The sequence below is a fragment of the Enterobacter sp. Lyrl_3 genome, assembly GCF_051948675.1.
Lineage (GTDB): Bacteria > Pseudomonadota > Gammaproteobacteria > Enterobacterales > Enterobacteriaceae > Enterobacter > Enterobacter cloacae.
This window is the reverse complement of sequence record NZ_JAYJLI010000006.1, coordinates 1-115,343: the sequence shown is the minus strand read 5'-3', so window position 1 is coordinate 115,343 and position 115,343 is coordinate 1. Positions and strand designations below refer to the sequence as shown.

The 115,343-nt window shown below is 54.7% G+C and carries 109 protein-coding genes, 1 tRNA gene and 1 pseudogene (1 of these 111 running past the window's edge); 38 read left to right on the top strand and 73 right to left on the bottom strand.

The window, feature by feature from the left end; genetic code table 11:
• The 3 genes from ispA to VF709_RS13560 form a co-directional block, all read left to right on the top strand.
• Window positions 1–536: the 3' portion of a (2E,6E)-farnesyl diphosphate synthase gene (gene ispA, locus VF709_RS13570; RefSeq protein WP_014830869.1), read on the top strand. It extends 364 nt beyond the left edge of the window; the window shows 536 of its 900 coding nt (coding positions 365–900); its start codon lies off the left edge, out of view; its stop codon occupies window positions 534–536.
• Window positions 537–560: 24 nt separating this feature from the next.
• Window positions 561–2,423, top strand: a complete 1,863-nt coding sequence (gene dxs / locus VF709_RS13565; RefSeq protein ID WP_149896809.1) for a 1-deoxy-D-xylulose-5-phosphate synthase — start codon at window positions 561–563, stop codon at window positions 2,421–2,423.
• 63 nt (window positions 2,424–2,486) lie between these two features.
• Entirely contained in the window at window positions 2,487–3,461 is a 975-nt protein-coding gene (locus VF709_RS13560; RefSeq protein WP_097534043.1) for an aldo/keto reductase, read from the top strand.
• A 74-nt stretch (window positions 3,462–3,535) separates the two neighbouring features.
• On the opposite strand, the gene thiL is transcribed toward VF709_RS13560, so the two are convergent.
• From thiL to nrdR, 5 genes are all read right to left on the bottom strand, one after another.
• Window positions 3,536–4,507, bottom strand: a complete 972-nt coding sequence (gene thiL / locus VF709_RS13555; RefSeq protein WP_440231740.1) for a thiamine-phosphate kinase — start codon at window positions 4,505–4,507, stop codon at window positions 3,536–3,538.
• A gap of 77 nt (window positions 4,508–4,584) precedes the next feature.
• Window positions 4,585–5,004, bottom strand: a complete 420-nt coding sequence (gene nusB, locus VF709_RS13550; protein ID WP_006809908.1) for a transcription antitermination factor NusB — start codon at window positions 5,002–5,004, stop codon at window positions 4,585–4,587.
• Window positions 5,005–5,025: 21 nt separating this feature from the next.
• Window positions 5,026–5,496: a 6,7-dimethyl-8-ribityllumazine synthase gene (gene ribH, locus VF709_RS13545; RefSeq protein WP_003859098.1), complete on the bottom strand. Its 471-nt coding sequence runs from the start codon at window positions 5,494–5,496 to the stop codon at window positions 5,026–5,028.
• Between the two features lie 87 nt (window positions 5,497–5,583).
• Window positions 5,584–6,687: a bifunctional diaminohydroxyphosphoribosylaminopyrimidine deaminase/5-amino-6-(5-phosphoribosylamino)uracil reductase RibD gene (ribD, locus tag VF709_RS13540; RefSeq protein WP_149896807.1), complete on the bottom strand. Its 1,104-nt coding sequence runs from the start codon at window positions 6,685–6,687 to the stop codon at window positions 5,584–5,586.
• A 4-nt stretch (window positions 6,688–6,691) separates the two neighbouring features.
• Window positions 6,692–7,141 carry a transcriptional regulator NrdR gene (gene nrdR / locus VF709_RS13535; protein WP_008503337.1) on the bottom strand — a complete coding sequence of 150 codons (450 nt, stop codon included), beginning with the start codon at window positions 7,139–7,141 and terminating at the stop codon, window positions 6,692–6,694.
• A 152-nt stretch (window positions 7,142–7,293) separates the two neighbouring features.
• Here nrdR and VF709_RS13530 point away from each other — a divergent pair, with 152 nt between their 5' ends.
• Entirely contained in the window at window positions 7,294–7,833 is a 540-nt protein-coding gene (locus VF709_RS13530) for a DUF3251 domain-containing protein (protein ID WP_014830864.1), read from the top strand.
• 271 nt (window positions 7,834–8,104) lie between these two features.
• Complete coding sequence (locus VF709_RS13525; RefSeq protein WP_058681199.1) at window positions 8,105–8,983, top strand: nucleoside-specific channel-forming protein Tsx; 879 nt, start codon at window positions 8,105–8,107, stop codon at window positions 8,981–8,983.
• A 78-nt stretch (window positions 8,984–9,061) separates the two neighbouring features.
• Here the strand turns inward: VF709_RS13525 and VF709_RS13520 are convergent, their stop codons facing one another.
• From VF709_RS13520 to queA, 7 genes are all read right to left on the bottom strand, one after another.
• Entirely contained in the window at window positions 9,062–9,742 is a 681-nt protein-coding gene (locus VF709_RS13520) for a helix-turn-helix transcriptional regulator (protein ID WP_020686374.1), read from the bottom strand.
• Between the two features lie 14 nt (window positions 9,743–9,756).
• The gene (locus tag VF709_RS13515; protein ID WP_045292953.1) at window positions 9,757–10,122 is read right to left on the bottom strand and encodes a VOC family protein; all 366 of its coding nucleotides are present in this window, start codon (window positions 10,120–10,122) and stop codon (window positions 9,757–9,759) included.
• Window positions 10,123–10,262: 140 nt separating this feature from the next.
• On the bottom strand, window positions 10,263–11,234 hold the full coding sequence (gene secF, locus VF709_RS13510; protein WP_013095834.1) for a protein translocase subunit SecF: 972 nt from the start codon (window positions 11,232–11,234) through the stop codon (window positions 10,263–10,265).
• Window positions 11,235–11,244: 10 nt separating this feature from the next.
• On the bottom strand, window positions 11,245–13,092 hold the full coding sequence (secD, locus tag VF709_RS13505; protein ID WP_071830016.1) for a protein translocase subunit SecD: 1,848 nt from the start codon (window positions 13,090–13,092) through the stop codon (window positions 11,245–11,247).
• A 27-nt stretch (window positions 13,093–13,119) separates the two neighbouring features.
• Complete coding sequence (yajC, locus tag VF709_RS13500; RefSeq protein WP_000007630.1) at window positions 13,120–13,452, bottom strand: preprotein translocase subunit YajC; 333 nt, start codon at window positions 13,450–13,452, stop codon at window positions 13,120–13,122.
• 22 nt (window positions 13,453–13,474) lie between these two features.
• The gene (tgt, locus tag VF709_RS13495; protein WP_013095832.1) at window positions 13,475–14,602 is read right to left on the bottom strand and encodes a tRNA guanosine(34) transglycosylase Tgt; all 1,128 of its coding nucleotides are present in this window, start codon (window positions 14,600–14,602) and stop codon (window positions 13,475–13,477) included.
• 55 nt (window positions 14,603–14,657) lie between these two features.
• Entirely contained in the window at window positions 14,658–15,728 is a 1,071-nt protein-coding gene (gene queA / locus VF709_RS13490; protein WP_057071131.1) for a tRNA preQ1(34) S-adenosylmethionine ribosyltransferase-isomerase QueA, read from the bottom strand.
• Window positions 15,729–15,820: 92 nt separating this feature from the next.
• Here queA and acpH point away from each other — a divergent pair, with 92 nt between their 5' ends.
• Complete coding sequence (gene acpH / locus VF709_RS13485) at window positions 15,821–16,402, top strand: ACP phosphodiesterase (protein ID WP_149896806.1); 582 nt, start codon at window positions 15,821–15,823, stop codon at window positions 16,400–16,402.
• Window positions 16,403–16,529: 127 nt separating this feature from the next.
• Window positions 16,530–17,132 carry a peroxiredoxin gene (locus VF709_RS13480; RefSeq protein WP_013095829.1) on the top strand — a complete coding sequence of 201 codons (603 nt, stop codon included), beginning with the start codon at window positions 16,530–16,532 and terminating at the stop codon, window positions 17,130–17,132.
• Between the two features lie 55 nt (window positions 17,133–17,187).
• Here the strand turns inward: VF709_RS13480 and malZ are convergent, their stop codons facing one another.
• The 5 genes from malZ to phoB form a co-directional block, all read right to left on the bottom strand.
• Complete coding sequence (gene malZ, locus VF709_RS13475) at window positions 17,188–19,002, bottom strand: maltodextrin glucosidase (RefSeq protein ID WP_108453974.1); 1,815 nt, start codon at window positions 19,000–19,002, stop codon at window positions 17,188–17,190.
• A 138-nt stretch (window positions 19,003–19,140) separates the two neighbouring features.
• Window positions 19,141–20,514: a proline-specific permease ProY gene (gene proY / locus VF709_RS13470; protein ID WP_020686369.1), complete on the bottom strand. Its 1,374-nt coding sequence runs from the start codon at window positions 20,512–20,514 to the stop codon at window positions 19,141–19,143.
• An 81-nt stretch (window positions 20,515–20,595) separates the two neighbouring features.
• Complete coding sequence (brnQ, locus tag VF709_RS13465; RefSeq protein WP_013095826.1) at window positions 20,596–21,915, bottom strand: branched-chain amino acid transporter carrier protein BrnQ; 1,320 nt, start codon at window positions 21,913–21,915, stop codon at window positions 20,596–20,598.
• 409 nt (window positions 21,916–22,324) lie between these two features.
• Complete coding sequence (phoR, locus tag VF709_RS13460) at window positions 22,325–23,620, bottom strand: phosphate regulon sensor histidine kinase PhoR (RefSeq protein WP_029883416.1); 1,296 nt, start codon at window positions 23,618–23,620, stop codon at window positions 22,325–22,327.
• Window positions 23,621–23,641: 21 nt separating this feature from the next.
• Entirely contained in the window at window positions 23,642–24,331 is a 690-nt protein-coding gene (gene phoB / locus VF709_RS13455; RefSeq protein ID WP_010428026.1) for a phosphate response regulator transcription factor PhoB, read from the bottom strand.
• A 187-nt stretch (window positions 24,332–24,518) separates the two neighbouring features.
• Between phoB and sbcD the strand changes: the two genes are divergently transcribed.
• Complete coding sequence (gene sbcD, locus VF709_RS13450; RefSeq protein WP_440231732.1) at window positions 24,519–25,724, top strand: exonuclease subunit SbcD; 1,206 nt, start codon at window positions 24,519–24,521, stop codon at window positions 25,722–25,724.
• Window positions 25,721–28,852, top strand: coding sequence for an exonuclease subunit SbcC (gene sbcC, locus VF709_RS13445; RefSeq protein WP_149896804.1), 3,132 nt, complete (start codon window positions 25,721–25,723; stop codon window positions 28,850–28,852). The genes sbcD and sbcC overlap by 4 nt, the downstream gene beginning before the upstream one ends.
• A 531-nt stretch (window positions 28,853–29,383) precedes the next feature.
• Here sbcC and mak read toward each other — a convergent pair.
• On the bottom strand, window positions 29,384–30,289 hold the full coding sequence (gene mak / locus VF709_RS13440; protein WP_032618450.1) for a fructokinase: 906 nt from the start codon (window positions 30,287–30,289) through the stop codon (window positions 29,384–29,386).
• Window positions 30,290–30,412: 123 nt separating this feature from the next.
• On the opposite strand from mak, the gene rdgC reads away from it, so the two are divergent.
• On the top strand, window positions 30,413–31,327 hold the full coding sequence (rdgC, locus tag VF709_RS13435; protein ID WP_013095820.1) for a recombination-associated protein RdgC: 915 nt from the start codon (window positions 30,413–30,415) through the stop codon (window positions 31,325–31,327).
• Between the two features lie 46 nt (window positions 31,328–31,373).
• Here the strand turns inward: rdgC and ppnP are convergent, their stop codons facing one another.
• The 5 genes from ppnP to VF709_RS13410 form a co-directional block, all read right to left on the bottom strand.
• Complete coding sequence (gene ppnP, locus VF709_RS13430) at window positions 31,374–31,661, bottom strand: pyrimidine/purine nucleoside phosphorylase (RefSeq protein ID WP_013095819.1); 288 nt, start codon at window positions 31,659–31,661, stop codon at window positions 31,374–31,376.
• A 71-nt stretch (window positions 31,662–31,732) separates the two neighbouring features.
• Window positions 31,733–32,410 carry an AroM family protein gene (locus VF709_RS13425; protein ID WP_094916667.1) on the bottom strand — a complete coding sequence of 226 codons (678 nt, stop codon included), beginning with the start codon at window positions 32,408–32,410 and terminating at the stop codon, window positions 31,733–31,735.
• A gap of 238 nt (window positions 32,411–32,648) precedes the next feature.
• Window positions 32,649–32,840 carry a protein YaiA gene (gene yaiA, locus VF709_RS13420; protein ID WP_013095817.1) on the bottom strand — a complete coding sequence of 64 codons (192 nt, stop codon included), beginning with the start codon at window positions 32,838–32,840 and terminating at the stop codon, window positions 32,649–32,651.
• A 44-nt stretch (window positions 32,841–32,884) separates the two neighbouring features.
• Window positions 32,885–33,409 carry a shikimate kinase AroL gene (gene aroL, locus VF709_RS13415; RefSeq protein WP_058678422.1) on the bottom strand — a complete coding sequence of 175 codons (525 nt, stop codon included), beginning with the start codon at window positions 33,407–33,409 and terminating at the stop codon, window positions 32,885–32,887.
• A gap of 142 nt (window positions 33,410–33,551) precedes the next feature.
• Window positions 33,552–34,013 (bottom strand): YaiI/YqxD family protein, encoded by a 462-nt coding sequence (locus VF709_RS13410; RefSeq protein ID WP_013095815.1) that lies wholly within the window; start codon window positions 34,011–34,013, stop codon window positions 33,552–33,554.
• 96 nt (window positions 34,014–34,109) lie between these two features.
• Between VF709_RS13410 and proC the strand changes: the two genes are divergently transcribed.
• Window positions 34,110–34,919 carry a pyrroline-5-carboxylate reductase gene (proC, locus tag VF709_RS13405; RefSeq protein ID WP_013095814.1) on the top strand — a complete coding sequence of 270 codons (810 nt, stop codon included), beginning with the start codon at window positions 34,110–34,112 and terminating at the stop codon, window positions 34,917–34,919.
• Window positions 34,920–34,936: 17 nt separating this feature from the next.
• On the opposite strand, the gene adrA is transcribed toward proC, so the two are convergent.
• The 5 genes from adrA to VF709_RS13380 all read right to left on the bottom strand — a co-directional run bounded on the left by adrA (window position 34,937) and on the right by VF709_RS13380 (window position 39,296).
• Window positions 34,937–36,040: a diguanylate cyclase AdrA gene (adrA, locus tag VF709_RS13400; protein ID WP_062935285.1), complete on the bottom strand. Its 1,104-nt coding sequence runs from the start codon at window positions 36,038–36,040 to the stop codon at window positions 34,937–34,939.
• A gap of 103 nt (window positions 36,041–36,143) precedes the next feature.
• Window positions 36,144–36,464, bottom strand: coding sequence for a phosphate starvation-inducible protein PsiF (psiF, locus tag VF709_RS13395; protein ID WP_013095812.1), 321 nt, complete (start codon window positions 36,462–36,464; stop codon window positions 36,144–36,146).
• A 292-nt stretch (window positions 36,465–36,756) separates the two neighbouring features.
• Window positions 36,757–37,017, bottom strand: coding sequence for an anti-adapter protein IraP (iraP, locus tag VF709_RS13390; RefSeq protein ID WP_013095810.1), 261 nt, complete (start codon window positions 37,015–37,017; stop codon window positions 36,757–36,759).
• 211 nt (window positions 37,018–37,228) lie between these two features.
• Window positions 37,229–38,443, bottom strand: a complete 1,215-nt coding sequence (locus VF709_RS13385; protein WP_013095809.1) for a multidrug efflux MFS transporter — start codon at window positions 38,441–38,443, stop codon at window positions 37,229–37,231.
• A 169-nt stretch (window positions 38,444–38,612) separates the two neighbouring features.
• Window positions 38,613–39,296: an extensin-like domain-containing protein gene (locus tag VF709_RS13380; RefSeq protein WP_038418784.1), complete on the bottom strand. Its 684-nt coding sequence runs from the start codon at window positions 39,294–39,296 to the stop codon at window positions 38,613–38,615.
• A gap of 102 nt (window positions 39,297–39,398) precedes the next feature.
• Between VF709_RS13380 and ddlA the strand changes: the two genes are divergently transcribed.
• Window positions 39,399–40,499 carry a D-alanine--D-alanine ligase gene (gene ddlA / locus VF709_RS13375; RefSeq protein ID WP_048970445.1) on the top strand — a complete coding sequence of 367 codons (1,101 nt, stop codon included), beginning with the start codon at window positions 39,399–39,401 and terminating at the stop codon, window positions 40,497–40,499.
• Here the strand turns inward: ddlA and VF709_RS13370 are convergent.
• Window positions 40,496–40,732 (bottom strand): DUF2754 family protein, encoded by a 237-nt coding sequence (locus VF709_RS13370; RefSeq protein WP_020686357.1) that lies wholly within the window; start codon window positions 40,730–40,732, stop codon window positions 40,496–40,498. The genes ddlA and VF709_RS13370 overlap by 4 nt on opposite strands.
• A 247-nt stretch (window positions 40,733–40,979) precedes the next feature.
• On the opposite strand from VF709_RS13370, the gene VF709_RS13365 reads away from it, so the two are divergent.
• Complete coding sequence (locus tag VF709_RS13365; protein ID WP_013095805.1) at window positions 40,980–41,282, top strand: DUF2755 family protein; 303 nt, start codon at window positions 40,980–40,982, stop codon at window positions 41,280–41,282.
• Here VF709_RS13365 and VF709_RS13360 read toward each other — a convergent pair.
• The 3 genes from VF709_RS13360 to VF709_RS13350 form a co-directional block, all read right to left on the bottom strand.
• Window positions 41,279–42,376, bottom strand: coding sequence for a DUF1615 domain-containing protein (locus VF709_RS13360; RefSeq protein WP_038418780.1), 1,098 nt, complete (start codon window positions 42,374–42,376; stop codon window positions 41,279–41,281). The two genes, VF709_RS13365 and VF709_RS13360, sit on opposite strands and share 4 nt — an antisense overlap.
• Before the next feature lie 14 nt (window positions 42,377–42,390).
• Complete coding sequence (gene sbmA / locus VF709_RS13355; protein WP_013095803.1) at window positions 42,391–43,611, bottom strand: peptide antibiotic transporter SbmA; 1,221 nt, start codon at window positions 43,609–43,611, stop codon at window positions 42,391–42,393.
• Window positions 43,612–43,726: 115 nt separating this feature from the next.
• Window positions 43,727–44,260 (bottom strand): isochorismatase family protein, encoded by a 534-nt coding sequence (locus VF709_RS13350; protein ID WP_038418779.1) that lies wholly within the window; start codon window positions 44,258–44,260, stop codon window positions 43,727–43,729.
• A 204-nt stretch (window positions 44,261–44,464) separates the two neighbouring features.
• Between VF709_RS13350 and ampH the strand changes: the two genes are divergently transcribed.
• On the top strand, window positions 44,465–45,631 hold the full coding sequence (gene ampH, locus VF709_RS13345) for a D-alanyl-D-alanine-carboxypeptidase/endopeptidase AmpH (RefSeq protein WP_440231726.1): 1,167 nt from the start codon (window positions 44,465–44,467) through the stop codon (window positions 45,629–45,631).
• On the opposite strand, the gene VF709_RS13340 is transcribed toward ampH, so the two are convergent.
• Together VF709_RS13340 and VF709_RS13335 are read right to left on the bottom strand one after the other, a co-directional pair.
• Window positions 45,628–46,251, bottom strand: coding sequence for a helix-turn-helix domain-containing protein (locus VF709_RS13340; RefSeq protein ID WP_013095800.1), 624 nt, complete (start codon window positions 46,249–46,251; stop codon window positions 45,628–45,630). The genes ampH and VF709_RS13340 overlap by 4 nt on opposite strands.
• 87 nt (window positions 46,252–46,338) lie before the next feature.
• The gene (locus VF709_RS13335) at window positions 46,339–49,173 is read right to left on the bottom strand and encodes an autotransporter outer membrane beta-barrel domain-containing protein (protein ID WP_149896802.1); all 2,835 of its coding nucleotides are present in this window, start codon (window positions 49,171–49,173) and stop codon (window positions 46,339–46,341) included.
• A 451-nt stretch (window positions 49,174–49,624) separates the two neighbouring features.
• Between VF709_RS13335 and hemB the strand changes: the two genes are divergently transcribed.
• A complete protein-coding gene (gene hemB / locus VF709_RS13330; RefSeq protein WP_440231723.1) occupies window positions 49,625–50,599 on the top strand; it encodes a porphobilinogen synthase in 975 nt (324 codons plus the stop codon).
• A 127-nt stretch (window positions 50,600–50,726) separates the two neighbouring features.
• A complete protein-coding gene (locus VF709_RS13325; RefSeq protein ID WP_440231721.1) occupies window positions 50,727–52,427 on the top strand; it encodes a lysophospholipid acyltransferase family protein in 1,701 nt (566 codons plus the stop codon).
• Between the two features lie 105 nt (window positions 52,428–52,532).
• On the opposite strand, the gene tauD is transcribed toward VF709_RS13325, so the two are convergent.
• The 4 genes from tauD to tauA are packed head-to-tail and all read right to left on the bottom strand — an operon-like array spanning window position 52,533 to window position 55,942.
• Entirely contained in the window at window positions 52,533–53,381 is an 849-nt protein-coding gene (gene tauD, locus VF709_RS13320; RefSeq protein ID WP_013095796.1) for a taurine dioxygenase, read from the bottom strand.
• Window positions 53,378–54,205 carry a taurine ABC transporter permease TauC gene (gene tauC, locus VF709_RS13315; protein ID WP_020686348.1) on the bottom strand — a complete coding sequence of 276 codons (828 nt, stop codon included), beginning with the start codon at window positions 54,203–54,205 and terminating at the stop codon, window positions 53,378–53,380. The genes tauD and tauC overlap by 4 nt, the downstream gene beginning before the upstream one ends.
• Window positions 54,202–54,969, bottom strand: coding sequence for a taurine ABC transporter ATP-binding subunit (tauB, locus tag VF709_RS13310; protein WP_149896801.1), 768 nt, complete (start codon window positions 54,967–54,969; stop codon window positions 54,202–54,204). Before tauB ends, tauC begins: the two co-directional genes overlap by 4 nt.
• Window positions 54,970–54,979: 10 nt before the next feature.
• Window positions 54,980–55,942: a taurine ABC transporter substrate-binding protein gene (tauA, locus tag VF709_RS13305; RefSeq protein ID WP_149896800.1), complete on the bottom strand. Its 963-nt coding sequence runs from the start codon at window positions 55,940–55,942 to the stop codon at window positions 54,980–54,982.
• A gap of 241 nt (window positions 55,943–56,183) precedes the next feature.
• Between tauA and VF709_RS13300 the strand changes: the two genes are divergently transcribed.
• From VF709_RS13300 to fbpC, 6 genes are all read left to right on the top strand, one after another.
• The gene (locus tag VF709_RS13300) at window positions 56,184–56,813 is read left to right on the top strand and encodes a response regulator transcription factor (RefSeq protein WP_013095792.1); all 630 of its coding nucleotides are present in this window, start codon (window positions 56,184–56,186) and stop codon (window positions 56,811–56,813) included.
• Complete coding sequence (locus tag VF709_RS13295) at window positions 56,813–58,354, top strand: MASE1 domain-containing sensor histidine kinase (protein ID WP_013095791.1); 1,542 nt, start codon at window positions 56,813–56,815, stop codon at window positions 58,352–58,354. Before VF709_RS13300 ends, VF709_RS13295 begins: the two co-directional genes overlap by 1 nt.
• Window positions 58,355–58,439: 85 nt before the next feature.
• Entirely contained in the window at window positions 58,440–59,741 is a 1,302-nt protein-coding gene (gene uhpC, locus VF709_RS13290) for an MFS transporter family glucose-6-phosphate receptor UhpC (protein WP_048970435.1), read from the top strand.
• A 13-nt stretch (window positions 59,742–59,754) separates the two neighbouring features.
• Complete coding sequence (locus VF709_RS13285) at window positions 59,755–60,786, top strand: ABC transporter substrate-binding protein (RefSeq protein WP_013095789.1); 1,032 nt, start codon at window positions 59,755–59,757, stop codon at window positions 60,784–60,786.
• 65 nt (window positions 60,787–60,851) lie between these two features.
• Complete coding sequence (locus VF709_RS13280; RefSeq protein ID WP_038418773.1) at window positions 60,852–62,930, top strand: ABC transporter permease; 2,079 nt, start codon at window positions 60,852–60,854, stop codon at window positions 62,928–62,930.
• A 4-nt stretch (window positions 62,931–62,934) separates the two neighbouring features.
• The gene (fbpC, locus tag VF709_RS13275; RefSeq protein WP_038418772.1) at window positions 62,935–63,981 is read left to right on the top strand and encodes a ferric ABC transporter ATP-binding protein; all 1,047 of its coding nucleotides are present in this window, start codon (window positions 62,935–62,937) and stop codon (window positions 63,979–63,981) included.
• Between the two features lie 46 nt (window positions 63,982–64,027).
• On the opposite strand, the gene VF709_RS13270 is transcribed toward fbpC, so the two are convergent.
• The 14 genes from VF709_RS13270 to VF709_RS13205 all read right to left on the bottom strand — a co-directional run bounded on the left by VF709_RS13270 (window position 64,028) and on the right by VF709_RS13205 (window position 77,281).
• Window positions 64,028–64,474: a hypothetical protein gene (locus tag VF709_RS13270; RefSeq protein WP_048970495.1), complete on the bottom strand. Its 447-nt coding sequence runs from the start codon at window positions 64,472–64,474 to the stop codon at window positions 64,028–64,030.
• A gap of 233 nt (window positions 64,475–64,707) precedes the next feature.
• The gene (locus VF709_RS13265; RefSeq protein ID WP_072193804.1) at window positions 64,708–65,148 is read right to left on the bottom strand and encodes a hypothetical protein; all 441 of its coding nucleotides are present in this window, start codon (window positions 65,146–65,148) and stop codon (window positions 64,708–64,710) included.
• A gap of 7 nt (window positions 65,149–65,155) precedes the next feature.
• Complete coding sequence (locus VF709_RS13260) at window positions 65,156–65,893, bottom strand: winged helix-turn-helix domain-containing protein (RefSeq protein WP_038418769.1); 738 nt, start codon at window positions 65,891–65,893, stop codon at window positions 65,156–65,158.
• A gap of 163 nt (window positions 65,894–66,056) precedes the next feature.
• Window positions 66,057–66,857: an EAL domain-containing protein gene (locus VF709_RS13255; protein ID WP_440231715.1), complete on the bottom strand. Its 801-nt coding sequence runs from the start codon at window positions 66,855–66,857 to the stop codon at window positions 66,057–66,059.
• A gap of 5 nt (window positions 66,858–66,862) precedes the next feature.
• Window positions 66,863–67,723, bottom strand: coding sequence for an MrpH family fimbial adhesin (locus VF709_RS13250; RefSeq protein WP_038418768.1), 861 nt, complete (start codon window positions 67,721–67,723; stop codon window positions 66,863–66,865).
• Window positions 67,724–67,734: 11 nt separating this feature from the next.
• Complete coding sequence (locus VF709_RS13245; RefSeq protein WP_013095780.1) at window positions 67,735–68,211, bottom strand: fimbrial protein; 477 nt, start codon at window positions 68,209–68,211, stop codon at window positions 67,735–67,737.
• The gene (locus VF709_RS13240; RefSeq protein ID WP_038418767.1) at window positions 68,204–68,785 is read right to left on the bottom strand and encodes a fimbrial protein; all 582 of its coding nucleotides are present in this window, start codon (window positions 68,783–68,785) and stop codon (window positions 68,204–68,206) included. The genes VF709_RS13245 and VF709_RS13240 overlap by 8 nt, the downstream gene beginning before the upstream one ends.
• Window positions 68,786–68,801: 16 nt before the next feature.
• Window positions 68,802–69,548, bottom strand: a complete 747-nt coding sequence (locus VF709_RS13235) for a fimbria/pilus periplasmic chaperone (RefSeq protein WP_013095778.1) — start codon at window positions 69,546–69,548, stop codon at window positions 68,802–68,804.
• Window positions 69,549–69,579: 31 nt separating this feature from the next.
• Window positions 69,580–72,063 carry an outer membrane usher protein gene (locus tag VF709_RS13230; protein WP_038418766.1) on the bottom strand — a complete coding sequence of 828 codons (2,484 nt, stop codon included), beginning with the start codon at window positions 72,061–72,063 and terminating at the stop codon, window positions 69,580–69,582.
• A 1-nt stretch (window position 72,064) separates the two neighbouring features.
• Complete coding sequence (locus VF709_RS13225; protein WP_149896797.1) at window positions 72,065–72,616, bottom strand: fimbrial protein; 552 nt, start codon at window positions 72,614–72,616, stop codon at window positions 72,065–72,067.
• Window positions 72,617–72,704: 88 nt separating this feature from the next.
• Entirely contained in the window at window positions 72,705–73,220 is a 516-nt protein-coding gene (locus VF709_RS13220) for a fimbrial protein (protein WP_013095775.1), read from the bottom strand.
• A gap of 595 nt (window positions 73,221–73,815) precedes the next feature.
• Window positions 73,816–74,748 (bottom strand): homocysteine S-methyltransferase, encoded by a 933-nt coding sequence (mmuM, locus tag VF709_RS13215; RefSeq protein ID WP_086528193.1) that lies wholly within the window; start codon window positions 74,746–74,748, stop codon window positions 73,816–73,818.
• The gene (gene mmuP, locus VF709_RS13210) at window positions 74,735–76,135 is read right to left on the bottom strand and encodes an S-methylmethionine permease (RefSeq protein ID WP_013095772.1); all 1,401 of its coding nucleotides are present in this window, start codon (window positions 76,133–76,135) and stop codon (window positions 74,735–74,737) included. Before mmuP ends, mmuM begins: the two co-directional genes overlap by 14 nt.
• A gap of 237 nt (window positions 76,136–76,372) precedes the next feature.
• Window positions 76,373–77,281, bottom strand: coding sequence for a LysR substrate-binding domain-containing protein (locus tag VF709_RS13205; protein WP_013095771.1), 909 nt, complete (start codon window positions 77,279–77,281; stop codon window positions 76,373–76,375).
• Window positions 77,282–77,408: 127 nt separating this feature from the next.
• Between VF709_RS13205 and VF709_RS13200 the strand changes: the two genes are divergently transcribed.
• The 4 genes from VF709_RS13200 to VF709_RS13185 all read left to right on the top strand — a co-directional run bounded on the left by VF709_RS13200 (window position 77,409) and on the right by VF709_RS13185 (window position 82,921).
• Complete coding sequence (locus VF709_RS13200; protein ID WP_223232815.1) at window positions 77,409–78,548, top strand: MFS transporter; 1,140 nt, start codon at window positions 77,409–77,411, stop codon at window positions 78,546–78,548.
• 58 nt (window positions 78,549–78,606) lie between these two features.
• A complete protein-coding gene (locus tag VF709_RS13195; protein ID WP_029882448.1) occupies window positions 78,607–79,788 on the top strand; it encodes an amidohydrolase in 1,182 nt (393 codons plus the stop codon).
• A gap of 118 nt (window positions 79,789–79,906) precedes the next feature.
• Window positions 79,907–81,016, top strand: a complete 1,110-nt coding sequence (locus VF709_RS13190) for an AI-2E family transporter (protein WP_013095768.1) — start codon at window positions 79,907–79,909, stop codon at window positions 81,014–81,016.
• Between the two features lie 120 nt (window positions 81,017–81,136).
• Window positions 81,137–82,921: a diguanylate cyclase gene (locus VF709_RS13185; RefSeq protein ID WP_440231713.1), complete on the top strand. Its 1,785-nt coding sequence runs from the start codon at window positions 81,137–81,139 to the stop codon at window positions 82,919–82,921.
• Window positions 82,922–82,952: 31 nt separating this feature from the next.
• Here the strand turns inward: VF709_RS13185 and VF709_RS13180 are convergent, their stop codons facing one another.
• Together VF709_RS13180 and VF709_RS13175 are read right to left on the bottom strand one after the other, a co-directional pair.
• Window positions 82,953–83,462, bottom strand: a complete 510-nt coding sequence (locus VF709_RS13180; RefSeq protein WP_045292999.1) for a hypothetical protein — start codon at window positions 83,460–83,462, stop codon at window positions 82,953–82,955.
• 16 nt (window positions 83,463–83,478) lie between these two features.
• Window positions 83,479–84,378 carry a LysR family transcriptional regulator gene (locus VF709_RS13175; protein WP_149896796.1) on the bottom strand — a complete coding sequence of 300 codons (900 nt, stop codon included), beginning with the start codon at window positions 84,376–84,378 and terminating at the stop codon, window positions 83,479–83,481.
• A gap of 99 nt (window positions 84,379–84,477) precedes the next feature.
• Between VF709_RS13175 and VF709_RS13170 the strand changes: the two genes are divergently transcribed.
• The 6 genes from VF709_RS13170 (at window position 84,478) to VF709_RS13145 (ending at window position 89,856) form a co-directional block, all read left to right on the top strand.
• Complete coding sequence (locus VF709_RS13170; protein ID WP_149896795.1) at window positions 84,478–85,272, top strand: SDR family NAD(P)-dependent oxidoreductase; 795 nt, start codon at window positions 84,478–84,480, stop codon at window positions 85,270–85,272.
• Window positions 85,273–85,296: 24 nt separating this feature from the next.
• Window positions 85,297–86,511 carry an L-dopachrome tautomerase-related protein gene (locus VF709_RS13165; protein WP_149896794.1) on the top strand — a complete coding sequence of 405 codons (1,215 nt, stop codon included), beginning with the start codon at window positions 85,297–85,299 and terminating at the stop codon, window positions 86,509–86,511.
• Between the two features lie 218 nt (window positions 86,512–86,729).
• A complete protein-coding gene (locus VF709_RS13160; RefSeq protein WP_130626600.1) occupies window positions 86,730–87,401 on the top strand; it encodes a hypothetical protein in 672 nt (223 codons plus the stop codon).
• A 396-nt stretch (window positions 87,402–87,797) separates the two neighbouring features.
• Complete coding sequence (locus VF709_RS13155; RefSeq protein WP_013095761.1) at window positions 87,798–88,055, top strand: YjhX family toxin; 258 nt, start codon at window positions 87,798–87,800, stop codon at window positions 88,053–88,055.
• Window positions 88,056–88,065: 10 nt separating this feature from the next.
• A complete protein-coding gene (locus tag VF709_RS13150; protein ID WP_149896793.1) occupies window positions 88,066–88,812 on the top strand; it encodes an SAM-dependent methyltransferase in 747 nt (248 codons plus the stop codon).
• A gap of 234 nt (window positions 88,813–89,046) precedes the next feature.
• Entirely contained in the window at window positions 89,047–89,856 is an 810-nt protein-coding gene (locus VF709_RS13145; RefSeq protein WP_149896792.1) for a DUF4225 domain-containing protein, read from the top strand.
• On the opposite strand, the gene VF709_RS13140 is transcribed toward VF709_RS13145, so the two are convergent.
• The 6 genes and pseudogenes from VF709_RS13140 to proB form a co-directional block, all read right to left on the bottom strand.
• Window positions 89,853–90,167, bottom strand: coding sequence for a hypothetical protein (locus VF709_RS13140; protein ID WP_047023471.1), 315 nt, complete (start codon window positions 90,165–90,167; stop codon window positions 89,853–89,855). The two genes, VF709_RS13145 and VF709_RS13140, sit on opposite strands and share 4 nt — an antisense overlap.
• Before the next feature lie 750 nt (window positions 90,168–90,917).
• On the bottom strand, window positions 90,918–92,351 hold the full coding sequence (locus VF709_RS13135) for a hypothetical protein (protein ID WP_440231709.1): 1,434 nt from the start codon (window positions 92,349–92,351) through the stop codon (window positions 90,918–90,920).
• 439 nt (window positions 92,352–92,790) lie between these two features.
• Window positions 92,791–92,991: pseudogene (locus VF709_RS13130) on the bottom strand (ogr/Delta-like zinc finger family protein); the annotation flags it as partial.
• A 120-nt stretch (window positions 92,992–93,111) separates the two neighbouring features.
• A tRNA-Thr gene (locus tag VF709_RS13125) sits at window positions 93,112–93,187 on the bottom strand.
• Between the two features lie 111 nt (window positions 93,188–93,298).
• Complete coding sequence (gene proA, locus VF709_RS13120) at window positions 93,299–94,552, bottom strand: glutamate-5-semialdehyde dehydrogenase (protein WP_149896791.1); 1,254 nt, start codon at window positions 94,550–94,552, stop codon at window positions 93,299–93,301.
• An 11-nt stretch (window positions 94,553–94,563) separates the two neighbouring features.
• Entirely contained in the window at window positions 94,564–95,667 is a 1,104-nt protein-coding gene (gene proB / locus VF709_RS13115; protein ID WP_013095745.1) for a glutamate 5-kinase, read from the bottom strand.
• A 304-nt stretch (window positions 95,668–95,971) separates the two neighbouring features.
• Between proB and phoE the strand changes: the two genes are divergently transcribed.
• The gene (gene phoE, locus VF709_RS13110; protein WP_149896790.1) at window positions 95,972–97,024 is read left to right on the top strand and encodes a phosphoporin PhoE; all 1,053 of its coding nucleotides are present in this window, start codon (window positions 95,972–95,974) and stop codon (window positions 97,022–97,024) included.
• A 101-nt stretch (window positions 97,025–97,125) separates the two neighbouring features.
• Here phoE and crl read toward each other — a convergent pair whose 3' ends face one another.
• The 3 genes from crl to gpt all read right to left on the bottom strand — a co-directional run bounded on the left by crl (window position 97,126) and on the right by gpt (window position 99,392).
• The gene (crl, locus tag VF709_RS13105; RefSeq protein WP_149896789.1) at window positions 97,126–97,527 is read right to left on the bottom strand and encodes a sigma factor-binding protein Crl; all 402 of its coding nucleotides are present in this window, start codon (window positions 97,525–97,527) and stop codon (window positions 97,126–97,128) included.
• Window positions 97,528–97,584: 57 nt separating this feature from the next.
• Window positions 97,585–98,829, bottom strand: coding sequence for an esterase FrsA (gene frsA, locus VF709_RS13100; protein WP_114519349.1), 1,245 nt, complete (start codon window positions 98,827–98,829; stop codon window positions 97,585–97,587).
• 104 nt (window positions 98,830–98,933) lie between these two features.
• Complete coding sequence (gene gpt, locus VF709_RS13095; protein ID WP_003863205.1) at window positions 98,934–99,392, bottom strand: xanthine phosphoribosyltransferase; 459 nt, start codon at window positions 99,390–99,392, stop codon at window positions 98,934–98,936.
• A 260-nt stretch (window positions 99,393–99,652) separates the two neighbouring features.
• Between gpt and pepD the strand changes: the two genes are divergently transcribed.
• Window positions 99,653–101,110: a cytosol nonspecific dipeptidase gene (pepD, locus tag VF709_RS13090; RefSeq protein WP_020686318.1), complete on the top strand. Its 1,458-nt coding sequence runs from the start codon at window positions 99,653–99,655 to the stop codon at window positions 101,108–101,110.
• 61 nt (window positions 101,111–101,171) lie between these two features.
• Here the strand turns inward: pepD and dinB are convergent, their stop codons facing one another.
• A complete protein-coding gene (dinB, locus tag VF709_RS13085; RefSeq protein WP_013095738.1) occupies window positions 101,172–102,230 on the bottom strand; it encodes a DNA polymerase IV in 1,059 nt (352 codons plus the stop codon).
• Between the two features lie 157 nt (window positions 102,231–102,387).
• On the opposite strand from dinB, the gene VF709_RS13080 reads away from it, so the two are divergent.
• Complete coding sequence (locus VF709_RS13080) at window positions 102,388–103,251, top strand: glycerophosphodiester phosphodiesterase family protein (RefSeq protein WP_149896788.1); 864 nt, start codon at window positions 102,388–102,390, stop codon at window positions 103,249–103,251.
• A gap of 48 nt (window positions 103,252–103,299) precedes the next feature.
• Here VF709_RS13080 and nqrM read toward each other — a convergent pair whose 3' ends face one another.
• From nqrM to VF709_RS13045, 7 genes are read right to left on the bottom strand one after another with little or no spacing between them, the layout of a single operon-like run.
• Complete coding sequence (gene nqrM / locus VF709_RS13075; protein ID WP_020686315.1) at window positions 103,300–103,506, bottom strand: (Na+)-NQR maturation NqrM; 207 nt, start codon at window positions 103,504–103,506, stop codon at window positions 103,300–103,302.
• Window positions 103,506–104,729 carry an NADH:ubiquinone reductase (Na(+)-transporting) subunit F gene (gene nqrF / locus VF709_RS13070; protein WP_014830784.1) on the bottom strand — a complete coding sequence of 408 codons (1,224 nt, stop codon included), beginning with the start codon at window positions 104,727–104,729 and terminating at the stop codon, window positions 103,506–103,508. The genes nqrM and nqrF overlap by 1 nt, the downstream gene beginning before the upstream one ends.
• Window positions 104,730–104,739: 10 nt before the next feature.
• Window positions 104,740–105,336, bottom strand: coding sequence for an NADH:ubiquinone reductase (Na(+)-transporting) subunit E (gene nqrE / locus VF709_RS13065; RefSeq protein ID WP_013095734.1), 597 nt, complete (start codon window positions 105,334–105,336; stop codon window positions 104,740–104,742).
• 6 nt (window positions 105,337–105,342) lie between these two features.
• Window positions 105,343–105,981 (bottom strand): NADH:ubiquinone reductase (Na(+)-transporting) subunit D, encoded by a 639-nt coding sequence (locus VF709_RS13060; RefSeq protein WP_013095733.1) that lies wholly within the window; start codon window positions 105,979–105,981, stop codon window positions 105,343–105,345.
• Complete coding sequence (locus tag VF709_RS13055; protein ID WP_013095732.1) at window positions 105,974–106,768, bottom strand: Na(+)-translocating NADH-quinone reductase subunit C; 795 nt, start codon at window positions 106,766–106,768, stop codon at window positions 105,974–105,976. The genes VF709_RS13060 and VF709_RS13055 overlap by 8 nt, the downstream gene beginning before the upstream one ends.
• Window positions 106,761–107,996, bottom strand: a complete 1,236-nt coding sequence (locus VF709_RS13050; protein WP_013095731.1) for an NADH:ubiquinone reductase (Na(+)-transporting) subunit B — start codon at window positions 107,994–107,996, stop codon at window positions 106,761–106,763. The genes VF709_RS13055 and VF709_RS13050 overlap by 8 nt, the downstream gene beginning before the upstream one ends.
• Before the next feature lie 2 nt (window positions 107,997–107,998).
• The gene (locus VF709_RS13045; RefSeq protein WP_013095730.1) at window positions 107,999–109,342 is read right to left on the bottom strand and encodes a Na(+)-translocating NADH-quinone reductase subunit A; all 1,344 of its coding nucleotides are present in this window, start codon (window positions 109,340–109,342) and stop codon (window positions 107,999–108,001) included.
• 298 nt (window positions 109,343–109,640) lie between these two features.
• Here VF709_RS13045 and dpaA point away from each other — a divergent pair, with 298 nt between their 5' ends.
• Window positions 109,641–110,381, top strand: a complete 741-nt coding sequence (dpaA, locus tag VF709_RS13040) for a peptidoglycan meso-diaminopimelic acid protein amidase (protein WP_013095729.1) — start codon at window positions 109,641–109,643, stop codon at window positions 110,379–110,381.
• On the opposite strand, the gene VF709_RS13035 is transcribed toward dpaA, so the two are convergent.
• Both VF709_RS13035 and lpcA read right to left on the bottom strand, forming a co-directional pair.
• Window positions 110,352–111,119 (bottom strand): class II glutamine amidotransferase, encoded by a 768-nt coding sequence (locus VF709_RS13035; protein WP_013095728.1) that lies wholly within the window; start codon window positions 111,117–111,119, stop codon window positions 110,352–110,354. The genes dpaA and VF709_RS13035 overlap by 30 nt on opposite strands.
• A gap of 53 nt (window positions 111,120–111,172) precedes the next feature.
• A complete protein-coding gene (lpcA, locus tag VF709_RS13030) occupies window positions 111,173–111,751 on the bottom strand; it encodes a D-sedoheptulose 7-phosphate isomerase (RefSeq protein WP_013095727.1) in 579 nt (192 codons plus the stop codon).
• Between the two features lie 239 nt (window positions 111,752–111,990).
• Between lpcA and fadE the strand changes: the two genes are divergently transcribed.
• On the top strand, window positions 111,991–114,435 hold the full coding sequence (fadE, locus tag VF709_RS13025) for an acyl-CoA dehydrogenase FadE (protein WP_045295549.1): 2,445 nt from the start codon (window positions 111,991–111,993) through the stop codon (window positions 114,433–114,435).
• Window positions 114,436–114,542: 107 nt separating this feature from the next.
• Window positions 114,543–115,313: an amidohydrolase gene (locus VF709_RS13020; protein WP_058651600.1), complete on the top strand. Its 771-nt coding sequence runs from the start codon at window positions 114,543–114,545 to the stop codon at window positions 115,311–115,313.
• Window positions 115,314–115,343: the final 30 nt, after the last annotated feature.

Sequence of the window (115,343 nt, the reverse complement as noted above, 5' to 3'; positions counted from 1 at the left end):
TCTCTATTCTGAGCGATGCGCCGATGGCAGAAGTCAGCGATCGCGACCGTCTGGCAATGGTTTCCGAGCTGGCGATGGCCAGCGGCGTTGCCGGCATGTGCGGTGGGCAAGCGCTGGATCTGGAGGCAGAAGGACGTCAGGTTAATCTGGAACAGCTGGAGCGTATTCACCGGCATAAAACGGGCGCACTCATCCGTGCCGCCGTACGCCTGGGCGCACTGAGCGCGGGTGAACAGGGGCGCAAAGCCCTGCCGATTCTGGACAGATACGCAGAAAGTATCGGTCTGGCGTTCCAGGTTCAGGATGACATTCTGGATGTGGTGGGCGATACTGCAACATTGGGTAAACGTCAGGGTGCGGATCAGCAGCTTGGCAAAAGTACCTACCCCGCCCTGCTGGGTCTTGAGCAAGCCCAGCGTAAAGCCCGGGATCTGATAGAGGAAGCCCGCCAGTCGCTGAATGAACTGGCCGCGCAGTCTCTCGATACCTCGGCACTGGAAGCGCTAGCGGACTATATAATCCAGCGTGATAAATAAACACACTATCTCGATGAGCCTTTGATGAGTTTTGATATTGCCAAATACCCGACACTGGCGTTAGTTGACTCCACCCAGGAGTTGCGTCTGTTGCCGAAAGAGAACCTGCCGAAGCTGTGCGACGAGCTGCGTCGCTATCTGCTCGACAGCGTAAGCCGCTCCAGCGGACATTTCGCCTCCGGGCTTGGCACGGTCGAGCTGACCGTTGCGCTGCACTACGTCTACAACACCCCGTTCGATCAGCTCATCTGGGACGTGGGCCATCAGGCCTATCCACATAAAATTCTGACGGGTCGTCGCGATCAAATTGGCACGATCCGCCAGAAAGGCGGCCTGCATCCGTTCCCGTGGCGCGGTGAGAGTGAGTACGATGTTTTAAGCGTCGGCCACTCCTCCACCTCCATCTCTGCGGGTATCGGTATTGCCGTGGCCGCCGAAAAAGAGAACAAGCAGCGCCGCACCGTCTGCGTGATCGGCGACGGCGCCATCACCGCCGGGATGGCCTTTGAGGCCATGAACCACGCGGGCGATATCAAGCCGGACATGCTGGTTATCCTGAACGATAACGAAATGTCGATTTCCGAGAACGTCGGCGCGCTGAACAACCATCTGGCACAGCTGCTCTCCGGCAAGCTTTACTCCACGCTGCGCGAAGGCGGCAAGAAAGTCTTCTCTGGCGTACCGCCAATCAAAGAGCTGCTCAAGCGCACCGAAGAACACATCAAAGGCATGGTCGTGCCGGGCACACTCTTTGAAGAGCTGGGCTTTAACTATATTGGCCCGGTTGATGGGCACGACGTGCTGGGGCTGGTCACCACGCTCAAGAACATGCGCGACCTGAAAGGCCCGCAGTTCCTGCATATCATGACGAAAAAAGGCCGTGGTTACGAACCGGCGGAAAAAGATCCGATCACTTTCCACGCGGTACCTAAATTCGATCCGACCAGCGGTTGTCTGCCAAAAAGCAGCGGCGGTATGCCGAGCTACTCCAAAATCTTCGGCGACTGGTTATGTGAAACCGCGGCGAAAGACAACAAGCTGATGGCCATCACCCCGGCCATGCGTGAAGGTTCCGGCATGGTCGAGTTCTCCAAAAAATACCCTGGCCAGTATTTTGACGTGGCGATTGCCGAGCAGCACGCAGTCACCTTCGCGGCGGGTCTGGCGATTGGTGGATACAAACCGGTGGTGGCGATCTACTCCACCTTCCTGCAACGTGCCTACGATCAAGTGATCCATGACGTTGCCATCCAGAAGCTGCCGGTGCTGTTTGCTATCGACCGCGCAGGCATCGTGGGTGCTGACGGCCAGACGCACCAGGGTGCATTCGATCTTTCGTTCCTGCGCTGCATCCCGGACATGGTTATCATGACGCCAAGTGACGAAAACGAATGTCGTCAGATGCTGTATACCGGCTACCACTACCAGGATGGTCCAAGCGCGGTTCGCTATCCACGCGGTAACGCGGTAGGCGTTGAGCTGCAGCCGCTGGAAAAACTGGCGATAGGTAAAGGTCTGGTGAAACGTCGCGGTGAGAAAGTGGCAATTCTGAACTTTGGTACCCTGATGCCAGAGGCCGCTAAGGTCGCTGAAGCGCTTAATGCCACTCTGGTGGATATGCGCTTCGTGAAACCGCTCGATGAATCCCTGATCCTGGAAATGACAGAAACCCATGAGGTGCTGGTGACGCTGGAAGAAAACGCCATCATGGGCGGCGCAGGTAGCGGCGTGAACGAGGTGCTGATGGCGAACCGTAAAGCCGTTCCGGTACTGAATCTTGGTCTGCCGGATCACTTCATTCCGCAAGGTACTCAGGACGAAGCCCGCGCGGCAATTGGCCTGGACGCCGCAGGTATTGAAGCCAAAATTCGTAGCTGGCTTGCCTGATCCTTCCCCTTTTCCGCTCCTGCTATGCTTAAACGTATTGTTTAAAAAAGCAGGAGTGGAACCATGCAATACACGACATTAGGAAAAACGGATCTTAACGTTTCCCGACTTTGCCTGGGCTGTATGACCTTTGGCGAGCCTGACCGGGGTAATCACGCCTGGACGCTGCCGGAAGAGAGCAGCCGCCCTATCATCAAACGCGCCATTGAAGGTGGCATTAACTTCTTTGACACCGCCAACAGCTACTCCGACGGCAGCAGTGAAGAGATCGTCGGCCGTGCCCTGCGCGATTTTGCGCGTCGTGATGAAATCGTCGTCGCCACCAAGGTCTATTACCCGGTGGGCGATCTGGCTGAGGGCCTTTCTCGCGCCCAGATCCTGCGTTCCATTGATGACAGCCTTCGACGCCTGAACATGGACTATGTCGACCTGCTGCAAATTCACCGCTGGGATTACAACACGCCCATTGAAGAGACGCTTGAAGCGCTCAACGATGTGGTGAAAGCCGGTAAAGCGCGCTACATCGGCGCATCGTCTATGCACGCGTCGCAGTTTGCTCAGGCGCTGGCTCTGCAGGCGCAACATGGCTGGGCGCGCTTCGTCACCATGCAGGATCACTACAACCTGATCTATCGCGAAGAAGAACGCGAGATGCTACCGCTCTGCTATCAGGAAGGCGTGGCGGTGATCCCGTGGAGCCCGCTGGCACGTGGTCGCCTGACCCGTCCGTGGGGGGAAACCACGGCCCGCCTGGTATCGGATGAAGTAGGAAAAAATCTTTATTCCAGTACAGAAGCCAGCGATGCGTTAATTGCCGAACGGTTAGCCGGGATCGCCGACGATACTGGAGCCACCCGCGCCCAGGTCGCGCTGGCATGGCTGCTGAGTAAACGCGGCGTCGCGGCACCGATTATTGGCACTTCGCGGGAAGAGCAGCTTGATGAACTGCTGAATGCGGTGGATATCACGCTGACGCCGGAGCAGATTGCCGAGCTGGAGACACCGTATCAGCAGCATCCGGTGGTAGGGTTTAAGTAATCCCTCTCCCTAACCCTCAAATACGTAAGCCGGGTAAGGCGAAGCCGCCACCCGGCAGTACAGATCGCACAACATCACCCGAAGTGATCGTACCCTTTCCAGTCCAGCGTAACGGGCGCACCATCTTTCACAAACTTCAGCCCTTCACTCTCTGGCATGATCTGGCCGATACAGGTAAATTTCGCGCCGAGATGCGCTAACGCCACATCCAGCGTCCCACGGTTGAGCTCAGGCACGGTAAAGCACAGCTCATAATCTTCTCCACCGGAGAGCGCCCAGCGCAGCGCCTGCTCAGGCTCGACGTGTCGAAGCAGCTGCTCTGATAGCGGGAACAGATCCAGGTCAACGCGCGCGCCGACACCGCTGGCCTTCAGAATATGACCGAGGTCTGAGATTAACCCGTCCGAGAGATCGATAGCCGAGCTTGCCCGTTCGCGTAGCTCCTGGCCGTGAAGAATACGCGGCGTTGGCCGAAGATGGCGTTTGACCAGATACGCCGCGTCGTCAGTGTCATTCACGGTTAAGCGATCCTGAAGGATCGCCAGTCCCGCTGCGCTGTCGCCCGGCGTACCGGTGACGTAGATCCAGTCGCCAGGTTTCGCCCCGGAGCGTTTCAGCGCGCGTCCAGCCGGCACATAACCGTGGATCGCGAGCGTCATCGATAGCGGCCCCGCCGTGGTATCGCCACCAATCAACTGCATGTCGTAGTAGTTAAGCTGCTCAAACAGAGCGTCACTAAAGGCTTCAAGCCAGGGTTCATCGACCTCTGGCAGCGTCAGGGCCAGCGTTAACCACGCCGGATCGGCCCCCATCGCAGCCAGATCGCTCACGTTGACCGCCAGCGCTTTATACGCCAGGTCGGCAGGATCGATATCAGCTAAGAAATGGCGCCCGCACACTAAGGTGTCGGTGCTGATTGCCAGCGTCTGTTTTTCGGGAATATTGAGAAGTGCACAGTCATCGCCAATGCCGGTTTCAACATCAAGACGAGAGGTTCTGACACGGTCGAAATAACGGGCAATCAGGGAGAATTCGCCGCATGCCATACGTTATGCCTCAGCAAATAAAAGAAAAAACCGGAGCCGCACTGCCCGTCAGGCAATGCAGAGCTCCGGTTTGCGGATCACTTTTTGTGGGGGCGGATCGCAGGTGCTGCTTTATCAAGAACGCCGTTTACAAACTTGTGGCTGTCTTCAGCGCCGAAGGTTTTCGCCAGTTCGATCGCTTCGTTGATGGCCACTTTGTACGGCACATCATCACGTTTAGACAGCTCAAACAGCGCAATGCGCAGCACTGCTTTTTCTACCTGACCCAGCTCTTCGAGCAGACGGGAGAGGTAGGGTTTCATCAGACCATCGAGATACGCGCTATTAGTCGCCACTCCCGACAGCAGTTCACGGAAGTACAGAACGTCAACATCTTTCACGTCCTGTTCTGACAGGAACTGGTATTCAACATCAGCGATGTCGTTCTGGGACAACTGCCAGGAGTAAAGTGCCTGAACGGCACATTCACGGGCGCGGCGACGAGCAGCAGGTTTCACGGAATTCCCCTTACAAAAAAATCAGGCCTTGATGGCTTTTAATACATTGATCATTTCAAGCGCGGTCAGTGCAGCTTCTGCACCTTTGTTACCGGCTTTAGTGCCAGCACGTTCGATAGCTTGTTCAATACTTTCGGTGGTCAGCACGCCGAACGCGACAGGAATTTCAGCATCCTGTGCAACGTGCGCCAGACCATTGCTTGCACCGCCCGCAACGTATTCGAAGTGCGCAGTGCCGCCACGAATAACGGTACCCAGTGCAATCACCGCGTCGTATTTACCGGTTTTCGCCAGCGCGCCCGCTGCCAGTGGCAGTTCGTAAGCACCTGGAACCCACACAACGGTAATGTTGTCATCTTTAACCTGGCCGATACGTTTCAGGGCGTCAACCGCACCTTCCAGCAGGCTATCGTTGATGAAGTTGTTGAAACGCGCAATGGTGATGGCGACGCGAGCGTCCGGGGTAGCTACAGCAGCTTCAATAATGTTCATACTCTTCCTTTACGGGTTCATTTGGCCCCGCAGGGGGGCGGATTTTATCATAATACTTTGCGCACTGCTTCCCTATTTCAGGAGCAATTACGCTGTCGTTAAATGGAGGCAAACATCCGGACCCACCGGACGAATCTCGCTAAATTTGAGTTGTGGTGCATCGGCCAGTTTTTCAAGGCCGGGCAGCACAAACAGGCCACGCGCGTCGCTACCCAGCAGTTTAGGCGCAACGTAGACAATCAGTTCATCGACCAGACCTGCCTGGAGCAGTGCGCCTGCCAGCGTCGGGCCGGCTTCCACCCAGATGCTGTTCACCTGCTGCTTACCCAGCAGCATCATCAGCACCACTAAATCCAGATGACCGTTGTGCTCCGGCACCATAATGCTGCGCACGCTTTCCGGCCAGTCGCGTGAATCATCTTTTGTGCGGGCAATCCAGGTTTCACCGGGCTGCTGCACAATGCGGTGTTCAGGCGTGACGCGGTTCTGGCTATCAATGACAATACGCAGCGGCTGACGCAGGTTTTCCTGCGGATACAGCGCCTGGGTATCGGCATTCAGTTCGTTCCAGCGCACGGTCATGGCCGGATCGTCCGCGAGAACCGTTTCACTGCTGGTGAGGATAGCATGGCTTTGCGCACGCAGACGTTGCACATCGCGCCTTGCCTGCGGCGAGGTGATCCACTGACTTTCGCCGTTCGCCATCGCCGTGCGGCCATCCAGTGAGGCGCCCAGCTTGAGCTGAATATACGGGAACCCGGTACGCATACGCTTCAGGAAGCCTTTATTGATAGCTTCCGCGTCCTGCATCATCAGGCCGTGGCTAACATCGATCCCTTCCTGCTGCAGACGGTACAGACCACGTCCGGCCACCTGGGGATTAGGATCCTGCATCGCAGCGACAACGCGTGACACTCCCGCCGCGATCAACGCTTCACAGCATGGCGGCGTGCGCCCGTGATGGCTGCACGGCTCAAGCGTCACATAGGCCGTAGCTCCGCGCGCTTTTTCACCCGCCATACGCAGGGCATGCACCTCAGCATGGGGCTCGCCCGCGCGGTAGTGGAAACCTTCGCCCACGATCTCGCCATCTTTAACAATGACGCACCCGACGTTGGGGTTGGGATGGGTGGTAAATCGACCGCGCTGCGCCAGCTTCATGGCGCGCGCCATGTACATCTCATCCTGCATGGACTCAATCCTGTAAGCGGGCGATCTCTTCGCCAAACTCTTTGATATCTTCGAAACTGCGGTAGACAGAGGCGAAGCGGATATAGGCAACCTTATCGAGCTTTTTCAACTGCTCCATCACCAGATTGCCGATCATCTTGCTGGGCACTTCACGTTCACCCAGACCACGAAGGTAAGATTTAATGTGGTTTAACGCCATTTCGACGTCATCCGCGCTGACGGGGCGTTTCTCCAGCGCCTTAAGCATTCCGCTGCGCAGTTTCTCTTCGTTAAACGGCTCGCGCACGTCGTTACTTTTTACCACGCGCGGCATGACCAGCTCTGCCACCTCAAAGGTCGTGAAACGCTCGTTACATACCAGACACTGCCGACGGCGGCGTACGGAAGACCCTTCGCCCACAAGACGAGAATCGATGACTTTGGTATCCACAGCGGAGCAGAATGGGCAATGCATACGGTATCCCTGTTATCTGGTTAACTGACTTTCATTTTACCCTGAACTGGCCTGACAACAAAGGAAGAGCTTTTTGAGACAAAGGATCTATGTCTGTCGGGATGATGCTGGCTACCATTACGGTGATCCGTTATTTCAAGGAATTAAACGCAATGACAAGACGTTACCTGAAAATTCTGCTGGTGGGGAGCCTCTTCACCCTTAGTGCCTGTGCACAGCAAACCGAAGTCCGCCAGATGAAACAGAGCGTGAATACGCTCAATACGGCAATGGACAAACTGAACAAAGAGACCGTGAAGATCACCCAGCAAAACGCGCTGAATGCAAAATCCACCAGCGGAGTGTATTTGCTGCCGGGGGCCAACACCCCTGCCCGTCTCAACAGCCAGGTTGGCACGTTAAAAATGTCGCTGGTGAATGTGGCGGCAAATGCGGATGGTACTCGCGCAACATTACGCATTCAGGGTGAGTCCAACGATCCGCTGCCAGCCTTTAGCGGCACCGTCGAGTGGGGCCAGATCCAGGGCACCACCGAGAATTACCAGGAGGTGAACGTGAAGAATCAGCTCTTCACCGCCCCGGCCAGTGTTTTAGCGCCGAGTGATGTGGATATTCCGCTGCAGTTAAGCGGCCTTACGCCCGATCAGTTAGGCTTTATCCGTATTCACGACATCCAACCCGCCGCGCAGTAACCCCCCTCCTTTTGAGCGGAGTGAAATGTCACTCCGCTAACATTTACATTTCGTATGGATTGGCAACATAAATGATTGCCGCTACAATCCCGGCCGTTTAAAGTACGCAAACGTGAACGCAATCGATTACGCGTGTGAGAGATATGTGAAACAACACATATTTTTGTGAGCAAGGATTCCTATAATAGGCTCCGCAGAAACACGAAATATTTAGAAACGCAATTCGCGCATTTTTCACTCCCGGAAGGGAATTTCAATCAGTGGCATGATTATGAAAAAAACATTACTCGCAGCCGGCGCCGTGCTGGCATTGTCCTCCTCTTTCACTGTTAACGCAGCGGAAAACGATAAACCACAATACCTCTCCGACTGGTGGCACCAGAGCGTTAACGTGGTCGGCAGCTACCACACCCGTTTCGGACCTCAGATCCGTAACGATACCTACCTGGAGTACGAAGCGTTCGCCAAGAAAGACTGGTTTGATTTCTACGGCTATATGGATGCACCGGTCTTCTTCGGTGGTAACACCGACGCAAAAGGTATCTGGAACCACGGTTCCCCACTGTTCATGGAGATCGAACCGCGCTTCTCTATTGATAAACTGACTGGTACCAGCCTGGCGTTTGGTCCGTTCAAAGAGTGGTATTTCGCGAACAACTATATCTACGACATGGGCCGTAACAAGTCCGGTCGCCAGAGCACCTGGTATATGGGTCTGGGTACCGACATCGACACGGGCCTGCCAATGAGCCTGTCTCTGAACGTGTACGCTAAGTACCAGTGGCAGAACTACGGCGCTGAAAACGAAAACGAATGGGATGGCTACCGTTTCAAAGTGAAATACTTTGTGCCAATCACCCAACTGTGGGGCGGCAACCTGAGCTATATCGGCTTCACCAACTTTGACTGGGGTTCAGATCTGGGCGATAAGAGCGGTTACGCTGAGAACGGTATTAAGCAGCGTACCAACGATTCCATCGCTTCCAGCCACATTCTGGCGCTGAACTACGATCACTGGCATTACTCTGTTGTTGCGCGTTACTGGCACAACGGCGGCCAGTGGAACGACGACGCTAAACTGGTATGGATGAACGAACACGTCCGTTCTACCGGTTGGGGTGGTTACCTGGTAGTGGGTTACAACTTCTAATCGTGTGATTGTTGCCGGGTGGCGCTGACGCTTACCCGGCCTACAAAACCTGTGCGGGCTGCCTCTCCCCGTGGCTTGTTACTGCTTCACCTTGCGCAAAAAATCCGCCAGCGATCGGTCTGCACTCTCACTAAAGCGTCTTTCCGTAAGGACAATTTTGAGGCATCTGTCGAGACGGAAACAGCGATAGTCATCGCGCAGTTCACACCATGACGCCAGTAGCCAGCGTTCTCCCCAAAAAAACAGCCCCAGCGGCTGAACCTCACGCGTTGAAAATTGCCCCGCTTCGTCACGATAATGCAGCACGAGCACGCGCTGGGCCGAGATCGCCTGATGTATGACATCAAAATCACTGCGGGAGTGGCTTTTCATGCCAAAATCCGGGGCATAGATCCGCGTCTGCTCTGCCTTTCGGCGGCTCTCTTCGGGCAGGATCGCGAGCACTTTCTCCTGTGCCGACTCCAGTTCGCGCGACAGCGACTCCCCGCCCCAGGTGGTAAGCAGGCGAATAGCCACAATCAGCGCCTCAGACTCCTTGTTTGTCAGCATCAGCGGCGGCAGGTCAAACCCCGACATCAGCCGGTAACCGCTCCCCGCTTCGCCCTCCACCGGCACGCCGGAAAGCGACAGGTCGCGGATATCGCGGTACACCGTGCGCTCAGAAACGCCCAGCCGGTCCGCAAGATGCGCTGCCGTTGTCAGACGTCGGCCCCGCAGGATCTGTACTATCTGAAACAAACGGTCAGCGCGTCGGGTCATTTTTGCTTACGCTCTCAGGCAGGTTGATGAAGGCCGACGCGATTACCTTCGCTGTCGGTAAATAAAGCAATAGTACCAATACCGCGCGGTAACTCCAGCGGGCCAAACACGCACTCGCCGCCCGCAGAGGCAATGCGATCGAGCGTTGCTGTCAGATTGTCAGTATGCAGGTAGATAATGGCCCCCTGCATCGAGGGAATAATCCCCTCAAATTTTGCCAGCGCGCCGCCGGTAGCCGGATCCTCATGCGGGAATACCGCCAGCTCGGCGCTGTCCATTTTCTCGCGCCTCAGTGAAACCTGCATCACCGGCTCATAAAATTTGATGGCGCGATCCATATCCGCGACCGGGATCTCAAACCAGTTAATCACACTTTTCATACATCCTCCTGCCTCTTGTTTGGGTTCAACAGGAGTCTACGACAGGGCTCCTGACAGCATACTGTCAGGAGTGTTTGTCAGGAGCAGATAAAAAAAAATCCCGGTCAACAGACCGGGATTTCGATAACGCGATAAACGTCTTACGGCAGAATAGACGGCTGATCCGCCCCTTCTTTCTCGACTTTCTGCTGGAGCAGGTGCTCGCGCTTCATGCCAAGTTTCAGTGCCAGAGCGGACGCCACGTAGATTGACGACGCAGTACCGATAGACACACCGATCAGCATGGTCAGCGAGAAGCCTTCCAGCACTGGACCACCGAAGAGATACAGCATCAGGATCACCATCAAGGTGGTACCGGATGTGATCAAGGTACGGTGCAGCGTCTGGGTCAACGACACGTTAAAGATTTCGTACGGCGTACCGCGACGGATCTTACGGAAGTTTTCACGAATACGGTCAGATACCACGATACTGTCGTTCAGGGAGTAACCGATAACGGACATCAGGGATGCCACAATTGTCAGGTCAATCTCAATATGGAACAGAGACAGTACGCCCATGGTGATCACCACGTCGTGCGCCAGTGCGATAACCACACCCGCCGCCAGTCGCCACTCAAAGCGGAAACCGACGTACACCAGGATGGAGATCAGCGCCACCAGCAGTGCCATCGCACCGGTTTGCGCCAGATCCGCACCCACGCTCGGGCCGACGAACTCAATACGCTTAACCGTGGCGTTCTGGCTGGTTGTTTCGTTAATCACGCTAACAACCTTGCTGCCCAGCTCCTGGCTGCCGTTGGCATCGTGTACCGGCGGCATACGCACCATGATGTCGCGGCTGCTGCCGAAGTTCTGCAGCAGCGGCTCTTCAAAGCCCGCTTTCTGCAGTGACTGACGCATTTGGTCCATATCGACCGGTTTTTCCAGGGTGATTTCAATCACCGTACCACCGGTGAAATCCAGACCCCAGTTAAAGCCTTTTACGCCCATAACGACGATGGACAGAATCAGCAGTAAACCTGAAATGCCGAAGGCCCAGTAGTCCCAGCGCATAAAGTCCCAGACTTTACGGCCGTGGTTCAATTGTTCAACAGTATATTCCTGTGCCACAACGCACTCCTCAGATAGACAGCTTTTTGACGCGCTTGCCGCCGTACAGCAGGTTCACGATGGCACGGGTGCCGACAATAGCAGTAAACATTGACGTTGCAACACCGATACCGGTGGTAATCGCAAAGCCTTTGATTGCGCCAGTCCCCACTGCATACAGGATAAGAACCTTGATCAGTGTTGTTACGTTCGCATCGAAGATGGAGCTGAACGCGCCTTTATAGCCTTCATCAATCGCCTGCTGAACAGAGCGACCGTTGCTCAACTCTTCTTTGATACGTTCGTTAATCAGTACGTTGGCGTCGACCGCCACCGCAAGGGTCAGAACGATACCCGCAATCCCCGGCATGGTCAGCGTCGCCCCTGGCAGCAGGGACATAATGCCGATGATCAGCACCAGGTTCGCGATCAGCGCGGAGGTGGCAATCAGACCAAACTTCTTATAGAAGAAGATCATGAAGAGGATAGAGACCGCCAGACCGGCCAGACACGCTTCCAGCCCCTGCTGGATGTTTTGCATACCCAGAGTTGGACCAATGGTACGTTCTTCAACAATCTGAATTGGCGCAATCAGCGCACCGGCACGCAGCAGCAGAGAGAGCTGACGCGCTTCGTTCGGGTTGTTGATACCGGTAATACGGAAGCTGTTACCCAGACGAGACTGGATATTGGCGATGTTAATCACCTCTTCCTCTTTCACCAGCACCGCACGGCCGTTAGCGTCTTTCTTACCGCTGTCTTTGTACTCCACGAACAGGGTCGCCATCGGTTTACCGATGTTGTCCTTGGTGAAGTTAGACATGATGTTACCACCCGCGCTGTCCAGCGAGATGTTAACCTGCGGCTGGTTGTACTCGTCCTGGCTGGAGGTGGAGTCGGTGATATGGTCACCGGTCAGGATCACGCGTTTGTACAGCACAACGGGCTGACCTTCGCGGGTCTCTTTCACTTCCGAGTCACCCGGAATACGGCCAGAAGCGGCAGCAGACTGGTCAACGTTGGTGTTCACCAGACGGAATTCCAGCGTTGCAGTGGCGCCCAGAATCTCTTTCGCGCGCGCGGTGTCCTGAATACCCGGCAGTTCTACAACGATACGGTCAGCACCCTGACGCTGCACCAGCGGTTCAGCCACGCCCAGTTGGTTTACACGGTTGCGCAGAATGTTGATGTTCTGCTGAACGGCATATTCACGCGCTTCTTTCAGACGGGCGTCGGTCATTACCGCGCGCAGCTGGTTGCTGCCCTGAGCGGTGATCACCAGGTCACGGTGACGTTGGGTCAGGTAATCTACAGCCTGATCGCGCGCCGCACTGTCGCGGAACGTGATGCTCATACCGTAGTTATCTTCTTTACGAACGGTGGTATACGCGATGCCTTTTTCACGCAGATCGCTGCGCAGGCTATCGATATTCTGTTCCTGCAGTTTGCCCAGCGCGGTATCCATATCCACTTCCATCAGGAAGTGCACGCCGCCACGGAGGTCAAGACCGAGTTTCATTGGCTCTGCGCTCAGCGCAGCCAGCCAACGTGGGGTAGCAGGAGCAAGGTTAAGCGCCACGACGTATTTATCACCCAGCACGCCCATCAGCGCTTCACGAGCGCGGAGCTGCGTGTCGGTGGTGTCGAAGCGAGCAAGAATTGCGCCCTCTTCCAGAGCCACAGACTTAGCGGTAATTTTTTCTTCTTGTAACGTTTTCTGGACCTGGATCAGCGTTTGCTCACTGGCGGCGACACCGCGCGCGCCAGTGATTTGAACAGCCGGATCCTCACCATACAGGTTGGGAAGCGCGTACAGCAGGCCGACGAGAATCACGACGACCAGCATGATGTACTTCCACAAAGGATAACGGTTTAACACGGCAGTTCCCTTTGGGAAAAGTTGGGATTACAGCGCCTTCATGGTGCCTTTCGGCAGAACGGCAGCTACGAAGTCACGTTTGATAACCACTTCAGTGGTGTCGTTCAGGGCGATAGCAATGTAGCCACTTTCAGCCACTTTGGTTACGCGACCGACCAGGCCACCGTTAGTCAGGACTTCATCACCTTTCGCGATGGAGTCCATCAGCTTTTTGTGCTCTTTGGTACGCTTCTGCTGTGGGCGCAGGATCATGAAGTAGAAGATCAGACCGAACACAACCAGCATCAGAATCAGAGACATCGGGCTGCCCTGCGCTGGAGCACCTGTTGCCGCTACCGCATCAGAAATAAAAAAGCTCATTCAAATTCCCTCATTATTAATATTAATCAACGTTCAAAGGTGGAACGGTTCGACCCTGACGTTGGTAAAAATCGGTCACGAAGCTCTCTAATTTACCCTCTTCGATAGCCTTGCGTAAACCAGCCATTAAGCGCTGATAATAGCGAAGGTTATGAATGGTATTGAGACGCGCGCCCAAAATCTCGTTGCAACGATCGAGATGATGCAAATACGCGCGAGAATAATTGCGACAGGTGTAGCAATCGCACTCGGCATCGAGCGGACTGGTGTCACTCTTATGCTTCGCGTTACGGATTTTCACCACGCCATCGGTAACAAACAGATGACCGTTACGTGCGTTACGGGTTGGCATGACGCAGTCGAACATATCGATGCCGCGGCGCACACCTTCAACCAGATCTTCTGGCTTACCCACACCCATCAGGTAACGGGGTTTATCCGCCGGGATTTGCGGGCAGACATGTTCCAGAATACGGTGCATGTCTTCCTTCGGCTCACCCACAGCTAAACCGCCGACAGCGTAGCCATCAAAACCTATCTCTACCAGACCTTTAACAGAGATATCGCGTAAATCTTCGTAAACACTGCCCTGGATAATGCCGAACAGCGCATTTTTATTCTGCAGGGAGTCAAAACGGTCGCGGCTACGCTTCGCCCAGCGCAGCGACATCTCCATGGAACGTTTAGCGTAATCCCAGTCCGCCGGGTATGGCGTACATTCGTCGAAGATCATCACGATGTCAGAGCCGAGATCGTACTGAATCTCCATAGACTTTTCAGGATCGAGGAAAATCGGATCGCCGTTGATCGGGTTACGGAAGTGGACGCCCTCCTCGGTGATCTTGCGAATATCACCCAAGCTGAAGACCTGGAAACCGCCAGAATCGGTCAGGATCGGGCCTTTCCACTGCATGAAGTCATGCAGATCGCCGTGAAGCTTCATGATCTCCTGACCAGGACGCAGCCACAGGTGGAAGGTATTACCGAGGATAATCTGGGCGCCAGTGGCTTCTACTTCTTCCGGCGTCATCCCTTTTACGGTGCCGTAAGTCCCCACAGGCATAAACGCGGGGGTTTCCACCACGCCGCGATCAAACACCAGGCGACCGCGACGCGCGCGGCCATCGGTGGTATCGAGTTCAAATTTCATTTTTATTCCTCTGTGCCAGAAAAACAGTCCAACACATTATTCCGGTGCCGCGGACTTATTCCCCGACACGCTCATTCAAAGCCAGCGGATTGTACGTGATAAACATCGCGTCCCCGTAGCTAAAAAAGCGATATTTTTGTTCTACCGCAGACTTGTATGCCGCCATGGTGTGCTGATACCCCGCAAAGGCGGAGACCAGCATAATCAGCGTTGATTCAGGCAGATGGAAATTGGTCACCAGAGCATCGATGACTTTGTACTGATAGCCCGGATAGATAAAGATCTGCGTATCGCCAAAAAACGGTTCGATCAGATCTTTTTTAGCCGCCTGGGCAGCGCTCTCCAGTGAACGTACGGAGGTGGTGCCTACCGCAACAACGCGGCTGCCGCGCGCTTTTGCCGCCAGAACCGCATCAACAACCTCCTGCGGCACTTCAGCATACTCAGAGTGCATGATGTGATCTTCAATGCTGTCTACCCGCACCGGCTGGAAGGTGCCCGCGCCGACGTGCAGCGTCACAAACGCCATCTCCACGCCTTTCGCGCGTAATTTTTCCAGCAGCGGTTCGTCAAAGTGCAGACCCGCCGTCGGCGCCGCTACCGCGCCAGGCTTCTGGCTGTAGACGGTCTGGTAGAGCTCACGATCGGCCTCTTCATCCGGGCGCTCAATGTACGGCGGCAAAGGCATGTGGCCGATGGCGTTGAGAATATCCAGCACCGTGCGCTCATCGTTGAACTCCACTTCGAACAGCGCGTCGTGGCGCGCGGTCATGGTTGCTTTGATGCTCTCGTCATCGCCCAGCAGCAGTTCGGCACCCGGTTTAGGTGCTTTAGAGGCGCGAATATGTGCCAGAATACGTTTATCATCGAGCATACGTTCGACCAGCACTTCAATCTTGCCGCCGCTGGCCTTGCGGCCAAACAGACGCGCCGGGATAACGCGGGTATTGTTAAAGACCAGCAGATCGCCAGGGTTGAGCTTGTCGAGCAGATCGGTGAAAGTACCGTGCGTCAGCTCGCCCGTTGGCCCGTCCAGTGACAGCAAGCGACAGCTACTGCGCTCAGGCATTGGATAGTGAGCAATCAGGGATTCAGGTAGTTCAAAGGAGAAATCGGCGACGCGCATGACGTATACTCGTGACTTAAAAACAGGCGGCATAGTCTAGTGCTCACACCCTTTTGCTGCAACAACTAGCCGCCCCCGGACAAATAAAACGCATGAATTTTCTCGCTCACCTGCACCTCGCTCACCTCGCTGACAGCTCCCTTTCCGGCAATTTGCTGGCCGATTTCGTCCGCGGCACCCCCGCCGAGACCTGGCCCGCTGAGGTTGTCGACGGGATTTTTATGCATCGTCGTATCGATGTCATGACGGATAACCTGCCAGAAGTAACCGAGGCCAAAGCATGGTTTCGCCCCGAAACGCGCCGCGTTGCGCCAATCTCGCTTGATGTCATGTGGGACCATTTCCTGTCGCGCCACTGGGCGCAGCTGTCGCCGGAGATGCCATTGCCGGATTTTGTGCGTTATGCTCACCAGCAGGTGTCGATCATTCTGCCTGACTCGCCGCCGCGCTTTGTGAATCTGAATAATTACCTGTGGTCGGAACGCTGGCTGGAGCGCTATCGCGAGATGGACTTCATCCAGAATGTGTTAAATGGGATGGCGAGTCGCCGACCGCGTCTGGATGCGCTACGCGACTCATGGCATGACCTGGACGAACATTACGATGCGCTGGAAACGCGTTTCTGGCAGTTTTACCCGCGAATGATGGCGCAGGCGAAAAACAAACAGCTCTGACAGAATTCGCATTGATAGGTAAAAGCTGGCGGAACGATTGTCACCACCTCTTTGTCTTATCCATGAACACTCTCTATACTGGCTCGCGTTGCGTTCCAAATAACCTTAGTATCTACAGGAGAATCATATGGTTCTGGTAACTCGTCCGGCTCCGGATTTTACAGCTGCAGCAGTTCTGGGCAACGGTGAAATCGTTGAAAACTTCAACTTCAAACAGCACACCAACGGTAAAGCGACCGTTCTGTTCTTCTGGCCAATGGACTTCACTTTCGTTTGCCCGTCTGAGCTGATCGCGTTCGACAAACGTTATGAAGAATTCCAGAAGCGTGGCGTAGAAGTGGTTGGCGTCTCCTTCGACTCTGAGTTTGTACACAACGCATGGCGTAACACCCCTGTCGACAAAGGCGGCATCGGTGCGGTGAAATACGCAATGGTTGCGGACATCAAACGCGAAATCCAGCAGGCTTACGGTATCGAACATCCGGACGCTGGCGTTGCGCTGCGTGGCTCCTTCCTGATCGACGCGAACGGCATCGTGCGTCACCAGGTTGTGAACGATCTGCCGCTGGGTCGTAACATCGACGAAATGCTGCGTATGGTTGACGCGCTGCAGTTCCACGAAGAGCACGGTGAAGTGTGCCCGGCTCAGTGGGAAAAAGGTAAAGAAGGTATGTCTGCGTCCCCAGACGGCGTTGCGAAATACCTGTCCGAGAACGTATCCAGCCTGTAATCGGCACGGTTTACGAAAAAGGCCCGCTTATGCGGGCCTTTTTGTAATCACGCCGTCAGCCAAACCAGACGGAAGCAGAAATCGCCGGCAGGGAGAGGATCCCCTCCTGCACGCTCCCTTTCCCCTCTTTTAGCTGCCACGCGCTCACGTTAAGCAGCGGAGAGTCATCCAGCACCACTTCGCACGCCTCGCCCCGGTTGATGGCTACCAGCACGCGCTGCTGGTTATAAACGCGGACAAACACCACCACGTTGTCGTGGGCATAAACCACCTGACAACCACCGTAGCGCAGCGCCTGGCTCTGCTTACGCAGTTTCGCCAGCCGCTGATACAGGCTGAACAGCACGTTGTCCTGCTTCGCCGGATCCCATGGGAAGGTTTTGCGGCAGAATGGATCGTTGTTCCCGTCCAGCCCCACCTCATCGCCGTAATAGATGCACGGCACGCCCGGCCAGGTAAAGAGCCAGGTCACCGCCAGCGGCAGGCGCGCGACATCCTTACCGAGCAGGGATTTAAATCGCGCGGTGTCATGGCTGTCCAGCTGGTTAAACATCCGTAACTGCTGCTGATGCGAAAGACTGGCGCGGTAGTTATCCATCCATGCCATGCAGGTTTCCGCATCAATATGCTGCGGATCGTAGGAAATATCGGTGTTAGCAAGGAATCCCCACAGCGGGAAGGTAAAACCGCGATAGTTCATTGCCGCATCTTCCGCGTCCGCCTGCAGCCACTGGCGCGCGTCGCCAAAATGTTCGCCAAACACGAACGCCTCCGGCTGCGCGGCTTTTGCTGCACGGGTGATCCCGGCAACGTGCTGAAGGTTATTACGCGCCCCGCCCGCTTCACCGAGCATATGCACCACGTCAAGACGCCAGCCATCCATATTCCATGGCTCACTCAACCAGTGGCGCACAATGCTGTTTTCACCGCCGTAAATCTCGTTCACCAGCGTTGGCGACTGGAAATCCAGCTTCGGCAGGCTCGGATAGCCCAGCCAGTCCAGCGCGCGACCCTCCTCGTTGAAGCTGTACCAGTCGCGCTGGGGTGAATCCGGGTTATGGCACGCCCCGCCCATCGACTGGTTATGACGGTCAAACCACGCGTGTGAGTCGCCGCTGTGGTTGAACACGCCGTCCAGTATCAGACGCATGCCCTCTTTTTGCGTATTTTTACGCAGACGAAGCAGCGCGTCATCACCGCCAAACTGCGGGTCAACGTGGCGATAATCGGCGGTATCGTATTTATGCACGCTCGGTGCTTTAAACACCGGGTTAAGGTACAGCGCCGTCACGCCCAGCTTCTTCAGATACGGTAGCTTTTCGCTGATGCCGTCAAGATCGCCGCCGTAGAACGTCGAGCCGCCCGCCTGCGCGGTTAACGGCTCATCCCATTCTTTCAGGATAATGTCGTGTCCTGCAGCGTGGTGGTAATAAACCTTATCCTGCCTGGCGGTGCGCGTTTCGCTGCGCGCAAAGCGATCCGGGAAGATCTGATAAAAGACCTGATCGTTAACCCACTGCGGGCCAGCGTCCGGGTAATCGACGGCAAACTGCTCCAGCCGCGCCGGAGGAAAACGGCTAAATCCCTGCGGGGTAAACCACAGCTGGCGGTTATTCCAGAGCAGCTTAAAGCTATAGCGTCGGCGCGGCTGGCCGCTGCGCAAGTCGATGTTTGCCCGCCATGCCGTTACGCCAGGCTGCGGCTGGCTGCGCTGTTTGTGCATTTTCAGCGTGGTTTCTTCATTATCGACTTCAGCGCGTAGCGTCACGCGTTCAGGCTGATTTTCCCCCGCCAGCCAGAGCGTAATCACAAGGTTGTCTTTGTTTTGCTTAACAAATGGGGCAACCGGAAGGTGCCAGGCGTTTAACATCACGAATCCCCTTTGATGAAATTGACGTCACCTTGCCACAGGGTGGTTAAGGATAGCTCATCACGTTCGCGATTATTGAGGGAGGAGAAAGGAGGAGGAGACAAAATTCCCTCTCCCACAGGGAGAGGGCATAAAATATTACTGCGCCTGCGCCAGCTGACGGTCGCGGCGGCATTTAAACACCCAACCCACCAGCAGCAGTACGATCCACGCACAGCCTACGTAGAGGGAAATACGGGTATCAGGATGGTAGCCAATCAGGCCGATGATAAACACCAGGAAGATCAGCCCAACGACGGTCGTCGCTACCCCGCCTGGCACTTTAAACTTCAGCGCTTTTGCCTCCTCAGGGGACAGACGGCGGCGGAACGCAATCTGTGACAGCAGGATCATGATCCACACCCACACGGTCGCGAAGGTCGCCAGAGAAGCGATCACCAGGAAGACGTTTTCCGGCATGATGTAGTTCAGGTAGACCGACAGCAGCAGCGCAACGGTCATCACCATAACCGTCACCCACGGCGTGCCGCGACGGGAGGTTTTGGCAAAGACCTTCGGCGCACTGCCCTGCTCTGCCATGCCGTGCAACATGCGGCCCACGCCAAAGACGTCACTGTTGATCGCTGACAGCGACGCGGTCAGGACCACAAAGTTCAGGATGCTGGCCGCAAAGGCGATGCCCATATGCTGGAAGGTCAGCACAAACGGGCTACCGTTGGTCCCCACCTGGTTCCACGGATAAATAGACATAATGACGAACAGCGTACCCACATAGAACACCAGAATACGCATCGGCACCGAGTTAATGGCGCGCGGAATGGACTTCTCCGGGTCTTTGGCTTCCCCGGCGGTGATCCCGATAATCTCAATCCCGCCGTAGGCAAACATCACCATCTGGAGCGACATCACCATGCCGAGCCAGCCGTTGCTGAAGAAACCACCGTTGCTCCAGAGGTTATGAATACCGGTTGGCTGGCCGCCGTTACCGATCCCCCAGATGATGATGCCGAAACCGGCCACAATCATGATGATGATGGTGGCAACCTTGAAGAAGGAGAACCAGAACTCCAGCTCACCGAAGACCTTCACGCTCATCAGGTTGACGGCACAGATAATCAGCACCACGCTCAACACCCAAATCCAGTGCGGTACCGCCGGGAACCAGACGCCCATGTAGATGCCAAAGGCGGTGACGTCGGCAATGGCCACAATCAGAATTTCGAAGCAGTAGGTCCAGCCGGTGATAAACCCGGCCAGCGGGCCTAAATTCTCCTGCGCATAGCGCGAGAATGAACTGGCTGAAGGGTTATGAACCGACATCTCTCCCAGCGCACGCATGATGATATACGCCGCCACGCCGCCGATGATGTAGGCCAGCAGAACGCTTGGACCGGCCATTTTGATGGCATCTGCCGAGCCATAAAAAAGACCGGTACCGATAGCGGAGCCGAGCGCCATAAAGCGAATGTGGCGCGTGCTCAGCCCACGTTTGAGTTTGTTAGTGCTTTCCATTTAAATCTTGCCATTCAACACGAAAAAAACAAAAAACCACGGGGCCTTAAGCCCCGTGGTTAAACAGTTTGTTGCCGTTGATTAATGGGCGTTCGATGCGACCTGACGCCCTGCAGCACGGTCCCAGATAATGGCCAGAACCAGTGCAACAACGGTAGGCATCAGCCAGGCCAGACCTTGCTCAGACAGCGGCAGACGCTGTGTCCAGGCTGGCAGGATGTGAGCAAACGCTGATGCTTTAATCCCGTCAAGGATACCAAAAATCAGGCTGATAAACATGGCTGGCGCAATAATTCGCGAGGAGTTGTTCCACCACGGGCGCGTAAAGCTCAACACCACCAGCACGATACACGGCGGATAGATGGCCGTCAGCACCGGAATGGAGACCTGAATCAGGTGGCTCAGACCGAGGTTAGACACCGCCATGGAGAAGATGCCAAGGATGAATACCAGCGTGCGGTAAGAGAGCGGCAGATATTGCGCAAAGAACTCCGCACAGGCACAGGTCAGACCAACCGCCGTCACCAGACAGGCCAGGAAGATCAGGGCCGCCAGCAGCATGCTGCCCGCACCGCCAAAGGTGTGCTGGACGTAAGCGTGCAGAATTGCCGCACCATTCGCGTTCTGATCGACCAGCGTGGCGCTATCGGAACCCAGGCGGAACAGCGCCAGATAGAGCAGCGTCAGGCCCACACCGGCCATCAGACCAGCCCAGATGGTATAGCGGGTCAGCAGACGCGCTTCGGTCACACCACGGGAACGAGCGGCGTTCACGATAACGATACCAAACACCATCGCGCCCAGCGTATCCATGGTCAGATAGCCGTTCACAAATCCGTTAGAGAAGGCCGCGTTTTGGTAGGCATCCATCGCGCTGCTGATAGGACCCGCAGGCCAGATAATGGCCGCAACCGCCAGCACGATCAGCGCGATAATTTTAAGTGGAGCCAGGAAGTTACCCACGGTATCCAGCAGTTTGCCCGGATAGAGGGAGACCAGAATCACAATAGCGAAGTAAACCAGGCTGTAGATAAACAGCGGCATCGCACCGTCACCGGTCAGTGGCGCAATCCCCACTTCGAAGGAGACTGTCGCGGTACGCGGGGTCGCAAACAGCGGGCCAACGGCCAGATAACACACCGTTGCCAGCAGGACGCCAGCCACTTTACCAATTGGGGTGCTGAGGCTATCAACGCCGCCGCCAACTTTCGCCAGCGCAACCACGGTCAATACCGGCAGGCCCACGGCAGTAATCAGGAAACCAAATGCTGCTGTCCAGACGTGTTCACCCGCCTGTAAGCCAACCATTGGGGGAAAAATGATGTTGCCTGCGCCAACGAACAGCGCAAATGTCATAAAGCCCAGCGCGATGATGTCACGCGATTTTAAGTGATGGGTCATAAAACCTTACTGCCTGTGGATGTGGTGTTGAATATATTGAGATTTTCGCCATCCCCAATGGGACGATACAGCGGAAATTTTGCTCAATTTCAGCGGGATATGCTCCCGTCCTGGCGTGGAGAAGAATAGTTTTTCGATTTACCACGCAAATACAGTCGGTCTGACAGTATCTGGGGGGCAATTTAAACGCTTATAACGTTTAAAGGCAAGGAGGGATCGTAAAACCAGAACAATATGCCAGCATGAAAATACCAACCAGAATAATTCGCTAATATCATGAAAAAGCCATGGCTAATCATGCGAACAAAAAAGCACCAGCCGTATAAAATTCATTCGCGTTTCGCTTTACTGCAAAGCAAACGGGCCAGCAATAGCTGGCCCGTGGAAAGGTAAAATGACACACCCGCCGTCAGGCGATCTTTTTGGCAATTAATCGTTCCGGTATAACGAAACTGAAACGGGTTCCTTTGCCCAGCGTGCTTTGAATATCGAGGCGGCTTTCATGGTGATTCACCGCGTGCTTCACAATGGCCAGCCCCAGCCCGCTTCCCCCCGTTTGCCGGGAACGGGCTTTATCTACCCGGTAAAACCGCTCGGTCAGACGTGGAAGATGCTCAGGCGCAATGCCCGGCCCGTTATCCTCGACGCTAAACTCGGCCCCCGTTGGTGTCTGCTGCCAGCGCACCATAATATCCGTTCCTTCCGGGGTATGATTAACCGCGTTATAGACCAGGTTAGAGATAGCACTCCGCAGTTCATCCTCGCTCCCGAGCACCTTCAGACTGTTATCGACGTCAAAGGTCAGATGATGTTTTTTATGGCTTAAGGTTTGCGCTTCGCGCTCCACTACCCGCAGCATCATCGGTACGTCGATAGTGTCATTTAAGGCAAGTGTCGGAGCCGCCTCAATCTTCGACAGCGTCAGCAGCTGTTTCACCAGCCCTTCCATACGGTGCGTCTGCTCGCGCATGGTATGCAGCGCCTTCTCACGCGGCGCCCCTTCAAGCGTCTGCTCCTGCATCATCTCCAGATAGCCCTGCAGCACCGTCAGCGGCGTGCGCAGCTCGTGGCTCACGTTGGCGAAGAAGTTGCGTCGTGCCCCTTCCAGCTGGTGCATCTGGGTGACGTCACGCGCCACCATCAGCCATTGCCGATCGCTGTAGGGCATCACACGTATTTCAAGATGACGGCCATTGTTGAGCTTCAGATTATGCGGACGCGTGAAATCACGTTTTTTCAGATACTGCGTGAACTCCGGATAACGCAAAAGGTTGAGGATATTCTGGCCATTATCGTCCGGCCAGCGCAGGCCCAGCAGCTGTTGGGCGAGACCGTTACACCAGAAGATTGTTCCCTCTTCCGTGGTCAGAATCACTGCATCCGGCAGCGATTCCGCACCGCTGCGAAAGCGTTTAATCAGGCTTCCCAGCTCGCGACGGCGCTTTTTATTACGCATCTGCATCTGGTGCAGGCCGTAAAGCAGCGGCTCCCAGCTCCCGCTTCCCGGCGGAGGTGTCATACTTCTGTCAACCCACAACCACCAGGAGAGGCGCAGTAAGTTCCAGAAATGCCAGATCAGCAGCCCGGTCACAGACGCCAGCAGAAACCACGGCAGGTATCCAAGAAAGGCCCCCAAAATGAAAGCCGGAATACAACATAAGATCAGTTCAAAGACGAGCCTTTTCCATGACAGACGTTCCAGCACGCGTCACACTCCTGTCATTGTTCAGAAACGGGTAGAAAAACGATAACCCGTGCCGCGGACCGTCTGTACCATGCGATCGTGGCCGCTCAGTTCCAGCGCTTTACGCAGGCGGCGGATATGTACGTCAACCGTCCGGTCTTCGACATACACGTTAGTTCCCCAGACGTTATTCAGCAACTGTTCGCGGCTGTAAACACGCTCCGGGTGAGTCATAAAGAAATGCAGGAGTTTGAATTCGGTAGGCCCCATGTCGAGGGGATTTTCGCCCGTCATAACACGGTGCGAGGTAGGATCAAGGCTCAGGCCCTGCATCTCAATGACCTCTTCAACCGCCATCGGTGAAATACGGCGCATCACAGCTTTAATACGGGCAACCAGCTCTTTCGGTGAGAAGGGTTTGGTAATGTAATCATCCGCGCCGGTCTCAAGGCCGCGCACGCGATCTTCCTCTTCACCGCGCGCGGTAAGCATGACAACGGGGATATCGCGGGTCATCGCTTCACGCTTGAGGTGTTTGATAAACTGCAGTCCGGAGCCGCCAGGCAACATCCAGTCAAGCAGGATCAGATCGGGCCAGGGTTCATTCAGCTGGTTCACCGCGCTGTCATAATCTTCCGCTTCAACCGGCTGGAAGCCATTTTGTTCGAGCACGAAGCACACCATTTCACGAATTGGAGCTTCATCTTCTACGACCAGAATACGTCTCGCCATACTTTGCCCTGTCTTATCTTATTTAAGTTACAAGTTTGTAATGCGGCGTCATTATGCGTCAGATTTATGACAGATTTATGAAAAACAGTACCACGTAAAATGGCAAACTGTTGTTTTATTACAGCGGTTATTTTCCAGCTTCTGAAAGTTTATAATCCCCATTCCCTTTTTTTGCCACGGATTCGCTATGCGCATATTACACACCTCGGACTGGCATCTGGGTCAAAACTTTTACAGCAAAAGCCGGGCAGCGGAGCATGAAGCGTTCCTGAACTGGCTGCTGGACACGGCCCGATCGCACGAGGTGGACGCGATTATTGTTGCGGGTGACATTTTCGATACCGGTTCGCCGCCAAGCTATGCGCGTGAGCTCTACAACCGCTTCGTGGTAAATCTGCAACAAACCGGCTGTCATCTGGTGATTGTCGCCGGTAACCACGACTCCGTCGCAACGCTGAATGAATCCCGCGATATCCTGGCCTTCCTTAACACGACCGTGGTAGCCAGCGCCGGTCATGCGCCGCAGATCCTGAAAAAACGTGACGGTACACCGGGAGCGGTGCTGTGTCCGGTGCCCTTCCTGCGCCCACGCGATATCGTTCAGAGTCAGGCGGGGATGTCCGGCGGGGAAAAGCAGCAGCATCTGTTGCAGAACATCACGGACTATTATCACCAGCAACATACCGATGCCTGCGCCCTGCGCGGCGAACAGGCCATTCCGGTGATTGCCACCGGGCATCTTACTACCGTCGGCGCCAGTAAAAGTGACGCGGTGCGTGACATCTATATTGGTACGCTGGACGCCTTCCCGGCGCAAAATTTCCCGCCAGCGGATTATATCGCGCTCGGGCATATTCACCGGGCGCAGGTCATCGGCGGCTGCGAGCACATTCGCTACTGCGGCTCGCCCATTGCGCTCAGTTTTGATGAGACCGGCAAAGCCAAATGTGTGCACCTGGTGAGCTTTAATGAGGGCAAACTCAGTGCCGTGGAGTCGCTGGAGGTCCCCGTCACCCAACCGCTGGCGGTGCTGAAGGGCGATCTGGCGGCGATTACCGCTCAGCTGGAGCAGTGGCGCGGTGTCGAGCAAAATCCGCCCATCTGGCTGGATATTGAAATCACGACCGACGACTACCTGCATGATATGCAGCGTAAAATTCAGGCGTTGACGGAAGATCTGCCCGTCGAGGTCTTACTGGTTCGCCGCAGCCGCGAACAGCGCGAGAAAATTCTGCTGGGTGCACAGCGTGAAACGCTCAGCGAACTGAGGGTGGAAGAGGTATTTGAACGCCGACTGTCGCAGGAAGGGATTGACGACACCACGCGCGCAAGGCTTAACGAGCTGTTCCTTCATACCCTGCACGCGCTCAGCGATGAGGAAGAAAACGCATGAAAATTCTGAGCCTGCGTCTGAAAAACCTCAACTCCCTTAAGGGCGAGTGGAAAATTGACTTTACCGCCGAGCCGTTTGCCAGCAACGGGCTGTTCGCCATTACCGGCGCGACCGGTGCCGGGAAAACGACCCTGCTCGACGCCATCTGTCTGGCCCTTTACCACGAAACGCCGCGTCTGCAAAAAGTCTCCCAGGCACAAAACGACCTGATGACCCGCGATACCGCCGAGTGCCTGGCCGAGGTGGAGTTTGAGGTAAAAGGCATAGCGTATCGTGCGTTCTGGAGCCAGAACCGCGCGCGCAATCAGCCAGATGGAAACCTGCAGGCACCGCGCGTTGAACTGGCGCGTTGTGAAGACGGTAAAATTCTGGCAGATAAAGTGACGGACAAACTGGAGCAAACCGCCGCGCTCACCGGGCTGGATTATAGCCGTTTTACCCGTTCAATGTTGCTCTCCCAGGGGCAGTTTGCCGCCTTCCTCAACGCTAAATCGGGCGATCGCGCCGAACTGCTGGAAGAGCTGACCGGCACCGAGATCTACGGTCAGATCTCAGCGATGGTGTTCGAGAAACATAAGGCCGCCCGTAACGCGCTTGAGATGTGCGAGGCGCAGGCCGCAGGCGTGGTGTTACTGAGCGAAGCGCAACAGCAGCAGTTACAGCAGAGTTTGCAGGCACTTACTGACGAAGAGAAAACCCTGCTGACTCAGCAGCAGAACCAACAGCGCGATTTTCAGTGGCTGACGCGCAACGACGAGCTTATTCGCGAGCAGCAGCGGGTTATGCTCCTGCAACAACAGGCGCAGCAGGCTCTGACCGACGCCGCGCCTGAGCTGGCCAAGCTCCAGCTTGCGCAGCCCGCCGCCCAGCTTCGCCCCCTGTGGGATAGCCAGCAAGAACAAACCACGCGCCTCGCGCAGACAAAGCAGCGCATTGTCGAAGTAAATACTCGCTTACAGGCCAAAGCCGCGCAGCGCTCACGCATCCGTCATACGGCGCTGCGTACCCATGCGCAACTGCAGAGTGACCTTACGATCCAGGCAACATGGCTGGCGGAGCATGAACGTTACCGCGTGTGGGGCCAGGAGATTGCTGGCTGGCGCGCCCATTTTGCGCAGTTGAACCGCGATAAACATCAGATTGCCACGCTTGCAGCCCGTATTGCTGAATTACGTCAGAAGCTCGCCGGGATGCCGGAAAACCCCCTGACGCTGACGGCGGATGACGTGGCAGCGGCAATGGAGCAACAGTCCCGGTCACGCCCTTTACGCCAGCGCCTGACCTCGCTTCATGCCCGCTATCAGCCGCTGCAAAAACGGCTGCAAGAGAACGCAGATACCCGGCAAAAAGCGCAGTCCGAGCAGGTAAAACTCAATGAAACGCTGACGCTGCGCCGCCAGCAGTACAAAGAAAAAAACCAGCATTATGTCGATTTGAAAGCATTGTGTGAAAGCGAAGCGACGATCAAAAAGCTGGAAAGCTACCGCTCGCAGCTTGAGGCCGGAAAACCCTGCCCACTGTGCGGCTCCAGTGAACATCCCGCCATTGAGACGTATCAGGCGCTTGAACTCACCGATAACCAGCGACGCCGGGACGCGCTGGAAAAAGAGGTCGCCGCGCTTAAAGAGGAGGGTCTGCTGGTGCTGGGACAGGTCAATGCCCTGACGCAGCAGATCCAGCGAGCAACAGACGAAGCGCAGGCGCTCTCTCAGGAAGAGCAAGCACTTACTAAAGAGTGGCAGGAGGTCTGCGCCGACCTGAATATCTCATTGAATATTCAGGAAGATATCGCCCCATGGATGAACGAACAGGAACAGTACGAACGTCAGCTCTATCAGCTCAGCCAGCGCCTGACGCTGCAAAACCAGCTTAACGAACAGCAAGCGCAGGAGCGTCAGTATCAGCAGCAGCTGTCAGCTACGCGTCAGGCACTGGAAAACGCCCTGCTCGCGCTGTCGCTGCATGTTCCTGAAGAGGGGGAAGAGACCGCCTGGCTGTACGCCCGGGAAACGGAATTCAGCCTGTGGCAGGAAAAACAGACGCAGTATGCTGCGATTCAGGAGCGCATTAATACCCTGAAACCGCTGCTCGACACGCTTCCGCCAGGCGATGACACCGAGGCAGAACCGGCCATTCCTGAGAACTGGCGCGAGACCCACGACGAATGCCTGTCCCTGCAAAGCCAGCTTGCCACCCTGCAGCAGCAGGAGAGTCTGGAAAGCGAGCGGCTACAGCACGCCACAGCGCAATTTGCCACCGCGCTGGCGGCAAGCTGCTTCGCCGATCGCGAGGCCTTTCTCGCCGCGCTGCTGGATGAGGAGACCATCCGCCGTCTTGAACAACGCAAGCAGACGCTGGAGAGCCAGCTTCAGCAGGCAATTGCGCTTAGCGGGCAGGCTGAACAGCAGCTACAGGCCCACCAGCATCAGCGACCGGAAGGGCTGGACGCCGACGCGCAAACCCTGCATGCGCAGCTACAGCAGCTGGCGCAGCAGCTTCGCGAGAACACCACTCATCAGGGGGAGATCCGCCAGCAGCTTAAGCAGGACAGCGATAACCGCCAGCACCAGCTGGCGCTGATGCAGCAAATTGACGAGGCCTCACGTCTGACCGAGGACTGGGGTTATCTGAATGCGCTGATAGGCTCCAGCACTGGCGACAAGTTCCGTAAATTCGCCCAGGGTCTGACGCTGGATAATCTGGTCTGGCTCGCTAACCAGCAGCTTAACCGCCTGCACGGGCGCTATTTGCTGCAGCGTAAAGTCAGCGACGCACTGGAGCTGGAGGTGGTCGATACCTGGCAGGCCGATGCCGTACGCGATACCCGCACGCTTTCTGGCGGCGAAAGCTTCCTCGTCAGTCTGGCGCTGGCGCTGGCACTTTCCGACCTGGTGAGCCACAAAACGCGAATCGATTCGCTGTTCCTGGATGAAGGTTTCGGCACGCTCGACAGCGAGACGCTGGACACCGCGCTGGATGCGCTCGACGCGCTGAATGCCACCGGGAAAACCATCGGCGTGATAAGCCACGTCGAGGCTATGAAGGAGCGTATTCCGGTGCAAATCAAAGTGAAGAAGATTAATGGACTGGGGTATAGCAGGCTGGATAAGGAGTATGCGGTGCAGTAAAGGCGGATCGGTGCGGTCTGGTGCCCTCACCCTGGCCCTCTCCCACAGGGCTGAGGGATCCCCATAAAATAATGCCTGCACGGAGGACCCCCTCTCCCTTGAGGGAGAGGGTTGGGGTGAGGGGGAACATACGGCTGTGGAGGTCATTCCGTTCACTTTATGTTCCTTGCTACTCTGTTACGACATAACCTGTGAACGTGCCAGGGTGGCTCAGTCGCCACCACCCTGGCGACCCGGGCTCCCGGCGGTAAATCGCCGCTTCGCGGTGCCTTCGGCTTATTCCTTCCGGCTTATCGGGGACGGGCGGATGTAACGTCCCTGTAAAGCCGCCCTCTCGGCGCATCCATGCGCCTCGCCCCGGCCTGCAGGAAACGCCTCAGCGATTTACAGCCGGACCAGGACGTCGCTGTAAGTCATTCATTTTCCTGAAACAGCATTCGTCGCTTTCGGTAAAAAATTACTGGGGATCTCTCAGCTCACGGGGAGTGGGAACAAACATTAAAAACAGCAACGTGCGTTGCTGTTTTGCTTTTATTCCGGCCATAACCACGCTGCGCCACGCACGCCGCTGGAGTCACCGTGGACGGCTTTGCGGATTGGGGTTTCACACTCGCCGCCGAAGACCCACTGTTTGACGAGAGCAGGCACCGTCGCGTACAGCCGGTCGACGTTGCTCATCCCACCGCCCAGCACAATCACATCAGGATCGAGAATGTTCACCACATGCGCCAGCGATTTCGCCAGGCGCATTTCGTAGCGGCTCAACGCCAGTTCCGCCACGGGATCCTGCTCCTCAACCAGACGCATGATCTCGTTACCCTTAAGCGGCTGACCGCTCAGGCGGTGGTAATCGGTGGCAAAACCGGTGCCGGAGATAAACGTCTCAATACAGCCCTGTTTTCCACAGTAGCACGGCACTTCAGTACGGTATTTAAGTTCGTCTTCATCCATCCATGGCAATGGGTTATGTCCCCACTCGCCTGCCGTACCGTTACCGCCAATATGCGCACGCCCGCCGAACGCCACACCGGCCCCGCAGCCGGTACCGATGATGACAGCAAAAACGGTCTGGGCACCGGCTGCCGCACCGTCAATCGCCTCTGATACCGCCAGACAGTTCGCATCATTTGCCAGACGCACCTCACGCTGCAGACGCGCGCTCAAATCTTTATCAAAAGGCTGGCCATTGAGCCAGGTGGAGTTGGCGTTTTTCACCACCCCGGTATAAGGAGAAATGGACCCTGGAATGCCCATCCCGACGGAGCCGGTCTGTCCTGTCGCCTGCTCTGCCATCTCAACCAGCCGGGCAATCGTCTCGATAGTCTGGTGATAATCGTCGCGCGGCGTGGGCAGGCGGTGACGGAAAAGCTGCTCCCCCTGCTCGCTTAGTGCGATAACTTCAGTTTTGGTGCCGCCCAAATCAATCCCAATACGCACAAGACTCTCCTCATTATTTTGATTATCAACAGAGTAGAAGCACGCTTCCCGATTAGCAATGCAAGCGATGCGACAATTCGTTATCATGCCCGCTGATTTAACGACAAGGCCGTGGAAATTATCATGCTGTGGTTCAAAAATTTGATGGTTTACCGTCTCAGCCGCGACGTTTCGCTGCGTGCAGAAGAGATGGAAAAACAGTTAGCCGCTTATACCTTTTCCCCTTGCGGAAGCCAGGATATGGCAAAAACCGGTTGGGTTCCGCCAATGGGTTCACAAAGCGATGCCCTGACCCACGCCAGCAGCACGGGTCAAATCATCGTTTGCGCCCGTAAAGAAGAGAAAATCCTGCCCACGCCGGTGGTGAAGCAGGCGCTGGAAGCGAAAATTTTCAAGCTTGAAGCCGAACAGGGCCGCAAGCTGAAAAAGACCGAAAAAGATTCCCTGAAAGACGAAGTGTTGCACTCCCTGCTGCCGCGCGCATTTAGCCGCTTCAGCCAGACCATGATGTGGATCGATACCGTTAACGGGCTGATCATGGTGGACTGCGCCAGCGCCAAAAAAGCGGAAGATACGCTGGCCCTGCTGCGTAAGAGCATCGGCTCTTTGCCGGTGGTTCCACTGGCGCTGGAAACGCCTATCGAGTTAACCCTGACCGAATGGGTTCGCAGCGGCACGGCGGCGCAAGGGTTCCAGATCCTCGATGAAGCCGAACTGAAAGCCCTGCTTGAGGATGGCGGTGTCATTCGTGCGAAAAAGCAGGATCTGGTGAGCGATGAGATCGCCGTCCACATTGAAGCAGGCAAGGTGGTCACTAAACTGGCGCTCGACTGGCAGCAGCGTATTCAGTTTGTGATGTGTGACGATGGCTCTGTTAAGCGCCTGAAGTTCTGCGATGAACTGCGCGATCAGAACGAAGATATCGATCGTGAAGATTACGCCCAGCGCTTTGATGCGGACTTTATCCTGATGACCGGCGAGCTGGCCGCGTTGATTCAAAATCTGGTAGAAGGCCTCGGCGGCGAAGCGCAGAGATAATTTCGTCTCAACCTGACCCTCTCCCCAACGGGGAGAGGGAAGAAGATTATTTCAGATAGCGGCACAGATAAGAGGTCGGTTCAGCAACCTGCAGATGGAACTCACTGTGGCCAGGGACGTTGAAAACTTCGCCGGCAGAGTAAACTTTCCATTCCGTTTCACCCGGCAGTAAGACGTTAAGCGCACCACTTACCACCGTCATCTCTTCAGCTTCGGCCGTACCAAAGGTGTACTCCCCTTCAGCCATCACGCCGACACTGGCGCGGCCAGTGCTGCTGCTGGTAAAACCAATGGATTTCACTTTACCGGAAAAGTATTCGTTACTTTGAAGCATGAACTGGCCCTTATATTTTTAGATAAAAATTCACTATAGGGGCCATGCTCATGACCTGTCACGCAAAATCATCAGGTAAGGAGTTCTGAGGCCAGACGCGCCATCAGAACGTTCGACAACAGTACCGGCACATCCAGCGCTTTTTGCAGTAGATCGCGGTGATGCTGGTGGAACCCCAGGCAGTCGAGGATCAACACATCGGCCCCGCGCTCCAGTAGCTCCCTCCCGGCCGCAATGAGTTTGGCCTCACTGTCCCAGAAGGGATTGGCCAGCGCATACAGGGGCGTTTTTTCAAGCACGTGCCATTTTGCTTCCTGGTTGTCCATGAGTTCTTCAATGGGCACAATCACCCCCACCTGGTGTCCGTCCACAATGGATGCCACCAGCGGCGGAATGATTCGCATCGGCTCGAGTAAAATCGCATTACGCGCCATGAGTCCCTTAATGGGAGCAGTACTCATTAGCAAAATAACGTCATACTCTTGATTATCGAGCACTTCTATTACTGCCTGCAGCGAGCGCTCAATTTTCTGTCGTGAAACATGCGCCAGTTTACCGTCGCTTAATAACGTCGCCAGGGGATCCTCCCCCGCCTCTACAGCGTAGTCCTCCATGACCTCTTCCCGGCTCATCTTCCCCAGCAGGCTGAGATGCGTGATCTGTTGTTCAGATACATGCTCGGTTAAGAGCGGTAACACTTCGCTTACAGGGACCACACCAATAGTGATGATCGCCAACGTTGCCTTCATCGTCTTCGCCTTCCATTACTACAAAAACTTATTACACAGGTACAGGCTCACTACGCTGCACAGTTCGTTTTTTCAACAAAACAGCACCAAGCGTAGCAGGTGATCTCCATCCCGAAATGTAAAGATCACCTGCCGGTAACGGAGCTACCTGTAATAACTAAATATTAACTCCTGCTTAACATTAGCGATGAGTAAAAAGTGTGATTCAGGCACGGTATTGGAGCGTTTAGGAAAACATTTATGACTTATCGGGATCTTCGTAGCGCCGTTTCGCATCCAGCGCTTCCTGTTCAGTCTCATGTTCACTGATGAGAGAGTCGGGTTTAGGGTGATCGGCACGCAGTTGATACCAGGTCACGGTTTGATCGCCATTGCCTTTTTCAACGGTAACAATACGTGCTTCACGCGGATAGGGAGGTCTGGTTGGCATAGCTCATCCTTTTTTTATGTCAGAGCTATAAGTATAGACGGCGGTTAGCTGGCACAAGCCAAACGCAGGGCGGTAATAATCTGAATCACAACCTCTTCGGGCGACGCGGAAGCATCCACTACGTGATGTGCCGCTTCGCGGTATAACGCATCGCGCTCCGCCAGCACCTCGCTCACCTCTTCGCTGAGCGGTCTGGAGGTCAGCGCAGGGCGTTGCCCCTCTTCCGGAAACGCTTCCAGACGCCCCACCAGCGCAGCCACGGGCGCACAGAGATAAATCACAATCCCTTTTTCGCGCATAAAGCGGCGGTTATATGCCGCCAGAATAATTCCGCCGCCTGTGGCAATTACCGCATCGGGAGCCGTCACCGCTTCCAGCGCGGCCGTTTCACGGCTGCGAAAGCTCTCCCAGCCCTCTTTTTCGACGATATCCGCGATGGTTTGTCCGGCCTGCGTCTGCAGCCAGTGGTCGGTATCAACAAAATGACGTTGACAGGCACGCGCCAGCTCCAGGCCAACGGTGGTTTTCCCACAGCCGCGGGGGCCAACTAAAAAGATGGGTTGGGTCATAACCAGGTGTTTCCCCTTGATGCCGGATGGCTGAAGAGTGTAAAGAAATAATTGCAGAAGATGTTGCGTTTACTTTACTGCAAAGCGGTACGGAATGACAACCCTGTCACTGTCATACTGTACCACATATTGACAATGATTATCATTTAGCAGTGCGACGTTTCACTTCCAGCAGCCACTTATCCAGCTCTGCGGCAAACTGCTGGCGGTCACGTTGAGATAAACTGTCTGGCCCACCGGTCTGCACACCGCTGGCGCGAAGCGTATCCATGAAATCACGCATGGTCAGTTTTTCCCGGATGGTTGCTGGTGAGTAACGCTCCCCGCGCGGGTTCAGCGCTGCGGCGCCCTTTTCCAGTACCTCTGCGGCCAAAGGAATATCCGCCGTGATCACCAGATCTTCCGCGCTGCACAGCCGTACGATCTCGTTATCCGCCACATCAAAACCGGCAGGAACCCGCAACGCACGAATGAATCGGGAAGGCGGTACGCGGATATTCTGGTTTGCCACCAGCGTAAGCGGCATCTGAACACGCTCGGCAGCGCGGAACAAAATCTCTTTAATCACATTCGGACATGCGTCCGCATCAACCCAAATCGCCATAATGTCTCCCCTATTGATACTGGCGACTATTGTCGCCTGCATTTCGTTGTTAAGCTATCAATCAGAGAAAACAACGCATAACGACGGAGAAACGTGATGGACAAGAAAATCGGGTTTATTGGCTGCGGTAACATGGGCAAAGCCATCCTGGGTGGCCTGATCGCCAGCGGGCAGGTCCTGCCGGGTCAGATTTGGGTCTATACACCATCACCGGATAAAGTCGCGGCGTTACGTGATGAGTATGGTATTAACGCAGCCGAAAGCGCGCAGGAAGTGGCCCAGGTCGCCGATATCGTCTTTGGGGCGGTTAAACCGAATATCATGATCAAAGTCCTGAGCGAGATCACCTCCAGCCTGAATAAAGACACGCTGGTGGTGTCGATTGCCGCAGGCGTGACGCTCGATCAGCTGGCCCGTGCACTGGGTCATGACCGTAAAATTGTTCGCGCAATGCCCAATACCCCTTCACTGGTCAATGCCGGGATGACCTCCATCACCCCTAACGCGCTGGTGACCACGGAAGATGTGGCCGATGTGCTGAACATTTTCCGCTGCTTCGGCGAAGCGGAAGTGATTGCCGAATCGATGATCCATCCGGTTGTGGGCGTGAGTGGCTCTGCTCCTGCGTATGTCTTCATGTTCCTGGAAGCGATGGCGGATGCTGCGGTGCTTGGCGGTATGCCACGTGCGCAGGCCTATAAATTTGCCGCACAGGCGGTGATGGGCTCAGCCAAAATGGTGCTGGAAACCGGTAAGCATCCAGGGGAACTGAAAGATATGGTCTGCTCGCCTGGCGGTACCACCATCGAAGCGGTGCGGGTGCTGGAAGAGCGCGGGTTCCGTGCGGCGGTCATTGAAGCGATGGCGAAATGCATGGAAAAGTCAGAGAAGCTGAGTAAGTCCTGACCAAACTAAGCCGGATATCAGGCGGCCACCTCGGTACGTCCGCGTCCGGCATTTTTGGCTTTATAAAGCGCGATATCTGCCGCTTTTAACCATTCGCGGTAGTGGGCAAACTGTGTTCCCCATGGCGCAACCCCCACGCTGATGCGAAGCCGTTCGTTCGGGGCACAGGGTAACGACAGTTTTTTCAGCCGCTCGTGGACGCGGGACATCGCCGCAATTGCACTTTCTGCCGGGGTCCCGGACATGATGATCGCGAACTCATCGCCACCGAAACGGCCAATATAATCCCCGGCCCGCAGCGTCATCTGCAGCTGACGAGTGATAGCAATGATCGCTTCATCGCCCACATCATGTCCCCAGGTGTCATTGATGCTCTTGAAGTGATCGATATCGATAAGCAGGATCGTGGTCTGACAATGATCCCGTCGGCACTTTTCATACTCCATCCGCAGCAACGTTTCCCAGTGGCGCCGGTTATAAACGCCCGTCATGCCATCGCGGGTACTCATCAGCTCAAGTCTTCGCTTATTTTCCGCCAGGCGAATGGCCGTCTGATGGCTCACCCAGGCAAAGAGTATTGGGTAGATCATCAAGACCGGCAGCGTCAGCCACCACTCCAGCGATCCGGAAGAGAGCACCACAACATTTCCGGTTAGCTTCAGCGTCACGACAGCGGATAACGTGGTTATGGCAATGCCTGCGAGAAACAGGCGACAGCCACCGGATCCCATCATATTCATGCCCATCATCATAACCAGCGCAGCCGATGGCAGAGCGTTCACGCCCATCAGGCCAATCCAGATCCCGGCAAAAATAGCGTCGATCTTCAGATTGAAGATTTCACATTGATAAGGTTGAGATGAACGGCAGGTGAACTGCCAGGCAAGATGCGGCCAGATAAAAACCCAGCTCACCAGTAATAACCACCAACCGCCGGGCAGAAAATGCGTGACCAGCACACCGGCAACAGGAAAAAACATCGCCGCCAGACCCACAATCCGCCCCAGCCGGACGCGCCGGGCAAAGCGTATGCCGGTACGGTGCGCGTCATCCTGAGAAAGGTTTTGAAGCCACTCTTCCCCGATACGCTCTTTATTATAAAAGTTTTCGTCGTTCATCATATTTTGGGAATATTCTGAAACATTTTCCCAAATTATAGAGAGGGGGGATGCGGAGAAAGTATGAAATTTCGGGTGAGTCACCGTAAGGACTCACCCGATAGGACTATGCCTGTTTCTTCAGACAACCACTCATAAACTTGCTGCGATCGTCGCCTTTCAGCATTTGTTGCGTGGCCTGAGCGTTACATTCACGCATTTTTTGCTGCTGCGGCGTCAGGCTTTTTTCATCTGGTTTGGATGCACCATTTTTGAGGCAATCGCTCATATATGTCTTACGGGCATCCCCTTTCAGCGCTTTTGCTGTCGCCTGTTGGTTGCAGGTTGTCATACGCTGCTGTTGAGGTGTTAAGGTTTTCTCTTCCGCATGCGCTGAGGCGATCAGGCACAGGCCGGAAAACAGGGTAACCAGTATTGTTGTTTTCATTGCACCATCCTTTATGTGAAGTTCCACATTAAGTCTGGTTCGTTGCGGGAAAAAAACCACCCTGCGACAATGATTTTCTTCGGGTTTATGGATTATTTCATCTCTGGCGCGGCACGCTGTTCATTACCCGGTTTCGCCTGACGCGTTAGGGTATTTAAGAGCGAGAGGTATGAGATGAAATAGAGGCTCTGTTTAAATTCTTTTCTCCCAGTGCGAAGGCCAAAAATAAAAACAGAGCGACGACAGGCATCCTGCATGACCATTCTATGACAGGCCATTCTCTTTCAGCAGGCTAGCTGCGAGGATGCCTTAATAGCTTCTTTACGTATTGCTGAAGCATCTCCGCATCTTCAGCGGGGACCAGCGAATCGGGGCGAGCCTTGTCCAGCGCGCTTTCTACATTATCGATTAACGCCTGTTGCTGCGGTTGTGTCATTTGTCGGAGCAACGCCGTAACGACAATTTCCAGCGCCTCGACCTGGGCGACCAGTTCTTTTGACTCTTCTTCCTTTTGTGCAAGCTTGACCAGCAACTCAGCAATGAGATTTTTCATCGTGCTATTTCCTTATGCGTTTTTTCTGAACTTAGCATTCAGAATGAATAATGCAAAGAGGAGAAAAGTATTATCTTATGCAAAAGTGATGCTGCTGCCAAAATAAAGATGAATGGCAAGCAGCGAAACGTTTTTCTCTTTAGAAAAAGCCGCATTTAGTTATATAAAAATGCGGCAACCATAAGAATATATAATACATTACGGCAAATGATTAACGCGCTGCTCTCGCCTGCTCTAATTGGCGACGGCGTCTCAGCGCAATCGCCAGCTGGATAATATTGATCAACACCACAATCGCCGTGGCCGCAAATACCCAACGAAAACCGGCCATCGCCGAAACGGATGCGCCAATAAGCGGACCGGCAACATTACCTAAATACATAAATGACTGGTTATAGCCAAAAATACGCCCTGTCACCTGGTCACTTGAATATTTCACCAGCAAGGTCTGCACCGCAGGTAACATGGCGCCATCGGCAAAGCCGAGCAGGAATCGCAGCACGCCGAGCTGAAGCGGTGAGGTGACGAACGACATCGCAAAAAAGAGCACCACGGCAAAAATCAGCGTGGCCATCAGGATACGCGCCGTACCGATCCTGTCGCCCAGTTTTCCCAGCCGCGGCGCAGAGATTAACGCCGATACGCCCGGCACGGCAGCAATCATCCCGCTGAGAAACGCAATATTGCTGCTGTCTGGCTCCATCGATTTTATAAACAGCGCCAGAATCGGGCCTACCGAACCATTACAGAGCTGGATCACCATGGTGGTTACGAACAGGCTTATCATCAGCCCGGGATACGGCAGCGAGGCGAAGACCGCTTTGCCGCTCAGGCGTTCAGATTTACTGACAACCGGACGTCCCCCCTCCTTGATCAGAAACAGCGTCACCAGAAAACTGATCACCAGCAGGATAGCGGTAATGAAGAAGACGGCGCGCAACCCTACGTGGTCGGCCAGAAAGCCGCCTAACAACGGGCCGCCGATAACGCCACTGATCTGTGCGGTGGAGAGCGTACTCAACGCCCAGCCGCTACGTTCACGCGGCACCTGTGAAGCGACCAGCGCCATGGCGTTCGGAATATAGCCGGATGTCAGCCCCATGATCGCCCGCAGGATAAACAGCTGCCAGACGTTAGTGGCAAAGGCCTGCAGCAGGATGGCTATTGCCATTCCCAGCGAAGCGCGCAGCAGCATCAGTTTGCGCCCTTTTCGATCCGCCAGGCTCCCCCACATGGGTGACACAATGGCGGAAACCAGAAACGTCACGCTGAACGTCAGCCCCGACCACATAGAGAGGGCTTCATGCGAGGTCACGCCCAGTTGCGAGACGTACAGCGGCAGAAAGGGCAAAATCTGGCTGATGGCCAGCCCGGTGAAGAAACACCCGAACCAGACCGAGATGAGGTTAACTTTCCAGGATTCCATAAAAGAAATAGTCTTCATTTTTAGGCAAATGCGCCGACAGATTAGCAAGTTACCGGCATCTACGCCGTGCCAGAGATGCGGCCTTGCTGACTTTGGTGTTTTATCTTCCCAGTCATCATATTTGTGAAATATGTCACAAATCATCCAATTTCTGGCGGAAGATTATGCTTTAGCGGCACAGTCCAAAGCCGCGCATTCCCAGATGGAAATGGTTGGCATGCGCCGCGTTATACTCCGGCCCCAGGCCGTTCCCGTAGTAGCCGCAGCTCGCCGTCAGCAGCGCCTGCAGCCACGGCTGCGTTTTGGTCGATCTCCAGCCGTGCAGAATGGTGACCCGTTCACCGTTCGCCAGCCGAAACGCGCTGATATCCAGCGCCTCTGCCGTGGCATGTTCGCTGCGTCTTGCATCAGGGCGGTGGTAAATATTGCGACAGGCGTAGCTGCCAAGGTGCTCAATGCGCACCAGCTCGCTTCCGGTCCAGGTTTTGGTGAGTGGCCGGGCCTGCTGGCTGACAAACAGTGCAGAACTCAGCGCCAGCGAGCAGCTGGCAAGAAAGCTGCTGTTCAGGCTGACCGGTCCGAAGTCACGCACGCGCACCACGTTGTGAAGGGGGCATGCTCCGGCGCTGTCGGCGACAGGCTGTGTGCGAATAAGGGCCTTCTGATTGGCCTGCGATAACAGGCTGGCACACGCCTCGGGGGTAAGGCGCCGCAGTTTATACTGAGTGATTGGGCCTGGCGGGTCGTCAAGCGAGAGCGGCGTAAAAGGGTTGTAGTGAGACGGCAACCAGCGGTAACCCACCGTTGCGACTGCCACCAGAATGAAAACGATCAGCAACGTTTTGCCTTTCACACTCCCCCCTCTTTACTCCCAAAACATTATGGCAGAAGGTCGCGAAACCCGCAGGGCATCGTGGTATGTTATTGGCTTTTCGTCAGACTGGAAGAGAGTGAGATGGCAAAGCAGCGCGTAGGTATTGTCTTTGGGGGAAAATCAGCGGAGCACGAGGTTTCATTGCAGTCGGCAAAAAATATTGTCGATGCGATTGATAAAAACCGTTTCGACGTAGTGCTGCTGGGCATTGATAAACAGGGCCAGTGGCATGTGAACGATGCGAGCCAGTATCTGTTAAACGCTAACGATCCGGCACATATCGCCCTTAATCCTTCTGAAATCAGCGTCGCTACCGTCCCTGGCGTAGTGAAGGGGCAACTTATCGACGCCGGTAATGCGCAGGCTCTTGCTCAGATTGACGTCGTGTTCCCAATCGTCCATGGCACGCTGGGCGAAGATGGTTCGCTGCAGGGTATGCTGCGCATGGCGAACCTGCCGTTTGTCGGCTCCGATGTGCTGGGCTCCGCCGCCTGTATGGATAAAGACGTCACCAAACGCCTGCTTCGCGATGCCGGGCTGAACGTTGCCCCGTTCGTGACGCTCACCCGCGCCAACCGCGATAAATACACCTTCAGCCAGATTTCCGCCCAGTTGGGTCTGCCGCTGTTCGTGAAGCCTGCGAACCAAGGCTCCTCCGTTGGCGTCAGCAAAGTGACAAGCGAAGCGCAGTTCACCGAAGCCGTTCGTCTGGCTTTTGAGTTTGACCACAAAGTCGTGGTTGAGCAGGGTATCAAAGGCCGTGAAATTGAGTGCGCGGTGCTGGGCAATGATTTCCCACAGGCAAGCACCTGCGGTGAAGTGGTGTTAAACAGCGATTTCTACTCTTACGACACCAAATACATTGATGATAAAGGCGCTCAGGTCGTCGTGCCGGCAAATATCGATCCGGCCATCAACGATAAGATCCGGGCGATCGCCATCAACGCCTATCAGGCTCTTGGCTGCTGCGGCATGGCGCGTGTGGATGTGTTCCTGACGCCAGATAATGAGGTGGTGATTAATGAAATCAACACCCTGCCGGGCTTTACCAACATCAGCATGTATCCAAAACTGTGGCAGGCCAGCGGTCTGGGTTACTCTGAGCTGATCACCCGTCTGATCGAACTGGCGCTGGAGCGTCATGCCGCTGACAGCGCACTCAAAAGTTCCGTAAACGGTTAATCGGTTCTTTTCACCGTCTCCGTCTCATCCGCTGTCGTCTCTTCCGGACGACGGCGGATAATTAACCCAGCCAGCCAGAAACTGATCACCCAGGTCACCAGCCCGACAGCATAGGTTTGCCATCCTTTGGCTTCAAACCCCAGCAGCCCCACGACACCGTTAAGAATAAAGATCAGCCCGATAGCAAAGGCGTAGTAGTGCCAGTCACGGCGTAGTTTGGACGTGAGCTTCATAACAACTCCGGCAGGAAAAAAAGACATCCTCTCACAGTTTTACGATCGGGTCTGTGGCAGATGCGGAAAATCTGAAATACGACGCAATTTCAGTTAAGTAATGAATTTGTGATGTGCTGCAGAAATCGACAATCCAGGAGAATTCCGCAGGGGAAATTACCACGATTCTGATATTGACAAATGCTATGACCTGTCAAACTCACCGTGTGCGAAGCGTATTAACAGAGTGATATTTCCGGAGGTCTTTATGGCTGACTTTACATTGTCGAAACCGATTTTTGGCGGCACACCACCAAAAACCTCCACTGCGGGTAATATTGCGTATGCCCTGTTTGTCCTGTTCTGCTTCTGGGCAGGCTCCCAGCTTCTCAACATGCTGGTTCACGCGCCTGGCGTCTATGAACATCTGATGCAGGTGCAGGATAACGGACGCCCGCGGGTTGAGATTGGTTTGGGTGTGAGCACCTTATTTGGCCTTGTCCCCTTCCTCGCGGGTTGTCTGATTCTCGGTGTTGTCGCGTTAGTCGTACGCCTGCGTCGTCGCCATTAACGTCCCATGCAACGAGCCCGACGATCGTCGACGCGTTTGGCGAACCATGCCGTTGTCAGGTTACGCGTGATTTTCGGGCTTTCCAGTTGAATACCCGGCAGGATTGCCCGCGGTAACGCTTTTCCACTCTTCTTCTCGGCCAGCGCGAAAACCTTCTTGTAGAGATCCGTCTTCTCGAACGCCAGGCTATCCCCTTTCTCCAGCTGACGGCGAATGTCGCTATCGCTCATGCCAAGCGTTGTTGACAGTTTGCGCACCGCCAGTTCCGTAGTGCCCGCCTTGCTGCTGCCGTAGGCGATGAGATCGCCGTCCAGCGCCAGCTTCACCCCGCTGGCACGGCTGACCGCACTCTGAAACGCCGCGTTTCGGCTGGCATACCAGCCCGCGTTAAAGTCAGCAAAACGGTACAACGGCTCGCTGTAGCTCGCCGGATAGTTCAGCAGATGGTACGTGCCAAACCACAGTCCGCCACGCAGGGAGAAGACTTCCTGGCGCACCGTCCCGTCGATTTTCCACGGATAACCGTCCGTATGCTGCTCGGCAAACGCAATGCTGACCTGCATCGGGCCGCCGGTATGCACCGGATTAAGCGAGCCGAACAGTTTCTGCCCCATCGGCACCATATTGATGAAATCATCAAAAATGGCGCTCAGCTGTTTCTCGGTTTTCACCGTGTCCAGCCGATCGCTATAGCTTTTGCCGTTTGGCGAGGTGATTTTAAGGGCGGTATGCACCAGGAACACCGGGATATGCATCGATTCCGCGCGACGGTCGATCTCTTTCCAGGCAATTTTGTTCAGCCCCGGCACCACCGGGTCTGACTGGTACATTGACTCCTGCTGCGCCACTGCCAGTACCGAGCAGATATTCTCCTCGGTAGGGGCAATTTTCTGACTTTCAAAGGTCTTCGCTAATGCCTCGGCCCACGCATTGCGGTCTTTCACCGTAGAGGGCATTTTTTGCCGCACCACGCTCGCCACATCTACAGGTTTCTCACCTTTTTTAAGCGGGGCGGCCCCTTTTTCGGCACACCCCGCCAGTACAAGTGCGGCGAGTAAAGAGAGCGATAATGTACGCGGTACGGCAAAAGACATAGCAATTCCCTGTTTTAGCTAAATGTATTGGTGACTTCCTGCAGATCCCGATCGTCCAGCTCGCGTTCAAAGCTGCGCAGACGTTTGTAGATGGACATCAGTTCCACCAGCGTGGTCCAGGAGCTAATCAGATACTGGAACGACCCGCGAACCTGACCAAATACGTTGGTGATCTGTGTCATCAGACCCAGCGTTATCGTACCCGCAACAATGGACGGGAACAGCAGGAACAAACCGAAAACGTTATCCACCTGCAGATACAAAATGCGCGCAATATTGAAGTACATATAGTGGAAGTAAAGACGGAAATAGTTGCGACGCACGGCGCCAAACAGTTCACGTACGGTTGGCGGCGATGCGCGGTTGGCGTCATCTTCACCATACACCAGCTCTTTACGATACGCCGCTTCAACGCGCTGATTTTTAAACTCCAGCCCAGGCAGCTTGATCCCCACCACGGCCAGCAGCCCCGTTCCCATTAATGACCAGACAATAGCGGCAATCACCAGGCCATACGGCAGATGACCAACAATCGGCAGGTCCGGCACGTGCGCCGAGAGCGTCACCAGCACCGGCAGGAAGGCAATCAGGGTCATAATGGCATTGATAAAGCTCACGCCCATGTCTTCAAGGGTCGAGGCGAAACGCATGGTGTCTTCCTGCACACGCTGTGCGGCGCCTTCGATATGACGCAGGTGTTGCCAGTGCGCCATATAATGTTCGTTCATCGCGGTACGCCAGCGGAAGACGTAGTGGCTGACGAAGAAATTGTTCATGACGCCAATCACCACCGCAATAAGGGCAATACCGAGGAAGATGCCAACTTCATGGTAGAACTGATTGATAGTCACCTTATGCGGTGAACTCAGCGCACTCTGGATCAGATCGTAGAACGGGGCATACCAGGCGTTAACCGCCACCCCCACTTCCACCAGAAACCAGGTGACAAAGATGATCAGCGACGTGCCCAGAATCGACCAGTACTGCCAGCGATGTGGCGAATAGACAAACCAGAACAGGGCAAAAAGCCCTACGCAGACCATGTAGTAGGCATAAAACAGCAGATAGCTCAGCGACCAGAAACGCGCCGCGCTAATGGGAACCTCGCCCGTCGCGCCCGTGATACGCGTCAACCACGCTCCGCCGCCGGCCTGCCAGAAAATGACAGCGATCAGTGCCCAAATAAATGCCGACAGGAAAAATGGCCCCGGCTTTGGGAAAAAAGACTTAAACATGATACATCCTTCTTGTTGTTATGGCTGTTGCTGTGCTCAACACATCACCACACGAAAATCTTGCCTGGGCCAGGTGCCTGGCGCAGGCAAAAAGGTCAGACCCGAGGGTTTATTATTAGTTCGTTTTCCAGTTTTCAAGAATTGTTTCGGTGCGTTTCACCGCGGGCGGGTTTGCGGGCGCAATGAAATTGCGCCAGACGTCGTTGTAGTGGTTAATCAGAATGCGGGCTTCGGCCGCCGGGCGATTCGCGGTGGTATGCGCATCCTCCGCCACGGTGATGTGGTAGCCCCGGCTGACGCCATTCTTGAACGTGGCATCGACACAGTAATCGGTGGCACAGCCGCAGATGACAAACTCCCGGATCCCCTGCTCGCGGAGCAGCGTTTCAAGCGAGGTGTTATAGAACGCATCGCAGGCCGTCTTGGTCACGTAGAGGGCATCTGCAGGCTGATGCAGTTCAGGCAGCAAGGCAAACCCGTCACTGCCCTCTTCCAGACCGCCGGGCTCGGTATGCTGAATAAAAATCACCCGATCGGCTGCCTGCGTAAGCTTATTGATCAATGAAACACATTTTTCACGCTGATGACGAGGCGTTTCGAACACCCCCTGCTGCATATCGACAACCATAACCACACGCTTTCCGGACATACCCTTCTCCGCAAGATTGAGTAACACAGCCCTCTATCATAAGGCCGATGTCACAAAATGGGAGACTGACAGTAAGTAAATTCTTCTGATTTACTCGCAGTTACGTTTTTCTGGTTATCGTTATGTAATTCGGGGCATTGCACCGTACGGTTTAGTAGTATAAATACCCATTACTTTCCTCATTCACACTATGGATGCTTTTCGTTGAAACGTTGTCTGCTCTTTTTCGCCGCGCTGTGTGCGGTGAGCTTCTCAACCGCCCAGGCAGCCCAACCGCTGACGGCGCCCGTTCTGGCATCAGATATTGCCGATCGCTACGCGAACCTGATTTATTACGGCAGCGGCGCGACGGGAATGGCGATGGTCGTCATCGACGGTAATCAGCGCGTGTTTCGTAGTTTCGGTGAAACGCGTCCCGGTAATAATGTTCATCCGCAGCTGGATTCCGTCATCCGCATCGCGTCCCTGACCAAGCTGATGACCAGCGAAATGCTGGTGAAATTGCTGGACCAGGGCGTGGTGAAACTCGACGATCCGCTCAGCAAGTATGCTCCGCCGGGCGCACGTGTCCCGACGTATCAGGGAACGCCGATAAGGCTGGTCAACCTGGCAACGCATACCAGCGCCCTGCCTCGCGAGCAGCCAGGGGGTGCGGCGCATCGCGACGTTTTTGTCTGGCCAACGCGTGAACAGCGCTGGAACTACCTGAGCAAAGCCACGTTGAAGTCCGCGCCCGGTTCTCAGGCCTCTTACTCCAACCTGGCGTTTGACCTGCTGGCCGATGCGCTGTCGACGGCAGCGGGCAAACCGTATACGCAGCTGTTTGAAGAGCAGATCACGCGCCCGCTGGGCATGAAGGACACCACCTTCACCCCATCACCGGATCAGTGCCGCCGTCTGATGGTCGCCGAAAAAGGTGCCAGCCCGTGTAACAACACGCTGGCAGCCATCGGCAGCGGCGGGGTTTATTCCCCCCCTGGCGACATGATGCGCTGGATGCAGCAGTTCCTCTCATCAGACTTCTACTCACGCAGCCATCAGGCCGACCGAATGCAGACGCTGATTTACCAGCGCAGCCAGTTGCACCGCGTGATAGGTATGGACGTGCCGGGCAAAGCCGACGCCCTCGGTCTGGGCTGGGTATATATGGCACCTAAAAATGGCCGTCCGGGCATTATTCAGAAAACGGGGGGTGGTGGAGGATTCATTACCTATATGGCAATGATCCCCCAGTCCAACGTGGGCGCTTTTGTGGTGGTCACCCGCTCGCCAAATACCCGTTTCGTCAATATGAGCGATGGCATCAATAACTTAGTGGCTGAGCTCAGCGCCAATAAAGCCCAGGTGCTTACCGCCTCCGTCCAGCCTTAATATTCCGTGGGCAAACGGTTGATGCTAACCAGTTTGCCCCGGCTCATATTGATGTAGTTACCCTGTCGAAGCGCAGCGAGCACCTCTGCCACAACCGAACGCGAAATGCGCGTGCTTTGTTGAATATGATTCATCACACCAATTTTTGAGCGCAGGGTTTCATCCCATTCGGCCATATTCAGCAGCATGGCGCGGATTTGGTGATAGGAGTTATTTCCTACCAGTTGCCTGTCCCGCTTTTCCAGAATGGATTTAATCCAGGACAGCCAGCAGAAAGCTTCTTTCCAGAGAGAACTTTGCTGAATAAGCTGCAGAGAGGTCGAAGCAGGTAAATAAAAGCCTGTGCACGGATTTTTGGCAACGACCCGATATTCCTTGCTGTAATCAAGCATGCCTGCAGTCAGCCCCAGAATAAAGGGCGCAGTAGCAATGCCAATCAGCAACTCGTCTGAACGGCGATAGATTTCAATAACGCCGGTCTGTAATACAAAGGTGCTGGGTTCATCATTATCATCATTTGAAATAATCTGCTGGGGAGCAGATTTAAATGGGGTACTGGCTACTTTCAAACACTGTTCGAGCCGGCTTAATTCAGAAAGTGGTTTCGCATTAACTTTCATGCAGACCTCTGGACATCCGTATTTGTCGGTTCAATATTATTTTTTTTAGATGACAAAGCGGGGGATATATTCCCCCGCTTTTATACTTTACCAGGTATATTTCACACCCAAATTGGCGCCCCAGTTCTGGTCAACGTCACCGCCGCCCAGGTAAGTGGCATCCGTGTATGCACTGAAGTTTTTGGTGAAGCTGAACTGTGTGCCCAGACCCACACGCACCGCAGAGCCTTCAACGCCGTTATCAATGCTGTCGCCATTCACGTTCGCATTGTTATCAGCATCGTCATACACATACGCCAGTTTGACGTATGGCGTCAGAGCCTGATCGCCGCCGTAGTTGAAGGTATACCCTGCATCAACACCGAGTTCATAGCGCAGGCTGTCGTAAGACTGGCCATCAATTCGCATGTCGTTGCTCAAGCGGTAGTCGTCACCCGACTGGAACAGCCCAGACACTGCCGCATAAGGCGTGACGTAGCCGGACAGGTTTGGTTTCCAGTCATAACCCAGTTTCATACCGAAACCAACCGCATCTGTCGTGGTATTACCGTCCACGTACTGACCGTTACTCATGGTCGCGGAGAGATCGTTATTGAAGCGGGTGTAGCTCAGGGAGCTGTCGAGGAAGACATCGTTGGCAAACTTCGCAGAGGCATAGATCATCGCCGTCTGGCTATCCTGATCAACCTGACCGGTACGATCGCTGATATCACCCTTCGCGAAACCTGCCGCGCCACCAACGATCCACTTCGCGTTGTTGCCGTCAATCTGCGTATCCAGACCAACCATAATCCCGCTTACGTCCTGATCGTAGCTGATAACGCCATTGTCAGCGTCAAAGTTGCCGCCGAAGTAGCTCACCCACGCCCCGCCGTTATCGGCCAGACCGTGACGGCTGTTAGTCAGACGGGTTCCAACGGTATCCTGCTGCAGATCCCAGATATTGGTATTCGCTGACGGAATGCTCAGCGCCATATTGGCGTAGTCAGTCAGCGCTTTCTGCTGCAGAACAACCGTGTCACCCTTCTGCTGCGCCTGGTAGGTATAGGCACCTAAATCGGCTTTGTTTGCTGCCGTAAAGCGGGCCGCAGTGTCTGCGTTATTGTCATAAACGCGGATGATCTCTTTGTTTTTATAATCAGCAACAGAACCGGCGCCGGTCGCATCGTCGATACGCACGGTGTAGTTACCTGCCACATCACCGTTCACCGCCAGATGACCGTCTGAGTTAAGCGCCACGACGCCATAGTCGTAATCTGCTTTGCTCTTGTCGTTGGTGATAAAGCGGGCGTTGTTCAGATCGCTGTTCAGCACGTAGTCACGGCTGGCAACGTTCAGCACACCGCCATCGGTCAGCACCATGTTGTGCGTGTCCACCTGACCCAGGCCCAGTGCCAGTTCCGCACCGTTGTCGACGGTGATGGTGTTGGCATACAGTTCAGCCGTTTCTTCCGTCAGTGCGGCACGGCTATAGCTGTCCAGATACAGGCTGTCTGTCGCCACTGCACCGCTGTCGCCAATATTCAGGGTAGAGGCGTTGGTCAGGGTGATGGAATCCGCCAGCAGGCCAGAGTTTTCAACATTGACCTGCGACTGGTTATTCACTGCCAGCGTGTCGATGTTAGACAGTTTGCGGGTATCCCACTCTGAACCGTTGTTCAGGGTGACGTTGAACAGACCGCTCTGGTATACCTGCTCACTGATGAGATGACCATTGCTATCCAGAAGTGAATCTGGCCAGATGCTGTTTGGAGTCAGGGTTCTCCAGTCAACGTTGCTATAGCCCAGACCGTACATATCATCTACGTCGATCATAGCAACTTTAGACTGAGCGGCTCCCACCCATTTACTGCCGTTTGTCAGTGTGACATCCAGCTTATCGGTACCATCCCAGCCGTTGGTGGTTGGGTTATATACACCGTCTTCGGTGGTATCGGTTGCCGGGTCGCCATTCGGATAGAAGTTATTATCAAAAGTACTAGTAAAGAGAATATCGCCAGTGATCGTCGAATGATCGAAGGTTGCGGTGGTTTGCATCGCAACGTCTGTCTTGAGTAATGCCTGCGGCGTTTGTGAAGTGTCTGACAGGTCTAGTTTATCAGCCTCTACAATTAATGCCGCATCATCATAATCATAAGCTGTTGCGCCGTTTTCACCGTAATCGCTTGGCTTCGCAGATTGCCCATAGAAACCGTTGGTACCTAAATCATTGTAGGCACCCGACGTGAGTACAGAGTCTTTCACCACCAGCGTGTTGGTAAATACGTTGCTGCTATTGGCAACGCCTTCAACATCATCGTACGGAGTGTTATCTTGCGCCTGATAGTGCTCGTGCTGCTTCAGCGTGATGCCCGCAACGTGGGAGTTGTTCTGGATAACAATATCCGATTCCACATCCAGCGTAATCGCATTACCCAGTCCATAGGTATCCAGATAGTGGGTTTCGGTGTTGTCACCATTCAGAACATCATACGCATAATGCTCATAGGTATCGTTAATGGTGGAGTGATCTACTGTCAGGCTAAAACGATCGTACTGTGTATGGGTCGTATCATCGGAGTCTACGCCTCCAGTACATGTAGTAGTCACGCATCTTTCCGAGGTGATCATGCCATTAATGGTGCTGTTAGAAATGCTCAGCGCATTCGCTCTTCCATTGACACCATCGTCAAGGTAGTACGTCGAAATAACACCGTTCACCGTTGACTTATTAATCACCGGATAAATATCACCGTCGTGGGTGGCATCCGAGTAATCCCAGTCAGCGTAGCCATAATACCAGGGTGTTGATGCTGAATTATCATATCCGAAGGTATTATATGTGGCACCAGAAATATCTTTCGCATTGGCCTGAGAAGCGATAGCCAGGGTGCAGGCTAATGCAAGTTGTGATACAACCAGTTTCTTTTTCCATGTTTGCATTGGGTCATCCCTCCTCAGGGACGTAAGCAAGTTTGTCCATCAAATCATTTGGCAACATTGTATTGCGGAGGGAATTATGCATTTTCATTTCGAAAAGGTTCAATGAATGATTCCATTAAGTCCGTATCCAGACTAATAACATGAAAAAAATGCAACGACATTAAAAATTATAAATAAACACTATAAAAACAGCGAATTAAAATCATCTGACATAAATATAGAAAATATAATAAAGAATAATAGATCATTATTAATGATATATTTACTTCAATTTAGAAATCGCACCAATATCTCGAGCGTGTGAAAAACAGGCTGACGTTGGTTATATATATTGACCATGTGAAACATCGCAAACCCCATTTCGCATTAACAAAAAGCCTACTTTCGTAAAACCCTCTCCTCCACTTTCATGTACACTAGCCTTCTTTGTTCCACAAACGTCAGGCATATCATGACCGATTTAATTGCTCGTCCCCGTCGTCTGCGCAAGTCACCTGCACTGCGCGCTATGTTTGAAGAGACAACACTGACCTTAAACGATCTGGTGTTGCCGATTTTTGTTGAAGAAGAGATCGATGACTACAAAGCCATCAACGCCATGCCAGGCGTGATGCGCATTCCGGAAAAATATCTGGCGCGTGAGATCGAACGTATCGCCAACGCGGGGATCCGCTCGGTGATGACCTTTGGCATCTCCCACCACACTGACGCTACCGGCAGCGATGCCTGGAAAGAGGACGGTCTGGTCGCCCGGATGTCGCGGATCTGCAAAGAGACCGTGCCGGAAATGATCGTCATGTCAGACACCTGTTTCTGTGAATATACCTCTCATGGCCACTGCGGTGTGCTGTGCGATCACGGTGTCGATAACGACGCCACTTTGCTGAATCTCGGCAAGCAGGCGGTGGTAGCTGCAGCAGCCGGTGCGGATTTCATCGCACCTTCCGCTGCCATGGACGGGCAGGTTCAGGCGATCCGCCAGGCGCTTGATGCGGCCGGATTCACTGATACCGCCATCATGTCCTACTCCACCAAGTTTGCCTCTTCGTTCTACGGTCCGTTCCGTGAAGCGGCCGGTACAGCGCTGAAGGGCGATCGCAAAACCTATCAGATGAACCCGCTGAACCGCCGTGAAGCCATCCGTGAATCGCTGCTGGATGAAGCCCAGGGCGCAGATTGCCTGATGGTGAAACCGGCTGGCGCGTATCTGGATATCCTGCGCGACATTCGCGAGCGCACCGAGCTGCCGCTGGGTGCATACCAGGTGAGCGGCGAGTACGCGATGATCAAATTCGCCGCGCAGGCGGGTGCGATCGACGAAGAGAAAGTGATCCTGGAAAGCCTGGGCGCGATCAAACGTGCCGGCGCGGATCTGATCTTCAGCTACTTTGCGCTGGATCTGGCCGAGAAGAAAATTCTGCGTTAATCCGCTTTAGCGCCGGGTGGCGGCTTCGCCTTACCCGGCCTCCTCTCTGCGCTAATCTTCACCAAACTGCAATACAACCGACATCTCTCCCTTCTACTGTCTGAGCAAGACGGCAGGAGGAGTAACCATGTTTAGTCTCGATAGCGTTCTCGACGACCTTTGGCCTCAGGCGAGGCCTGCACCCTGGCAAAAAAGTCTGTTAAAAAGACTGTTCTACGAAGAAGAATTCCAGCAATTTGCCGCGACACACCGCCATCTGAAAGGCCTGGATATGGTGGAGCAGGTTCTGGAGCACCTCGATATACTCTGCACCGTTTCCGCCCGCGATCTCGAACAAATCCCTGAACATGGCCCGCTGGTCATTATTGCCAACCACCCAACCGGAACGCTGGACGGGCTGGCGCTGATGTATGCCGTTTCCCGTGTACGGCGCGATGTGAAAGTCGTCACTAACCGGATGCTGACCCACCTTGAACCGCTTAGCTCGCTGTTTATTCCGGTGGACAATATGGGCGGCAGAACGGCAAAAACGTCCCTGATGCAGATGGAACAGCATCTGCAAAACGCAGGGGTGCTGATCTTCTTCCCGGCGGGAGAAGTGTCCCGTCCTACGCGTAAAGGGATCCGCGATAAAAAATGGCACCCCGGCTTTATTAAACTCGCCAGTAAGCTGCGCGTACCGCTGCTGCCGGTGCATATTCAGGCACACAACAGCCTGCTCTTTTATGCCAGCACGCTGGTGTCCCCCACCGTATCGATGCTCTTGCTGATGCAGCAGATGTTCCGCCGCCGCCACAGCCAGCTACCGATAAAGATCGGCCAGCAGATAGCCTGGCATCACTGGTATAGCACAACCCTTTCATCGCGTGAGATGGCCGAGCAGTGCCGTCAGCACGTGATACGTCTTGGCAAGGGAGTGCCTGGCGTCTTTAAAACCCAATGCGCCATTGCCCGTCCGGAAGACCGGGCCACGCTGAAGCGCGAGCTGGCCCAGGCCGAATGTCTGGGCAAAATCAGCGATGGCAAAACTATTTATCTGTGGCAACGCAACGGACAGGAAGAGGCTCCCCTGCTGCGCGAGCTGGGACGCCTGCGCGAGATCGCGTTTCGCGCCGTGGAGGAAGGGAGCGGTAAACGTCGGGACACCGACAGTTACGACGATGACTATCTGCACCTGATCCTGTGGGATGAAGACGATCTGGAGATCGTCGGCGCCTATCGCTTTATGCCCACTGCCAGACAGGTCGAGCAACGCGGTCTGGAAGGGCTTTATAGCTACAGTCTGTTCCACTACGACGATAAAATGCAGGACGTGCTGGAACACGGTATTGAACTGGGGCGCAGCTTTATTCAACCGCGCTACTGGGGTCGTCGCGGTCTGGACTATCTGTGGTCCGGTATTGGTGCCTATCTGGCGCGTTATCCGCACTACCGCTACCTCTTTGGCCCGGTCTCGATTTCCGGTGGCTTACCGCCTGCCGCACGGGATCTGCTGGTGGCGTTTTACCGCCTCTGGTTCCCGGCGACACATCCCTTAGCCGCGTCACGTCAGCCTTATCCGGCCTCCCTGCCGGACGTGCTGGCGCAGTTTGGCGGGGTCGATTACGTGGATGACCTGACGAAGCTGAAATCCCTGCTCGGTAATCTGGGGTGCGGTATTCCACCGCTCTACAAACAGTATTCCGAGCTGTGTGAACCCGGCGGCGTGCAGTTTATCGATTTTGGCAGCGACCCGGCGTTCAACAACTGCATCGACGGGCTGGTGCTGGTGGACTTGTGCTACCTCAAGGCAAACCGCTATCAGCGGTATATTGAGGCGCACCTTTAACTGTGCGGTTTTTTGTAGGCCGGGTAAGCGCAGCGCCACCCGGCAAGAACGGTGCACATTTGCCGGGTGGTGGCTACGCCTTACCCGGCCTACGGGAGCGATGGTTCAAGGACGGTAAAACGGCTTATCCCCCAAAATTGTCGCCCGCTGCATAATCCGACGCTGTGGCAGATAATCCGCATTCGCATAGTGCTGCGTCACGCGGTTATCCCAGATCGCCAGATCGTTCTCCTGCCAGCGCCAGCGCACCTGAAACTCCGGTTTGGTGATATGCGCAAACAGGAAACGTAACAGCGCCTCGCTCTCTTTTTCCGTCACGTCCACAATCCGCGTCGTGAATCCCTCATTCACAAACAGCGCCTGCTTGCCGGTTACCGGATGGGTGCGCACGACCGGATGGAGCAGCGGCGGATGTTTCGCAACCGCCTCCTGCCAGCGCTGATGCTCCGCTTCTGTTTTGCGATACTTGTACTCCTGGAACGATTTTTTGAAGTCATGCTCCGCCCGCAGGCCGCTCAGCAGGGTACGGAAGGGTGCGGACAGCGCCTCAAAGGCCGCAATGCCGCTGGCCCACAGCGTATCGCCGCCCGTCTCCGGCAGCAGCTTCGCCGAAAGAATCGCCCCTGCAGGTGGCGTCTCGATAAACGTCACATCCGTGTGCCAGTTGTCGTTGTCCGGCGGGTTATCGTTATGCGTGTCGAGCACAATAATCTCCTCCACCCCTTCCGCATGCGGATAAACCGGATGGATATGCAGATCGCCAAAGCGCAGTGCCAGGGCGCGCTGCTGCTGCGGGGTGATTGCCTGTTCGCGCAGGAATACCACCTGATGGCGCAGCACCGCATGATAAAGCTGCTCAAACTGGTTATCGCTCAGCGGACGGGTCACATCCAGGCCCGACACCTGCGCACCAATATATGGCCCCAGCGGGGTAATGGTCAGACGTTCACTCATTGTATTTCTCCATGCCAGGGCGTCAGACGACGCTGCAGCGCACGCAGCCCCAGTTCTAATCCAAAGGCGATCACGGCGATAACCGCAATCCCGGCCAGTACCACGTCAGTCGCCAGAAACTCCCCCGCCGACTGCACCATAAACCCTAACCCTCGGGTGGCGGCGATCAGCTCTGCCGCCACCAGCGTTGACCAGCCCACGCCAAGGCCGATGCGTAATCCGGTTAAAATCTCCGGCAGTGCGCCCGGTAAAATCACAAACAGCAGCACCTGTGTCCGGCTGGCTCCCAGCGATTGCGCCGCGCGGATCCGCACCTGCTGGGCGCTTTTGACACCCGCCAGAGCCGACATGGCAACCGGGGCGAAAATCGCCAGATAAATCAGCAGGATTTTTGACGTTTCACCGATGCCGAACCAGATCACCATCAGCGGCAGATAGGCCAGCGGCGGCACCGGACGGTAAAGCTCAATCAGCGGGTCGAGGATGCCGCGCACCGTCGGGCTTAAGCCCATCGCGATCCCGACCGGAATGCCGATTATCACCGCCGCCAGTAGCGCCACCAGAATGCGCGCCAGGCTTGCACCCAAGTGCTGCCAGAGCGTAGCGTCCATAAAGCCCTGCGGCCCGGCAATGGTGATGAGTTTTGCCAGCACCTGTCCCGGCGGCGGCAGAAACAGCGGGCTGATCCATGCCTGCGCGGCAACCAGCCACCACACCGCCAGCAGCACCAGCAGCGTGCCGACACTGAGTGTTATCTGGCGCGAAAAAGGCCAGCGTAATGCCGGGCGCGCGCGTCGCGTTTTCTCGCTGAAGACGATGCTCATGAGAAGGCCTCCCGTTGTTCAAACACACGGCTTAAGACGTATTCACGCTGTTCGATAAACCGCGGATCGGATTTGATGCTGCGTACCGGCTCCCCCGCGACATAGCGACGGGCAAACTCAAGCGGCAGCCGCTCCAGCACGCGCCCCGGGCCAGGGGACAGCAGCACCAGCTCGGTCGCCATAAACACCGCCTCTTCGATATCGTGGGTGATCAGCAGCACCTGTTTACCCGTTTCATGCCACAGGCGTAAAAGCAGGGTTTGCATCTGCTCGCGGGTAAAGGCATCCAGCGCCCCGAACGGCTCATCCAGCAGCAAAAGCTGCGGATTGGCCGCCAGCGCGCGGGCAATTCCAACCCGCTGACGCTGGCCGCCGGAAAGCTGCCAGATAAACCGTTTTTCAGCCCCTTCAAGTCCAACCTTTTTGAGCATGCTCCGTGCTGTTGCCAGCCGTTGCTCGCGGCTTACACCCGCCAGTTGCAACCCAAACGCCACGTTTTCCTGCACGTTGCGCCAGGGAAGCAGACCTTCGTTCTGAAAGACCACCCCGCGCTCAGCGCCCGGGCCCTTCACTTTTTTCCCTTCCAGTTGAATGGAGCCATGCTGATATGGCACAAACCCGGCAATCAGATTCAGCAGCGTGGTTTTCCCGCACCCGGACGGGCCAAGCACAACCAGCAGCTCACCGCTCTCCAGCGTCAGGTTGATGTTCTCCAGGGCCGGTTTGCCACCGTAATCAGCAGACAGATTTGTAATAGTCAGCATCGCAGCCCCCTTATTTCACAAAGCGATCGGTCACGTACTGGCTGTAGTCCGCCGCCACCGCCGGCACTTTGCCCTGCTCTTTCAGGAACGTGGCGGTATCGACAATCGCTTTGTTTACCGGCCCGGTCAGCTGTTGTACCTGCTGGGCAGGCGTGAGATAGGTATTCCCTTTCACCAGCCCCGGAACGTCTGCTTGCGGCACGCCGCTCAGACGGGACAGTTTTTCGAGATTGGCAGGCTGCTTCAACCATGCATCCGGGTTGCTGATATAGGGCTGCTGAGCGTCGAGGGCGCTTTTGGCAAAGGCCTTCACGACCTCAGGATGTTTCTCGGCAAAATCTTTGCGCACCACCCACACGTCGAGCGTTGGCGCGCCCCACTGGCCCACTTTTTCGGAGTCGGTCAGCACGGTGCCGTCTTTTTCCAGCTCATTGACAGCCGGTGCCCAGACGTATGCGCCATCAATATCGCCGCGTTGCCAGGCCGCAATAATCGCCGGTGGCTGCAGATTAATGATCTGCACCTGGCCTGGCTTGATGCCCCAGTGTTTCAGCGCCGCCAGCAGGCTGTAGTGAGTGGTCGAAATGAACGGCACGGCGATGCGCTTGCCGATCAGGTCTTCCGGTTTGGTGATGTTTTTCTTCACCACCAGCGCTTCGGAGTTGCCCAGCTGTGAAGCGAGGAGGAAAACTTCAATCGGCACCTGCTGGCTGGCCGCTACCGCCAGCGGGCTGGAGCCGATGTTACCAATCTGCACGTCGCCGGACGCAAGCGCACGCACCACGGCCGCCCCGCTGTCGAACTTACGCCAGTCGACGTTTGCGCCGCTCTCTTTGGCAAAGGTGTTATCCGCCTGCGCGACTTTCGCAGGCTCTGCGGAGGTTTGATACGCGACGGTGACGTCCACCGCCTGCGCCTGAAATGCCCACAGCGCCAGCGCGCCGAGTAATGTAATTCGCGATGTAATTGCCATCCTGTCTGCTCCCCTTGTTGTTATGAGGGCAGTATTTCCGGCGCGGGAATTTTGATAAAGGAATTAAAACGAATCGCTAATAACGATTCGTTTTTAGAAAAAAAGCGGGAAAGGATAGTTAAAAAAGTGGGCTGTGGCTTTATTGCAATTTTGTTACATCGATTCCATAACCGCAGCCGCAGTATTGCCAGCCCGTCGGCAACGGGCATCATAGGTCAACGAATGAGCAAAAGGTGTCGAGATGATTAAAGTGGTGCTGGTGGACGATCACGTGGTGGTGCGTTCCGGTTTCGCCCAACTGTTAAATCTGGAAGAGGATTTAGTCGTAGAGGGTCAGTTCAGCAGCGCTGCAGAGGCGTGGCCCGTCCTGTCGCGCAACGATATCGACGTGGCGGTGATGGATGTTGCGATGCCGGACGAAAACGGTCTTAGCCTGCTCAAGCGCCTGCGCCAGCAGCGGCCAACGTTTCGCGCCATCATCCTGAGCATCTACGATACCCCGGCCTTTGTGCAAAGTGCTCTCGACGCGGGTGCAAGCGGCTATCTGACCAAGCGCTGCGGCCCGGAGGAACTGGTGCAGGCCGTGCGCACCGTCGGCATGGGCGGGCATTATCTGTGTGCCGATGCGGTAAAAGCGCTGCGCGGCGGCGAGCCGATGCCAAAAGTGCTTGAGGCGCTCACCCCGCGCGAACGCGAAGTGTTTGAACTGCTGGTGAAAGGAGAAAGCGTGAAGGAGATCGCCTATACGCTTGCGCTGAGCCATAAAACAGTACACGTTCATCGTGCCAATGTACTGGGCAAGCTTCAGTGCAACAGCACCATCGACCTGGTGCACTTTGCGCTTGATAACCAACTGCTGACGGGTCACTGATGCGGCGCGCTGTCCGGCATCTGATCCTGTCCCTGTTCATTATGCTGGCCTGGGGAACCGGCTGGCTGATGCTGTGGACGCTGAGTTTCTACCTTACCCACAACGGCCAGCAGGCGGTGCTGTTTCTGCCGCAGGGGGTGTGGCTGGCACTGATGATTTTACTTTCACGCCACTACTGGCCTGCATTAATTCTTCCCCCCCTTGCCGCCATTCTGTGGCTGCACGGCGAGCAACTCCTCACACGTTATATGATGCTAACTGTGCCGCTTATCGGCATAGTCAGCGCATGGCTGGCGCAGCGGTACTGGCACCGTTTCCCGCTCTACTGGCAGCGGCTGTCGACCCTGATTGCGGCGGTGACGGTGAATGCCCTACTGCAAACCTTGCTCCTGTCGCCCTTTCTGGACAGCCCGGCCACGCTGCTTTTGCTCGGCTCATTTACGGGTGGCGTGCTGCTTACGCCGTTCGTCTATCTTGTCTTCGAATTTTTACGCCAGCAGCATCGTTACCATCTGCTGGGGCTGGACACCAGCAATCCGCCGCTGCGCACCTCGCTGATTATCTGGTGCAGCCTGTTTTTCATTATCGGCATCGGCACGCAGATGGTGCTCTCCCCGGCGCTGGAGCGGCTGCTGCTGATTATCGTGTTCCTGCCCAACGTGGTGATGGCGTGGAAATTCGGCTGGCAGGGTGGTGTCCTTTCCGGGCTGCTCGGCAGCATGATGATCACCATTGCCCGCCAGGTGGGCGTCGGATTTAGCGACCTTCTCGAACTGGAAATTTTTCTCTCTACCCAGTCGTTGCTGGGGATTGGCCTGGGAATCGCTATCAGCCGCCAGCAGCATCTGGCGATGAACCTCGAACGCTATCGCCATCGACTTGAGAATGAACTTCAGGCCAGGCGGGCGCTGGCGGAGAAACTGATCCATTCCGAAGAGGACACCCGCAAGCTGCTGGCGCGCGAGCTTCATGATGAGATTGGCCAGAACATCACCGCTATCCAGATTCAGTCTCAGTTGGTGAAGCGGACGAGCGATACGCCGCTCGCCATTGAGGCCGCTGGACAGATCAACGATCTCGCGCGGCGTATTCACCACTCCACACGCCAGCTTTTGCGCCAGCTTCGCCCCCCCGTGCTGGAAGAACTGTCGCTCCACGAGGCTCTGCACCACCTGGTCAACGAGTTCGCCTTTGCTGAACGCGGGATCCGCTGCCACTTTGACTACCGGCTTCCCACGCCGCCGGAGAGCGAAACGCTGGTCTTTACGCTATATCGCCTGCTTCAGGAGCTGCTCAACAACGTCTGCAAACACGCCAACGCAAGCGAAGTCACAATTCTGCTCTGCCAGCGGCACGCGCGGCTGTACCTTGAGGTGCACGATAACGGTAGCGGCATTAGCCCGCAGCAGCAGCCCGGCTTTGGCATTCAGGGCATGCGCGAGCGCGTCTCTGCGCTCGGCGGCGAACTGACGCTGGAATCCCTTCCAGGGACGCGCGTAATTGTTAACCTGCCCACAAATTTGCAACAAACGCCGCTCTGACCAGGAAAAAGTCTTAGTCACTCCAGACTTTGTCTCATCCCATTTATGCCGCACTTCCCTACAGTCATCTCAAACGGAGAACGCCATGCACGCACTGTCTGCTGAAGAGGTTTCACAACGTTACCGGGCGCTGCGCCCCAGGCTGCTCCTTTGTATGGCGATTGGCTACGCCGCGTTTTACCTGACGCGAAAAAGTCTGAACTATGTTTTACCCGCGCTGCAGCTGGATCTGGGGCTGAGCAAGGGCGATATCGGGCTTATCGGTTCGCTGTTTTATCTCAGCTACGGGTTGTCTAAATTCGCCGCCGGGCTCTGGCACGACAGCCACGGACAGCGCGCGTTTATGGGCATCGGGCTGCTGGCTACGGGCGTGCTGAACGTGCTGTTCAGCTTTAGCGATGCATTCCCGCTGCTTCTGTTTATCTGGACGCTGAACGGCTTCTTTCAGGGCTGGGGCTGGCCGCCCTGCGCCAGGCTGCTGACCCACTGGTATTCGCGTAACGAACGCGGCTTCTGGTGGGGCTGCTGGAATACCTCCATCAATATCGGTGGCGCGATTATTCCGTTGATTTGCGCCGTTGCCGCCCATCGATGGGGGTGGCAGGCGGCGATGCTGACACCGGGGATCATCAGCATCGTGCTCGGCCTGTGGCTGACCACACAACTGCGGGGTACACCGCAGGAGGAGGGTTTGCCCACGGTCGGGGAGTGGCGTAGCGATCCGCTGGAGCTGCGCCAGCAGCAGCAAAGCCCGCCGATGGGGTTATGGCAGATGTTGCGTACCACCATGCTGCAAAACCCGATGATCTGGCTGCTCGGGGCGTCGTATGTGCTGGTGTATCTCATCCGCATCGCCCTGAACGACTGGGGCAATATTTGGCTGGCAGAAAGCCACGGCGTGAACCTGCTTAGCGCCAACGCCACGGTGATGCTGTTCGAAGTGGGCGGGTTACTGGGCGCGTTATTTGCTGGATGGGGATCAGATCTGCTGTTCAGCGGCCAGCGTGCACCGATGATTTTGCTGTTCACGCTGGGGCTGATGGTGTCTGTCGCTGCGCTGTGGCTGGCACCGGTTCATCACTATGCCCTGCTGGCGATGTGTTTTTTTACGGTCGGATTTTTCGTCTTCGGTCCGCAGATGCTCATTGGCCTTGCCGCCGTTGAGTGTGGACACAAACTGGCGGCAGGCTCGATTACCGGCTTTCTCGGCGTATTTGCCTATCTGGGTGCCTCGCTGGCCGGATGGCCGCTGTCGCAGGTGATTGAACGCTACGGCTGGTCAGGGATGTTCAGTTTGCTCTCGATTGCCGCCGTCCTGATGGGTTTATTACTGATGCCCTTGCTGATGGCGGGCATCACCGCTTCTCGCAGTCACATAACGTCATAAAAAGGGCTGAATAATGAAAACAACGCTTCTCTCTACCCTCATTGCTTCCGGGATCGCACTGGCTACCTTAACCGGTGCCGCACAGGCCAAAGGCCGTCTGGTGGTGTACTGCAGCGCCACTAACGAAATGTGCGAAGTGGAAACCAAAGCATTCGGTGAAAAGTACGATGTTAAAACCTCGTTTATCCGCAACGGTTCCGGCAGCACGCTGGCGAAGGTGGATGCCGAGAAGAAAAACCCACAGGCCGATGTCTGGTACGGCGGCACGCTGGATCCGCAGTCCCAGGCCGGTGAGATGGGGTTACTCCAGCCCTATAAATCGGAAAACCTGGAACAGATCATGGAGAAATTCCGCGATCCGGCCAAGGTGAAGGGCAACCTCTCCTCTGCGGTCTATGTCGGGATCTTAGGCTTTGGCGTTAACACCCAGCGCCTGAAAGAGAAAAATCTGCCGGTGCCCAAATGCTGGAAGGATCTGACCAAACCGGAATACAAGGGCGAGATCCAGATTGCCGATCCACAAAGCTCCGGCACCGCCTATACCGCGCTGGCGACCTTCGTCCAGCTGTGGGGGGAAGATCAGGCCTTCGACTACCTGAAACAGCTGAACGGCAACGTGTCTCAGTACACCAAATCCGGCATTGCCCCGGCGCGTAACGCCGCACGTGGTGAAACCGCCATCGGCATCGGCTTCCTGCACGACTATTCGCTGGAAAAAGAGCAGGGTGCACCGCTGGAACTGATCTCTCCCTGCGAAGGCACCGGGTATGAAATTGGCGGTGTAAGCATTCTGAAGGGCGCGCGCAACGAAGAGAACGCGAAGCTGTTCGTGGACTGGGTGCTCTCCAAAGAAGCGCAGGAGCTGGCGTGGAAGAAGGGCAAATCCTACCAAATCCTGACCAACACCACAGCCGAGACCTCACCGAACTCGCTCAAGCTCGATGACCTCAAGCTCATCAGCTATGACATGGACAAGTACGGCTCCACGGACGTGCGTAAAGCGCTGATCAATAAATGGGTCAGCGACGTGAAGATGGGTAAATAAGCCCGCGAACAGTGGTCATCGCCCGGCAGCATTCATTTGCCGGGCATCCAACACCCGGAAAATTTATGTCACAGACACATGCTCTTCATCCCGCCAAAAAACGGGATGCGGTATTCCTGTGGGTTTTACTCGGCTGGCTGGCCTTTGCCCTGCTGCCGAGCTGGAGCCTTGATTACGGCCTGCTGGAGTCGACCGGGGATGAGATCCTCGACGCCTACGGCTGGTCCCAGTTCAACATCAGCTGGCTGTGGTACCTGCTGCCGAGCTTGCTGCTGGTACGCCCGTTTAACGAAGCAAAGCGCGAGCAGCGCAGCCGCCACTACCTTGACGCGGGCTGGGCACTGCTGTGTATGGCGTTCGTGGTCATCAGCGCCACCGTGGAAGGACGCGGTTTAGGCTATGCCACCATCGTGCTGTTTGTCGCCCTGGGCGCCATCATGACGCTGGCCCTCACCCGCCTGGAGTGGCTGGGCGGCGATCGTTTTGTCATCGGCTCGCTGATTACCATCGTGGCGTTGATCGGGATTTTTATCGTCTGGCCGAGCATCGCCATTTTCATTCCGATGTTCACCAACGACGCAGGTGAATTCGCCCCGCTGGCGTTCATGAATGTGCTGTCCCAGGCGCACATTATTCAGGTCATCATCAATTCAATTATGCTGTCGATTGCCGTCGGGATCGGCTGCACCTTCTTTGGGCTGGTGTTGGCGATATACACCACGCGCATCGCCAAACGCAGCGCCATCATTGGCCGTATCTTCTCGATTCTGCCCATCGTTACCCCGCCGTTCGTGGTGGGGTTGGGCGTTACACTTATGATGGGGCGCTCTGGCTATATTACGGAGCTGATGGTGGACTGGTTTGGGTTAACCAACACTAACTGGCTGTACGGCTTCACCGGCATCTGGCTGGCGCAGGTGCTGGCCTTCACGCCGATGGCCTTTATGATCCTCGACGGCGCAATCAAAACCATCCACCCGTCGCTGGAAGAGGCCTCGTACACCCTACGCGCCAGCCGCTGGCAGACCTTTAACGGCGTCTTCGTGCCGCTGCTGAAACCGGCGCTGGCAAATGCGTTCTTAATCGTGGTTGTGCAGTCGCTGGCCGATTTCAGTAACCCGCTGGTGCTGGGCGGGAACTTCGACGTGCTGGCCACGCAGATTTACTTCTACATTACCGGCTCACAGTTGGATTATCAGGCGGCGAGTACCCTCGGAGCCTTCCTCCTGCTGTTCTCGCTGCTGGTGTTCTGCATTCAGTACATGTGGATCGGCAAGCGCTCCTACGTAACCGTATCCGGTAAATCGTACCGCGGAGACGTGCAGCCGCTGCCGGTGACGCTGGTGTGGAGCGTGATCGCCCTGCTGGCGGTGTGGATCGCCTTTAACGCCCTGCTTTACGGCAGCATTTTCTACGGCAGCTTTACCGTCAACTGGGGCGTGGATTACACCCTGACGCTGGATAACTTTATCAAGCTGTTCGGGCAGGGGATGAGCGACGGCGCGTGGCCTTCGCTGCTAGATACCCTGCTCTACGCCGGGATTGCCGCGCCGATCACCGCCGTCTTCGGCCTGCTGATTGCCTGGGTTGTAGTGCGCCAGCAGTTCCGGGGTAAAAAGACCATCGAGTTCACTACCATGCTGTGCTTTGCCGTACCGGGTACCGTGGCGGGCGTGTCGTACATTCTGGCCTTTAACAGCGCGCCGGTGTACCTCACGGGCACCGCCGCCATCGTGATTATTTCCATGGTAATGCGTAACGTGCCGGTGGGCATTCGCGCCGGGATCGCGGGATTAGGGCAGATCGACAAGTCGCTGGACGAGGCTTCGCTGAGCCTGCGGGCCGGAAGCCTGCGCACCATCACCCACATCCTGCTGCCGCTGCTGCGTCCGGCCATTTTATCGGCACTGATTTACAGCTTTGTGCGTGCCATTACCACCGTCAGCGCCATTGTGTTCCTCGTCACGCCGGATACCCGCGTGGCAACGGCCTACATTCTGAACCGTGTGGAAGACGGTGAATACGGCGTGGCGATTGCCTACGGCTCGATCCTGATTGTGGTCATGCTGGCGATCATTTTCCTCTTTGACTGGCTGATCGGCGAGGCGCGTATCTCCCGTTCTAAAGCCAAAAACCGGGCGTAACACTATGACTGAGAAACATTTTGTTGAACTGCGCAACGTGACCAAACGCTTTGGCGCAAACACTGTAATTGAAAACATCAACCTGGCGATCCCGCAGGGACAAATGGTAACGCTGCTCGGCCCGTCCGGCTGCGGTAAAACTACCGTGCTGCGCCTGGTCGCCGGGCTGGAAAAACCGACGGAAGGACAGATTTACATTGATGGAGAGGATGTGACCCACCGCTCCATTCAGCAGCGCGATATCTGTATGGTGTTTCAGTCCTACGCGCTCTTCCCGCATATGTCGCTGGGCGAGAACGTGGGCTACGGTCTGAAGATGCTGGGCGTTTCGCGCCCGGAGATAAAATCACGGGTCAAAGAAGCCCTGGCGATGGTTGACCTGGAGGGGTTTGAAGATCGCTACGTGGATCAGATTTCCGGCGGCCAGCAGCAGCGCGTGGCGCTGGCCCGCGCTCTGATCCTCAAACCCAAAGTGTTGCTCTTTGATGAACCGCTGAGCAACCTCGATGCGAACCTCAGGCGCAGCATGCGGGACAAAATTCGCGAACTGCAAAAGCAGTTCAACATCACCTCGCTGTACGTGACGCACGATCAAAGCGAGGCGTTTGCGGTCTCCGACACCGTGCTGGTGATGAACAAGGGCAACATTATGCAGATTGGCTCGCCTCAGGATCTCTATCGACAGCCGGCGTCTCGCTTTATGGCGAGTTTTATGGGGGATGCCAACCTCTTCCCGGCGCGCTTCAGCGAGGATGTCGTGGAAATCTACGGCTACCGTCTGCCGCGACAGCTACATTTTGCTACGCAGGGCGAAGGTACGGTCGGTGTACGTCCGGAGGCGATTACGCTAAGCCAGCGCGGCGAGGAGAGCCAGCGCTGCACTATCCGCCACGTCGCTTATATGGGGCCGCAGTATGAGGTGATTGTCGACTGGCACGGGCAGGAGATTTTACTTCAGGTGAACGCCACGCGCCTGCAACCGGACGTGGGCGATGCGTACTACCTTGAGATCCATCCGTACGGGATGTTTATGTTGGCGGAGGCTGCGTAATGAAATGCGAAACGGTAACGCGGGTTACCGTTTCGCGTCTTCGCTTTTAATACCATAACCAGGTTTCGGGTAACGTATAAGACCGTTGCAGTAACCCGTGGCGAAAAATATATAAACAAGCAATATAAAAATGCCTGACGTTAAGCCGCTGGCAAACTTTGTCTCTAAGCTTATAGACCTCCTTTTGAGAACAACAAAACATCGTTGCCATCTCTTCGATATCCTTTCCGCACAGAAACGCATTAATTAATGCAACCTCTCTTTCTTCTATTTTTATTCGCACCGGCGGTGACCATTTATCCGGCATTGCAATAGAGATTTTATTAAGGATCATCAGCGATATATTTTCTGGGCTGGTTTTCATATCAACAGTGTCTCCACAGGGTTTTACGCTGAAGGGCAAGCTCACGGGTTGATTCATACAAAGCATAATAGCCTTAGTTCGCTCAAACATAGCCGAGAGAAACCGCCACCCGTGCTCAAGGTCGTTCATCGGCATTCTGCTGTCTACCAGAACCACACACTCTCGATGTGAGGTTTCAAGTAGTGTAAGATCCTGAATATGTTTAAGAGACATACAGTGTTTCAACCCATGAAAGAGATAACTATCCTGTGTTATCAGAACGTTTAATGGCATGAAATTTACACCCAAATGCATTTTAAAGACAAAAAGACTCCAGCCTCTTAACATTAAGAGGCGGAGATATAATTAAAAAAATAACGGCATCAGTCTGATTTAGCGCACACTAATACCGTACGCCGCAAATCGCTAATGCTCCATATTTCACCCTGTAACTTCCGCACCTTAAATAAAAAGACCTTTTGTGCTGAAGTGAGTTTTTCAGATAAAGAGTCAGGTAGTGTTTCACTAATATTCTTCTCTATCCCTTCTCTTTTAAATTCATTAAAAGAGTGACGGTTATCTCCAGAATAACGCAGTCGGGCATAGCGATCGACGATATAGCGCTGGTTGTTGTAGGTCACGACCCCATACTCGGTAATGTAGCTGAGCTCATCTGGAACGAAGTGAACGACGAGATGGATGTTGGCGACGATCTTGTCATGGTCTTTACCCAGCTCAAGATTCATATCTGCTGTGCAATCCAGCACGCGGGTATCCTTGGGCACATACAGCAACGCACCAATAAATACCGCGATCAACAACATAGCAAGGCTAGCCCACTTTAGTCGAGACGAAGTTTTTACATTCACTAAATTCCCCTTCACTATCGACCGTACATTTTGCGACAAAGATTTCAAGAAGCTCAGTTTTCTCATGCACTTTACTGTCATCGTAAAAAATATAGGCAGGCGTTGAACACTTCGTCAGCAATTTCATCCCGTTTCCTTCAGAGAAATAGTGTTCCACTCTCTTTGCATTCACTTTGCTGTGATAAAAGATCTTGCACTGCTGCACTTGTTTTAAAAGCGTGACATCCTCACGTTTGTCGAAAAAATTGAGATATAAAGCGATTGCTAATCCAATAATAATGAACAACACGCCGGTCCATTTAATCAACCGGGTCTTATGTACACTGGGCTCTTTTTCAGGTTTTGAAATCGCCTGCATCACCAAATAGTCTCTGGACTTTTCATTGACCTGAAGATTTTCCAGCGCCAACTCAAAGCCTTGTTTAGGGACAGTTTTGAGCACATCATGAATTCCAAACTCAGTGAAAATCTTACGCAATATACTGATATTATTATTCAAACTATTACTGGATGGGGTTAATCCAAAATCGCCCCAAACCTTCTGCAAAAGTTCTTCTCTGGTCATTAGCCGGTTATTATTCTCCAGGAGTACGAGAAGAAGCCTGCATGCCGGATTAGAAAGCACATGTTGCGTTTTTCCATCCGACACTGTCCTTTCAGCAACGTTGAAAGAGACATTATTGTTTAATATGAAATGCATAACACTGTCACCAGCTCCAATATTAATCCACACTCTTCATGGCGTTAATGCCGATAGCTAGTTTAGCGTATTGGAATAAAGTGACAAAATACCCGTTCAATTGCGTATCATACTGTCTGGAAATTTTTACTTACGTCATGACAAATTATAATCAACGACTCTCTTATTTCCTGTTTTTCATCTGAAAATGTAACCGTCTGGCGGCAAGATACTCCCGTAACTGCGACTGACTTAATGCGCAGGAAAAGAGATAGCCCTGCTGAATAACAATCCCCATATCGCGCAGCAGCTGTGATTGTTCAGAGGTTTCAACCCCTTCAGCAATGATGCCAAGACCCCGCGCTTTCGCCAGGCCAGCAACCATCGCTGCAATGGATGTTGACGCTTTATCAGAGGAAAGATGCTTAACGAAAAGCTGGTCCACCTTCACCCCGTCCACGCTAAATTGCTCAAGGTATTCCAGATTAGAGCAGCCGGTACCAAAATCATCCAGATAGATCTCGCCCCCCGCCAGCTGCAACTTCAGAAAAGCGCCCGTAACCTCAGGCGTAGGCGGCAATGGTTGCTCTTCGGTGACCTCGACCACCAGACAATATTTTTCCAGAGGAATGGATGCCAGAAACGAGAGCGTATCAAACACAAAGCCGGGCTTCGCGACCTGTGAAGAGCTCACATTGAGCGAAAGATGAAGCCCAACAGGCAGCAATGCATCCAGTTCGTTAATATCTGCCGCAACCTTGCGCATCAGGTGTTGCATCATTTCAGGCAACAGACCATTCTCGTCAAATGCGCGGATAAGCGCCAGGGGTGAGGCATTCTCCTCAGAGAGTGACCAGCGCATTAATATTTCCAGCCCGTACAAACGCTGGGTCCGGCTGTTAATCAGCGGCTGATAATAGGGAACGATCTCCCCCATCATAAGCGCGCAGTAGAGATCGATATTGTTCAAGGGCAACGCAGTCATTTTCATCACTCCACCGTAATCAGCATCACAGTGGAGCCCGAAAACTCACCTGCCGCCACGCTGCCATTTGTATGAAGAACTGATTTCACAACGACATTTTCCTGTTCGGCGACGTCCAGAGTGAAGCCCGACGTGCCGAGTACGTTGTCATTCATATAAAGCTCGGAATAGAGACTGCCGTCGTCACGCAGCTGCACGTTGTCTGCGGAGTAGATATACAGCTTGAGCGTCTGTGATGTCGTACAGTTAATACTGACGTTTTCACTGACCTCATGCCCATCAAGCTCCTGACGCGTCAGCGTGCCGTGGTCGAGGGTCAGTACGTCCTGATTGAAATCGCAGGAACCGCTGGGCTGTGGAGCAACACCACAAATACTCCCAGGCATCATAGGGTGGCCCTGAAAAGCGCTTTGGTTGACGTTTGACGCGTTGTTACCAAGGTTTTTGCCCGCTGCGTAAAAAAAACCCACGCACTCTTCCCAATTGACAGCCACACCGCTGTGCCGCGTCGTGGACGAATAAGGGAACGTGAAAATGGTTTTAAACTGCTGACTTACCTCACCCATTGTCTCTGCGGTGATCAAAAACGGATAGGACCCCGCGTCCCAGGAACGCTCTATTCCTGGTCCTGAAGTCCCCGCAACATTATGTCTGTGTCCGATGATCAGAGTACAGGCCGAGAGCTGATAGCATGGATTTGGCGTTGCGTCATTTTCATCCCAGTCGGCAATCGTGAAAGTGTAGTCGTAGCAGGAGTTCGAGCCGCACGATTTGAGGGTGTCGATCCAACTCCAGATTGAGGCTGAAGCGGTGTGACTAAATGCCATGCCGAGAAACAGAAGAAGCGCAAAGAGCATTTTTTTCATGGAGTATTCTCCTACTGATACTGAATTTTCAGCGTGGCTGACGCGCTAAACACGCCCGTTTCCACGGTTGATGCGCCATCTTTAATCGGCGCGGCCTGCAAAACGGGCACCTCCGGCCAGGTAAACGGCATCCAGGTATTTAGCGGCATCGATTCTCCGTTCATATACAATTTGATCCCCAGCCCTTCGCGGTCTGTGGCCAGATAGTCGTCGCTAAACGAGGCTGCCGCGCCTTCAAACTGCATCTCCAGATCGTTGGAGGTCAGATCTTCACAGACCAGCGAATAGTCGATGGTTTTCATAAAGTTCTCACCGTCCAGCTGGCGCGCCTGCAGGTTGCTGCCAAAATCCACGTGGACGGTTTCACCGTTGTTGATTTCACACACTCCCTCCACGACCACGCCGGTGACGTTTACCGTCAGGGATGACCAGGCCACTGGATTGGCCAGCAACAAAGCGATAAGCAGAGCAAAACGTGAACTAGTCATAATTAAGCCTGAAGTGGATCAGCGCCTGCCATGCCCCCGCCACCAGCGGTGCAGAGGTACGTTCCGGCGTGAGATAATAAAAAAGCGTGTTGTTATCTGACTCCAGCAACAGCGGATGCCCCTCATCGTTAAGACGAACCGAACGGTGCAGTCTGTCGGTCAGGTGTAGCCCTAACCCGCTGGCCCCGGTCACGCGGACCAGGCCCGGATTAAACAACTCTCCCGGCGCAACAAAGCTGACCGTGACCGAAGGCTGATCCCGACTCCAGAGCAAATCGCCGCTCCACGCATCGCGTACTGAGGTGGGTGATGGCATACAATCCTCCAGATGGATCTCCACCCGCACCGGCGTACCCTGGTTGCCTGGCTTTTTAAGCGCACCCGTTGCCGTCGTCCCCATGTCCACCTCCTGCCACGCGGAGTCCATCTCCAGACGGCAGGCGCTTTCCGTCAGCGCACCGCGCACGTGCAGCAGCCCATAGTTGCCATCGACCAATTCGTCCGCGGCATTTAGCGATCCTGCCAGCAGCATCAGAGCGAGCCCGCTCCCCTTTTTCCAGTACGCGATAGTCATGCCACTCTCCCGACGGTTATTTTTTCTTTTCCTGCGGAACGGCTTTGCACTCGTTGCCGCCACAGCTGAAGATCAGCTTTGCGCGGCCACCGAAGTCGTTGACGTAAGTTAGCACTGGTGCGCTGCCGAGCGCAGCAGCAGAAGGTGTCAGCACCAGCTGACCTTTCGGCTCAACCATAATCGGCTTGAAGCCTGCCGCCGCTTTGCCAGTGAGCGTCGAAGACGCATTCACCAGCGAGATGTAATACGGCGTCGGATTATTCACGCGGTATTTATCCCCTACCCGCGTCAGGGTCAGCTGTTCCTGAAACGGCGTGGAATAATCGGCACGCTGCACTTCAATAGCGGCCGGGCGATAAAAGAGCTTGATGCGGGTCTGGAGCGCCAGTTGCAGCGTATTAGGCTTGCTGCTTTTGGGCGGGATCTCGCGCAGATTGAAATAGAACAGCGACTCCCTGTCCTGTGGCAGGCGCTGGATCCCCGCGGTGGATTGCACCTTGATTTGACTCTGCTCGCCTGGTTCAATGCGCTGAACCGGCGGCAGCAGCACCAGCGGATCGGTGATTTTTTTACCCTGTGCATCTTCCACCCATCCCTGCGCCAGATACGGCAGTGTTTTATTTTCATTGGTCAGGCGCAGGCTGACGGATTTTGCCGCGCCGTCAAAAATCACCCGAGTTCTGTCCAGCGATATGGCGGCTGTCGCCACGCCTGAAACCATCAGTGCCAGGCCCGTCAGGGCGGAAATTCGCACAATTGTCATCTTGATTAACTCATCTCGTTGTTCAGGCCGGTTATTCCGGCGCACAGGTTAAAAGCAAATTCTCCAGCACGGCTGGCAGCACGGCCGGCAGGTTTACCACGCAGCGGGCTTGTCCATCCCATTTGACGGTCATTTTGCCGTTTGGCTGAATGCCGCTTAGCCAGACGCTTCCTTCGTCATTCACCACCCCCGTTTCCTGGTTTTTCTCGTTCATCACCGAGGCCCCAAATGGCGGGAAGCTCCCGTCAGCCTTGCGGATAAAGGCCATCGCTTTACCACCTGCAATCACGTCAAACTGGCGATAGCCGATCGCCCCTTCGGTGAGCGTGGCCTGTGAGACCGATCGGGTGACGTCAGCGTTTTCATCAAGCTTGTCAACGTCAATGCGGATCGGATTGCGGTAGTAGCTGTTCACATCGCCAATCACCGCTTTCCCGAATCGGTTGGTTTTCACCGAGGCGCCGAATCCCTTCACGGGCACGCCGTCGACGCCTGCGGTATCCACCAGTACGCGGCTGCCGCCCCGCGCGTTCGAGCGGTGCGCTGCGCCCCCTTCGGTGGTCAGGGTCAGACCGCCGGTCACGTTCATGCCCAGCGCGGTATAACTGCCGGACTGATAGCTGGCGTTGGTCTGTACCTGCGCGCTATCGCCCTGCCAGGTGTAGTAGCCGTACGCCGTCGGGCCGCTGCGGGAAAGGCCGCTGCTGACCTGGAAGCTATTGTGTTCATCCACCCGGCCGTAATAGCTCACGCGATGTGTGTTATCGGTGCGGTTAATTGTGGCGCCATAGCTGAGCGAGGTGCCGTTACCTATCGGCAACGACACGGAAATGTATGCCCCGTCGTCTTTCAGGGAGTAGTACTCGCTGCGGTAGGCCGTAAGCGATACGCTCATGTTCTTGAATGGACCGAGATCGACATAGCGCGATAGCGACAGGCTTACGCGATCGTTATCCGCGCTGTTCCAGTAGGTCTGATGGCTGTAGTTGAGGTAAGCGCTCAGCCCGACATCACGGAAGCGTTTGTTAAACGACACCGTGTATTTTTCTTTCGGGCTGTGCGACGTGCCGCTGCCGTAGCGGGTATCGAGGTACTCCGACATACTCATAAAGTCGCGTTCGGAGAAACGATACCCGGCAAAGGTGACCTGGCTGTCGTACTCGTCGAAGGTTTTTGAGTAGCTCACCCGGTAAGAGGTACCGGACAGCGTTCCTTCAGAAGGCAATACCGCCCGCGACTGCGTTACGTCGAAGGCCAGCGCGCCGAGGATGAAGAGATCGCGCCCGATCCCCACCGACAGGGCATTATAGTCACCGCCGATCACCGAGCCGCCGTACAGCGTCCAGCCGTTGGCCACGCCCCAGGAGATTTCTCCCGAGGTGAACATCGGCCCGATCATGCTGTGCCCCCACTCGGAGGGTTTACCCGCTGCCAGCTTGTAGCGCACCGCACCCGGGCGCGTCAGGTAGGGAACCGAAGCCGTCGTGACCTGAAAGACCTGCACGCTGCCGTCCAGCTCTTCCACCCTTACGTCGAGCGTGCCAGAGATGGCATCATTCAGTTCCTGAATACGAAATGCCCCGGCGGCCACCTGCGTTTCGTGTATTACGCGTCCCTGCTGGCTGATGGTCACTTTACCGCCTGAACGGGAGATCCCCGTCACTTCTGGCGCGTAGCCACGCAGGCTCGGCGGCAACATGCTGAGATCGGAATTCAGGCTAACGCCGCTAAAGCGGAAGGTATCGAAGATATCGGAGCTGAGGTAATCTTCCCCCACCGTCAGCTTCGCTTTCAGTGAAGGAATGGCGCGGTAGAGGTAGTAACGGCTAAAGGCGAAATCCTTGTCCGTTTTCCCGTCACGCTTGTACCAGCTGGTCTGCCAGTCGGCGCGGGCACGCCATGGTCCCAGGTTGGCCCCCAGGACCCCATTCCCGCTGATATTTTGGCTGTCTGAACCGGTTTGATTCTGCTGCGCCTGAACATTGAGGTTGTAGTCGGCAATCACACCAGGGATACCCTCATCCCAGCGCGAAGGCGGATCCCAGTTTGGCGCAGTGTACTCCAGCCACGCCTGTGGGATCGCCAGATAAAGCGTGTCCTTTGCAAGGTCGACGCGCATATCCAGCCCTTCGAGACTGGCTTTGTCCAGACACTCACCGTCGCGCAGCCAGCGAAGATCGTCCATGACGCTGGCCTTCAGGTTGAAGCGAGAGAGCTGCTCTGGCGTCAGGCAAATCAGGCTGTCCCGGCCGTTTTCACCCTCGGGATAGACCACGATTCGCTCTTCGCGCAGGATGTCTTTGTTCACCATGATGCTGAAGGTGTAGTCGCCGGGCATGACGTAGCCTCGACGCGAAAAGTGGCTAAGATCGATATTGCTCTTGTCCTGCGTGTCCAGCACGTCGGTATTGAACTGAATATCATCGTCGGCCCAGCTTTTCGCCACCGGCACGATTAAAGCCAAAATCAGCACGCTGAGCGTTGAGCGTCGGAATGTCCGTATCGTTTTTTTCATCTCAGTAGTAATCCATTCTGAAGCGGATCAGAAACTGGTAATCCCCGGCTTTAAGCGGCTGTCCGTTGCTGACAAGCTGAAGCGAATAATTCAGGTTCATACTGCCCGCCGTGACCTCTCTGGCGGGAAACGCCACACCAGGCGCGGCGATATTGCCGTCAATATCGCGGATCGCCAGTTCAATGCCCTGCGCGTCTCCATGTACTGAAAATCGCTCTGTGCCGATCATGGGCTCGAACGTTATCTGGTAGTACTCGGAGTCATATTTGCTGTTCCCGGGTGTTGGCAGCATCAGGCAATTAATTAAGCGAACGGTGAAGGCACGGGTGGGGCCGTAACCTTTAGTCGCAATTTCCGACACGGGTGTATCGCCCATATCAATCGTTTGATCACGGCTATCGAGATCAATTGCACAGGGTGTGTAGAGCACCGCCCCCTGAATCAGGACGGCACCCTCCCCCAGGTTTGCAGCGAATAAAGGCAGGCAATAACCAGACAGGAGAAAAGGGAGTGTTTTAACTAATTTTGTTGTATTCGAAAATATATAACCCATAGCAAACCCTTTTCACTTATTCAGTCGGTATCGAATATCAGACGGCCTGCAAAGGCCGTCTGACGAATCATCGAAATAAGGTCAGGGCTTATTCGTAAGCCAGAGTCCAGTTAGTCACAGCGGTGAAATCACCTTCGGTTGGTGCTTCTCCACCGATGATGTATGCGGAATAGGTCAGAGTGTTGTCGCCATTAACCACGTTCTGTCCACTCGTGGCTTCACCCAGGGTGATAGTGTTGCTGTCGCCATCGGTCATCACGATGCCAACATCGGTTGCATTACCGGTTACGCCCAGTACTGCACCGTCAACGCTGGAATCCGCGCCGGAGAAGGTAGTGGTCACAGTGGTAGCGGTCTCAACAGAGCAGTTTTCCAGGTGAATGTAAAACGGAACCGGCGTAGAGGTACCGCCGTTCGCCACCGCGGAACTGGAAACCTGGCCGAGGCTAATGGTCTGATCTTCATCACCTGCCGCGATTGAACATGGCGCATCGATAACAGAACCGGTGAAGGTCACAACGCCGCTACCCTGGTCAGCCTGAGCACCGAAAGCAGCCATACCAGAAGCCAGAACCAGTGCAGTAAAGAGTTTGTTCATTTTCATAAATATCGTCCTGTAAATTAAGTGAATGACACACACATAAGATTTGTGATGGCTGAATTTGGGCAATAGATGCCCCGCCCGAAAATTGGGATTAATTAAATTATTCAGCAATCAAATAATCTCTTAAACATCATCATCAGCAAATTCAGTTGAACTTACGCATATCTCCCTGCGCTTCGCTGATGCAACAAATAATAACCCGACGATGAAAAAACAAAAGGCAAAATAAGCCATCAGATCAAAAACAAAAGACATTCTTAAATAAGAGATTTAATTAGAATAATAAAAATGAATTACACATCAATTAGTTTTTTATACTAAAATAAATAATAATGATAGATTATCATTCTAAAGCTTAACCTTTTAACCCACACCAACAGTCATAAACACGAGATTATCAAAGTGGATTTGTTGCTGGAGTGTGAAAATTAATTACATAAACTCAAAAAGTATCTGTGTCAGGAGACAATATCATTCGCACGCGAACAGAAATTATCTAGTTGGGATAGGCATCTGAATTGGTCAGAAAGAAATAATGGGAAGGGTATAAAGAGAATTATTCCCGGCCTGCATAACTGCTGACCGGGAATCAGGATTATCGCTGCGCGTTAAGCTCAGCAATATCTTTCGGCGTGGTGCGACAGCATCCACCGATTAATCTGGCACCGGCCTCCAGCCACTGGGGCAAATACCCCGCCAGCGTCTCGCACGCTTCACCGTGATGGTGCCAGGTTTTGGTCACCGCATCATAATGCTCGCCCGAGTTCGGATAGACCAACAGCGGCAGTGTCGTCAGGCTGTGCAGGTGTTTCAGCGCCGCGGTAGTGTTTTCCAGCGCGATACAGTTGATGCCCAGCGCCACGACCTGCGAATTATCTTTCAGGGCCGCGACAACTTCCCGCAGCGGTGTCCCGTCGCTCAGGTGCTCGCTGTCGCGCAGGGTAAACGAGAACCATGCCCGGGCGCGGGGATACTCAGCCACAAGTGCTGCCAGCGCCTTGATCTCCTCAAAGGAGGGCAGCGTTTCGCAAGCCAGCAGATCCGCCCCCGCATCCAGCAACGCCTCAATGCGCGGACGATGAAACGCGGTAAACTCTTCGGCGCGACGCACATAATCACCGCGATACTCAGAGCCATCCGCCAGATAGGCGCCATACGGCCCAACGGACCCCGCCACCAGCAGCGTGCCTGCATGCGGATTTTCCGCCAGATACGCTTCACGCGCCTTACGCGCCAGCTCCACGCTTTTGCCGATCAACGCGCGGGACTGCGCCTCGTCCAGACCGCGCGCCGCAAAGCCCGCAGGCGTGGCCTGATAACTGGCGGTGATCGCCACCTGCGCGCCCGCGCGGTAGTAGTCGAGGTGGACTTCACGGATAAGCTCCGGGTTTTCCATCAATACTTTGGCAGACCAGAGGTTGTCTGCAAGGTTGCACCCGCGCGCTTCCAGTTCAGTTGCCATTGCGCCATCCAGCACCACAAACGGCTGCTTTTCAAGGAGGGCGGTAAGCGGATTATTCTGCGACATGTTCAGGCTCCTGCGATGTCAGGTTTCGGGTCAGGTAGTAGGCACCATAACACAGGGCGACGAACGGCAGGCCACAATAAAGGGCAATGCGCTGGCTCGGATCAAACCACAGGCCGATACACGCCACCACGCAGAGGATAAACCCGAGCACCGGCACCAGCGGATACCACGGCGCGCGATAGTGCAGAGCAGACAGCGGCTGTCCGGACTGCAGATGACGACGACGGAAGACAAAGTGCGACGCGCAGATGCTGATCCACACCGCCACCACCGCAAAACCGGAAATGGCCGACAGCGCCACAAACACCGTGTCCGGCGCAACCACGCTTGAGAAGAGCGCCAGCACGCCACCGAGCATGGAAACGGAGAGCGCCGTCAGCGGCACGCCGTTTTTATTGACGCGGGCAAAGCAGCGCGGCAGCGTTTTCTCGTTAGAAAGCGACCACAGCATGCGCCCTGAGGCGTACAAGCCGGAGTTTGCCGCCGAGAGGATCGCGGTCAAAATCACAAAGTTAAAGATATCTGCCGCATACGGGATCCCGACTTTTTCAAACACCAGCACAAACGGGCTCTTTTCCACCCCGGCCTGCTGCATCGGGATCAGCGCCGCCAGCACAAACACGGTGCCGATAAAGAAGATGATCAACCGGGCAATGGTCGCACGGATCGCCACCGGAATAACCTTATGCGGGTTTTCCGTTTCGCCCGCCGCAATGCCGATAAGCTCGGTGCCGGAGAAGGCAAAGTTCACCGCCACCATGGTCATCAGGATCGGCAGGCCGCCATGCGGGAACCAGCCTTCAGCGGTAATGTTGCTCAGACCCGGCGCAGGCGAACCGTCCTGCATTGGAATAAAGCCAAAGATCGCCGCGCCGCCAAGAATAATAAAGGCGATGATGGTGATAACTTTCACCAGCGAGAACCAGAATTCGCCCTCGGCAAAGAAACGCGTGGAGATAACGTTAAGGCCAAAAATCACCACGCAGAAGACCACGCACCATACCCAGACGGGCACCTGTGGGAACCAGTACTGCATACAGAACCCGGCAGCGGTAAAGCTCGATCCTAGCGCCACCGTCCAGGTGAGCCAGTACAGCCACGCCACGGTATAGCCCGTCGCCGGGCCGAGGTAACGAGCGGCATAGACGTGAAACGCGCCGGTTTCCGGCATCGCCACCGACAGCTCGCCCAGACACTGCATCACCAGCCAGACCACCAGTGCGCCAATGAGATAGGCCAGCAGCGTGCCTGCTGCCCCGGTTGTCGAAATGATATAACCGGTATTAAAGAATAACCCTGTGCCAATCACGCCACCCAGCGAGAGCATAATCAGGTGGCGTGTTTTCATGGTGCGCTTTAGCTGCCCATTTTCTTGTTGTGTTTGCATATTACCTTCTATACGTATGGACATCTAAACATCCAAAGAAGGTGTGTTATACCGCGATTAACATAAAAAAGCTAGACGACCAGACGCAACCGGGCGCGTCGCGCACTGAGTCGGGGATGGGTTGTGAGGATCACATACAGAATCGGACGCCAGGCCATAAGCACCTCCGCAAGCAGATACTTACAGCATGGCGCGGACGGCTGTGATTCTGGCTCAGACAAAAGTCGTATCTGTCCGCTACCAGCTAAACCCTCTGCATGCTTCGCGCAGGCGAATCAAAAACTGACGCGCGTTGGTGGTCATCGCCGACTTTTGCGACCACACCGCGCAATACTGCGCCGACGGCAGTTGGGTGATGGGCAACGCCACCAGCTTGTCATCAAGCTGTAGCGGCTGACACATTGCCCGCGCGACCACCGTCAGATAGTCCGCGTTAAGCACCATATTCAGCCCCGTGATGACGGAATCGGTGCGCAGCGGGGTGATATCCACCTGTCGATAAAAATGGCTGAGCTCATTTTGTAGCTGCTGGTAGTAGCCCATGGACGACTCCGGCAGCAGCCATTTGGCCTGACGCAGCGCCATCAGATCGCGGGCTTCTGCCAGTGGGTGCCCCTTGCGTGCGATGATGCAAAACGGCGAGGTAAACAGCGGTTCGATCATCACCCCTTCCGGCGGCGCCATCGGATCCACCGAGCCGATAGCCATATCTATTTCACCGTTTCGTACGCCAGGCAGGAGCGAAGAGAGCTGCCCCTCCTTCACCGTCAGCAAGACCTGGGGCAGCGTTTTCTTGAACGCCTCGGCCACATCGGGAAAGACGGTCAGCGCAATAAGCGAAGAGAACCCCACCGTCAGACGCCCGTGAGTAAAATGGTTAATCTGCTCCACTTCATCCGCCGCACGCCGCAGCTCTTCAAGCACCCACTCCGCCCGTTGGGAAAACGCCATTCCCGCCTCGGTAAGAGCAATTCCCTCTTTGCTGCGCAATAAAAGTTGGGTGCCTAAAGTTTGCTCAAGCTCACGCAATGTACGGCTCAATCCGGGCTGCGAAACGCCCAGTTCCCGTGCGGCCGAACGGATACTGCCGCTGCGCGCCACCTGACGAAAGGCCTGAAGATGGCCGAGTTTTGGCAGATATTTCATCGCTCGCCCTATAACAAAAAAGCATCACCTATAGCAAAATTATATCTTCCCGCCTGTCTGGTAAACCCCTAGATTCAGAGTGCACACAACAATTCTCATCACACTCTGACGTCAGGCGGAAAACACAATGAAAAGCCAGTCACAGATGATTTTTTTACTTTTTATCGGCTATGTCGTGGTCTACATCGATAAAACCGTAATGGGTTTTGCCCTGCTGCCGATCGAAAAAGAGTTCGGGCTTACCACCGCGCAGCTGGGCTATATCACCGGGATCTTCTTTCTCGCCTACTCTCTCTTTCAGGTGCCTGCTGGCTGGCTAAACGACCGAATCGGCTACAAAACCATGCTGATCCTTTCTCTGTGCGCGCTGGGGATCTTCGCCCTCTGCTTTGGCGCGCTGGGTATGAGCGTTGGCCTGCTGCTGGTGTTTCGCTTTCTCTCCGGCCTGGGGCATTCCGGCTATCCCTGCTCCTGCGCGAAAGCGGTGGTCAGCAATTTTACGCTGGAAAAACGCACCTTCGCCCAGTCGGTCCTGCTCTCTTCCGCCGGGCTGGCGATGACCGTCGGGCCGATTGTGGCCGTCTCGGCGCTGGAACACCTGGGCTGGCACGCCTCCTTTGTGGCACTGGGGATCGTTGCCTGCGCCATCGCCCTGCTGATCGCCTTGCGCGTGCCGTATCAGAAACCCGCGCCACGCCAGGCCGCACATGGCCAACGCGAGGCGCTGTGGCGTAACCCCACGGTGCTGCTGCTGTTTTTCTCGGTGTTTTGCATCAATATCCCAAGCTATGGCCTGTTGGCCTGGCTGCCTAAATTCTTTGTCCAGAGCATGGGCATGCCGATTGAGGTGTCCGGTTATATCGTGGCGGCTGGCGGCGCGGGGATCTGGCTTTCGTCGTTGTGCACCGGCTGGCTGGTCGGAAAATACTTCCACCACCGCGAGCCACAGGTGATTTTGATCTGCGCACTGGTGAGCGCTGCTGCCATTCTCGGCATCTTCCACACCGCCACGGCGGTGAGTGCCAGCATCCTGCTGTTCGTGGGGGAGATCTTCCTGATGGCCACCTTTGTGACCGCGTTTACCCTGCCAATGAAACGCCTGCCGGAGAACATCATGGGCTCGGCCATCGGGCTGATAAACACCGGAGGGACGCTGGGGGCTTCGTTTCACCGGTTGTTATTGGCTATCTCGTTGGAAAAAGCCACAGTTATGAAAGCGCATTTATTTTCTTGTCACTGGCAATGGTGTGCGCGGGCGTGGCGATAGTGCCATTGATAAAAAAACCTGCGCCCTCACTGCCGGTGACTGACTGAAGGAGACTGTCATGAAAAGTAGCACTGAAAACCTTATCCGCGACGTTCACGACGAGGTGATCCGCTGGCGCAGGCATATTCATGCCAACCCGGATCTCTCATTTCAGGAAAAGCCGACCGCAGATTTTATCGCCCGTGAACTGGCGAATCTGCCGGAGCTGACGATTAGCCGCCCGCTGGAGAACAGCGTGGTGGCGGTATTACAGGGTGAAAAACCCGGCCCGATGTGGGCACTGCGTGCTGATATCGACGCCCTGCCGCTGCAGGAAGAGAGCGGTGAAGCATTCAGCTCAACCAAACCCGGCGTAATGCACGCCTGCGGTCACGATGCCCACACCGCCATGCTGATGGGCGCGGCGAAAGTGCTTTGCCACCTGCGCAGCCAGCTGTGCGGCAGCATCAAGTTTATCTTCCAGCCTGCCGAAGAAGTGCCGCCGGGCGGCGCGCGCGAACTGGTGGAGAAAGGTGTGGTTGACGATGTCGAGAAGATCTTCGGTCTGCACGTTTTCCCGACCAGTCCTACCGGTAACATTACGCTGAAAGAAGGGGTCTATGTCGCCTCCAGCGATAATTTTGATATCACAATTTTCGGCCGGGGCGGACATGGCTCAATGCCGCAGTTCTGCATCGACCCGGTGGTAATCGGCGCTGAAGTTGTCACCGCGCTGCAAAACGTAGTGGCGCGTAATCTCGACCCGATTAACGCCCCGGTGCTGACCATCGCGACCTTCCAGGCCGGTGACAGCTATAACGTGATTCCGGACAGCGCCCGCCTGGCCGGAACGGTGCGTACTCATAATCAGCAGGTACGCGAGCAGGTACCGCAGCTGGTGCAGCGTATTGTCGAGGGCGTCGTCAGTGCCCACGGCGCGCGCTGTGAGATCCGCTGGCAGCAGGGTTACGCCGTTGGCAACAACCATGCCGACACCAATGCCATCGCCAAAGCGGCGATTGCAGCGCACTTCGAAGAAGGAACGCTGCAGCTTGCCGATCGGGCCCTGTTTGGCAGCGAGGATTTCTCCTCGTATCAGGAGAAAGTCCCGGGAACGTTTCTGTTCATCGGCTGCGGCAACGAGGAAAAAGGCGCGGTCTGGAACGTCCACAATCCACACTTTCGCATCGACGAGGCCGCGCTGGCAGTGGGCGTGAAAACGCACGTTGCGCTGGTGAGCCCGCTGTTTGAGGAGATTTGACCCCTCCCATCCTGACATTGCCCGGCGGCGCGTCGCCTGCGCCCCCCGGCGCAATGGTTGGTAAATCCGTCAATCAGTTCTATAGTCGTCACAGTTTCTTAGTAACCAGGACTGACTGATGCGCTTTAACGGACTGACCAAAGGTTTCTTTATCTTTATTCTCGCCCTCGTGACGTGGGCGTTTTTCGACGTGCTGTCGCCCTACTTCTCCGCCATTCTGTGGGCCGCCATTCTGACCGTTATCTTTAATCCGGTAAAAAACAAGCTGCGCGCCGCACTGGGAGATCGCAACGGGCTGGCCTCGCTGCTGACCATCGGCATTATCTGCCTGATTGTCTTTATCCCGTTGATGGTGATCTTCTCCTCGCTCGCCATTGAGCTGAACGTGGTGTACACCAAACTGCAGGAGAACAACACCCAGTTCCCGGAGGTGGTGGCGAGCATCTTTAACCATCTGCCGGACTGGGCCAGCGGTTTCCTCGCGGATCACAACCTGACCAACGCCGCGCAGATCCAGAAAAAACTCTCCGATGTCGCCCTGCAGGGCGGGCAGTATCTGGCGGGCAGCGCGTTTCTGATCGGCAAAGGGACATTCGGCTTTGCCATTAGCTTCGGCATCATGCTGTATCTGCTGTTCTTCTTGCTGAAAGACGGGCCGTTCCTGGTGCGCCAGATCCTCGACTCCCTGCCTCTGTCCGATTTCGCCAAGCAGCACCTGTTCGCAAAGTTTGTCGGCGTCTCGCGGGCGACGGTAAAAGGCACGGCGGTTGTCGCGGTGGTTCAGGGCACGCTCGGCGGGATTGCGTTTGCCATTGCCGGTATCGACGGCAGCATCCTCTGGGGAGCGCTGATGGCCTTCCTCTCCCTGGTGCCTGCGGTGGGGTCGGCGATTGTCTGGGTTCCGGCTGCCATTTTCCTCTTCGCGACGCATCAGATCTGGCAGGGGCTGTTCATTGTCGGCTTCTTCGTGATTATCGTCGGGCTGGTGGATAATATCCTGCGCCCGCTGCTGGTAGGCAAAGACACCAAAATGCCGGACTACCTGATCCTGATCTCAACGCTTGGCGGCATGGAGCTGTACGGCATTAACGGCTTCGTGATTGGCCCGCTGATTGCCGCGCTGTTTATCGCCTGCTGGAACCTCTTCTCCGGTCGCGATCATGCGGGTAACGCCGAAGAGCTGGATGCCGCGTTTATTGAAGAAGGGAAAAATCCTCCAGATTTATAAACCGCTGACGATAACCTTCCCAACAGGCGGCACTGTGCCGCCTTTTTTTTCGCCTTAAATCAAACGTTTTCTATAATTTGAAAGAACGCCATCCTTCTTTGGTCGTAAAAGGATCACCAGGTGCGAATCGCGACGATAACAAACTGGGCCTACGGTGCCACGGTCTGCCTGACCCTCGCTTCCGGCATCATCATGCTGATGGCGTCCAATGCTGACACCCTTGAGCGTCAGGCCGTTGAACAGCGGCAGAAATTTGATGCGCTCACGGAAGATATCGAAACCGATATCTGGGCGCAGTCTGATTTAGCCCGCCTGTACGTGATTAAAAAAGATCCGCAGATCCTCAGGGAATACAACCAGTCAGAGAACAAGCTGAAGAGTACCGAACTCCGGCTGGAAAAACTGCAGGATGTCGGCGCGTCAGATGATGAGCTGTCCCTGCTGCATGAAGGGATAAAAATCGTCGATGAGCTACAGGACGAACAGCAGGCCGCCCTCACCCACACGGCGCAGGGAGAAGATGCGCAGGCCATCGCCCTGCTCTACGGTGCGCCCTATGAGCAGGAGCTGGAACGCGCCCAGAATCAGATCGATCACTTCCGCCAGATACTCGACAAGCGGGTGATCGCTTCCGTTCAGGAGGCAACCAAAAAATCGAAAACGCTGCGGACAATCTCTGAAATGATGGTTGGCCTGACCGCCCTGCTGTTCCTGTTTGTGCTTGGCTTTATCTTAAAACGGCGCGTGCTGCGCCCGGTGGTACGCCTGAGCGATGTGGTGCATCGCCTGGCGTCGCAGGACTATGCCGTAGAAACACCCAATTTCAACCAGATCGATGAGATTGGCGATATGGCGCAGGCGATTCGTATCTTTCGTGAAAATGGCCTTGCGCGGCAACGTCTGGAAAAAGAGCGCGACGCCGACTGGGCCATCCGCGAGCTGCTGGCGCGCATGACCCAGCGGCTGCAGGGGTGTGAGAACTTTGCGGACGTGATTAACGTAGCGGAGCTGTTCGCCCCCAATATCGCGCCGGGAATTGCCGGGCGGCTCTATATCCTCGACCGCGATCCGTGGCAGATGCGCTGCGTCGCACAGTGGCTTTCGCCGCCAGGAGAGGATACGCCTTTTCATCCCGATGAGTGCTGGGCGGTCAGACGTGGGCAGAGCCATCCTCCGGTGAATGGCGAGCCGGATATCGCCTGCTACCATCTGCCGGCGTCGCACACGCATACGTCGCTCTGCGTTCCTATGATTGCCCAGGGCGAAGCCATTGGGTTGCTCTCCTTCCAGAACATCACTGCGGAAAATGCCCCTTCCCGCGCCTATCTGGAGCTGATGGCTGAAGCGCTCGGTCTGGCGCTGGCCAACCAACGTCTGCGCGATGCCCTGCTGGAAAAAGCCCTCTTCGATCCGCTCACCGGCTTGCGTAACCGCCATCATCTGGAAGATACCCTGCGCACCCAAATGGCGCAGGCGGTGCGCAATGAAGAGCCGGTAAGCTGCATGATGATCGACATCGACCACTTCAAAAGCATCAATGACCGCTTTGGTCATGAAGCGGGCGATCAGGTCATCAAAAGCGTGGCCACCATCATACAACGCGCCGTACACGACAGCGGGCTGGCATTCCGCTATGGCGGCGAAGAGTTTCTGGTGTTGCTTTCCGGCGTCGATGAAGAGGCGGCGCAGGCGTGCGCCAAAGAGATTTATAACGGCGTGCATGAACTGTCGCTGCGCTATGGGCTTTCAGAGATTGGCCCTGTGGATGTGTCGATTGGCGTCGCCAGCTATCCGCAGCACGCTCAGAGCGATAACCTGCTGCGCGCTGCCGACGTGGCCTTATACCGGGCGAAAGAGCTGGGCCGTTCGCGTATTGTGAGCTTTGGGATGCTGGAAGCGGGCTGACGGTGATTTTCGCGCCCTGAGCTTCACCGATTCAGGCGCGCGTGATCGCCCAGAGCACCACAATCCCCAGCGCATTACTCCGTTTTTCCACGTACAGGGTAGAGTTGGAATAAACGTTACCCTTCGGGTTACAGATGCGGATCTCTTTTTTTAACTCCGGCTCGTAGACTTCTGCCCCCGAGCAGCTGTGGCGGGTACTGGATTCATACCGGTAAGGTTTGCTCCATGAGGAATAGTCTCCCTCCAGTAGCCAGGCCGTTGTAAAAATCACGAACATGGCAACCGGCAGGCTGCAAATGAAGAAGCCGAGGTATAGTTTTATCGCGCCAGCAACACGCTTGCCTTTGAGTCGTCCCTTTCTGATAAAAATAACCATCGGCACCAGCGCCAGCAGCAACGCCCCTCCGGCCAGATACTGCTCCCCGCGGATCGTAAGGTATGTCACGCGATAAACGTTAACTGACCAGACCACAAAACCAGATAGCAGGGCTATACCGCCCGCGATGAGTGGGAGCCAAAAGGTATAAGTCTCTTTTTTCATGGTGGACATATCCTTGTCATTTTTGGTTGGTGAGAAGATCAATCATCGCCCGGGTGGCCGCCGACTGGCGTCGGTGTGGCGCGAAGAGCACGGAGAACGGCCGCGACCGTCCACGCAGGTGTGGCAGCACCTCGACTAACTGCCCGCGCTGTATCCTGTCGCGGACGATAAATTCATAGCTCTGGCAGATCCCCATCCCCTGTTCCGCCAGCGAAACCACGCCGAGTACATCGTCTGAGATTTCGATAGTTGAACCCGGCAGCCAGTCAATATCACGTTCCTCATCACGAAACACCCAGGGGGCAATGCGCCCGGTACGCGGCATGATAAAGGGCAGACAGGTGTGACGATGCAACTCCTCCAGCGTCTGCGGGCTCCCCATGCGGTGCAGGTAATCAGGCGATGCGACCAGCAGCAGCGCCGCGTCCTCCAGCTTGCGTGCGACTAACCCACTGTCGGGCAACTGACCGAGGCGAATCGCCAGATCGAATCCCTCCGCAATCAGATCCACGTTGCGATTGGTGATGTTCAGCTCCACCTTTACGCGTGGATAGTGTTGGGCAAAGCGCGCCAGCAGCGGCGGCAGACGGTAGTGCCCATAGGTGGTTGGAACGCTCATTCGCACGCGACCGGTCAGATCGCCTTCCTGGCCCCGCCCCTCGCGTTCGGCGTCATCAAGCAGTGCAAACGCAGACCGCGCCTGCTCCAGATAAACGCGTCCGGCCTCCGTCAGCCCCACGCGGCGGGTCGTTCGCTGTAATAACTGCCGTCCAAGCCGCGCTTCCAGGCGGGAAACCGCGCGACTCAGGACAGAGGGTGTGGTGGAAAGGACAACCGCTGCGGCCGTAAAAGAGCCGTGTTCAACGACAGTAATGAAGACTTCAACGTCTCCGAGATAATCGAATTTGCGGCTCATTTTGCTCTTTCAGGAACAAATGTTTTTCAATCTGGCTAATTTATCCCCTCCGGAGTGATGAGTAAAGTGAGCTGCATTCATCACCAGAGGGTAAACACTATGGATCTTCAACTCACCGGTAAGACCGCGCTGGTTACGGGCGCAACCGCAGGCATTGGTTTGGCCATCGCCCGCACGCTCGCTCAAGAAGGGGTTGCCGTCACCCTTACCGGACGCGACCCGGCAAAGCTGCAAAAAGCCGCGGCCACCATCACCGACGCGACGCCTGACGCACAGGTCTTCACCGTTGTCGTTGACCTCGGTACCATGAATGGAGCAGAAGCCCTGTTCGCCGCCTGCCCTGACACCGATATTCTGATTAATAACCTGGGGTTCTACGAAGCCAAAGCCTTCGCGGATATTAACGACGAAGACTGGCTGCACATGTTCAACACCAATGTGATGTCCGGCGTCCGCCTCTCACGCCACTACTTCCCGCGCATGCTGGAACGGAACTGGGGACGGGTGATTTTTATATCCAGCGAAGTGGGCGCCTTTACGCCGCCAGACATGGTGCATTACGGCGTCAGCAAATCAGCGCAGCTTGCTGTTTCGCGCGGTATGGCCGAACTGACCCGGGGAACCGGCGTGACGGTTAACAGCGTGCTGCCGTCGGCGACGCGCTCGGACGGCATTATTGAGTACCTTCGCCAGACCGCGCCTGCCCCGGATATGACCGATCGGGAGATCGAAGCGCATTTCTTCCAGACCTACCGCCCCAGCTCGTTGATTGCCAGAATGATTGAGGCAGACGAGATCGCGGCGATGGTCGCTCTGTTAGCCAGCCCACTGGGCGCGGCATCCAACGGGGCGGCTGTACGCGTCGAGGGCGGCACGTTCCGTTCCATCCTTTAATGCTGAACTCACCGGAGCCTTTTCATGTTCATTCGCACCCGTAGTCTGTCCGCCATTGCGCTGGCGGCGCTGATCGCTTTCCCGAGTCTCGCCAGTGCGGCGACGCTCCAGCCCCTTGAACGCTGGCGCAGCTATGCTGGCGTGAGCTGGGATACCCCGCAGAATGGGCAAACGCCGACGCGGTTTTCCGGCTCGGTTAACGCGCCCATTGCCGGTATCCATTTTGATGCAAAGGGCCGGGCCTTTGTCAGTACGCCCCGGCTGGTTTCTGCCGCCGCCCCCGCCACGCTGAGCATTCTGGATACGACTGTTCAGTCTGGCCCTGCCCGCCTGACGGCGTTTCCGTCCCGCGAGGGGAACGCGGTAAACACCGATCCCGCGCAGAACCTGCGCAACGTGCTTGGCTTTTATATTGATCGTCAAAACGGCTGGCTATGGGCGCTGGACATGGGGTTTGTCGCAGGCGAAACAGAGTCGCCCGTGGGCTCGCAGAAACTGGTCGTGCTGGATCTCAACACAGGCCGCACCCTTAAACGTATCGCCCTGGATGGCGTGGCGGACCGCAAAGCCAGCTTCCTGAACGATGTGGTTGTCGATGAGAAACGCCGCGTCGCCTATATCTCCGACAGCGGCTCGCGGAGCGCACCGGAAAACCGCGTGGGCCTTATCGTCGTAGATTTCACCACCGGCACGGCGCGACGCGTGCTCGACCGTCACCCTGCGCTACAGATTGAGCCGGGCGTCAAGGTGGTTTCACACGGTGCGGAGGTCTGGCCGGGTAAACCCTTATTAATTGGCATCAACGGTATTGCGCTCTCCCCGAATGCGGACACACTGTACTGGACGGTCACAACGGGAACCCATGCCTGGGCAGTGCCCACGGCATTGCTGAGGCAGGCAGGATCAACCGATGCGCAGATTGCCGCCAGTATCCAGGATCTTGGCGTGGTGGGCGGTAACACCGACGGTCTTGTAACCGATGCAAAGGGCAACCTCTATATCACGGATGTCACCCGCAACGGCATTGTCCGGTTTGATCCGAAGCACCACGCTATGTCGCTTATCGCCGCCAGCGAAGACGTTTACTGGCCAGACACACCGGCAATCCGTCCGGACGGGGATTTGATCTTTACCTCGAGTCGCCTCAATGACCACTTCGCGGGAGCCGTTAAACCCGGAGAGGAACGCTATGATTTGTGGCGTTTGCCTCTCGGTGCGTCACATAATACGGGCGAATAATAAAATACCCGTGGCTGGATAATCGCGAACGATTATTGATGCGGGTCAAAGGAATGTGGCTGATTGACTAAAGAACAAGGTCAGGGAGTCGATATTTATCTGGGTAGTTGTCAGCCTGTGTCTGCAGGCCGACAACTCTGCCGGGCAAGATAAACGGCCCTTTTCGGCTCAGGAACATCCACGCAGCCACCTAAATAAAATTATCTCATGGAGAGAAAATGAAAGTTCGTCTTCTAGCGATTGTATCTGCATCCTTAATTCTTGCGGGCTGTGCTGGCTCGGTAAAACCCGACACCGTGAAAGCGGCAAATGGCAGCGCAATTGATATTTATAGCGTATCAGCACTGCCGGAACTGAATGACAACCGTATCGCCGACAACACGCTGCGCGAAGTGACCCCGACTCATGCCGCAGCCGGTATGGGGCTTGCCGTTCTCGGCGCGTTAACCGGTAACATTAACTCCGGTGACTTTGATAAAGAGAACTATAAAGGGACATCCATTGAAACCCTGCAAAACCCGACGAACAGCTGGTTTGTTCCTAAAGCGAAACAAAATATCAGCAAGTGGCTGAACGAAAAAGGCAATGGCCACGTTTACAAGCAGCCGCTCTATATTGGTAAAGCAACCTGGGCGCTGATCTATAAAGACGCCACCGCGACCACACCTCTCTATCAGCTGAAATATAAAGTCCTGTTCTATAAACGCCCGGAAAGCGGAAATATGTTCTCTGCATTTACGGTAGCGGAATGCGCCCCTACGCCAGTTGAAGCGCCACTGAGCGAGTGGAGTGCAAATAATTACCAAAAAGTGACCACTCAAACCGAAAGCTATATGAAGAGCTGTCTGCTGGAACTGGATAACCAGCTGCCGCGTTTGCTGAAGCTGTAATGTGATGTGCAGTACGGCCCGCTTCGTGCGGGCTTGTATCGGGTATGCTCATCCTGCAATACCATGGGGTTTCAGGATAAAAAAGATAGATAGCCGGACCACAGGCTTACCTTTTCACTTCCAGCCTGCCGGGAATACAACATTCTGGCGCCGCACCCTACCCTTCGTGATCACACTTTTTATCCCTGGCTATTCACTTACCAAAAAGCGGTGTTATCATTCGCCTCGTAAATACCTTTCAACTCTACCGAGGCTTTGATGCTGGAGAATGTAATCATCTGATAATCAGCACCCCGACCTTTCAGGCCGGACTGATTATCAATGCGCTGAAATCGAATGCGGACACCGCTGTGTGTTTGCACGTTTTGCACATGATGATTAAACAGGTTTTCCAGTATGAATTTATCCCGTCAGGAACAACGTACCTTACACGTTCTCGCTAAAGGTGGACGTATTGTGCACGTCCGCGATGCATCTGGCCGCGTCACTTCTGTTGAATGCTACAGCCGGGAAGGGCTTCTGCTCACCGACTGCACACTCGCCGTCTTTAAAAAACTCAAAACCAAAAAGCTGATCAAATCCGTCAACGGTCAGCCCTACCGCATCAATACCACCGGGCTGAACAACGTTCGCGCCCAGCCTGATAATCGATAAGGAGAGGATTATGGATATCCCACGTATTTTTACTATCAGCGAAAGTGAACACCGCATTCACAACCCCTTCACGCCAGAAAAGTACGCCACGCTGGGCCGCGTGTTACGCATGAAGCAAGGCGCGCGCATTCTCGATCTCGGCAGCGGCTCGGGAGAGATGCTGTGTACCTGGGCACGTGACTATGGCATTACCGGGACCGGCATCGACATGAGCCCGCTCTTCACCGCTCAGGCAAAGCTGCGCGCAGAAGAGCTTGGCGTCTGTGAACGCGTTCATTTTATTCATAACGACGCGGCGGGTTTCGTGGCGGATGAAAAATGCGACGTGGCGGCCTGCGTAGGGGCCACCTGGATTGCGGGCGGCGTCACCGGGACGATCGAACTGCTGGCAAAGAGCCTTAAGCCAGGCGGACTGGTGCTTATCGGCGAACCGTACTGGCGTCAGCTGCCTGCAACGGAAGAGATTGCGCAGGCCTGTGGCGTTTCATCGGTGGCCGATTTCCTCCCCCTGCCCGACCTTGTCGCCTCTTTCGATGAACAGGGCTATGACCTGGTCGAAATGGTACTGGCAGACCTGGAAGGCTGGGATCGGTATGAAGCGGCTAAATGGCTGACCATGCGCCGCTGGCTGGAGGAGAACCCTGACGATGACTTTGCGCATGAGGTTCGGGCAGAGCTGACGAATGCGCCTAAACGCCATGTGACATATACGCGGGAGTATTTTGGCTGGGGCGTGTTTGCCTTAATCGCACGATAAAAAGGAGCAGGCGATATAACCCAAAGGTTATATCGCCTTTTTGCAGGGTGCGCACAATATAATGCCTGTCGTACTTAATTATCGTTAATTGTTCCCTTTATTCGTCATCGTAATTACAGGTGGTTATTCTTTTACTGGCGCGAGATGAATACCAGGGGATCGTCTATTGAGAAAAACCGGTGAGGCGAATATATTGCCCGTAAAACAGCCAGGCATATTAATGAAGGAAGCATAATGGATATTGCGTTGCTTAACAGGGGATGGAACAGAACCTGGTCAGATACGATGGTGAATCTGGAAGCCCGAAAGGTCATCGAAACTGCAAATCGACTGTCAGCTTACTATTTACAAGATGGTCTAACACGTATCAAGTTTGTTGAAGAAATAAAACAGGTCGTAGAAAAAGAGTTCGCGACAGCACGGCGGGCGAAAACCGATGAAGAATGCATTGAATGCCTCAAAAATCTGCGTGCTGAAAAAGAGAATCTTCTTGAGCAAGAGCGCTTGTTAAGGACCAGGTCCGCTCAGCTTTATGCGAAGGTCGAGTTTGTCAGAGAAAATAACAAGATAGTCGGATATGTTATTTCAGCTGTGAATGTGGTGCTTTCAGGGATGGTTTTCTTTGGTGGCTTTATGATGTTATCCACTATGGGGCCAATTGGTATGCTGGCTGGGGCAGTCCTGATTGCCGATGGTATGAACGGATTAACGAAAGAAGTGCTCAACTTTGATCAGCCAGCAGAACATAAACCCTCGCAAGGTATCATTGCTGACTCCGCGATGCATACCGCCCAATTTATGGGATTTAATCCTAACACGGGCCTGGCTCTCTATAATGGTGTTTCTCTTGGAGCCAGTGTGTACAACATTGTAGGACTCGCTCGAAAAACTGGAGCCTGGAGATTATTCCGCTGGCTTCCACACGATTACTATCGCAAAGTCAGCACAATGAGCACTCCTACGCTAACAATGAAGATTGTCGGTTATGGTGTTAAAGCAAAAGTAATTTTCGACCTGGTGACAACAGAAAATGGAACCAGTTAATCCTTGATAGCTTTTCGGTAACGCCAGGATTTATAGGAAATTACCGGCGGCTGCGCAAAGGACATAATGGCAACCCCAAAGATCATCGCCAGCCCCCATGCAATTACTCTATCAGGTGAGCTGAAGACAATAAGTAGTAACAGGATAAAGGTACAAACAGCCACCACTCCCGCCAAGGTAACAAATCGTCTGGCGAGGTCATTTATGGCCTCTCCAAGCGTTCCCCCATATTTTTCAATATTGCTTTTTATCTTCTGCAATTCGGGCTGCGTAAACCCTGAACGTAACAAAGCTTCATCAGTCACTTTCATATCGTCTCGTCCCTTATCTCCCAGAAGTGTTTTCTCATCCGCTGATTGTGAAAATAATCATACTGACGAACTTTACAGCAATCCACATGATGTTTGTGCAATGTATCAGATTTCAGACAATAGAAGCCATAAAGCCCCGTTAGTGGTGCAAGCAACAAGCGGAGCGTAGCGACTGCATCAGTGTTCAGAAGGATCACACCTTATCAGGGTGCTCGTGTACCTTTCGGAGCGTGAGCGAAGCGCTGGCAGAGCCTGCGTATCGTGTGCAGGTACTTTTTCCACTATTCACCTGTTTACGTGGCTCACAGGCCACACATCGGGCTTAAATGCGAGTGATCAATCTGTTTCGGGATGGTTTAGAGACGTTGACATCGTCATCAACTTCGAGTTGATAGCGGTTCGTGGGGAGTGTTCACACTTTGTACCTGTTCGAGCTTTACAACTACAGGCCGCTAGGTGCAAACATACCTGAATAGCCACTGTTAACCATAGCGGCAATTGTTGGTCACAGAATCCCTTAAAAAAAACCGTAACTTGAAAGCAAAAATCGTCTTAAACTGTTGTTTTTAATGGTTTTGTTGTGTGAGTGCCGATAATAGGAACAAAACACCAACTCAATACATTGTTTTATAATGAAAAATAAAATAACCACCATGAACATGCCCCCAAGAATGCCCCAGTTAGATTGGCTATCATTCCTCCAATGATGCGGTAATTATCCAATATGAACAATTACCGCAATTCAGGAACCTAGCCAATCAATGACATCCAGAGCTTGCGCAAGTGTGGGAACAATTGGTCATTTTTAGTCTGATACTCTTCGATAAGCATTAAGATGTCATCATCATCCAATGGCAGAATGTATCCACGATCGTCTTTAGCAGTATCTTTGCAGCTTTGGTATAGTTTTTCTTTATTTTCTATACTCCGGCATACCAATATCCCCACTTTTCCTCTGCTAATCGAGAAGCGCCCGGATAACTGATCTAACTCTGGATTACCAACTTCTTTGCCATAAATTTTACATTCTATGTAAATCATAGAAGAGGGATAGTGCAAGCCAATCCACTTAAAAAAACCAAATGTGGCCTCATTGCAATAAGAAATATCAATTCTCTTTCTTCCATCATGAATTTTATGCTGCTTCGTCGGATGACAAAAAGAAGGGTAAAATAAAATTGAAAATAATTTTTCTATCAAATCTTCATATTTTGTTGCATCATCCCTGCCTGGAACTATGGATTTCAACTCGTCAATAAATGGCTGAAAATCTACTTTAGGCGATTCATTTTCCATTTCTGCAAAATCAGAATGCGGTAATGGCTCAGAAGGTGCATCATTTTTCCTCACTCTATATTCATCAAGAACATGAGGATACTTAAGCGTTTGTTCAACAATTGCGAGCTTGTCTTTCCCGTATTTCTCCATCAGACTTTTTTTAGTAACCCTATGCTTACCGTGCTTCAGCAATTGAATTAGTTCTGATCCAGCTTTTAAATGTTGTTTTTGCATTTCAGGTAATAAAAAATGTCTGTAGTATTCATCATGCTGATAAGTTATTTGATGCCTCACAATAATTTTCGGAACAAGAATCACTTTACCTTCATTAGTCATCGGCAACGAGACATATCCCTGCTCCCACTTCTCCTCCCTTGGATTCCAGATAGGCCCAGAGGGGACATTATCAGTTAACTTAATACCATAGTAATTACAAATGTCTTGCGTGTATTTTATTAAAGGGCCTCTTAATATATTTGAAACTGCATCTGAAATCATGTCAGTTCCAATGCCCTCAATTAATAAAGCAGTATCTTCTAAATCTTGTAACAGACCAGACTTCGCAGCTTTGCTCTTTGTCAGAGCTCCCCAAACAGTCTTTGCAGCACCTTCACCAAAACCATGGCCTCTTGATTTCCCACTCGAGTATCCTAAATGATATTCATTCCTTTCGTTTAAACATGAAAGTAGATTTTGTGCTTTAACATCTTCACCATTTTTAATTAGTTTCAGAACTGTTTCAAAATAATTTTGAAGATGAGAAGATAATTCATTACCCCAAGGAGAGTTAAGTGACTTTATTGCCGCAGGATCTAAAAACACCTCAATATCTGTATCTAAAGGGACATCTACGAAATCCAATTCCGATTGATTCCTTTTAACTCCAAAAAATTCCGAAAAACGCATATGCATCCCTCTAAAGTTTTAATAGTGTTATTATTAATAAACCATGACATGATTCCTTGGTCAACAAAAGTCGATTTTGACCAAAATCGCACTACACCGCACCCGCCTGCGGTTTTCAGATCGCAAAAATTTTTCAGTTGGGATTTTTTACAAATGATAGCGCCAGACCGCGCCACAACTGGGGATTTACAGCGAGCAGGGAACTGAAAAGAGTGAAAAGAATTTCAGCTTTTTTCAGTTTAGCTTTACTCCAACATCGTAACCACTTGAATTAACCTATTGATAGTAAAGAGATATAAAATTTTAGGTGAGATTTTTTAATGATAACTGACGGCACATTTAAAAGTTAACAAACTGATTCTTATAGACCTTTTTTCTTAAGCAGCTGAAATTTAATGAACCGAAGCCGGGAAAATTTTAGTTACTCCCGGCGAACCGTTCAGCGGCTCTCTTTGGCAGCCAACAGGAGTTCTAATGCTTTTTGTCGCTCATCCGGTGGCAGGGCATCCATTAGCTCTTTAATCCGTCCCTGGCCGCTCAAAGCGCTGGGACTAATCGTGTGTGAGAAGGAAACATTCATCACAAGCGTATGCCCACACTCTACATTTGAGCAATAACAGTACACATCTAACAATTTGGGAGGCGGTTTATGTTGCTCACTGTTGACCGAACATGCGCAAAAAATTGACTCAGTTTTCGGGTCTTCTGTCCCACAGTGAAAATATGGAAGGTATAAATGATGCGAAACTTCTTGAAAAGATGGTGCCGATAATAGGAGTCGAACCTACGACCTTCGCATTACGAATGCGCTGCTCTACCAACTGAGCTATATCGGCCCTGAGAGGCCGGTTACGAGCGTAACCACGGGGCAAAAGGTTAGATCTATCCGGGTGATGCGTCAATGCCCTTTTGAATCAAACGGCTATTTTTGCATCACCCGTGATTATTTACGCACGAATCGTATCGTCGCCGATGCCGATCCACTTGTAGGTGGTCAACGCTTCCAGGCCCATCGGACCACGCGCATGCAATTTCTGCGTGCTGACGGCCACTTCCGCGCCCAGACCAAACTGTCCACCGTCGGTGAAGCGGGTTGATGCGTTCACGTACACGGCAGAAGAATCCACTTCATTAACAAAGCGGTCGGCGTTGCGCAGCGTGCGCGTCAGGATGGCGTCAGAGTGCTGAGTACCATGCTCACGGATGTGCGCGATAGCGTCGTCGAGATCGGCTACGATCTTCACGTTCAGATCCAAAGACAGGAACTCGTCGTCATACTGCTCCGCGTTTACCGGCACCACCGTCGCCGGGCCGTCTTTCAGCAGCGCCAGCGCCTTCTCGTCCGCGTGCAGCGTGACGCCACTCTCGTCCATCTGCTTGCTCAGGGCTGGCAGGAAGGTGTTTGCAATGCCCTGATGCACCAGCAGCGTTTCCACCGTATTACAGGTGCTTGGACGCTGGGTTTTGGCATTCACAATAATCTTCAGCGCCGGTGCAATTTCGGCGCTCTCGTCCACCACGATATGGCACACGCCGATACCGCCGGTGATCACCGGGATCGTCGACTGCTCGCGGCACAGCTTGTGCAGGCCCGCGCCACCGCGTGGGATCAGCATGTCGATGTATTTGTCCATGCGCAGCATCTCGTTCACCAGCGCACGGTCCGGGCTTTCGATAGCCTGCACGGCACCTGCCGGTAAGCCGCACTCCTGCAGCGCCTGCTGGATGACTTTCACCGTCGCGGCGTTGGTGCGCCAGGTCTCTTTCCCGCCGCGCAGAATAGCGGCGTTACCGGTCTTCAGGCACAGGGAAGCGACATCCACCGTCACGTTCGGACGGGCTTCATAAATCACGCCGATAACGCCGAGCGGCACGCGGCGGCGTTCCAGACGTAAACCGCTGTCGAGCAATCCGCCGTCAATCACCTGCCCGACCGGGTCGGCCAGATTACAAACCTGACGGACATCGTCGGCGATGCCTTTCAGGCGTGCCGGGGTCAACGCCAGACGGTCGAGCATCGCTTCGCTCAGACCATTGCGGCGCGCTTCCAGCAGATCCTGTTCGTTGGCGAGGAGGATTTCCTGCGACTGCGATTCCAGATAATCAGCGATTTTTTCCAGCACGCGGTTTTTCTCGCGGCTGGAAAGGAGCGCCAGTTTGTAAGAGGCGGCCTTGGCGGCGGCACCCATTTGTTCCAGCATTTTCTGGCTCCTTAACGAATAATCATGTCGTCACGATGCACGGCAACCGGGCCATACTCGTAGCCCAGAATGGCGTCAATCTGCTGCGAGTGGTGACCCGCAATACGGCGCAGGGCATCGCTGTTGTAGCGGCTGACGCCGTGAGCGATGTCGCGACCTTCAAGGTTACGGATACGGATCACTTCACCACGGGAGAAATTGCCTGTCACGTTTTTAATTCCTTTAGGAAGCAATGAACTCCCTCTTTCCAGAATCGCCGCGGTCGCCCCTTCATCCACGGTCAGTTCACCTGCCGGCGGCGCGCCGAAAATCCAGCGTTTGCGGTTTTCCAACGGGGATTCCTGGGCGTGGAAGCGCGTGCCGACGGAAATGCCTTCCATCACGTCGCCAATGACGCCAGGACGGCTGCCCGCCGCAATGATGGTGTCGATCCCGGCGCGGCAGGCCACATCCGCCGCCTGCAGTTTAGTGCCCATGCCGCCCGTTCCCAGGCCAGAGACGCTGTCGCCGGCGATGGCGCGCAGCGCATCGTCAATGCCGTGTACATCGGTAATCAGTTCAGCTTCCGGGTTGGAGCGCGGGTCTGCGGTAAACAGCCCCTGCTGGTCGGTCAGGAGCAAAAGCTTGTCGGCACCGGCCAGGATCGCCGCCAGCGCAGAGAGGTTATCGTTATCACCCACTTTGATTTCAGCGGTAGCCACGGCGTCGTTTTCGTTAATCACCGGTACGATATTGTTGTCCAGCAGCGCGCGCAGCGTATCGCGGGCGTTCAGGAAGCGTTCTCTGTCTTCCATATCCGCACGCGTCAGCAGCATCTGCCCGACGTGAATGCCATAGATTGAGAACAACTGTTCCCAGAGTTGAATGAGTCGGCTTTGTCCCACGGCGGCCAGCAGCTGTTTAGAGGCGATCGTCGCGGGGAGTTCGGGGTAACCCAGATGTTCACGCCCGGCGGCAATCGCCCCGGAGGTCACGATAACAATACGATGCCCTGCGGCATGCAGCTGAGCGCACTGACGTACAAGCTCAACAATGTGGGCGCGATTTAGGCGGCGCGATCCGCCTGTTAAAACACTGGTGCCGAGTTTTACCACCAGCGTCTGGCTGTCACTCATGATTCTCTGCCGTTCAACGATAAGGGAAAGTGATGTCGAACGAACGTTTTAACAGGTGTCAGGCCCGTTGCCAACTGCCACAGCACATCGCGAAACACTTTGTTGCGCGGGATCAGGAAGCGTAGCGGCGGATTTTGACAATTTTATTACCGAAATAATAAATCACAGTTTTTTAAAATTAATCTTAATTTGTCATAAAAGTTTCATTCCGTAACGTTAAAACCCTTTCTGTTTTTTCACGGGACTTAAGCATGAGCTTATCGTCCAGCGAATTTTTAAGCGCGTTTATAAGACAGGATCGAAAATGAAAAAGAGCACTCTGGCATTAATGGTTATGGGCGTTGTGGCTTCCGCATCTGTACACGCTGCCGAAGTTTATAATAAAAACGGCAACAAACTGGACGTGTACGGCAAAGTTAAAGCAATGCACTACATCAGTGATGACGATTCAAAAGATGGTGACCAGACATACGTGCGTTTCGGTTTCAAAGGTGAAACTCAGATTAACGATCAGCTGACGGGCTATGGCCGTTGGGAAGCGGAATTTGCAGGCAACAAAGCAGAGAGCGATTCCACTCAGAAAACGCGTCTGGCATTCGCCGGTCTGAAGCTGAAAGACTTTGGTTCTCTGGATTACGGTCGTAACCTGGGCGCGCTGTATGACGTGGAAGCGTGGACCGATATGTTCCCTGAGTTTGGCGGCGACTCTTCCGCGCAGACCGATAACTTCATGACCAAGCGTGCAAGCGGTCTGGCCACTTACCGTAACACCGACTTCTTTGGCGCGGTTGATGGTCTGGATATGACCCTGCAATACCAGGGTAAAAACGAAAACCGCGACGTCAAAAAACAGAACGGTGACGGTTTTGGTACGTCTATGACCTATGACTTTGGCGGCAGCGATTTCGCGGTAAGCGGCGCGTACACCAACTCTGACCGTACCAACGCGCAGAACCTGCTGACCCGCGGCGAAGGCAAAAAAGCCGAAGCCTGGGCAACCGGTCTGAAATATGATGCGAACGATATCTACCTGGCGGCGATGTACTCCGAAACCCGCAATATGACCCCAATTTCTGGCGGCTTTGCCAATAAAGCGCAGAACTTTGAAGTGGTCGCACAATATCAGTTCGATTTCGGTCTGCGTCCATCCCTGGGTTATGTCCAGTCTAAAGGCAAGGATATCGAAGGTATTGGCGATGAAGATCTGGTGAAATATATCGACGTCGGCGCGACCTATTATTTCAACAAAAATATGTCCGCGTTTGTTGATTATAAAATCAACCAGATTGATGACGATAACAAACTGGGCGTGAGCAGCGATGATATCGTTGCCCTGGGTATGACCTACCAGTTCTGAGTCGGCAGTAATAAAAAAACCGGCATTAAGCCGGTTTTTTTGTGCCCGGTGGCGCTGCGCTTACCGGGCCTACGGGATCATCACCCGGCATTATTTCATCTTTACGCCGTCAATTTCGCCTTTTCACTGGAAAAATCATCGGCAGGCTCAAGCTTCAGGTCCAGCGTGGCCAGTAAATCGCGCGCCTTGTCGTGGAAATCTTTCAGGGTATATTCCAGGCGGTCAATCACTTCCTGATCTTTGATGGTGGTGGCCTGCCAGTTGCCGTCTTTATTAAACAGGCCAAACTGGTAGCTATAGGTAAAACGTTTCTCTTCTGCTTCCATTTCCATCCACCAGCCCCAGAATTCACGTTTTTCGGGTGCAGGCTTCACGTTGACGCATACAGCCAGGCAGTCGAAAAAAAAGCGATTCTCTTCACACTGCTCTTCTCGAATATACGGGCCAAGAGCCATGAACTTCTTAATCAATCTACTTTTCGGGTGTCCACTCGGTAACGTCATTACGATCTCCTTTTGTGAAGCCACTGTTTTACCAAACCATCAAAATTTAGCAATCTATTAACACAATCTCTGGGCGATCCAACGCGTAATCTCTTTTAATGCTTTGTCAAAATTCTGATACACCGGGCTGAAGGGAACTTCCAGCAATTTGCCATCCGCAGATGACGATGTGATTAAGCGTGACTCCTCTTCCGGGCTGAACGGATCGTTTTTCCAGAAGCCGGACAGCATCGGCGTTGGACACCGGCGTCCCAGCAGGCCCTGCGTTTTTAACGAATAGCGATTGAGTTCCACGCGCAGCGCTTCGTCTGAAGCATCATGCATGCCAAGGCGGCTGGCCAGCACGTCGAGGTACATTTCCGGCACGCTACCCTGACGGGCAGGATCGCTGAGCAGAGCGTGAACCACCGGCCCAAGACAGGCTACGGCCTTCAGGCGTGACGCCTCAAGATAGGCCAGACGCACGGCCACGTTCGCCCCAAAGCGGAAACCAAACGCCGCGACGCGGGTGTGGTCGACCCAGGGAATGTTTTCCAGCGCTTTCAGCGCATGCTGGTGCAGAAGACTGGAATCCTGCGTCAGTTTCCATTTAGAGGAAAAACCGATAGAGGGCATATCAAGCGTCAGCATCGCGATCCCTTTTGGGGCGAAGTAACGCTCATACAGGCTGTAATAGTCGATTTGCAGCGAATCCAGCCCACCGCACATCAGCACGGTCGGGAACGGGCCGTCGCCTTCAGGCATATGCAGGAACCCGGTCACGGGCGCGCCGCCGGGGATGGTGAACTCAAGCTCGCGCATCCGGCCCGGCAAGCGTTGGGCAGCCTCTTCATAGGCACGGTTTGCCAGCGCCTGCGCCTGCTCTGCCAGTTCATCCCCTTTTAAGTGCGGATAGGCGGCAATGGCGTAAAGATTGGCTGCGTGCAGCCAGTGCTTGCCGCTGAGGGTGGCGTCCTCTTCCTGGCTGGCTTTTTGCTGCCAGAGCATCGCCTGTTTCGACCATTCGTAGATCCAGTTGCCGCCGCGGTAACCCACCACCGTATCGTAGAGTTCGCTGTCGGTACGCTCGGCTTCACTCATGACGATACGCGCCTGCACATCGAGGATTTCACGCGGATCGATACCGCGCCAGACCCACATCAGGCGGTTAATCATGCGATACCAGTGAGGCACGTTTTTACCGTCTAATGCAGACTGGACGGCAGGCTGGCTCCCCGGATTGAAGCGACGCACCAGCGTCGAGGTTTCAGGGTGCTTGAAACGGGGTTTGAAGAGTGTCTCGGTGAGATTCGCCTGCGTCATTGCGTTGCCTCCATGGATACGTCATATAGTGTCCATTGTAACGCGTGGCAGGATAAAAAGAACAACGCCCGGCATAGCCGGGCGTGTAAAGTTACGTACGGAAATTAACGGCCGGAAATAGGCGGTACAAAGACCACACCCATGTCCCATGGCTGTTCAATCCAGGTATCCTGAGGGATATCAATCACGTAATCATCCACCAGTGGGCGGCCCGCCGGTTTCGCAAAGATGGTGACGAAGTGCGCTTTTGGGTACATTTCGCGGATAGCCACCGCGGTACCGCCGGTATCCACCAGGTCATCAATAACGATGAAACCTTCACCGTCGCCTTCCGCGCGTTTCAGCACTTTCAGTTCACGCTGGTTGTCGTGGTCATAGCTGGAGATGCAGACGGTATCGACATGACGAATACCCAGCTCACGGGCCAGCAGCGCCCCCGGTACCAGACCGCCACGGCTAACGGCAATAATGCCTTTCCACTGTTCAGAAGGCATCAGACGCGCGGCCAGTTTGCGTGCGTGGATCTGCAACATGTCCCAGGTGACGACGTATTTTTCGCTCATGTGAAGTGTCCCAGCCTGTTTTTATACGGCTTAAAAAGTGTTCGAGGGGGAAATAGGTTGCGCGAGATTATAGAGATCTGACGCACTAAAAACCAGTGTTTAGCGCCCTCTGCCTGAGTTTTTACATGCTTTATGCTACCAGCCATCGGAGAAAGTGGTATTCTCAGTTGCATCTCGCAAGCCTGACTTGTGGTAACTATTAACCTGCTAACCCTGTGACCTGCAACTCGCTTTGCAGGGCATCGACAAGGAGACTTATCGTGTCTGAACTGTCTCAATTATCTCCCCAGCCGCTGTGGGATATTTTTGCCAAAATCTGCTCCATTCCACACCCGTCTTACCATGAAGAACAGCTTGCCGAACATATTATGGGTTGGGCGAAGGAAAAAGGTCTGCACGCTGAACGCGACCAGGTTGGCAACATTCTGATCCGCAAACCGGCGACCGCAGGCATGGAAAACCGTAAACCGGTTGTGCTGCAGGCGCACCTGGACATGGTGCCACAGAAAAACAACGACACCGTTCACGACTTCACGAAAGACCCGATCCAGCCGTACATCGACGGCGACTGGGTGAAAGCGCGCGGTACCACGCTGGGTGCAGATAACGGTATCGGTATGGCCTCTGCGCTGGCGGTACTGGCGGACGACAGCGTTCAGCACGGTCCACTGGAAGTGCTGCTGACCATGACCGAAGAAGCGGGCATGGACGGTGCGTTCGGTCTGCAGGCGAACTGGCTGCAGGCGGATATTCTGATCAACACCGACTCTGAAGAAGAAGGCGAGATCTACATGGGCTGCGCGGGCGGGATTGATTTTATCTCTACCCTGCCGCTCTCCCGTGAAGCGGTGCCTGCTGGCTTCCAGACCTTCAAGCTGACGCTGAAAGGGCTGAAAGGCGGCCACTCCGGCGGTGATATTCACTTAGGCCTGGGCAACGCCAACAAACTGCTGGCACGCTTCCTGGCGGGCCACGCGGCTGAGCTGGACCTGCGTCTGGTCGATTTCAACGGCGGTACGCTGCGCAACGCAATCCCACGTGAAGCGTTCGCGACGGTAGCCGTTCCAGCCGCCAAAGCGGACGAGCTGAAAAAGCTCTCCAGCGTCTATCTGGATATCCTGAAAAACGAACTGTCCGCGAAAGAGAAGAACCTGACCGTAGTGCTGGAGTCCGTCTCCACGGATAAAGCCGCGCTGACCACCCAGTCTCGTGACACCTTTATTCAGCTGTTAAACGCGACGCCAAACGGCGTAATCCGCAACTCAGACGTCGCGAAAGGCGTGGTTGAAACCTCTCTGAACGTGGGCGTGGTCACCATGGGCGACGACAGCGCAGAGATCATCTGCCTGATCCGATCGCTTATCGACACCGGTAAAGAGTATGTGGTGAGCATGCTGGAATCTCTGGGCACGCTGGCCGGTGCGAAAACCTCTGCCAAAGGCAGCTACCCAGGCTGGCAGCCGGACGCAAGCTCTCCGGTGATGGCACTGGTGCGTGAAACATACCAGCGTCTGTTCAACAGCACCCCGAACATTCAGGTGATCCACGCGGGTCTGGAATGTGGTCTGTTCAAGAAGCCGTACCCGAACATGGATATGGTCTCCATTGGGCCAACCATTACCGGACCACACTCGCCGGATGAGCAGGTTCACATTGAAAGCGTGGGCCATTACTGGACCCTGCTGACTGAACTGCTGAAAGCGATTCCTGCTAAGTAATTCCCACACCCCAGCCCTCTCCCTTTGGGAGAGGGTGAACAACGTCGCGCCACCGGCCTTTTTACAATCCCAATACCAGCTGACGTTCCAGCTGCGGATCCAGCAAGGTAACGTGTAACCCCACCAGCCTGACCCCTCGCCCGCCCCGACGTTCATCCCAGGCCTTTTTCGCCGTCGCGATGAGATCCTCTTTATTCAGGCGCGGCCAGACATGCTCCTGAGTCGTCTGCTGAAAATCATTGAACTTAAGCTTCACGCCCTGACGGGCAATCAGCAGGTCCGGTTTGACCTTGATTAAGCGCCGTTCCAGCTCAGGATAGAGCTGCTCCGTAATGATGGTTTCGCATTCAGACCAGTCATGAATATCTTCAATCAGTGTGCGTTCAACCCCGACCGACTTTCGCAGCCGCTCGCTGCTGACACTGCGCTCGTCTATCCCCTGACTGCGCTCCCACAGCACGCGGCCAAATTTTCCAAAGCGTTTAAGCAGCATGGCTAAATCGCTGCGCTGTACATCTTCGCAGGTTCGCAGCCCCATGCTTTCCAGCTTTGCCGCAGAGACTTTGCCTACGCCCGGGATTTTGCCGAGCGGCAGCGTTTTTAAAAACGCCGGGACCTCTTCCGGGGTGATAACGTACTGGCCGTCGGGCTTGTTGAGATCGGACGCTATTTTGGCGAGGAACTTCACCGGTGCGACACCTGCCGACGCGGTCAGATTCAGTTCCTGGAAGATAGTCCGGCGGATCTCCTGCGCCATCAGCGTCGCGGAGCCGTGACAGTGCACGCTGTCGGTGACATCAAGATAAGCTTCGTCCAGCGACAGAGGTTCAATAAGTGAGGTGTAGCGAGAGAAGATTTCGCGGATATGCAGGGACGCTTCTTTGTACGCCTCAAAGCGACCGGGTAAAAGCGTGAGATGAGGACAAAGCTTAAGCGCCATGGCGGTAGGCATGGCGCTGCGCACGCCAAATTTGCGCGCAGGATAGTTGGCGGTGCTGATTACACCGCGCTGGACACGGCTACCGCCAATGGCAATAGGAATATCCCGCAGCGCCGGGTTGTCACGCATCTCCACTGCGGCAAAAAAACAGTCCATATCAACATGGATTATTTTGCGCATTACGACCACCACACATGTATTTATATACAGTATATCAAAGTCTAAAAAATGCGACAGCAGATTTACCTTCTCTTATTTGTCATAAAAATATGATACAAAAAACAACACGTAACTTGTTGTATATATTAATTTTTTATGTGAATAAGGATATAAATTCATGAGAAAAATACTCGCGCTCTCTCTGCTGCTCGTGACGGGAACGAGCTTCGCTGGCCCACAGATCGTTGCCCACCGGGGCGGAACAGCCGACGCACCAGAAAACACAGTACAAGCGATCAAACTGGCCTTAGAGAATCAGGCTCAGGCAGTCTGGATAACCGTGCAGCTCAGTAAAGATGGCGTTCCGGTCCTGTATCGTCCTTCTGATTTAAAAGCGCTGACGAACAAAACAGGCAAAATCTCGGACTACACGCTTGTGGAGTTATCGGCAGTTGACGCTGGCTGGAGCTGGGGCGGTGAAACCCATCCCTGGCGTGGCAAAGGGGTGACGATCCCCACCCTGAAAAGCGTACTGGAAACCTGGCCACAAACCCGGTTTTATATTGATATCAAATCACCTGATGCCGATCCGGCCACGATGGGAAAAGCGCTTCTTGCGGTGCTTAATGAGACCCAGAGTCTGGGGCGGGTGAGGGTTTATTCTACTGAGGACCGTTATCTTGCCTCGCTTCCGGCAGCAATCCCACGCTTTGTTACCCGAAGTGAAACGCGCTCCAGGCTGGTAACGGTATCGCTGAGCCATCAGTGCCTGCCACCAGAGCAGACGATGCAGGAGTACTGGTACGCGCTAGAGCTGAACAGAACCGTTGACGTGGTTGAGAAATTTACCCTTGGTGAAGGGGTGTCCCGCTCAACCCTCACCTGGGATAAAGAATCCATGGACTGTTTCCGCTCGCAGGGCAACAGTCACGTTATCTTGCTGGGCGTGAACACCGCCGAAGATTATAAAAAGGCAGAGGCGCTGAAGGCGGATGCGGTGATGGTCGACTCGCCCGCCGCCGCAAAAGCGTGGGCTAAATAAGCCAGCAGGCCGCAATAATGCGGCCTGCTGTTATCGTTACGTCGCGATTTACAAAATTCGGCGCTGCTGCTCCCGCGCCATCCTTTTTTTACGGGCATCGCACGGTTCCGGGCAGTCGCAAACTTTTTCCATGCCAATGGACGAGATCCCACCGCAGCTGCCCTGAATGCTTTTGCGCTTGATGATCCAGCCTAACGACATGCCGAATATAACCAGTACAAAGACCGCGAAGGTTGCCAGAAACGTCAGCATCATCAGCCTCCAAAATCATCCAGCAGGATGTTCTCATCTTCCACGCCCAGATCTTTCAGCATCTTGATCACTGCGGCGTTCATCACTGGCGGACCACACATATAAAACTCGCAGTCTTCCGGCGCAGGATGCTGTTTGAGGTAGTTTTCATACAGCACGTTGTGGATGAAGCCCGTATGGCCGGTCCAGTTATCTTCCGGCTGCGGATCGGAGAGCGCCACATGGAAGGTGAAGTTAGGGTTTTCACGCGCCAGCTGTTCGAACTCATCGTCATAGAACATCTCACGCAGCGAACGCGCCCCGTACCAGAAGCTGATTTTACGCTGACTGCCAAGCCGCTTGAGCTGGTCGAAAATGTGCGAACGCATCGGCGCCATACCTGCACCACCGCCGATAAATACCATTTCGGCATCGGTCTCTTTCGCAAAGAACTCGCCAAACGGGCCAGAGATGGTCACCTTGTCACCCGGTTTTAATGACCAGATATACGATGACATGACGCCCGGCGGCGCATGCGGTACCGCTGGCGGCGGCGTGGCGATACGCACGTTAAGCATGATGATACCCTTCTCTTCCGGGTAGTTCGCCATGGAGTAAGCACGAAGCGCGGGCTCTTTAACCTCAGAGACAAAGCGGAAGAGGTTGAATTTATCCCAGTCGGCACGGTATTCATCAGGCACGTCGAAGTCAGCATAGGCTACGGTGTGCTCCGGACATTCAATCTGGATATAGCCCCCCGCCCGGAACGGAACGCTCTCTCCTTCAGGCACCCGCAGTTTAAGCTCTTTGATAAACGTGGCTTTGTTATCGTTGGAGATAACTTCGCATTCCCATTTTTTGACGCCGAAAATCTCCTCCGGCAGTTCTATTTTCATGTTCTGGCGCACCGCGACCTGACAGGCCAGACGGCAGCCCTCTTTCGCCTCACGCTTGGTGATGTGCGACAGTTCAGTGGGCAGAATATCGCCACCACCCTCTTTCACCTTTACGCGGCACTGCCCGCAGGAGCCACCGCCACCGCAGGCCGAAGAGACGAAGATGCCGTTGCCAGCAAGCGTATTCAGCAGTTTATCGCCGGCTGGCGTGCGGATCTGGTTTTGCGGTTCATCGTTGATATCGATAATGACATCGCCGGAATTCACCAGCTTCGCGCGCGCCACCAGAATCAACCCCGACAGCACCAGTACAATCAGCGTGAACATCGCCACGCCAAGCATAATTTCCATCAGTTAGCCCTTATAGCTGCACACCGGAGAAGGACATAAAGCCCAGCGCCATGAGACCGGTGGTGATAAAGGTGATCCCTAAGCCACGCAGGCCTGCAGGCACGTTGGCATATTTCATTTTTTCGCGGATCCCCGCCATGGTGACGATAGCCAGCATCCAGCCGATCCCGGAGCCGAAACCATACACAATTGATTCGCTGAAGTTGTAATCACGCTGAACCATAAACGAGACGCCACCGAAGATGGCGCAGTTCACCGCGATCAACGGCAGGAAGATCCCCAGTGCGTTGTAGAGTGACGGGAAATACTTATCAAGGATCATCTCAAGGATTTGCACCAGCGCCGCAATCACACCGATAAAGGTGATGAAGTTCAGGAAGCTGAGATCCACCCCCTCCACCAGCGCGCTGTCGCGCAGGACAAAGTTGTACACCAGGTTGTTGATCGGCACCGACAGGCCAAGCACCACGGTAACCGCTATGCCCAGGCCAAATGCTGTCGATACCTTTTTGGACACGGCAAGGAACGTACACATGCCGAGGAAGAACGCGAGCGCCATGTTTTCAACAAACACCGCGCGCACAAATAAACTCAGGTAATGAGCCATTGTCGGTTACTCCTTTTCCTGCTGTTCTGGCTTCAGGGTACGAATCAGCCAGATCAGCAAACCGATAATGAAAAATGCGCTTGGAGCCAGCAGGAACAGGCCGTTTGGCAGATACCAGCCGCCGTTCTGTACCGTGTCCAGCACCGTGATGCCAAACAGCTTACCGCTGCCAATCAACTCACGCAGGAACCCTACGGACAGCAGGATCACGCCGTAGCCGAGGCCGTTGCCGATGCCGTCCATAAAGCTCGCCAGCGGAGGCATTTTCATGGCATAGCCTTCTGCACGTCCCATCACGATACAGTTGGTGATAATCAGGCCCACAAATACCGAAAGCTGTTTCGATATTTCATAGGCAAAGGCTCGCAGCAGCTGATCGACCACGATCACCAGCGAGGCGATGATCGCCATCTGCACGATGATCCTCACGCTGTTGGGGATATGGTGGCGGATCATCGAGATAAACATGCTGGAAAACGCGGTAACCAGCGTTACTGCCAGCGTCATCACCACCGCCGTTTCCAGCTTGGTGGTCACCGCCAGGGCTGAACACACACCCAGCACCTGCAGCGTTATCGGGTTATTGGCTAAAAGTGGGCCAATCAGCACCTTTTTAACTTCTTTCAGTTCACCCGTATCAGCCATGGTTCAGCGCTCCTTCACGTACATTTTTCAGGAAAGGACCAAAACCGAGTTCGCCCATCCAGAAATCAAAACTGTGCTGCACCCCTTTGGAGGTGAGCGTGGCCCCGGACAGCCCGTCAACGGCATAGACATCGTCAGGACGCGCAGACCCTTTCATCACCTTCAGCGCAGGCGCTCCGCTGTCGTCGAGCACTTTCTTCCCGACAAACTGCGCGCGCCAGTTAGGGTTCTCCACTTCACCACCGAGCCCCGGCGTTTCACCCTGGTCATAGTAGGTGATGCCTTTCACGGTGCGGCCATCCGTATCAAGCGCCACGAAGGCGTACATCATTGACCACAGGCCGTTGCCGTAGATGGGTAACACCACTTCCTGCACCTGTTTTTGCTCATCACGTACGAGGTAGATTTCAGCCAGATTGCTGCGACGCTTAATGCCCGCCGGATCCTGAGATGCGTCCAGCGTCATGCTCATCTGCGGGTCTTTTAATGCCAGCGCCTGGTTATATTTCGCCGGATCTTTATCCAGCAGTTGACCCGTTTTTAAATCCACCAGACGCGCGGTGATGCGCTCAGCAAAGACGGCCGACACATCGTCTGCACTCATCCCTTCCTGCATCAGCCCGGCGACGGCCAGGATGTTGCGCTGTTTATCCAGCGCGCGCTGCTCCTGCTGTCGCGGCTTTAACCCCACGGCAGAACCAGCCACCACAATGGAACAGACCAGACACAGCACCAGCACCACCAGCAGCGTTTTGCCGATGCTGTCGTTATTTTTGATTTCAGCCACGTGCCTTCCTCCGCTTAATGTTGGCGCGCACGACCAGATAATCGAACAGTGGTGCAAACAGGTTGGCAAACAGAATGGCCAACATCATCCCTTCCGGATAGGCCGGGTTGACCACACGAATCAGGACACACATCACCCCGATGAGCACGCCATAGCTCCATTTCCCTCTGTCAGTAAAGGAAGCTGAAACCGGATCGGTAGCCATGAACATCATGCCGAAGGCGAAACCACCCAGCACCAGATGCCAGTACCAGGGCATGGAGAACATCGGGTTGGTGGCGGAACCGATAAGGTTGAACAGTGTGGCAGTCAGCACCATGCCGATCATGACACCGGCGACAATCCGCCAGGAGGCCACGCGACCAAACAGGATGATCGCCCCGCCAATCAAAATCATCAGCGTGGAGACCTCCCCAATGGAGCCCGGGATGTTGCCCATAAACGCATCAAACCAGGTGACGGGTTGGCCTGTCGCATTGTTCACCAGCGTTTCACCGCCGTGCGCCGCCCATTGTGAAAGCGGTGTCGCCCCAGAGAAGCCGTCCGCAGCGGTCCAGACCAGATCGCCGGAGATTTGTGCCGGATAGGCAAAGAACAGGAACGCACGCCCTGCCAGCGCAGGGTTGAGGAAGTTACGCCCGGTTCCCCCGAAGATCTCTTTCGCGATGACCACACCAAAGCTGATCCCCAGCGCGGCCTGCCAGAGCGGTAACGTTGGCGGGACAATCAGGGCAAACAGAATGGAAGTAACAAAGAAGCCTTCGTTGATCTCATGTTTACGAATAATGGCAAACAGCACTTCCCAGAACCCACCCACGATAAATACCGTGATGTAGATCGGCAGGAAGAACACCGCCCCCAGCGTCATCATGCTGATCCAGCCCGCGTCTGGGGCAAAACTTACGCCAAGCGACTGTGCCAGACGGTAATGCCAGTCAGACTGGATCACCTGCGCCAGTTGCTGAGCATCGTACAGATGATGCAGCGCCGGAATGGTCTGCAGCCCCACGTTGTACATGCCCCAGAACATTGCCGGGAAGACGGCAAACCAGACCAGAATCATCATTCGCTTCAGGTCGATGGCGTCACGAACGTGCGCCGCGCCTTTCGTCACCAGACCTGGCGTGTAGAAAATGGTCGTCGTCGCTTCATACAGCGGGTAGTACTTCTTCAGTTTACCCTCGGTAAAATGCGGCTCTATTTTTTCAAAGAGGTGTTTTAAGCCCATGGTTATCCTTCCTGCTCAATGCGGGTTAACACCTCGCGCAATACCGGTCCATATTCGTATTTTCCCGGACAGACATAGGTACAGAGCGCCAGATCTTCTTCGTCCAGCTCCAGGCAACCCAGCGCCTGGGCGCTGTCGGTGTCCCCGGCAAGCAGATCGCGCAGCAGCACGGTGGGCAGAATATCGAGCGGCATTACACGCTCGTAGTTGCCAATCGGCACCATGGCGCGCTCACCGCCGTTTGTGCTGGTGGAGAAGTTGAACAGCTTATGACGCAGGAAGTGGCCGAGCGTGGTGCGGGTGACGGAATACTTTTCTGCACCTGGCAGCACCCAGCCGAAGAGCTCTTTCTCACGCCCTTCCAGCACAATGCTCACCTGCAGATGGAAGCGTCCCAGATAGGCCTGCGGCCCAACGGCATGACGGCCGCTGAGTACCGAACCGGAAATCAGACGGTTTTCACCCGCTTTGGTTTCGTCGTCCAGCAGTTCATTGATATCCGCACCCAACAGCGTTGTCACCAGGCGCGGGTTTGCCGCCTGCGGCCCGCCAATCGCGATCACTCGCTCTGTGCAGAGCTTACCGGTGGTAAAGAGTTTGCCGATGGCAATCACGTCCTGATAGTTAAGGTGCCAGACCTGTTTTGTCAGGCTGACCGGCTCAAGGAAGTGAATATGCGTTCCCGCCAGCCCCGCCGGATGCGGGCCTGCAAATTCATTAAACGTCACCTGTCCCTGCGGATGGCCGCCAAGTTTACCGGCACTGGCCTGGCACACGTGGACTTTCCCGGACGTCAGCCGCGTGAGAACGGTCAGCCCGGCATCAAAGGCCTGACGTTGTGCCAGAATAACCGGCTGCGGGTCTGCACTGAGTGGGTTGGTGTCGATTGCCGTAACGAAGATAGCGGCCGGAACCGTGCCAGGCACAGGCGTTTTGCTGAAAGGGCGTGTGCGAAATGCGGTCCACAAACCGGCGTCCAGCAGTTGCGCCTGAACGGTTTCACGGCTCAACGCCGCGAGGTCTGCGGCCTCATAATGGGCAAACTCACGCTGTTCATCCCCTTCAATGCGGATAACCACCGACTGCAACACGCGACGTTCGCCACGGTTGATCGCCACAACGGTACCGCTGGCAGGGGCGGTAAACATCACGCCGGGATTTTTTTTATCTTCGAAGAGCGCCTGCCCTTTAATGACGCGATCGTCCTGCTGGACCAGCATTGAGGGGCGCATCCCCACGTAATCGTCGCCCAGAATGGCAACATGGCGAACGCTTGCGCCTGCCGAAACGTGCTGTTCGGGCACGCCTGCGATGGGCAGGTCAAGTCCTTTTCTTATTTTAAACATGTGGTTAGCAAGTTTCCGTGAACAACTATTCTGAGGGCGTGAAGTGTACCATTTCCGGCGTTTTCCGGGCAGATAAAACTCAGCTGCAGGTGTCAAATTGCGAACTGATACGCAAAGTTCCTGGAGCCAGCGCGATTTTGATGGGTTATAAAGTAAAACTAATTTGTAAACTAACAGCTCCGCTCTTGCGAAAATCTATAGCGGTGCTAATGTGAGCGCTCCTAACAGATTAATCTGATTTCGGGTCTCTTTTGCCGTTCTGGCAAGTTGGTCTTAGTTTTATCAAGGAACTTGTAGTATGCGTAAAATCGCATTGTTCATTGCGATGCTCCTGATTCCGTGCGTGTCGTTTGCCGGGCTGCTCAGCAGCAACAGTTCAACCACGCCTGTGAGCAAAGAATATAAACAGCAGCTAATGGGATCCCCCGTTTATATTCAAATCTTTAAGGAAGAACGCACACTCGACCTGTTTGTGAAAATGGGTGAGACATATCAGCTGCTCGACAGCTACAAGATTTGTAACTACTCCGGTGGTCTGGGGCCAAAACAGCGTCAGGGCGATTTCAAAAGCCCGGAAGGGTTTTACAACGTTCAGCGTAACCAGCTAAAACCGGATAGCCGTTTCTATAAAGCGATTAATATCGGCTTCCCGAATGCCTTTGACCGTGCGCACGGTTACGAAGGTAAATATCTGATGATCCACGGTGCCTGTGTGTCCATCGGCTGTTACGCGATGACCGATTCCGGCATTGATGAGATTTTCCAGTTTGTCACGGGCGCACTGGTCTTTGGTCAGCCAAACGTTCAGGTCAGCATCTATCCGTTCCGCATGACCGATGCCAACATGGCGCGTCACAAGTACTCTTACTACGCGGATTTCTGGAAACAGCTAAAACCGGGCTATGACTATTTCGAGCAGACGCACAAGCCGCCTGTCGTCTCGGTTGTGGATGGCCGTTATGTGGTCAGCAAACCGCTGAGCCACGAAGTTGTCCACCCACAGCTGGCATCAAATTACACGGTCCCCGAGACAAAATAACACCCACTCGCCTGGCATAATCTTCTGCCAGGTCTCGTTGCCGGTCAGCGGCTGCGTGGCGATAACAGTGACCACATCGTTTGGTGTGGTCTCTTTCTGAAAATCAATTTCCACATCCTGATCGAGCAGCTTTGCCACGCCAAACGGTGCACGGCGGGTGATCCAGAACAGGTTCGTCGAGCAGAACGCCATCACATAGCGCCCGTCAGACAACAGCATGTTAAACACGCCCTTCTCGCGCAGTTCAGACGCCAGCGACGCAATATATTTAAATACCGCCGCCATGTTGCCAGGGGTGCGCGGATAACGCTCTGTCAGCTTATGCAGCAGCCAGCAAAAGGCTTTTTCGCTGTCGGTTTCGCCAACCGGGCGAAAATTACCGGTCTCCAGCGACTTATAGCCCGTAAGTTGCCCGTTATGCGCGTAGGTCCAGTTACGGCCCCACAGCTCACGGGTAAACGGATGGGTGTTTTCGAGCGCCACTTCGCCGCGGTTTGCCTGACGAATATGGGCGATGACCGAACAGGATTTAATGGGGTAATCCTGCACCAGCTTGGCAATCGGTGAGTTAAAGCTGGGTTGTGGATCCTTGAACGTGCGACACCCTTTGCCTTCGTAGAAGGTGATACCCCAGCCGTCTTTATGCGGCCCGGTTCCCCCACCGCGCTGTACCAGCCCGGTGAAACTAAAGCAGATATCGGTTGGCACATTGGCGCTCATCCCGAGCAGTTCGCACATAGATTACCTCCACTCCACAACTGCGGGGGGCACCGGTGCCCCCCAGCGAAGTCTTACTTAACCATCTCTTTTTCGATCAGCTGGATCAGGATGTGGATCACTTTGATGTGAATTTCCTGAATGCGGTCAGCATAACCGAAGTGCGGAACACGGATTTCAACGTCCGCGGTACCGTCCATCTTACCGCCATCTTTGCCCGTCAGGGTGATGACTTTCATCCCTTTTTCACGCGCCGCCGCAATCGCTTTGATCACGTTACCAGAGTTGCCCGAAGTGGAGATACCCAGCAGCACGTCACCTTCACGACCAACCGCTTCAACGTAGCGGGAGAAGATGTAGTCGTAACCGAAATCGTTGCCCACGCAGGAGATGTGGCTCACGTCGGAGATCGCAATCGCCGGGTAGCCCGGACGGTTTTCACGATAACGCCCGGTCAGCTCTTCTGCGAAGTGCATAGCGTCGCAGTGGGACCCCCCGTTACCGCAGGAGAGCACTTTGCCACCGGCTTTGAAACTGTCGGCCAGCAGGACCGCCGCGCGCTGAATAGCGTGAATATTGGCATCATCTTTCAGAAAGTTAGCCAGCGTTTCCGCCGCTTCGTTCAGTTCGTTACGAATAAGATCCTGGTACATGAGGATAATCCTTCAGTATTGATGAGATAACACAGTGGAGTGTACCGGATAGCAATAAAAGCGAGAAGCTAAAGGGATGCGAATCGTCTGACGTTTTGCGTTTTCGTGCCGGCAAACAAACGAACAATGTGAACCAGGTTGTAATTATTTTGTAAACACATTGCTAAAGGAAATAACATCAACTACAACCATATCATCACAAGTGGTCAGACCTCCTACAAGCAAGGGAGCTTTTCTTTATGATGATTTTGAGCATTCTCGCAACCGTTGTCCTGCTCGGTGTGCTGTTCTATCACCGTGTAAGTTTATTCCTGAGCAGCCTGATTCTTCTGGCCTGGACGGCTGCGTTTGGCGTCGCAGGTCTCTGGAATATCTGGCTTTTAGTGCCGCTGGCCATCATCCTTCTGCCGTTTAACTTTGCCCCGATGCGTAAGTCGATGATCTCCGCACCGGTATTTAAAGGTTTCCGCAAAGTGATGCCACCGATGTCGCGCACCGAGAAAGAAGCGATTGACGCCGGTACCACCTGGTGGGAAGGCGATCTGTTCCAGGGCAACCCGGACTGGAAAAAACTGCATAACTACCCGCAGCCGCGTCTGACGGCGGAAGAACAAGCCTTTATTGACGGCCCGGTAGAAGAAGCCTGCCGTATGGCCAATGACTTTGCCATCACCCATGAAATGGCCGACCTGCCGCCGGAGCTGTGGGCATACCTGAAAGAGCATCGCTTCTTCGCGATGATCATCAAAAAAGAGTACGGCGGTCTGGAATTCTCCGCGTACGCTCAGGCTCGCGTGCTGCAAAAACTGGCTGGCGTCTCCGGGATCCTGGCCATCACCGTGGGCGTACCTAACTCCTTAGGCCCGGGCGAACTGCTGCAGCATTACGGTACAAAAGAGCAGAAAGATCACTATCTGCCGCGTCTGGCACGCGGTCAGGAAATTCCATGCTTCGCACTGACCAGCCCGGAAGCGGGTTCCGATGCAGGCGCCATCCCGGATACCGGTGTGGTCTGCATGGGCGAATGGCAGGGCGAGCAGGTACTGGGTATGCGCCTGACCTGGAACAAACGCTACATTACGCTCGCGCCTGTCGCTACCGTGCTGGGCCTGGCGTTTAAACTCTCCGACCCGGAAAAACTGCTGGGTGGTGAAGAAGATCTGGGCATTACCTGTGCGCTGATCCCCACCTCTACCCCGGGCGTTGAAATTGGTCGTCGCCACTTCCCGCTGAACGTGCCGTTCCAGAACGGTCCGACCCGCGGTCAGGATATCTTTGTCCCGATTGATTACATCATCGGTGGGCCGAAAATGGCCGGTCAGGGCTGGCGTATGCTGGTGGAATGTCTGTCCGTTGGTCGCGGCATTACTCTGCCGTCGAACTCAACCGGCGGGCTGAAATCGGTGGCGATGGGGATTGGTGCCTACGCGCACATCCGTCGTCAGTTCAAAATCTCCATCGGCAAGATGGAAGGGATCGAAGAGCCGCTGGCGCGTATCGCAGGCAACGCCTACGTGATGGATGCCGCCGCGTCGTTAATTACCTACGGCATTATGCTGGGTGAAAAACCGGCCGTACTGTCCGCGATTGTGAAGTACCACTGCACCCACCGCGCACAGCAGTCGATCATTGATGCAATGGATATCGCAGGTGGTAAAGGCATTATGCTCGGCGAAGGCAACTTCCTGGCGCGTGGCTATCAGGGCGCACCGATCGCCATCACCGTAGAAGGGGCAAACATCCTGACCCGCAGCATGATGATCTTCGGCCAGGGGGCGATTCGCTGCCATCCGTACGTGCTGGAAGAGATGGCCGCCGCGCAGAACAACGACGTGGATGCCTTCGACAAGCTGCTGTTCAAACATATCGGTCATGTAGGCAGCAATAAAGTGCGCAGCTTCTGGCTGGGTCTGACCCGCGGGCTGACCAGCGCCACGCCAACCCATGATGCGACAAAACGTTATTACCAGCATCTGAACCGGCTGAGCGCCAACCTGGCGCTGCTGTCCGACGTCTCCATGGCGGTGCTGGGCGGTAGCCTGAAGCGTCGCGAGCGCATCTCTGCCCGTCTGGGTGATGTGCTGAGCCAGCTCTACCTGGCTTCTGCGGTACTGAAACGCTACGACGACGAAGGCCGTCAGGAAGCGGATCTGCCGCTGGTGCACTGGGGCGTGCAGGATGCGCTGTATCAGGCCGAGCAGGCGATTGACGATCTGCTGGTGAACTTCCCTAACCGTCTGGTGGCAGGTGCCCTGCGCGTGGCGATTTTCCCGACCGGTCGTCATCATCTGGCGCCGTCTGACAAGCTGGATCATAAAGTGGCGAAGATCCTGCAGGTACCGAGCGCAACCCGCTCACGTATCGGCCGCGGTCAGTATCTGGCGCCAACGCCACATAACCCGGTGGGTCTGCTGGAAGAGGCGCTGCTGGACGTGATGGCCGCCGACCCGATTCACCAGAAGATCTGTAAACAGCTGGGCAAAAACCTGCCGTTTACCCGCCTGGATGAACTGGCAAAACAGGCGCTGGCGGGTGGCATCATCGACAACAGCGAAGCCGCACTCCTGGTGAAAGCCGAAGAGAGCCGTCTGCGCAGCATTAACGTCGATGATTTCGAACCGGATGAGCTGGCGACACAGCCGGTAAAGCTGCCGGAGAAACACCGCAAACCTGAAGCCGCTTAACGCGTTTCGTCCTGAAAAACCCCGCCAAGAGCGGGGTTTTTTATTGCCATCTTTTCTCTTTATGTCGTGCTACAGTGTCAAAAAGGGTCGTTTGAGGAGTCTGAATTGTGCCTGGTCTGAAGATTTCTATTTTGCAGCAACCTTTAGTGTGGATGGATGGCCCTGCCAACCTGCGCCACTTTGATCGTCAACTGGAAGGCATTACCGGGCGCGATGTGATTGTCCTGCCGGAGATGTTCACCACGGGCTTCGCGATGGAAGCCGCACAACAGTCGATGCCGCAGGATGAGGTGGTCGCCTGGATGCACGCCAAAGCGCAGCAGACCAACGCGCTAATCGCCGGGAGCGCCGCCCTGCAAACGGAACGCGGCCCGGTGAACCGCTTCCTGCTGGTTGAGCCGGAGGGGAAGGTCCATTTTTACGATAAACGACACCTGTTCCGCATGGCCGATGAGCATCATCACTACGAAGCCGGCAACGAACGTGTGGTGTTTGAATGGCGCGGCTGGCGTATTCTGCCGCTGGTCTGCTACGACCTGCGCTTCCCGGTCTGGTCGCGCAACCGCAACGATTACGACCTGGCGCTGTATGTCGCCAACTGGCCTGCGCCGCGCTCCCTGCACTGGCAGTCGCTGCTGGTGGCGCGCGCAATTGAAAACCAGGCGTACGTGGTGGGTTGTAACCGCGTGGGAACAGACGGCAACGGACATCACTACCGGGGCGATAGCCGGGTGGTGAATCCGCAGGGCGAGATCATCGCCACCGCCGAACCGCATCAGGCGACGCGCATTGATGCCGAGCTGTCGTTGACGGCGCTGAAGGAGTATCGCGAGAAGTTCCCCGCATGGCAGGATGCGGATCCGTTTAGTATTGGGTGACATTTTCCCCTCACCCCAACCCTCTCCCAA

Coding starts and splice junctions, on each gene's coding strand:
- dxs (WP_149896809.1), top strand. CDS start 561: ATGAGTTTTGATATTGCCAAATACCCGACACTGGCGTTAGTTGACTCC.
- VF709_RS13560 (WP_097534043.1), top strand. CDS start 2,487: ATGCAATACACGACATTAGGAAAAACGGATCTTAACGTTTCCCGACTT.
- thiL (WP_440231740.1), bottom strand. CDS start 4,507: ATGGCATGCGGCGAATTCTCCCTGATTGCCCGTTATTTCGACCGTGTC.
- ribH (WP_003859098.1), bottom strand. CDS start 5,496: ATGAACATTATTGAAGCTGCTGTAGCTACCCCGGACGCTCGCGTCGCC.
- ribD (WP_149896807.1), bottom strand. CDS start 6,687: ATGCAGGATGAGATGTACATGGCGCGCGCCATGAAGCTGGCGCAGCGC.
- nrdR (WP_008503337.1), bottom strand. CDS start 7,141: ATGCATTGCCCATTCTGCTCCGCTGTGGATACCAAAGTCATCGATTCT.
- VF709_RS13530 (WP_014830864.1), top strand. CDS start 7,294: ATGACAAGACGTTACCTGAAAATTCTGCTGGTGGGGAGCCTCTTCACC.
- VF709_RS13525 (WP_058681199.1), top strand. CDS start 8,105: ATGAAAAAAACATTACTCGCAGCCGGCGCCGTGCTGGCATTGTCCTCC.
- VF709_RS13520 (WP_020686374.1), bottom strand. CDS start 9,742: ATGACCCGACGCGCTGACCGTTTGTTTCAGATAGTACAGATCCTGCGG.
- VF709_RS13515 (WP_045292953.1), bottom strand. CDS start 10,122: ATGAAAAGTGTGATTAACTGGTTTGAGATCCCGGTCGCGGATATGGAT.
- yajC (WP_000007630.1), bottom strand. CDS start 13,452: ATGAGCTTTTTTATTTCTGATGCGGTAGCGGCAACAGGTGCTCCAGCG.
- tgt (WP_013095832.1), bottom strand. CDS start 14,602: ATGAAATTTGAACTCGATACCACCGATGGCCGCGCGCGTCGCGGTCGC.
- queA (WP_057071131.1), bottom strand. CDS start 15,728: ATGCGCGTCGCCGATTTCTCCTTTGAACTACCTGAATCCCTGATTGCT.
- acpH (WP_149896806.1), top strand. CDS start 15,821: ATGAATTTTCTCGCTCACCTGCACCTCGCTCACCTCGCTGACAGCTCC.
- VF709_RS13480 (WP_013095829.1), top strand. CDS start 16,530: ATGGTTCTGGTAACTCGTCCGGCTCCGGATTTTACAGCTGCAGCAGTT.
- malZ (WP_108453974.1), bottom strand. CDS start 19,002: ATGTTAAACGCCTGGCACCTTCCGGTTGCCCCATTTGTTAAGCAAAAC.
- proY (WP_020686369.1), bottom strand. CDS start 20,514: ATGGAAAGCACTAACAAACTCAAACGTGGGCTGAGCACGCGCCACATT.
- brnQ (WP_013095826.1), bottom strand. CDS start 21,915: ATGACCCATCACTTAAAATCGCGTGACATCATCGCGCTGGGCTTTATG.
- phoB (WP_010428026.1), bottom strand. CDS start 24,331: ATGGCGAGACGTATTCTGGTCGTAGAAGATGAAGCTCCAATTCGTGAA.
- sbcD (WP_440231732.1), top strand. CDS start 24,519: ATGCGCATATTACACACCTCGGACTGGCATCTGGGTCAAAACTTTTAC.
- sbcC (WP_149896804.1), top strand. CDS start 25,721: ATGAAAATTCTGAGCCTGCGTCTGAAAAACCTCAACTCCCTTAAGGGC.
- rdgC (WP_013095820.1), top strand. CDS start 30,413: ATGCTGTGGTTCAAAAATTTGATGGTTTACCGTCTCAGCCGCGACGTT.
- ppnP (WP_013095819.1), bottom strand. CDS start 31,661: ATGCTTCAAAGTAACGAATACTTTTCCGGTAAAGTGAAATCCATTGGT.
- VF709_RS13425 (WP_094916667.1), bottom strand. CDS start 32,410: ATGAAGGCAACGTTGGCGATCATCACTATTGGTGTGGTCCCTGTAAGC.
- yaiA (WP_013095817.1), bottom strand. CDS start 32,840: ATGCCAACCAGACCTCCCTATCCGCGTGAAGCACGTATTGTTACCGTT.
- aroL (WP_058678422.1), bottom strand. CDS start 33,409: ATGACCCAACCCATCTTTTTAGTTGGCCCCCGCGGCTGTGGGAAAACC.
- VF709_RS13410 (WP_013095815.1), bottom strand. CDS start 34,013: ATGGCGATTTGGGTTGATGCGGACGCATGTCCGAATGTGATTAAAGAG.
- proC (WP_013095814.1), top strand. CDS start 34,110: ATGGACAAGAAAATCGGGTTTATTGGCTGCGGTAACATGGGCAAAGCC.
- adrA (WP_062935285.1), bottom strand. CDS start 36,040: ATGATGAACGACGAAAACTTTTATAATAAAGAGCGTATCGGGGAAGAG.
- psiF (WP_013095812.1), bottom strand. CDS start 36,464: ATGAAAACAACAATACTGGTTACCCTGTTTTCCGGCCTGTGCCTGATC.
- iraP (WP_013095810.1), bottom strand. CDS start 37,017: ATGAAAAATCTCATTGCTGAGTTGCTGGTCAAGCTTGCACAAAAGGAA.
- VF709_RS13385 (WP_013095809.1), bottom strand. CDS start 38,443: ATGGAATCCTGGAAAGTTAACCTCATCTCGGTCTGGTTCGGGTGTTTC.
- ddlA (WP_048970445.1), top strand. CDS start 39,399: ATGGCAAAGCAGCGCGTAGGTATTGTCTTTGGGGGAAAATCAGCGGAG.
- VF709_RS13370 (WP_020686357.1), bottom strand. CDS start 40,732: ATGAAGCTCACGTCCAAACTACGCCGTGACTGGCACTACTACGCCTTT.
- VF709_RS13365 (WP_013095805.1), top strand. CDS start 40,980: ATGGCTGACTTTACATTGTCGAAACCGATTTTTGGCGGCACACCACCA.
- VF709_RS13360 (WP_038418780.1), bottom strand. CDS start 42,376: ATGTCTTTTGCCGTACCGCGTACATTATCGCTCTCTTTACTCGCCGCA.
- sbmA (WP_013095803.1), bottom strand. CDS start 43,611: ATGTTTAAGTCTTTTTTCCCAAAGCCGGGGCCATTTTTCCTGTCGGCA.
- VF709_RS13350 (WP_038418779.1), bottom strand. CDS start 44,260: ATGTCCGGAAAGCGTGTGGTTATGGTTGTCGATATGCAGCAGGGGGTG.
- VF709_RS13340 (WP_013095800.1), bottom strand. CDS start 46,251: ATGAAAGTTAATGCGAAACCACTTTCTGAATTAAGCCGGCTCGAACAG.
- VF709_RS13335 (WP_149896802.1), bottom strand. CDS start 49,173: ATGCAAACATGGAAAAAGAAACTGGTTGTATCACAACTTGCATTAGCC.
- hemB (WP_440231723.1), top strand. CDS start 49,625: ATGACCGATTTAATTGCTCGTCCCCGTCGTCTGCGCAAGTCACCTGCA.
- VF709_RS13325 (WP_440231721.1), top strand. CDS start 50,727: ATGTTTAGTCTCGATAGCGTTCTCGACGACCTTTGGCCTCAGGCGAGG.
- tauD (WP_013095796.1), bottom strand. CDS start 53,381: ATGAGTGAACGTCTGACCATTACCCCGCTGGGGCCATATATTGGTGCG.
- tauC (WP_020686348.1), bottom strand. CDS start 54,205: ATGAGCATCGTCTTCAGCGAGAAAACGCGACGCGCGCGCCCGGCATTA.
- tauB (WP_149896801.1), bottom strand. CDS start 54,969: ATGCTGACTATTACAAATCTGTCTGCTGATTACGGTGGCAAACCGGCC.
- tauA (WP_149896800.1), bottom strand. CDS start 55,942: ATGGCAATTACATCGCGAATTACATTACTCGGCGCGCTGGCGCTGTGG.
- VF709_RS13300 (WP_013095792.1), top strand. CDS start 56,184: ATGATTAAAGTGGTGCTGGTGGACGATCACGTGGTGGTGCGTTCCGGT.
- VF709_RS13295 (WP_013095791.1), top strand. CDS start 56,813: ATGCGGCGCGCTGTCCGGCATCTGATCCTGTCCCTGTTCATTATGCTG.
- uhpC (WP_048970435.1), top strand. CDS start 58,440: ATGCACGCACTGTCTGCTGAAGAGGTTTCACAACGTTACCGGGCGCTG.
- VF709_RS13285 (WP_013095789.1), top strand. CDS start 59,755: ATGAAAACAACGCTTCTCTCTACCCTCATTGCTTCCGGGATCGCACTG.
- VF709_RS13280 (WP_038418773.1), top strand. CDS start 60,852: ATGTCACAGACACATGCTCTTCATCCCGCCAAAAAACGGGATGCGGTA.
- fbpC (WP_038418772.1), top strand. CDS start 62,935: ATGACTGAGAAACATTTTGTTGAACTGCGCAACGTGACCAAACGCTTT.
- VF709_RS13270 (WP_048970495.1), bottom strand. CDS start 64,474: ATGAACGACCTTGAGCACGGGTGGCGGTTTCTCTCGGCTATGTTTGAG.
- VF709_RS13265 (WP_072193804.1), bottom strand. CDS start 65,148: ATGTTGTTGATCGCGGTATTTATTGGTGCGTTGCTGTATGTGCCCAAG.
- VF709_RS13260 (WP_038418769.1), bottom strand. CDS start 65,893: ATGCATTTCATATTAAACAATAATGTCTCTTTCAACGTTGCTGAAAGG.
- VF709_RS13255 (WP_440231715.1), bottom strand. CDS start 66,857: ATGACTGCGTTGCCCTTGAACAATATCGATCTCTACTGCGCGCTTATG.
- VF709_RS13250 (WP_038418768.1), bottom strand. CDS start 67,723: ATGAAAAAAATGCTCTTTGCGCTTCTTCTGTTTCTCGGCATGGCATTT.
- VF709_RS13245 (WP_013095780.1), bottom strand. CDS start 68,211: ATGACTAGTTCACGTTTTGCTCTGCTTATCGCTTTGTTGCTGGCCAAT.
- VF709_RS13240 (WP_038418767.1), bottom strand. CDS start 68,785: ATGACTATCGCGTACTGGAAAAAGGGGAGCGGGCTCGCTCTGATGCTG.
- VF709_RS13235 (WP_013095778.1), bottom strand. CDS start 69,548: ATGACAATTGTGCGAATTTCCGCCCTGACGGGCCTGGCACTGATGGTT.
- VF709_RS13230 (WP_038418766.1), bottom strand. CDS start 72,063: ATGAAAAAAACGATACGGACATTCCGACGCTCAACGCTCAGCGTGCTG.
- VF709_RS13225 (WP_149896797.1), bottom strand. CDS start 72,616: ATGGGTTATATATTTTCGAATACAACAAAATTAGTTAAAACACTCCCT.
- VF709_RS13220 (WP_013095775.1), bottom strand. CDS start 73,220: ATGAAAATGAACAAACTCTTTACTGCACTGGTTCTGGCTTCTGGTATG.
- mmuM (WP_086528193.1), bottom strand. CDS start 74,748: ATGTCGCAGAATAATCCGCTTACCGCCCTCCTTGAAAAGCAGCCGTTT.
- mmuP (WP_013095772.1), bottom strand. CDS start 76,135: ATGCAAACACAACAAGAAAATGGGCAGCTAAAGCGCACCATGAAAACA.
- VF709_RS13205 (WP_013095771.1), bottom strand. CDS start 77,281: ATGAAATATCTGCCAAAACTCGGCCATCTTCAGGCCTTTCGTCAGGTG.
- VF709_RS13200 (WP_223232815.1), top strand. CDS start 77,409: ATGAAAAGCCAGTCACAGATGATTTTTTTACTTTTTATCGGCTATGTC.
- VF709_RS13195 (WP_029882448.1), top strand. CDS start 78,607: ATGAAAAGTAGCACTGAAAACCTTATCCGCGACGTTCACGACGAGGTG.
- VF709_RS13190 (WP_013095768.1), top strand. CDS start 79,907: ATGCGCTTTAACGGACTGACCAAAGGTTTCTTTATCTTTATTCTCGCC.
- VF709_RS13180 (WP_045292999.1), bottom strand. CDS start 83,462: ATGAAAAAAGAGACTTATACCTTTTGGCTCCCACTCATCGCGGGCGGT.
- VF709_RS13175 (WP_149896796.1), bottom strand. CDS start 84,378: ATGAGCCGCAAATTCGATTATCTCGGAGACGTTGAAGTCTTCATTACT.
- VF709_RS13170 (WP_149896795.1), top strand. CDS start 84,478: ATGGATCTTCAACTCACCGGTAAGACCGCGCTGGTTACGGGCGCAACC.
- VF709_RS13165 (WP_149896794.1), top strand. CDS start 85,297: ATGTTCATTCGCACCCGTAGTCTGTCCGCCATTGCGCTGGCGGCGCTG.
- VF709_RS13160 (WP_130626600.1), top strand. CDS start 86,730: ATGAAAGTTCGTCTTCTAGCGATTGTATCTGCATCCTTAATTCTTGCG.
- VF709_RS13155 (WP_013095761.1), top strand. CDS start 87,798: ATGAATTTATCCCGTCAGGAACAACGTACCTTACACGTTCTCGCTAAA.
- VF709_RS13150 (WP_149896793.1), top strand. CDS start 88,066: ATGGATATCCCACGTATTTTTACTATCAGCGAAAGTGAACACCGCATT.
- VF709_RS13145 (WP_149896792.1), top strand. CDS start 89,047: ATGGATATTGCGTTGCTTAACAGGGGATGGAACAGAACCTGGTCAGAT.
- VF709_RS13140 (WP_047023471.1), bottom strand. CDS start 90,167: ATGAAAGTGACTGATGAAGCTTTGTTACGTTCAGGGTTTACGCAGCCC.
- VF709_RS13135 (WP_440231709.1), bottom strand. CDS start 92,351: ATGCGTTTTTCGGAATTTTTTGGAGTTAAAAGGAATCAATCGGAATTG.
- proA (WP_149896791.1), bottom strand. CDS start 94,552: ATGCTGGAACAAATGGGTGCCGCCGCCAAGGCCGCCTCTTACAAACTG.
- proB (WP_013095745.1), bottom strand. CDS start 95,667: ATGAGTGACAGCCAGACGCTGGTGGTAAAACTCGGCACCAGTGTTTTA.
- phoE (WP_149896790.1), top strand. CDS start 95,972: ATGAAAAAGAGCACTCTGGCATTAATGGTTATGGGCGTTGTGGCTTCC.
- crl (WP_149896789.1), bottom strand. CDS start 97,527: ATGACGTTACCGAGTGGACACCCGAAAAGTAGATTGATTAAGAAGTTC.
- frsA (WP_114519349.1), bottom strand. CDS start 98,829: ATGACGCAGGCGAATCTCACCGAGACACTCTTCAAACCCCGTTTCAAG.
- gpt (WP_003863205.1), bottom strand. CDS start 99,392: ATGAGCGAAAAATACGTCGTCACCTGGGACATGTTGCAGATCCACGCA.
- dinB (WP_013095738.1), bottom strand. CDS start 102,230: ATGCGCAAAATAATCCATGTTGATATGGACTGTTTTTTTGCCGCAGTG.
- VF709_RS13080 (WP_149896788.1), top strand. CDS start 102,388: ATGAGAAAAATACTCGCGCTCTCTCTGCTGCTCGTGACGGGAACGAGC.
- nqrM (WP_020686315.1), bottom strand. CDS start 103,506: ATGATGCTGACGTTTCTGGCAACCTTCGCGGTCTTTGTACTGGTTATA.
- nqrF (WP_014830784.1), bottom strand. CDS start 104,729: ATGGAAATTATGCTTGGCGTGGCGATGTTCACGCTGATTGTACTGGTG.
- nqrE (WP_013095734.1), bottom strand. CDS start 105,336: ATGGCTCATTACCTGAGTTTATTTGTGCGCGCGGTGTTTGTTGAAAAC.
- VF709_RS13060 (WP_013095733.1), bottom strand. CDS start 105,981: ATGGCTGATACGGGTGAACTGAAAGAAGTTAAAAAGGTGCTGATTGGC.
- VF709_RS13050 (WP_013095731.1), bottom strand. CDS start 107,996: ATGGGCTTAAAACACCTCTTTGAAAAAATAGAGCCGCATTTTACCGAG.
- VF709_RS13045 (WP_013095730.1), bottom strand. CDS start 109,342: ATGTTTAAAATAAGAAAAGGACTTGACCTGCCCATCGCAGGCGTGCCC.
- dpaA (WP_013095729.1), top strand. CDS start 109,641: ATGCGTAAAATCGCATTGTTCATTGCGATGCTCCTGATTCCGTGCGTG.
- VF709_RS13035 (WP_013095728.1), bottom strand. CDS start 111,119: ATGTGCGAACTGCTCGGGATGAGCGCCAATGTGCCAACCGATATCTGC.
- lpcA (WP_013095727.1), bottom strand. CDS start 111,751: ATGTACCAGGATCTTATTCGTAACGAACTGAACGAAGCGGCGGAAACG.
- fadE (WP_045295549.1), top strand. CDS start 111,991: ATGATGATTTTGAGCATTCTCGCAACCGTTGTCCTGCTCGGTGTGCTG.